This is a genomic window from Bradyrhizobium sp. AUGA SZCCT0158, from assembly GCF_018130065.1.
GTDB lineage: Bacteria > Pseudomonadota > Alphaproteobacteria > Rhizobiales > Xanthobacteraceae > Bradyrhizobium.
In genome coordinates this window covers 1-106,155 of sequence record NZ_JAFCME010000022.1, presented here as the reverse complement: position 1 = coordinate 106,155, position 106,155 = coordinate 1, and the positions used below count along the sequence as shown (strand labels likewise).

Below are 106,155 nucleotides of genomic sequence, written 5' to 3'. Positions count from 1 at the left end.
TGAGAGGGCGCAGGGAAGACCGGGTGCGCGCTGCACCCGCGGTCTCGTGTGCGAATAGTGCAAAGTAGGCTGCACACGAGCATACAGGGCAGCGGAGAACACCCGGCCTTCCCTGCGCAATGGCTTTACGGCTTATGCCGTGCTCTCCCCGGAGACGAGTTCTTGATTGACTCCGTCGCTGTCGTTTCCGCTCGCGCTTCTCCGACAGCTTGACGCCGGCAACGGGCGCCAGGACCACACGTTTTTGCCGTACGCTTGAGTCCACGCCATCGTCAGGCGTGAACCAGCGTCCACCGCATCCCGCCGCGCGTTCGTGACGTGCGCACGCCCCTCTTGCCGGGCGGGACGGCGAGAAACATGCACCTGAATCGACCTTCTTGAAAAGCGAAATATTTTTTGTTTCGGGGCTTGACATGATTTCCGTAAATCGGAAGTGATTTGCCCGTCGGGCCAGTTTGTCGCAGGCGGCAGCAATCCGCCCTGTCGTCATTCCGGGGCTCGCGCAGCGAGGGAATCCATTAAGCGACAGCGCATGCGGCCTGATGGATTCCGGGCTCGCGCTTCGCGCGCCCCCGGAATGACGAGTCGGCCCAGTTCAGGGGAACGACGACCCCAACCCTACCCCGCAACCTCATCTCTCCCGGACGGGCTGCCATCCCGGAATAGGAGTTGTGCAACGCAGCATTACCGGTAGAATCCCGGTCTGGGATGAGGTCGTAAGTGTCTGAAATCAATGCCAATGCCTGGGTTTCCTCAGGCCACCGCCCGATGGGCTTCCCCGAATTCGTCGTCATCATCGCCTCCATCATGGCGCTGAACCCGCTGGCGATGGACATGATGCTGCCGGCGCTGCCGAACATCCGCTCCGCATTCCACCTCGCCGACGCCAACCGTCCGCAGATGGTGCTGTCGATCTTCATCGTCGGGTTCGGCGTCGGCCAGTTCGTGATGGGACCGCTGTCCGATCGCTTCGGCCGCCGGCCGGTGCTGCTGGGCGGCATGACCGTCTATTTCATCGCCAGCCTGCTGGCGATCGCCGCCCCCTCGTTCGAGACCCTGCTGCTGGCGCGCGCGCTGCAAGGGCTCGGCACCTCCGCGACCCGCGTCATCGCCACCTCGATCGTGCGCGACTGCTATGCCGGCCGCCGCATGGCGAGCGTGATGTCGCTGGCGATGATGGTGTTCATCGCGGTGCCCGTGATCGCGCCGTCGTTCGGCCAGGCGGTGCTGCTGCTGACGCAATGGCGCGGCATCTTCATCGTGCTGATGGCCTATGGCGTGGTGACGCTGGTCTGGAGCGCCTGGCGCATGCCGGAGACGCTGCCGCCTCAGCTGCGCCGCTCGCTCGCCGTCCGCGAAATATTCGACGCCTTCCGCCAGACCGTCACCAACCGCCAGACGCTGGGTTACGCGCTCGTCTCCGGCGGCGTGCTCGGTTCGCTGTTCGCTTTCGTGTTCACCTCGCAGCAGGTGTTCACCGAGATCTACCAGCTCGGGCATTATTTCCCGATTGCCTTCGCAGGCATCGCGATCGGCACGGCGATCGCCGGCTTCGTCAACTCCCGCTTCGTCAACCGCCTCGGCATGCGCGTGATTTCACACGGCGCATTGCTCGGCTACGTCGCCATATCGGGTATCATGCTGGCGGCGGTGAAATGGCAGATGCTGCCCTTGCCGCTGTTCATGGTGCTGTCGGCGTCGATGATGTTCGCATTCGGGCTGATGATCGCCAACTTCACCGCGCTGGCGATGGAGCCCCAGGGCCACATCGCCGGTACCGCCTCGTCGCTGTACGGATCGATCACCACCCTGCTCGGCATCGGCATCGGCACCACGATCGGCCAGGATTATGACGGCACGCTGCTGCCGTTCGCGACCGGCTTCTTCCTGTGCACGCTGGCATCGCTCGGCGTCGTGCTGGTGGTGGAAAAGGGCCGGCTGTTCAGGCCGCATCAGGTGGCGGGGTATTAGGCGGCGTGGGTCCGTAGGGTGGGTGAGCCAACGGGTCGCTTATTGGCCGGAACCATCGTGACCCAGGCGGCTTGGTCTCCAGCAAGGGATAGCCAACACCGGTGTTCGACCAACCCGACCTCGATCCGGGGCTTTGGCAGATAGTCCCAGCGAAGGAACCGTATGGCCATCAAAAAACACGGCGTCATTATCGAAACGCCAACGGAAGCTCGCCAGGCCGAGCCTGGACCGTCGATACTGTTTTTGCTCATCATTAGCCTGGGTATTGCCGTTGTCACTCTGGCAATTGTCTATTTCGTGTTTTTCCGAACCTGACGCTTACGATTGCATCAGCATAATTCCGGAACGATACGGAGGAGCGGGCTTTACCCCCTCAGATCGAACTCAACCGATGAGATGGCCCAATGCAAACGCTACCCGTGGATCGCGCGCTGAGCATATACGGCGCCCTTGCGGACCGTTCCGAGACGAAGGGCGCCCGCGAGCGTCTTTCAAGGCATCTGATGAAATTATACCTTGACGGTGAAACGAACGAGCACCGCTTGACCGTGCATGGGCTGTCATACCTTCAACAGTTGGATCGTGAAAACGATTTCAGGAACTGAGGTTTTTCCGGTGTCATGCCTTTTGCGCCAGCCGCTGCTTTCGCAGTGAATTGCGCCGCATGATCTTTGCCTTCGCGGCGCGGACGGCATCGGCTCTGGTCGGTTTGGTTTTCGGCACTGATGCTCTCAAATGATCCGCTTCGTCCGAGCCGGGCATTGCAGGAAGCAACGGTGCCGGCCTCGTCGAACTGTGATCGACGGGCTGCATGTTCATTGGGCCGGCGCAGCGTGGTTTGCCTTTTTGCATGCAGGAATAACCCGTTGTAGCCGGATTAGTTCGATGTCGCGGACCGCACCGGCTGGCAACCTGCTCGCCAAAATCCTTTGACGAAGGCTGGTTCGCAGTTCGCAAAATGGTTCCGTGGTCTGCGGTGAATACACCGCCCTAACCGGTGCAACCTATGCGCCGGTCGCGCCTTGGTTCACGACTGGATATTCAGACCATTTTTTGTGCCGGCGGGCTTCTACTGCCGCACCGTCTCAGAAAGCTTCAATGAGTTTGATCACCCGAAAAGTCAGCACCGGACGCACGATGGACGAGTTGCTGGCTTTGCTGAGTGCCGTCGCCTGCTCGATCCTCGCCGCATTGTTCATTGCGGCGCTGTATTTCGGCCGAGAAATATTCGTACCCATCGCGCTCGCTATTCTTCTCAGCTTTGTGCTCGGACCGCCGGTCGGACTGCTGCAGCGCGCCCGCGTTCCCCGCAGCCTGGCGGTCGTGGGCATCGTCTTTCTGGCATTCTCGGTGATCTTCGGCCTTGGCACCCTGATCGCCAATCAATTGACCCAACTAGCCGGAGACTTGCCGGTTTATCAATCTACGATGCGTGAAAAGATCAAGTCGGTGCGCGGCGCCACGGCGAGCAGCGGCACCCTCGAACGTGCGGCGGATATGCTCCAGGAGTTGAGCCGGGAGCTCGACAGGCCCAAGGAGGACAAGTCGGCTCGGGGAGCAATCCCACGTCTCGGCGCGCCGAACGCTGCCGGAACGACCCTGCCTATTCCCGTTGAAGTGCGTCAGCCCGACCCGGGAGCTCTGGAGAATCTGCGAACCTTGATCGCACCATTGCTCAATCCGCTGGCGACCACCGGCATCATCATCATTTTCGTCATCTTCATCCTGATCCAGCGCGAGGATCTGCGAAACCGCCTGATTCGATTGGCGGGCTCGCATGATTTGCAACGCACGACAGCGGCGCTGGACGATGCGGCGAAGCGCCTTAGCCGGCTGTTTTTGGCTCAGTTGATGATCAACGCCACTTTCGGCGTGCTCATCGGGGCGGGACTATCGTTCATAGGTATTCCCAGCGCGATCCTCTGGGGCATTCTGGCGGCCGTGCTGCGGTTCGTCCCCTACATCGGCACAGCCATCTCCGCGGCTTTTCCGCTGGCGTTGGCGGCCGCCGTCGATCCCGGCTGGTCGATGCTGGCATGGACGATCGTGCTTTTTCTGGGCGTTGGACCGATCATCAGCCAGGTGGTGGAGCCTCTCGCCTACGGCCAGAGCACCGGCCTTTCTCCCGTCGCTATCGTCGCTTCAGCGACGTTCTGGACCGCATTGTGGGGACCCATCGGGCTCGTCCTTGCAACGCCTTTGACGGTTTGCCTCGTCGTCCTCGGACGTCATGTCGAGCGGCTTGAATTTCTCGACGTGATTTTTGGCGACCGGCCTGCATTGTCACCGCCGGAAATGTTCTACCAGCGAATGCTTGCCGGCGATCCGATCGAGGCGGCAGGAAAGGCCGAAGAATTCCTGAAGGAGAAATCGCTGTCTTCGTACTTCGACGAGGTCGCCCTACGAGGCCTGCAACTGGCGCAGGCAGATGCAAAGCGCGATGCCCTGGACCAGGCGCGCATGACCAAGATTCGCGACGCCGTTACCGAGTTTGCCAGTGACCTTTCCACCCAGGACGATTCGATCCCCGAGGGGACCTCGCCGACCATGGACGCCGAGGCGGCGGCCGCGGTCGAAACCGTCCCGGATGCAGCGATTTCCAGCAATTTGCCGGTCGTGCAAAAAGCCGATCTTCCGCTTCACTGGCAGGGAGAGGCGCCGGTGTTCTGCCTGGCCGGACGCACCCCGCTCGACGAAGCCGCAGCGGTGCTATTTGCACAGCTTTCCAACGCGCACGGCCTCGGCGCACGGGTCGAGCCTGCGGACGCGCTTTCATCAAGCAAGATCGTGCAGCTGGATTTCACCGGCGTCGCGATCGTCTGCCTGTCCTACCTCGACGCCGGCAGTCCCGCACACATGCGCTACTCGGTTCGGCGGCTGCGTCGCCAATTGCCAAAGGCCACGATCGTCATGCTCGGTTGCTGGGCCGAGAACCTCGACAAGGAAACGTTGGAAGAACTGCGGGAGGCGGCCAAAGCCGACATCGCCGCGGCGACCTTGCGCGAAGCGATGATGATGTGCCGGATGGCTGCCGGTGTGGAGGAAATCGATGAACCGCCGGGCCGTGCTACGCCAGCCCTCAAGATTGCGTAAGAAACCGCTGGATCAACCCCAGAACCTCATCCGGTCTGTCGTGCTGCAGCCAGTGGCCGGCGCCGGCGATCTTGGCGAGTTCGGCGTGCCTGAAATGCGACATCACGCCGGCCTTCTCGGGATCGGGCAGAAAGCTTTCGCTGGCCGCGACCAGCAGCGTCGGGCACGCGATGCGCGACCACAGCCCGATATTATCTTCGAGCGACAGCCGGTAGGGCGCACGCGCGCGCAAATAGGGATCGTATTTCCAGCTGAAGCTGCCGTCGTCGTTGCGCTTCATGCCGTGGGTGGCCAGATGCAGCGCCTGCTCGCGCGTCAGCCGCGGGTTGCGGCCGACGATCCGATCGGCGCCGTCGGCCACGGTCGGATAGCGGTGGATCTTTCGCTGCGCCAGCTTGTCGAGATCGCCGGCCCAATCCGTGATCCTGACGTCGGCAGGCTTTGGGCGCCGCGCCGGAAAATTGGTCACGCCGTCGAGCACGACCAGCTTTGACACGCGCTCCGGAAACGCGCCGGCATAGGTCAGGCTGACCATGCCGCCCATCGAATGGCCGACGATGGCGACTTTGCCAAAACCTTCCGCTTTCACCAGGCCAGTGAGATCGTAGACGTGGTCGGCAAGGCTGTAGCTGGAGCCGAACGCCCAGCCGGAATCGCCATGGCCGCGCAAATCGGGCGCCACGACGTGAAAATCCGCAGCCAGCGCCCGCGCCAGATAATCCCAGCTGCGGGAGTGATCGAGGCCACCATGCACCAGCAGCAATGGCGGCGCCGATGCGTTACCCCAATCCGTGAAATGAAGCTTGAGCCCCTGCGACTGAAAATAGCGCGACTGCGGCGCATCCGATGCAATGTCCATCGGAATTACTTAAAGGCTCGCGCAGCAGAGGTCCAGCGCCGCACCAATACGTGAGCCGCTTATTGCGGCATGGCCGACCGATGGAAATGCACGATCTGCCAATCGGCGCCGCGCTTTGCCACGACGAAAGTGACCCGTCCCGATGCGCTGATCGGGGTTCCGTCTTTGACACGAGTCGTCGTATCGAGACCGGTAACCAGCACCGCGTTGTCAGAGAGCACCATCGATTCATAGCTGTTGAGGGTGGCCCCTCTCGGCCGGTTGTTGAGAAGCGCGGCTTCAAAATAGGTTCTGATACCCTCGGGCTTGGTCACGACGGCCTTGCTTCCGGTCCCCATGAACAACGCGTCCGGCGCGTAGAGCTTTACGATTGCGTCAACGTCCGACGCCGTGAATGCCTTGGCCCATCTATCGATGATCTGAAGCGCATCTGTCTTTGCATCCGCAGTCGCCGTTGCAATCGAAGCCATCAAAATAAACCCACAAAGAAAGAGACGCATGGCACACCTCCCGATATCTCAGGCGATATACGCAGGTTACGACAACTCAGGGAAAATCATAGCCCCTTGATGGGTGGTGGCGGTGATCGCAATCGCGTGGGCCTCAATTCAATCGCAGCTCGGTGATATGCCGCGGATCCGGCTTCAGCTCGCCCCGTTCGACGCGCATGACGATGTCGGTCAGCGCGGCATTGGCGCGGCAAGCGATGCCGATCTTCTCGCCCTCATCAACCACAAATCCGTTGATGAATTCGATCTCGGTGCGCCGGCCCTTCTGCATGTCCTGGCCCATCGAGGGACGTTGCCCTGATGCCGTGCGCTTGCCGTCCGCGAAGCGCTGCTCGTCGCAGGCGCGCATCGCCGCCTCGTCGCCCTCGCCGGCCCGCGCGATGGTCTCCGGCGCCAGATGCAGGATCTCTTCGAGCTGATAGCCATGCGCCTGGCCGACGCGAATGGCCTCGCTGCCGAGCCGGGTGGAGAAGCGGCGGATCGGCTCGCTCTCCAGCATCTGGCCGCCGGTCATGCCGGTGCAGGCGGAGAGCCCGTTGCCCATGACGTTGGCGACCAGCTTGGACCAGCGCTCGCCCCACAGATTGCTGGTGACCTTGGCGCTGTCGGTGTAACCGACCAGGCGGCAGATTTCCTCCGCCCGTGGCGTGATGCGGCCGTGCACTTCGCCGGCGCGAAACACCGTATGTGCGGCCCCGTGCTTGCCGGCGCCGCGGTGAATGTGGCCGGGCTCCGGCAGATTGACCGTGATACTGCTGGCGATGCAGCCCAGCGTCTTGCCCCAGCCGACGATGCCGGCAATGGTTTCTTCATTCATGCAGTTCTGCAGCGACACCACATAGCCATCCGGCGCCAGATATTGCCGGATCAGCATGGTGGCCCAGGCGGTGTCGTAGGATTTCATGCAAACGAAGGCGATGTCGACCGGCGCCTCCTTCGCAAGCTGCTGCGCGTCCGTGACGTGCAGCGCGCGTACAGGAACCGAAAATTCCGGAACATCCATGGCGTGGGTGACGCGCAGGCCGTGTTTGCGCATATGCTCGACATGCTCGGGCCAGGGATCGATGAACGTCACGTCCTCGCCCGCCTGCACCATGTGTGCGCCTGCATAGCCGCCGACGGCGCCGGCTCCGACGATCGCTACCTTCTTGCCCATGCTCGCCCCTTGGTTTTCTCTTTGGCGTTTCTTGGTACATTTTCTTGGCACCGAGGCTAGCGCACTGGCCCGCCCCGCCACAATGGCTGAATGCGTGCGGCAGCTGATCATCGCCATGCGTCAGGTGCGTGAGTTTCATATATTCGCCAAAGCGGCCTATACTTGTCCTGACTGGCGCGGGATGCGGCAGCAGCATGCTTAAGGAGACTTTTGTGACGGGAACTGCGACGGCGCAGGCCTTTGAACCGCGCTACATCCGGCTCGACCCCAACGACAACGTTGCGATCGTGGTCAACGATCTCGGGCTGCCGGCGAAGAGCCGCTTTGCCTGCGGTCTCGAGCTGCGCACCTTCGTGCCGCAGGGCCACAAGGTGGCGCTGTCGGACATTCCCGAGGGCGAGCCGATCCGCCGCTACAACGAGGTGATCGGCACCGCGGCCCGGCCGATCCTGGCCGGCGAATGGGTCGACGAGGCGCGCATCGACATGCCGACGCCGCCGGAGCTCGACAAGCTCGAACTCGCGACCGCCGTCTCCGCCCCGCAGGCGCCGCTTGAAGGCTACACGTTCGAAGGGTTTCGCAATCCCGATGGTTCGGTTGGCACCAAGAACGTCCTGGCGATCTCGACCAGCGTGCAATGCGTCGCCGGCACGCTGCAATTTGCGATCAAGCGCATCAAGGCCGAACTGCTGCCGAAATATCCCAATGTCGATGACGTCGTCGGGCTGACGCATAATTACGGCTGCGGCGTCGCAATCAATGCGCCGCTGGCGATCGTGCCGATACGGACGCTGCAGAACCTCGCCTTGAACCCGAATTTCGGCGGCGAAGTCATGGTCGTCGGCCTCGGCTGTGAGAAGCTGGTGCCCGAGCGGCTGCTTCCGGAAGGGACAGACAGCAGCGTGGTGCGGATGCAGGACGAGGCGTTCGACGGGTTTGGCGCCATCGTCGACGCCGTCTTGGAAATGGCGGACGCGCGGCTTGCCGTGCTCAATGCGCGCCGCCGCGAAACCTGCCCCGCCTCCGACCTCGTGATCGGCCTGCAATGCGGCGGCTCCGATGCGTTTTCCGGCGTGACCGCCAATCCCGCACTCGGCTTCGCCGCCGATCTGCTGGTGCGCGCAGGCGCAGCCGTGATGTTTTCCGAAGTCACCGAAGTGCGCGACGCCATTCATCTGTTGACGCGGCGCGCCGCCAATGAGGATGTCGGCCGCGCGCTGATCCGTGAAATGGACTGGTATGACGGCTATCTCGCCAAGGGCGACGCCGACCGCAGCGCCAACACCACGCCCGGCAACAAGAAGGGCGGGCTCGCCAACATCGTGGAGAAGTCACTGGGCTCGATCGTCAAATCAGGCACCAGCCCGATCGTCGACGTGCTGTCGCCGGGCGAGCGGGTGCGCACAAAAGGCATGATCTTTGCGGCCACGCCCGCCAGCGACTTCATCTGCGGCACGCTGCAGCTTGCGTCGGGAATGACATTGCAGGTGTTCACCACCGGCCGCGGCACGCCCTATGGGCTCGCCGCTGCCCCCGTCATCAAGGTATCGACGCGCACCGAACTGGCGCGGCGCTGGAAGGACCTGATCGACTTCGACGCCGGCCGCATCGCCACCGGCGAGGCGACGATCGAGGAAACCGGCTGGGATCTGTTTCGCCTGATCCTCGATGTCGCGAGCGGCCGCACCAAAGTGTGGTCCGACCGCTGGGGCATTCACAACGATCTCACGCTGTTCACGCCGGGACCGGTGACGTGAAGAGCGTCCACTTCGTCGCAAGTTGCCATTAGGCCTGCGTTAACCATTGCGCCGGGAGCGATATGGGCCGTGCTTGCGCGCAAGCCATCGCGTCCGTTGCGCCCGGCGCTTCAAATCATGCGATTTATTTAAGCGAACATTACGGAATCTAGCATAGGCAAAGGGGCAGCAGCGCGCATTGGTTGGCGTCATTGAGGAGCCCTGTTTTGCAGCCCTTCCCAAAAATTACTGGCCGCCACTATTTTGCGATTTTCGTATTGGCATCGGTCACGCTGTCCTACCAGATCCTGATCACGCGGTTCTTCAGCGTGATGCTGTATTACCATTTCGCGTTTGCGGCGATTTCGCTGGCAATGCTCGGGCTGACCCGCGGCGCGATGGAGGTTTACAACAACCCCACCCGCTATGCGCCCGAACGCGTCGGACCGGAATTCGCGCGCCACGCCTCCTGGTTTGCCGTCACCGGCGTCGGCGCCATGATCTGCTTTTTGTGCGCACCGGTGCTGGTACCTGTTGAGTATCTGTGGCTGGCGCTGCTAACCACGACGATCGCCTTCGTGATCCCGCTCTCCGCAAGCGGCGTCTGCATCACGCTGCTGCTGACGCGCATGCCATATAGCGGCGGCTGGCTCTACGCGGCTGACCTCGCCGGTGCCGCCGTCGGCTGTCTCGGCATCATCTTCGTGCTGCTGGTGATCGATCCCGTCAGCGCCACGCTGGGCATCGGCGCGATGGCCGCAGGTGCCGGCTGGATGGTGGTGCGCGGCAGCGGCGATGCCCGCACGCTGCGTCTCAGCGGCGCCGTCGCGCTGTCGCTGGGAGCCGCCGCGATGGTGCATGCGGCGCTGGATGTTTCCGGCAAGAGCCATCTCGGCGTGTTCTGGGCCAAGGGCACGCAACAAACCGGAACGTTGTTCGAGCGCTGGAACACCTATTCACGCGTCCGCGTGACGGCGATGGGCGAATCCGTGCCGTTCGGCTGGGGCTTTTCGCGCGCGCCGACGACCAAGATCGATCAGAAATATCTCGACATCGACGCCGATGCCGCCACCGTCATCACCCGCTTCGACGGCGACCTTGGCAAGCTCGGCTATCTGAAGGACGACGTCATCAACGGCGCTTATCTTGTGCAGCCGACGGCCGATGTCGCGGTCGTCGGCGTCGGCGGCGGCCGCGACGTTCTTTCCGCGCTGCTGTTCGGAGCCAGGAAAATCAGCGGCATCGAGATCAATCCGGCGATCTTCGAGGTTCTCACCGACAAATTCGCGGATTTCTCCGGCCATCTCGACAAACAGCCCGGCGTATCCCTGATCAATGCCGAGGCCCGCAGCTACATCAACCATTCCTCCGACCGCTACGATCTGGTGCAGATCTCGCTGATCGACACCTGGGCGGCGACCGCCGCGGGCGGACTGACACTCACCGAGAACCGGCTCTATACCGTCGAAGCATGGGGCGATTTCTACCGCGCCCTGAAGCCGCGCGGCATGCTGTCGGTCTCGCGCTGGTACGATCCGGGCACCCACCGCGGCGAATTCTATCGCCTGGTGTCGATCGCGGCCGAAGCCCTGCAACGCAGCGGCGTGCCCGCCGCCGGACTGAAGGATCACCTGATCGCGCTCAACGTCGGCAACATCGTCAACGTAATTACACGGCCCGATGCCTTCACCTCGGCCGAATGGCAGGCCGCGCGCACGCGACTGGAGGCCCAGGGTTTCAGGATCCTGATGGGGCCGGATGTCGCCTTCGACGCCGTGACGACAAAACTGATTTCCGGAACCGCCGATGCCGCCTACTTCGCCTCGCTGCCGGAAAACGTCACGCCGTCCACCGACGACAATCCGTTCTTCTTCTACACCGCGCGCTTCGGCGATTTCGTCGCAGCCCCGATGTCGGCGCGCACCCACAACAACACCGCGATCACCATGACGCTGGCGCTGATCGCGGTGGCGCTGGTGGCCTGTCTGTTCTACGTCGTCGGGCCGTTCATTCGCCTCGCGCGCACGACGCCGCTGGCGACGCTGACGCCGTCGGTGACCTTTTTCTGCGGAATCGGCATCGGCTTCATGCTGATCGAAATCTCACAGATGCAGCGGCTAATGGTGTTTCTGGGCCATCCGGTCTATGGGCTCAGCGTCGTGCTGTTCACCATCCTGCTGTTCGGCGGACTAGGCAGCACCACGGTCGGCGCGCGTTCGCCCCGAACCCGCGAAGTCATCACCCGGCTGGTCGCACTGCTCGCGACGCTCGCGATTGCCGGACTGCTGACGCCCGCATTGACGACCTGGGCACGCTCGGAAACTACAAGCATGCGCATCGTGCTGTCGATACTGCTGCTGGCGCCGCCCGCGTTCTGCATGGGCATGATGTTCCCGCTGGGGCTGAGCATCTGGCGCCGCCAAAGCGAGCTGCATCCGTACTTCTGGAGCGCCAACGGCATCATGTCGATGCTGGCGTCGGTGCTGGGCATGGCGCTGTCGATCGAGTTCGGCATCGCCAACACCTACGCGCTCGGCGTCGGTCTCTATGTCGTCTGCGCGTTGATGATCGTTGTCGCCGGCCGCCAGATGAGCCGTATGGCGCTGTTTGCGGCAAGGCCGGCGATCAGCCCCGCGATGGTTGCGGACGCGCCGTCGATCCAGCCGAAGCAGGCCGAAACGCCGGCGGTGCCGGCGCGCACCAGCGAGGTCGCCGGCTGACGGCGATGCGGCGGACGGAGGCGTCCGCCGACCTACTTCGATTCCTGCATCGCCGCATCATAGGCACGGATCGTTGCCCTGGCGCGTTCGGCGACTTCGGCCGCGGTCATTCCCGGCTTGTAAAGGCTGGTGCCGAGACCGAAGGCATGAATGCCGGCCTTGGTGTATTCCGCAAAATTCTTGTCGGAGATTCCGCCCACGGCGGCGATCATCAGGCCTGCGGGAAGAACGGCGCGGATCGCTGTTATCCCCGAGGCCCCAAGGGTGCCGGCCGGAAAGAATTTCAGCGCAGAAGCCCCAGCCTTCGCCGCCAGCAGCGCCTCCGTCGCCGTAAACACACCGGGCATCGTGACCATGCCGCGGTCCCGGGCGCTGGCAATGACTTCCGGATCGACGTTCGGGGAAACCATCAGCCGCCCGCCGACGTCATGGAGCCGCTCGACATCCTCTGGCGTCAGCACGGTACCCGCACCGATCAGGATATCGGCAGTGGCTTTCTTCACGGCGAGCTCGATAGAGCGGAACGGATCCGGGGAGTTGAGCGGAATCTCGATCGCCGTCATGCCGTGTTCGATCAGCACGTCGACAATGCCCTCGGCCTCTTCGGGTTTCACGCCGCGCAGGATCGCGACCAGCGGACGCTTCATCGGCGGAAATGGAACAGGTGCCACGCGTTTGATCCTTCCTACAAGGTCCAGATGGACTTGGCAGCCAAGGCAAGACCGCGTCGGACCGCATCATCTGAATCGATGGATTGGACCGCAACGGAAAGGCTGTCAAACGCCAATCGATACAGCGCCTCAAGCCTGCCTGACGCAACCAGGGTGATGTCGCGCCTCGACCGATCGCCAACCATTCCCGCCGCCAGTTCGAGACCGATCAGGGTTCCCGATATCTTCTCGCGGGCCGAGGCAGGACTGCCGCCGAATAAAAGCTGACCCGAACGCACCTGGAACAGCAAATTGGCTGCGAACGCGGGCGTCTCAAAGGCAGCAATGACAGCCGACTTGAATGCCTGGCTATCCACCGCTTCGTCCGCGTTCGCCACGGCCAGCGACAGGATCGTCCCTTGCGATACGGCGCTGAAGAGTTCGCCGGTCATGAACGTGGTGAAGCGTTCGACGGTCCCACCACGGACGCTCGCCCATTTCGAATGGGTGCCGGGCATGCAGACCAGCGCTTCACCGGATGCGCCGAGAGCCCCGAGAAGTTGGGTTTCTTCGCCGCGCATCACGTCCGGCGCTTTGGGGTCGCGCTGCGCGATGCCTGGAAGGATGCGGATATCACGCGCCCCTCCGGGAGCCGGGACGGCACGCTGCAAGATGGATGTGAGGCTTGCCGGCGTGTCGATATATCCCGCTTCAACCCAGCCCTGCCGGGCACCCGCCATGCCGCAGATGATGACAGGCAGGTGATCGGCGGCGCCGACGGCATCGAGATGCGATTGCAACACGGCGGCAAAGCCGATCTTGGCGGCCGCCATCATGCCTTCATCGCTGCGTCGTTCCGACAGCACGTCGCCGGATTGATTCATCAGCCACAGCCGAAAGCTGCTGGTGCCCCAATCGACGGCGACATAGGCGGCCTGGCTCATTTCGAAATCCGTCTTGATGTTCGTGCGTTCTGAATGGCGCTCCACACCAGATACGGCGTCGCCGGCATGTCCAGTTCATTGATACCGAGCGGCGACAAGGCATCAAGCACGGCGTTCATGATGGTTTGCGGCGCGGCGATGCTGCCGGCCTGCCCGGTTCCCTTGACGCCCAGCGGATTCGATTTGGTCGGCGACGATTCATTCAGACCACCGGCAAAATTCGGCAGATCCTGCGCGCGCGGCAACGTGTAGTCCATGAAGGAGCCGCTGAGCAGCTGCCCCTCGGGGTCGAACACGATGTGCTCCAGCAGCGACTGTCCGATACCTTGCGCCACCCCGCCATGCACCTGGCTGAGAGCCACGCGGGGATTGATGAGGCGGCCGAAATCATCGACGATGGTGTAGCGATCGAGCCGCACGACGCCGGTGTCGGGATCGATCTCGACTTCCGCGACATGGCAACCGTTCGGAAAATTGTAGAGATCGGAACTGTTGGTCGCGCTTCCTTCGAGCCCCGGCGTCAATCCCTCCGGCAGATTGGCGGCATCCCGTGCGGCATCGGCTACCTTGCCGATCTCGATGGCGCGCTCGGTGGATTTCACGACAAAACGGCCATCGGCAAACACCACCTGGTCGGCGGGCGCCTGCAGCAGATGCGCTGAAATCAGCTTTCCCTTCTCGATCAGCTTTTCAATCGCCATCACCAAAGCGGTGCCGCCCATATGCATCGAACGCGCGCCGCCATGGCCGTTGCCGCCGGGCAGAAAATCCGTGTCGCCCTGCTGGAAGCGGAATGCATCGATCGGCAATCCGAGCAGGTCGGCCGCGACCTGCGGATAGGCCGTCTCATGCCCCTGCCCGTTGGACTGCGTTCCGACCGCCAGCGACACCATGCCGTCGGTCTCGAACGCGGCCCGCGCCATTTCCAACGGCACACCGCGGGAGGTTTCGAGGAAGCAGGCAATCCCGAGGCCGCGCAGCAGGCCGGCTTTGCCAGATTGTTTGCGGCGCTTGCGAAAACCGTCGCGATCGGCGAGCGCGATCGCGTCGTCCAGATTGGCCTTGAAGCGGCCGCCGTCGATCTTCATGCCCATCGCGGTGCGATGCGGAAACGTGCTGACGATGTTGCGGCGGCGCAACTTGACGGCATCGATACCGGTCTTGACCGATGCGAGATTCACCAGCCGCTCGATCAGATAATTGGCCTCGGGCTTGCCGGCGCCGCGATAGGCGTCGATCGGTGGCGTGTTGGTGAAGGCGCCGCGCACCTCGTAAAATACTGACGGGATGTCATAGACGCCGCCGATCGCGCTGCCGGCGGCATTGGTGGAGCTTATGGGACCGCTGGTCGACAGATACGCGCCCATATTGGCGACCGCTTTGACTTCGAGCGCGAGAAACCGGCCATCTTTGTCGAGCGCGAGCCGCGCGCGGGAAAAGAAATCGCGGCCATGCGCCGAGCTGACGAAATCTTCTGATCGTTCGCAGACCCAGCGCACCGGGCGACCGAGCTTCCTGGCCGCCCACAGCACCAGCGCATATTCGGGATAGACGTAGTTCTTCATCCCGAATCCGCCGCCGACGTCAGGGACCACCACGCGAAGCCGTTCGAGCGGAATCTTGAAGACGGCGCCGGCGAGCACCTTGCGGGTGTCGTGAGCGGCCTGGCCGGTCACCGACAGCAGAAACTGATCCGTCTTGCGATCATGGAAGCCGATCGCGGCGCGCGTCTCCAGGGGAGCTGCCACGACGCGGTTGTTGAAGAGGTCGCATTCGACGATATGCGTAGCCTCTGCCATCGCCGCGGCAACCGCCGCCGCATCGCCCTTCCGGAACAGGAAGGCGGAATTGCCCGGCGCCTCTTTCCATAACAGCGGGGCATCCGGTTTCAGCGCCGCGGTCGCCACGGTGACGCAAGGTTGCGACTCATAGGCGATGTCGACCACTTCGCCGCCCGCCACCGCCGCTTCCAGCGTCTCCGCCACAATGAGCACCACGGGATCGCCGACATGCCGCACGAAATCACGGGCCAGCGCGGGTCGCGGCGGCGCGATGATCGGCTCAGCCGCGTCGATCACCGTGACGCAGGGCAACTCGCCGATGCCATCGGCAGCGAGATCGGCTTCACAGAGGACTGCGACCACGCCGGGAAGCCCACGGGCAGCATCCAGGTTGATCTTGATGATGCGCGCGAAGGCGTGCGGCGAGCGGACCACATGGGCGTAAAGCACATCAGCCACATGATCATTGGCGACATAGCTGCCGCGCCCGGTGAGGAAGCGATGATCCTCTAGCCGGTTCAGGGACTTGCCTTGATAACGCTCGCGCAACCGCTCACCTCCTTGGCGTAGAACCAAGGGTTATATTGGGCCATTGCGGGGACCGCCACCCTTCTCGCCCTGTCGAATTTGCGTTGCGGACCTGTCGACCACTTCGCCCGCTCTAGCTAGCGGGCCGAACCCGATGACGTCTGCCGGGCCCAATTCCTGTTGGCCGAGAAGACACCGGTGCCAATCAGGATCCCGACGAGAACGAGTGCCATACCGGCGACCAATTCCACCGTCAGCGATTCGCCAAGCATCGCGATGCCCAGCGCCATCGCCGTGATTGGATTGAGCGTCAGGTACAAAACGGTTGTCGTCGGCGGCAGCCAGCGCAACGCCCACATGAAAAGGGAAAACTGCAGAACACCGGCGACTGTTCCAAGGAACGCCACCGCGAGCCATCCTCTTGCGCTGAGCGCCGGCAAAGCCGCACTGCCTTGCTGGAGACCGACAACCGGCAACAAGACAGCGACGGCGAATGCCATCGCCAATGCCGTCACGAAAATCGGCCCGTGGCGCATCAGGGTCGCGCGGCTGAAAACGGAGTAGACGGCGGCGCAGAGGACGCTCAGCAGCATCAGGGCGTCTCCGATCATGTAATCGGCATTTCCCCGTCCGAATGCAGCGGTGCCAAACGCCACCGCGATGCCGGAAAACGCCAGCACGACACCTGCCACCTTCGCGGTGGTCAGCTTCTCGCGGCCGAAGGCAGCTGCGACGATCAGGGTCTGGATCGGTATCGTCGCCAGACCAACCGCGCCACGCGCGGCCGGCACGTACTGGAGCGACGCATTGAAGGCCCAGGGAAAAAGCACGAAGAAGAGAATCCCGAACCCGGCGATCTTTGCACATTCGGATAGCGCAAGGCCGCCGCGCGGCCACATCGCCAGCAGAAACGGCGCAAAGCAGGCGATCGAGATCAGATAGCGGTAAAAAGCCAGCGAGATCGGGTCGATCTCTCCAATGACGGAGCGCGTGGCGACGACGGCAGCCCCTGCGATCAAGGCGGCTGCCGCCGCGGCGGCATGGGCAAGCACAATCCTGTTCACGACGTCGCCACCCCGATCAGCCGCCCGGCGCGGCCAGTCGCTTTAAAATCGAAAGTTACACTAGCCATGACACTTTAAAAATGCAAGTCGGTCTGCTAGATTATCGAGGGACACCGTTCCGGGCAGGTCCGGTACCGGAAACGCGGACACGTTCGCCATGGCAAAACATGACTTCCGATCGACATGCTCCATCGCGCGCGCGCTGGAAGTCGTGGGCGACAAGTGGACCCTGCTCATCGTTCGCGACCTGATGTGGCACGGCAAGCAGACCTTTCAGGCGCTGCAGGACAGCGCTGAACGCGTCCCCTCGAACATCCTGTCCGAACGTCTCAAGCGGCTTGCGGAATGGGGCCTGGTGAAACGCGACCCCTACCAGCAAAACCCGGTCCGATACGCCTATCAGCTGACCGACGAAGGAAAGCGCCTGGAGCCCGTCCTGCTGCAGATCATGAATTGGGGCCACGAGCACCTCGGCGGCGGGCGCTACGACCCCAAATCAGGCAAGAGCTTCAAAGCTCGAACTGGGTCTTAAACGCGCGGCAACGCCGCGCTCACCAACCGGAAGAGCTATCGTTCGCGAAAGGCGCGGGCGACCTGGTCGAACATCGGCTTGGTCAAGTAGGAGCCAACCGTCCGATCCGCTGTCTTGATGAACGCTTCGACCGGCATGCCGGGCACGAGCTTGACCTCGCCGAGGCGCGCGAGCTCTTCGGGCGCAATGGCAATGCGCGCGGTATAGTAGGTGACGCCGGTGCGCTGTTCCGTGGTCACGTCGGCCGATACCCGGCTGACGACCCCATTGATCTCCGGCGTCGTGCGCTGGCTGAAGGCGGAAAAACGCAGCGCGGCAGCCTGCCCGACCCGCACCTGATCGATGTCCTGCGGCGCCACCCTCGCCTCGACCGTCAAACGCTCGGAGTCCGGCACGATCAGCATCAATTGCTCGCCGGCACTGACGACGCCGCCGATCGTGTGGACGTTCATTTCGTGGACGGTGCCTGAAATCGGGGCCCGGATGTCGACCCGCCGCAACTGGTCTTCGGCCGCCACTTTCCGCTCGGCGTATTCACCCGCCTTGCCGTCGATCTCGCGCATTTCACGGCCGACTTCGCTGGCCAGTTCGCGGTCGATCTGGGTGATCTGAAGTTCGATCTCGGATACCTTGCCGCGTCCCTGCGCCGCCGCCGCGATCAGCTGCGCCCGTTCGCCGTCAAGCCGCGCCGCTTCGCGCTCGAGCGCCGTCAGGCGGTTGATCTGGATCAGATGCTTGCTCCAGAGTTGCCGCACCCCCTCCAGCTCACGGTTGACCAGATCCAGTTCCTGCGATTTGGCCGCCTGCTGGGCAGTGATGCCGACCGCTTCCTCGTTGAGCTGAGCGATCCGCTCGCGCAGCTGTCGCTTTTGACCAAGCCGCGTGGTGTTGCGCAGTTCGAACAGACGCTGCTCATCGGTCATCAGCTCGACAACGCTTTCCTCCTGCCGCCGGTCCTTGAACGCCGAGGGCCATGACACTTCCGCTGCGCCGTCGCGTTCGGCACGCAACCGCGCGCGGCGCGTCGTCATTTCATCCAGCGTCTTCGACACGATCTGCAGATTTGCCCGCGTCATGGTTTCGTCGAGCCGGACCAGGAGGTCGCCGGCCGTCACGGCTTTGCCATTGGTCACCGCAATTTGCCCAACGACGCCGCCGGTCGGATGCTGAACCTTCCGTGCGTTGGATTCGACCACGACACTTCCCGGCGCAATCAGGGCGCCCGAAATTTCGGTGGTTGCAGCCCATCCGCCGATGCCGCCGGTGACGAGCATGATGGCGGCCAGCCCGACCGCGATGTGTCCGCGAATGGACGAACGAGGGTCGATCAAATCAGCGTCAGACATCGCTCATCCCTGGACGGCTTGCACAACTTTGGGCGCGCTGACAGGCCCATCGCGCCGCAGCACCTTGGCCAGCACCTCGTCCTTGGGGCCGAAGGCTTGCTGTCGTCCGCCGCTCATCGCGAGCACGTGATCGACGCCCGACAGTGCGCTCGGCCGGTGCGCGACCACGATCACGATCGCGCCGCGGGCGCGGACACCCAGGATCGCCTGCGTCAATGCCTCGTCGCCTTCGGCGTCAAGATTGGAATTCGGCTCGTCCAGCACGACCAGGAACGGGTCGCCATAAAGAGCACGCGCCAGCGCGACGCGCTGTTGCTGGCCGGCCGACAGCGCGGAGCCCTGCTCGCCGATCTCGGTGTCGTAACCTTGCGGCAACGACAGCACGAGCTCGTTCACGCCAGCAGCTTTCGCCGCCGCGATGATCGCCTCCGACGAGGCGTCGGGATCGAACCGCGAAATGTTCTCGGCAACGGTCCCTTCGATCAATTCGACGTCCTGCGGCAGATAGCCGATGTGGCGCCCGAGTTCATCGGGCACCCATTGGTCCAGCGTCGCGCCGTCAAGCCGGACGGCGCCACGTGCGGGCGCCCACAGTCCAACCAGAACCCGGGCCAGTGACGATTTTCCCGACGCGCTGGGGCCGATCACGCCGAGCCCGTTACCGGCCTTCAGGGCGAACGTCACCTCGTGCACGACCGCACGCTGGACGTCCGGCGGCGCCGCGCTGATATTCTCGACGCTGAGACCGCGTTGCGGCTTCGGCAACGAGGTCGGCGTTCTCAGTTCCGGCAGCAACATGAGCAGCTTGTGCAGGCGCTGGCGCGCCTGTCTGGCGCCGACGAAACTGCGCCAGTGGGAAATCGCAAGATCGACCGGTGCGAGCGCCCGCGCCGACAAAATAGACGATGCAATAATGACACCCGCGGTGGCCTGCTGGTTGATCACCAGATACGCGCCGACGGCAAGCACGCCGGACTGCAGCATCATCCGGAATGCTCGCCCCATGGCGCCAAGGCCCGCGGCGAGATCACTCGAATCGACTTGGCCGGACAGGAATTTGCGGTTCAACGACTGCCAGCGGCGCGAAATCCATCCGGTCATGCCGAGCGCCGTCAGAGCCTCGGCGTTGCGACGGCTGGTCTCCGCCAGCCGCGCGCGTTGATTGCCGATGCGATTGGCGTCCAGCGCCGACTTCTTCGCAAGCAGTTCCGACAGCAGCGTCAGCGAAACCAGGACCAGCGCGCCCGCCAGCACCGTGACCCCAATCCAGAAATGGAAGGCAAAGCAGATTGCGAGATAGAGTGGAACCCAGGGCAGATCGAAGAAGGCCGTTGGCCCCGGGCCGGACAGATAGCCGCGGATGGTATCGAGGTCGCGCAGCGGCTGGATCGACTCGCCGCGCTTTGGCGCCTGGATCGGCAACCGCATCACCGTCGCATAGACCCGATCCGACATCTCCTGGTCGAGACGGAGGCCGATCCGAACCAGTAACCGGCCGCGCAGCGCGTCCATAAACCCCTGAAAGACGTACAGGATCAGCACCAGCGCCAGCAGGCCCAGCAGCGTCGGCACGCTCCGGCTGGGCAGCACCCGGTCGTAGACTTCCATCATGAAGAGGGAGCCTGTCAGCGCCAGAATGTTGAGGATGGCGCTGAATCCGGCGATGGCAAAAAACGCCGAGCGGCAATGCGCGAGCGCCTTATCCAACTCGCCGCGGGCGGCATCTGTGGGTTGTTGCCGGCTGGTGGTCAATGGTTGCGCTCACTCGTACAGCCTTTGCTCGTACAGTCTTGGCGGTAGCCGAGAATTGTTACAGTTATCTGACAAAACGAAATGGGGGCGCGTGCGCCCCCACTCGTATGACCAATTCGGCATGGACCGTCAGGCGAAGCGGAAGTCATCCACCGTAAGCGTCGCCTTGTTGACCCCGATCAGGGTGATGCTGGACCCGTCAGCGTACTCGATCTCGGTGCCGATCTGGCTGTTGGTGACCGCGCCCGACGCCATCAACGCGTTGAAGTCGGCGAATGCGCTGGCGTCCAGCTGGAGGACATCGTCCGAGCCGGCGCCCGACTTGAAGTCGAATGCCAGATCGCGTCCGCCGCCTTGCTGGAATATGAAGGTGTCGTTGCCCAGACCGCCGAACAGCTGGTCATTGCCCTGGCCGCCGGCCAGCGTGTCGTTGCCGTCCTCTCCGAACAGGATATCCCGGCCGGCCTCACCGCGCAGGGTGTCATTGCCAAGACCGCCGAACGCGAAGTCATCGCCGGTTCCGCCATTGACGATGTCGTCACCGCCCTGGCCGAAGGCAAAGTCAACCGAGCCACCCGCATTGATGAGATCGACACCATCCGTACCGAACAAGAGGTTGGTGCCGTTGGTGCCATTGATCACGTTGGCATCGGTATCTCCGTTGACCGTCAGCGTGAAGGTTCCGGTCGACACAGCGTGGGCACTGTCTTGCGCCGTATAGCTGATCGAGACGGTGGCGCTTTCGCCGGTGTTCAGGCTGTCGAACAGGTTGCCCGGATTGAACTGCAGCTGGCCGCCCGGATTGATCGAGAAAGCCGTCTGGGCGTTCGCGTTGCTCAGGTCGATGCCCGAGACGCCGGTCACCTCGAAGGCCGACAAGGTCGGGGATACGCCATCCTCGACGTCGGTGTCGTTGGCCGTCAGGTCGAAGGCCATCGACTGGTTTTCGCCTACGGTCGCGACGTCGTTCACCGTGACCGGCGCATCGTTCACCGCGGTAACGGAGAAGCCGACCTTGCCGGTATCCGACCCGCCGTTGCTGTCGCTGAGGGTGTACTCAAACGAGGCCGACCCGTTGAAGTTGGCCGTCGGCGTGAACCGGATGCCACCCGCTACGATCTCGGCCGTGCCGCCCACGACATTTGCGAGCGCGGTGATCGAGAGCGCGTCAAGGTCGGCATCGGTATCGTTGCCGAGAATGCTGGCGAACGGAATGACGAACGCCGCCGCATCTTCCGCCACCGTCGCTGCGGTGTCGTCAAGGGCCATCGGCCCGCGATTGACGATCGCACTGTTGATGCCGCTGCGATCGAACTCCTGGCCATCGGCGAAGGTCACCTTCTCGACGCCGCCGCTAACCCGCTGATCCTTCAACGTGATCACGCTGCCGTTGGACAGCTCGATCTGAGTGTCGTTGCCAAACCTGCGGAACGTAACATTCGCAGCGTTCTGATCAACGAGTGCCAGCGTATCGGTGTCGGCCGGTGTATTCGCCGCTTCGGTAATGATGTCAGAACCGTCGCCCAGCTTGTAGGCATAAGCGTCCGAACCCGCGCCGCCGTTGACATTGTCGTTGCCAGTGCCGCCGACCAGCTTGTCGCTGCCGTCATTGCCGCGAAGCCGATCGTCGCCGGCGCCGCCCAGCACGGTGTCATTACCTGCATCACCGAAGACGAAGTCGTTGCCCTCGCCGCCCTCGACACGGTCGTTGCCGTCGCCACCCTCGATGACGTCGTCACCGCCGCCGCCCAGCACGAGATCGTCCCCACCGAGGCTGCGAACGCGATCGTCGCCGTTCTTGGCAAAGATCGAGTCCTTTCCGGCGGTGCCGGAGAGATCATCCTCACCGTCGGTTCCCATGATCGGAAGGACGGTATCGTTGCCGCCGTTTGCAACCAGATTTTGGATGCGCTGATCCTGGGCCGGGGTCGTATCGGCCTGCGCGAACGGGGTTGTGGAGAAGTTTGCCGCGAAATATTCGGCCAACGCATCCTGCTCGAAGCCGTCGTCGGTGAATGTTGCAGCGCCCGTACGGGTAGCCACGTCGTCTGCCGGCAAATTATCCGGAGACAGATCGACGCGATTGGCAAAGGCCGAGTTGGCAGCGATGTACTCGGCGAACCGGAAGCCGTCAGGCCGGTTGAACCCGCCCGGGGCGTTGGGATTTGCCCCACCGATCAGGAAGCTCAGCGTCACCATACGGATCGCCGCCGGAGCATCAGCAACCACGTCCCCGTTCTCGACGACGACCGCGATGACGTGTTCGTTCTCGTCGACCAACGTGACCGAGCGGACCCGGTCACCCGCAGCGCGGGTCAGATCATAGCTGAACCGGAGACCGCCCACCTGGGCGAAGATGCCGCCCGGGTTGGAAACACCGTTTTCCAGCGCTTCGAGCAGTTGCTGTGGCGTCAGCGTGACAAGGCTGAGCGCGTTGTTGAAGCGCAGCGAATTCTCGATGTCGAGCTGGCTGACCTCTCCCGCTTCCTTGCCAACCTCGGGGTTTGCCGCAGGCGGAAGCTCGGCACCGTCGCCCTCGGAGCTGATCGAGCCGATGGAGTCGCGGATGCCACCGCCGTTCTTGATCGAAATCTGAACGGCGCTGTCGTATTCCGACTTGGCGTACCACAGGTTCGCGTCGGCGGAGAGGTTTCCGAGATTGGTTTCCTGCGAACGCACCTCACCACGCCGACCCTCAAGATAGACGTCGGTACGGCCGAAGGTGACAGCATCCTTCTGGGTGATAATGCCGTCGATTGCGGTGGTGAGATCGCGCACGGTATCGCCGCGTGAACCCTCGGCGAACGGATCGATGCCGGAGCCTTCGTAAACACGGGCCAAACCCGCATCGTCAGTGGCATAGGCGCCGTTCACGCCCGGATCGAGGCTGGCGGGAATGATGTCGCCGTTGGCATCGAACTCGAGCACCAGTCGGCCGACATATTTGTAGTTCCCGTCGGTGTTGACGAGAACCGTGTTCTTGCCGCCTGCGTTGGTGATGATCTGCGCGTACTCGCCTTCGCTGACGTCGCCCGGACGGAGAACATCGTTGCTGTCAGAGAGCAGCGTGTTCGAGCCGCCGCCGATCACGACGTCGACGCCGTGCAGGAAGCTGATGAGCTTCTGCTCGTTCTTCAGCTCCTGCAGCTGCGAAACGATGATGACCTTGTTCACACCCTGGGCGATGACGGCATCGATCGCCGGCTGAATGATCGCGGCAAGCGCGATGAAGTCGGCATCGGTTTCCAGCGTGCGCGGGCCGATGATCCGGACGCCGCCGGGGGTCGTGATGTCCTCGAACACCGGAGTAGTGACACCGACCACACCGATCTTCTCGCCGTTTTCCTCGAGAATGGTCGAGGGCGCGATGCGGCGGCCGCCGCTTGCACCGACACCGAACGTCGCTTCGGTCAGCGGCGTGGTCTGGGCATTGGGCGCCAGGTCCGGCTCGCCGGCGAAGTTCAGGTTGGCGGCGAGATAGGCAAACCGGGTTCCTTCGTAGCCGCCTAGCGGGCCGGCACCGTCGGGATCTGCAAGAGGACGGATGAGGTTCTGCACATCGCGCGGGCCCGGATCGAACTCGTGGTTGCCGATGACCGACGCCTCGATCCCGATCGTGTTCAGGATGCGGATATCGGCGCGGCCGATGCTCGGCTGGAAGAACGATGCAAGGCTCGGGTCGCTGGCCGCGTTGAAGAACGGGCTCGGAATGTAGTTGTCGCCCGACGCCAGGGTGATCGAGTTGGCAAACGTATCTTCGAGTCGGTCCACGATGGCTGCGAAGCGCGGTGCGTCGTCGATCGCCTTCAGGCCTGCCTCGAAATCCGACGCGTGCAGGATCTGAAGCTTGTAGGTCAGCGGCGCCGCGACGGTGAAGTCGAGGTCGTTCTGCGCGATGCCGCCGAACGCATTGCCGGCAACGTCGGTGATCACGCCCGAGGCCAGTGTGACGTCGTAGGCGGCTCCGGCGGCCAGATCGGCGGTCGGATTGATGGTGACAATGTTGCCGGAGATCGTGACCTGCGACGCATCGCCGATCGCGATGGTGCGGGTGTCTCCCGCGCCGTTGCTGATGACGATGTTTCCGGACCCTGCCGCGACGGCTTCGTCGAATGTCAGCACGATGTTGCTGCCGGCGGCGACCGCAGTCGCGTTGTCGGCAGGCGTGGCCGCGGTGAGGACCGGCCCCGTTGCGTCAAGCAATTGCGCCGCGGTAAGCGTGCGGTCCGTAAACTCGAACCGTTCGACGTTCGTGACGGTGTCAACGCCGTCGGCGGAGCCCGCGCGGGTATCGGTGATGACGAACGAGCCACCCTGCTGGGTGATCGTGTAGTTGCTGCGCGCGCCGGTGTAGACGGCGACGTCGCCGGCCGCACCGTTGGCGCCGCCATCGACGGCGTCATTGCCGCCACCAGCGGCAATGCGATCATCGCCGCCAAGGCCGTCGATCGTGTCGTTGCCGGCGAGGCTGCCGCGCACGCCAAACTTCGCCGTGTAGGCGGCCTGATCGAACACGTCGTTGCCGGCGGTGGCGATCGCAGCCGAACGGGACATCACCAGCGACGACACCGACGGATCGTGGTCTGAAAGCTGGTCGATGAACTCCGAATTCATGTGCACGATATCGAACTGGGCGCTGTCATACAGGTTGTTCGAAACCAGGATGTGATCCAGCGCCTGAGCATTGCCGTCGAAAATGTAGGAATAGCGCTCGTTTTCCGGGAGCTTGCTGATCAGCTCGGAGAGCACCGCGGTACCGGGCGCGAAGACGCTGGGGGTCCCGTCAGGGTTGGCGGTGGTGCGGGTGAGCGCGCCGGTGACGAGGTCGACGACCGGGAAGAACTGGAAGTCGTTCAGATCGCCCAGCACCACGATGCGGTCATCGGTCGCCGAGCCGTTGGCCAGCAGGCCATCAACAAACGCGTTGATCGTCTCCGCCTGTCCCTCGCGCTCGTTCGACGAACCGGTCTGCTGCGCGGACCCGTTGATCGGGTCGGCATAGAGCGGCAGATCCAGCAGCGTGGTGTAAAGCGGCGCCGAACCGCCCTTCGAGGAGAGATGGTTGTTGACGGTCCAGAACGTGCCGCCCTGCTCGTCGGTGTAACCTACCGGCGACCATTCCATCGGGAGCGATTTGCGCGTGGCGGTGAAGTCGGTATTGCCCTGCCCGATCTGGCCAGCGCTGGCAAAATGCTGCACCTTCACGCCGTCAGCGTCGCTGACGATGTCGGTCAGGCCGTTGCGGGCGCTCGGAGATACCGCCAACGGGTCGTAGAGATAGGCGACACGCTGATTGCCGCCTGGGATGCCGCCGATGTTGTCGATCGGTGCGGAGTCGATCGCCACATAGCGCGGTCCGCCGGCAGCAACGATGGCGTCGATCAGCTGCGACAGGGTTTCCGAAGCGCTCGTGGTGCTTGAGCTGGTGGCGCCGTCATTGTCCAGCACCTCCTGCAGTGCAATGATCTCGGGTGCCTTGAGGTTGTTGACGATAGCAGCCGCTAGACCGGCGAACTTGCTCGCCGGCGTCGGCACGCCATCCACCAGTTGACCAACCGGCGCCAGGTTCTCGACGTTGAAGGTGGCCACGCGAATCCGGTCGAGATTCTCGACGATCGTGGTGGTTTCCTTCTGCAGGTTCGCCGCGGTCACCGGGCCATAGGCCTCGGTCGTGTTCACCTCATACTGGCCGTTGGCGTAGTTGACGACGCCGGTCACATCACCCAGGCGGTCGCCGGTCTGAAGGTTGGTGGGCAGCGCCACGCCGGCTTCGTCGTCCAGCTGAATGCGCTCCGGATTGAAGTCGAACACCTTGTCGGCGGGCTGCGTCATTCCCGGCGTCGTGTCGCTGATGGTCAGGCCGCCGCGCGGATTGTTCGAGGGGTTGGCGCCGACGTTCGGGGTGACGAACTGTTCGTCAAAATTCGAGTGGAACGGCGTGGTGACGCGCACATCTTCCAGCGTGACGCGCATGCCTTCCAGGGATTCCCAGAAATCCGACCCTTGATTCACCGGGTCATAGGTGCCGCCCGGAGCTGATGTATCGACGTCATCGTCACCGAGCGACACCAAAGCCGGCTTGCGCTCGAGGCCGGTCGCGAGGTTGTCGACATCGCCGACGCGCACGGCGGTCGGCAGCGCATTGCCCGTCGACAAAATGCTGGTCGTGCCTGCTACCGGGTTGAGCTGCGTCGTCGACAGCTGGTTGGTGCTGGCGAACTCGCTGACGGTTGCGGTCAATTGCACTTCCGCACCCACGACGATCCCGGCCGGGATCGTGGCGCCGGCACCAGTCCCCAGGAACACAAAGACGCCGTCCGAAGTCCGGTAGTCGCCGTCGCCGACCGCGTCCTGAATGTAGTAGCCGACCGGGTTGTTGCTGCCATTCTCCGTGCCGGAGGCGTCAATCGCCGTGACGATGCCGCGCACCGTCACCTGCTGGCCGACGAATTCCGAGCGATGTCCGGCGCCCTGAACGTCGTAGATGTGCATGGCGTCGTCGTTCTGGATCGTGCCGGTGGCGACCGCCTGGGTGGCGCTCACGGCAGCGGTGACGCCGGGCTGCGTCGTCGACGCGCCGGTCACCGTCAACGTGAAAGTCTCGTTGGCTTCGAAGGCGGCATCGCCAGCGACGTCCACGGTCACCGTCACCGACGACTCGCCGGCCGGAATGGTGGCGTTGATGGTCTTCGGCAGCGCCGCAACACCGGAGAAGTCACCGGTGTTGGCCACGGCGGATCCGAGCTGCAGCGACACGTCGACCGCACCGATGGTGCCGTTGGTGCGCTCGATCACGAACGAATAGGCGGTTGTGCCGCTGTTGCCTTCTGCGTGCGAGACGCTGGTCGACGACGAGGCGACGCGGACCTCCTGGGTATAATCGTCCGGCAGCGCGGCATAGACCGTCAGGCCCGAGCCGGTATAGGCGCCCCCTGTCGAATTCCCCTCATTGGCGGTAAGCACGAGCGCCGTCCCGGTCGGCGAATCCGCGGCGCTGATGAACTTGGTCACTTCGGGCGCATTGCCTTCGCCCACGCCCGGCGGCTTGTACCCGACGAACGATGCGTTGGCGGGATCGGTGATGTCGTAGATCATCACACCGCCCGCGCGCTCGAGGCTGACGAACGCATATGTCCGTCCGTCGATGACGCCGATATCGACGCCCTCGGGCTCCGGCCCCTTGTTGTCGGACCGGGTGTCGAAGCCGCCGCCTTCGGCGGTGTCGATGTTGTGTCGCGTCGCCAGGTCCCGCGCGATGATCGCTTCGAATTCGCCGCCGGTGTCGCGCACCTTGGTGATGGTGCCGTCGGCATTCTGCTTGAAGATCGACAGGCTGCGGCCGCCATAGGCGTAGATCTGGTCGATGTCGCCGTCGCCATCGGTGTCGCCGAGATCTTTTCGGATTCGCAGGCGGCCGAGGTCGGCATTGGCCCTCATCGCGGCCTCATCGGGATAGGCCGTGTTGTCGAGATCGATGGTGAATACGCCGCCGCCCTGTTCCGCGAGCGTCGCCTCGTCGTCGAGCAGCACGCGGGCATCGCCTTCATTGGCAGTGACGAAGTAGGTGTCGTTGCCGACCTTGAAGGTGGCGATGGCATCCGGTTGCAGCAGGCTGATGACGTCGGCGTTGCGAAGATTGATGGCCTGGCCGTTCGATGGGCCGTCCCGGTCGCTGGCATCGAACTTGTTGCCGGCCAGGGTGTGGTCGACGCCGCCCAGCGGCAGGATCGCAAGCGGCTTGGTTGCCGCCGGATTGGTCAGATCGATCACGGCGACCGCGTTGACCTCCTGCAGCGTAACGTAAGCGCGGGTGCCGTCCGGCGACACCGAAATGTATTCCGGCTCGATGTCTGCCGATGCCGTCTGGCCGGTCAACAGCGCGACGCCGGCCTGCTTCAGCACGGTCTCGTAGCCGTCGAGCAGATCGAACCCAACCGTCGTGGCAACCGTGGCCGCTGCGGCGCCGCCGGACAGATCGAGAATCGAAACGCTGCCTTCGCGATTGATCAATTGCGTGCCGCCGCCGGGCAATGTGATCTCTCCGGGCTCGCCTTCATTGGCGACCAGCAGCTTCGAACCGTCGGCGGTGAACACCACCTGATCGGGACCCGCCCCGACTTCCACGGTGTTGACGAGCGTACCGTTGGCGTCGAACAACGCGACAAAACCGTTGGCGCCGGTCAGATCGCTGGCGTAGGCGACGGCAAGCACGCCATTCTTGATTGCGACCGAATTTGCCCCGTTGAAACCGTCGAGTGCGGTCAGGTCGATCGAGGACACGAGGTTCACGGCGCCGCTGGCGCTGATCGAAACGATATCGATGGTGTTGCCGATGGTGTTGAGCAAGTAGGCCCGGCCGGTCGACGGATCGAACGAAACCACTTCGGCGTTGGTGCCGGCGGCGGGCGCGTAATTGCCGAGGCGAACCAGCTGAACCGCATTGGTGGCGGTCGGCGTTACCGCGTCGCCCTGCAGCGACGGCGCCTGATCCAGGATCGTGATGCCCTCGATCACGTTTCCGGGACCGGCGGCATCGTCGTTTTCGATCGTTCCGGTCGCCGTCGTTTGCGCGCCGAGCGAGGTCGAAACGGTTGCGTCGCTGTTGACGACCGTCTGAAGTGCCAGGTTGAAGTTCTCAGTCGGCTCGAACGTCGTGTCGCCATTGACCTGGACGGTTACGACCGTCGAGTTCTGCCCGGCGGCAATGCTGCCGTTGAAGGCGAACGGCGGAGGCGTTGCGCCATTGAAATCGGCGGCATCAGCCGCCGCCGAAGTCAATTGACCGCTGAAGCTGACGTCACCAATGGTGCCGCCGGTGCGCTCCACCGTGAAGCTGAAGGCGGTCGTTCCGGCATTGCCTTCGACCTGCGAGACCGAAACAGAACCTGAGGCGAAGCCGACAATCTGCGGCGGTATGCCTGACTGGATGGTGAAGGTCACACCCGCGAGCGGAGACTGCGCATCGGTGAGGAACGGCGCATCGGGCGTGGTGCCGTCGCCATCCTGGTCGCCGCTACCGCTTTGCGCGACAAAATTGGTCGTCGTATTGAACGCGACAAGGGCGTCCGCGCGCGATGCGAACGAGCTGCCACCGAAAGCCGGGTTGTAGGCGGCGACATCGGCGCCGTCGGTCCGGGGCAGCACCAAAGCCGTGGAGCCCGCGACGAGCCCGGTGCCTGCGAGCAGGCCGCTGACATTGGCGTCGGTGAAGCCGCCATTGTTGTTGGTGACCGCAGCCAGGAAGGTGGTCGGGGCGGTGTCAGAGGTTCCGACGAAGGCGTAGATCGACTCTTCCGAGTTACCGAGCGCAAAACCTGCGCCAGTGACTGTACCGATATTGGCGGTGCGGCCGGCCACGGAGGTGTTGAGGAGTTCGACAATCGTGCCGGCAGCCAGATCGCCTCCGCCATTGGTCCAGGTCAGCCCGCCTTCGCCGGTGTTGAAAGCGCCACCAGATCCGATTTCCAGGCCGTTCCATTCCTTGTCGCTGAAGCGGACAACCGTTCCCGCAGCAATCGGGTCGATGACAATGAACGCTAATCCGTCAGTTCCGTCCGCGTTGAAACCGACGAAAGCGATCGAACCGGGACCAAGAGCCATCGATAATCTCCATGATAAAAAAAGGCAAAAGCAGGCCGCAGCGGCACGAGGGGCTCGCGCAGCGTTGAAGGTGGGGAATCGCGTGTTGTCGCGCGGGGCGCGTCAGCGGCCGGAATATAAACTGGCGTTAATTACAACGCGGTGACGGTTTATTAACCATTGTCCATCGTCCACCGGAAGCGCCCCGCGACGCGGCAGGCATCGTGTCGCGAGTTAACCGCTTGCAAAATCCCCGTTTTAGTTCTCAGGCGACACACCCCGTTGAGTCTGTGACGGCGCGTGCACTGCGTAGGCTTTGGGCGCGCGCTGGACGCGTGACGGTCACAGGTCCTTTTCAGCGAGTTTGCGAAACGCGTCGGGAACGGAAGAAGAGACACCCGGCGCCACCGATCCATATCCGATCGCATCCCATCCGAAGCGATCGCGGATTTTATCGACGGCATGGTCGGCCGCCGAACGCGCCATGCCTCTTTTGCTGCCGGGGCGGCGTGCTTCATCGCCAAGTCCGAGCGGGAGTTCGAGCTCCACATCCCGCTGCTCTCCAAGATGCGACACGGACATCGCCAGGAGCGAGATGGTTTTCTCGTGAGGATGATCGGCGAGGACAGCGCGCACCAGGTCCCCGGCGACCTCGGCCAGAATCAGGGTCGCGGAGACCGGTGCGTCGAGCGTGACCGAACGCGTGACTGACTTCAGATTGGCGAAGCGAACGCGGACCGTCACGGTTCGCCCGGGCCTCGACTTGGCGCGGAGCCGGCTGCCGATTCGGTCGGCGAGGTGAAGCAAGGTGGGTCGAACAACCCGCCCTTCGGCGGGTTTCCTGCCAAGCGCCGACTGCGCTCCTGCCGATCGAGCCCGGCGGTGAGTCTTGATTTCCCGTGGATCACGATTCCACGCCAGCGCCGAAAGTTTCGTCCCTGCCGCGGAACCAAGCACCCGCTTGAGCGAACCTCCCGGTGTCGCTGCCAGCTGCCCGATCGTGAGCACGCCGATTTCGGCCAGCCGTGTCCGCGTCGCCGGACCCACGCCCCACATCAACTCGACCGGCAGGTGGTGAAGGAATCCGAGTTCCGTGTCGGGATCGACAACGACAAGCCCGTCGGGTTTGGCCACTTGCGAAGCAATTTTCGCCAGATGCTTGGTGCGCGCGACACCGACCGAGATCGGAAGGCCAAGCTCCGCGCGCACGCGTTGGCGGATGGCCGTTGCAATCTCGGCAGGCGGACCAAACAGATGGGTGCAGCCCGCGACATCGGCAAAGGCCTCGTCAATGGAGATCCGTTCGACGAGCGGCGTGAAATCGCCAATCACCTTGATGGCGGCATCGCCCAGCCGTTGGTATTCCCCGAAATGTCCGCCGACAAAAATGAGCTGCGGACAGAGTTCGCACGCTTGCCGTCCCGGCATGCCGCCGCGGACCCCGAAGGCCTTGGCTTCGTAAGACGCGGCAAGCACAACCCCGCCACCGACGGCAATGGGTTTGCCGCGCAGCGAAGGATCAAGCAGCTGCTCTACCGAGGCATAGAACGCATCCAGGTCCGCATGGAGGATGGTGGCTGTCGTTGCCATCCGACCGTTTGCCCATGACGTTTCGACGATGTTCCCGATAAAAGAACATAATGAGAACATTGATGCCTTGTGTCAAGCGACTGGAGACGATCGCACGGACATGGATCGGCATTCAGCCGTGATACGCGAACAGCTCGATTGGGTCGTTGAAGCCGCGCACGGGATGTTCGCCGACGCGTTCGAGATCGAAATCGCTCTCGACGAAGTCTGCGAACGCGCGGGACAGCAGCACCGTTTTCCCCAATTGCTTGGTGAGGGCTTCGAGGCGCGAGGCCATATTGACCGCCGGACCGATAACCGTGAAGTCGAGCCGGCTGCGCGACCCGATATTGCCGTACATGACGTCGCCGACGTGAACGCCGATGCCGTAGTTCAGCGGCGCACGGCCGGTTTCGCTGTTCTTTTCGTTCAGCGCCGTCATGGCCTGACGCGCCTCAGTCACGGCATGCAGCAGATTTGCGCAGGCCGAAGGCTGGCTGAGCGGAAAAATGGCGAGCAGACCGTCGCCGATGAATTTCAGTATTTCGCCGCCATGCCGCGCGATCGGCTCCGACATCGCGTCGAAATAGCCGTTCAGGAGATCAATGACGTCATCGCGCGGCCAGTTGTCGGAGATCCGGGTGAAATCACGTAAGTCGCAGATCATGATGGCGGCGCGCACCGTGGTTCCGGTTCCGCGCCTGGTGGCGCCCGCCAGAATAAGTTCGCCAGCATGCGATCCGACATAGGTTTCCAGCAGCGTACGCGCCAGCCGGTTCTTGACCCGGATCTCACTGACCAGCGCCAGCACCGGCAGCAATCTCTGCAGGGCGGCGATATGCGCGGCGTCGAAACCGCCTGGCCGGTCGGTAGCAAAGGTCACGATGTGCCGCTTGCCGAGCGTATGGTACAGCGGCCACGCCACATAGTCGCTCAAGCCTTTCGCCCGCATCTCGTCATAGACGGCGTGCTTGCGGCCTAGCGCAGGATCGCGCTCGAGATTCTCGCGCACCTCGGTGACACCGTCATGGATTTCGTTGGCGGGACTGCCGATATATTCGGAACGCTCCTGGACATCGTAATCGACCCGCGCAATTTCGGCCTCGCTCATCCCGTCTTCCCACATGATCCGGGCGCCAAGCCATTGCGGATGGTGGATCAGGATATGAAGCGACGCCCGCTTGACGGGAATGTCCGCTTGCTGAAGCCGGATGCACATTTCGGCAAAAATATTGTCGATGAAGCGCTGATCGCGCGTGCCGTTGGTCAGCCAGTGCACGACGTCACCGCCGGATTGCGCTGTGACGGGATCGATATTCGACGGCGCGTCCATACTTACTCCTGAGCGGTAACGTGGATCGATGGTGCGGGATATGTGTTCCCGCTCGACAACGTCAATGGAGGCCGCCGCAATTTGCCTGCGCGATCGGGAACGCCGGTTTAATCACCCATACTTGGTCACACACGATCGCGGAGATCCGCGTCCGGCGCCAGATCGGCCGCCTGCCGCAGCGCCTCGATCAGGCTGCGCTCATCCGCGATACCCTTGCCCGCAATGTCGAAAGCCGTGCCGTGATCGACCGAGGTCCGGATCACGGGCAAGCCGACCGTGATGTTAACGCCCGCTTCCAGTCCAAGCACCTTGATGGGGCCGTGACCCTGATCGTGGTACATGGCAACAACCATGTCGTAGTCGCCGCGGCCGGCCAGGAAGAACAGCGTGTCCGCCGGCAGCGGGCCGCGCACATCCCAGCCACGGCGCTGGCAGGCATCAATCGCGGGCGCGATCTTCGCCGCTTCCTCGCCACGACCGAACAACCCGTTTTCGCCGGCATGCGGATTGATCGCACAAACACCAATTCTTGGATTAGCGATACCGGCGCGTACCAGTACGCCGTGTCCGCGCGAGATCACGCGTTCGACGAGGCCGGGCTCGATCTTCTCGATCGCATCGAGAAGACCGATATGCGTGGTGACGTGGATGACGCGCAGCTTCGATGACACCAGCATCATCGAGACTTCGGGCGTTCCGGTGAGATGCGCCAGCAATTCGGTGTGGCCCGGAAACTTGTGGCCGGCTGCGTGAAGAGCTTCTTTCGATAGCGGCGCGGTGCAGATCGCCTGCGCGTCGCCTGCCTGCACCACCTCGACGGCCTTTTCGATGCAGCGATAGGCGACCTCGCCTGCTGCTGCCGACACCTGGCCGAACGGCAAATCGTCCGGCACCAATTTCAGGTCCAGGCATTGCACGGCGCTTGCGGCAAAGTCCGCCTGCTTGGCATCGCCGAGTGCATCGACCGCAACCGACGCGCCGACAAGCCGGCCTGCCTTGCGCAGCCGGTTGGCGTCGCCGATCACGAGCGGATTGCAGATTGCCCGCGCCGCTTCTTGCGCCAACGCCTTCATAATCACTTCGGGGCCGATGCCGGCGGGATCGCCCATCGTGATCGCAATCGTCGGGCGGCTCATGCAAAACTTCCTCTGGTTCGAACGGCGTGAAGGCGCTCGTTGATGCGTACAAGACTATCCGCGTCGCCGAATGCGCCCGCCTTGGTGACGACAGGAACGGACAGCGAGCCCAGCGTGAGGCCGAGCGACACGCCGGGCTCAATCTCGTCGGCAAGACGGATAGCGTTGACACCAAGGCCCGACAAGAGCGCTGCCGCGGTTTCGCCGCCCGTTGCCGCAATCGCACCGATCACGGGCGCGGCGACTTGCAGCGCTGTCGCTAGATTGTGGGCCAGAAGCGGCCCTACCGACATGTTCGGAGCATCGTTCAGCGATATCTCGACGAGAGCATCGCCACCATTAGCGAGACGCGCCATCACGCCGGAAGCAAGTTCCGCGCGATCGACATCATTTCCAGCGAGGGCTTTCGGCTCGACCGGAAAATATGCGGCCGTTCCCGTCTCTCTCAAGCGGCGCGCCGCGATACGGGAGGCCCCGGCGAGCGAACCGACGACAGTGAGCGTTCCGAACTTGCCGGCGGGAATACGCAGCGCTTCGCTGTCGCCACGACCCTCCAGATTCGCCAGCGCATGCGCAAGACCTGCGCTGCCGATGAAGACGCTCGCAGGCGATGCATGCAGCCCCGCCTCCGCGATCAGAGCCAGATCGTTCTCGGTCTCGGCGTCACAGATGGCAACCACGGTGGCCGACCGATCCGCCATCGTTGCGAACCTGGCTCGCAGATCGCCCCCACGCACAGCGGCGAGCGTGACCTTCTCGCCGCAAGTTCCAGCGGTAGCGAGAACGTCGTCGAGATCGGCATTCGGATAGGTGTGATCGCGCCGCCATAGCTCGGTTTCTTCCAAGGCCGCGCCGTGAACGAGGACTCGGCCATCGACGGTGGTGCGGCCGGTCGCCGGAAAGGCTGGTGCCAGCACGGCAAATATCCGCTCGGCGCCTGACTTCAAATGGGCAAGCGTCGCGGCCAGTTCCGCCGCGGGCTGTCCCCGCAACGTTGAATCGATTTTCTTGAACAGCGCGCGTTCGGACATCGGCAAGCGTGCCAGCACGCCGAGATGGCGCGCCGCAGCGGCCTCGGACGAAAGACCGCGGCTTGCGACGTCATGAGCCCAAACAGCTGCCTGGCGATGCCACGGCTTTGTGGCGTCATCCCACGTCACGACAGCCTCACGCCCCATCCTGCCGAAGGCAATGGAGCAGTCGGCGGCTCCGGTCAGATCGTCTGCAAGGATCAGCCAGCGACGGGCCATCCTTGCGCGGTCGGTGATATGCTTCGTCACCCCCAGACCCTACCCTATTTGCCGTATGCTGCCGTGCGCAGGCTGGATCCTTTCATCAATCGTAAAAGGTAATTTAATACCGTAAGCTTGACCCACTATTGACTTCTGAGCCAATCAACTTTAGTAAGTGATTACTCACTTGATTAGTTTGGATGTGTCTTATGGCGTCAAAGTGGCCCTGTCTCCGGCGATGCGGCCGGATGCGTACAAGGGAATCCGGTCCAGGCGGGAGCCGCGGCGGTCCAGCAATCGCGGGCGCCTGACGGAGCGAATGGTCGCGGCATCCCGATGGCGCCGAATGGCGAAGCGACTCGCGATGCCCCGCGGGTTGCCCCTGAGCGCTCCCTTCCAATCCGGAAATGTCATGAACTGCATCGGTCTTCGGACATCCGTAGCCTTGGCCATGGTTTCAGCGCTCAGCCTTATCACCGCCGGATGTTCGTCGCTGCCGAGGACGCCGCACAGCGTTGCGGAGGCATCCTCCGCGCGCGTGCTCGATCTGACGGATCTGCGCCGCTACGCCGACGAGCCCGCCGCCACATTCCGGCAATATCCCGCACCAGCCGCGCTGCGCGGACCGCGCACCTATCTTGCGTTATCCGGTGGCGGGGCCGACGGCGCCTATGGCGCCGGTGTGCTGATCGGCTGGACCGACACCGGCAGGCGTCCCGCGTTCTCGATCGTGTCTGGTGTCAGCACCGGCGCGCTCATCGCCCCATTCGCGTTCCTCGGTCCCGGCTATGACGCGACCTTGCGTGAGCTCTACACCAGCGGCATCGCCGAGAGCCTTCTCGACGCACCGAACCCGTTCAATGCCATCTTCGGGGCGGGCCTGTTCGGCAACGCCCGGCTGCGCGAACTGGTGGCCAAATATATCGATGCCGATTTCGTCGCGGCGGTCGCAGCCGAACATGCCAAGGGCCGGCGGCTGCTCGTCGTCACGACGAATCTCGATTCGCAGCGCACCGCGATCTGGGACATGGGGCGCATCGCCTCGCTCCGCACGCCCGCGGCGCTGAACCTGTTCCGGGACGTCGTCGCCGCATCGGCCAGCCTGCCCGTGGTGTTTCCGCCGATGCTGGTAACCGCGGAAGCCAACGGCAAGCGTTTCGAGGAGATGCATGTCGACGGCGGCGTGACCGCGCCTGTCCTGACGCTGCCGGAGGCCTACCTGCTGCACGATGCCAAGCCGGGCAAGCTGGACAATCTGCAGCTCTACATCCTGATCAACAACAAGGTAGAGCGTGAATTCAAGCTGGTTCGCAATGCCACCGTCGAAATCGCCGCGCGGTCGTCATCGACGATGACGAAAATCCAGACCCGCTCGATTCTGTACAGCACCTATATCTTCGCCCGCCGCAACAAGTTCGGATTCAACCTGACTTACATCGAGGGCGATCAGCCGGCTTCGCCGACCTCCGGCTTCGACACCGCCTATATGCGCGCGCTGTTCCAGTACGGTTACGACAGGGCGCGCGGCAACCGTCTCTGGTCGGTCTCCCCGCCGCCCGACGAATTGGAACCTGCGCCGATGTCCGGCGTATCAATCAGTCGGCAACTCGCCAGCGGCAATTGATGTCAGCCCCGACTTTTACCCCCTGCACGTGCGAACAACGAAAGCAGCCGATGTCAAACAAGCAACGATTTGCGGTCATCCTTCTCTCCCTCCTCGCGCTTGTTCCGCCATATGCGATACCCCCGTTATCGGCCACGCAGGCCGCTCAGGAGGAAGGCGCGGAGGGCGAGCGCATTCACCAGGACGCGGTGAACCGCGAGCTCGAGGCATTCCGTGCGGCACAGCTATCGCTGCGCCAGGCGATGGGAATCGCTGAAAAGCGGCACGCCGGTTCGAGAACCGCGGATATCAGCTTCGATGGCGCCTCGGGCTCCCCGATTTATCGCGTCAAGACGGTCCAGGATAACCGCCTCTGGGAACATGCGATCGATGCAAAAACCGGGGACACGATCGGCGCGGAAACAGTGTCGCATTTGAAGGACCTCAATCCGGACGACCGGAACAACGTCATGGCATTGCGGACCGTCCGGCAAGAGCTGTCGGACGCCGTCATCATCGCGGAACAAGTAGCGTCGGGACGAGCCATTGGCGGAAGCCTGATGGACGACAACGGGAAACTCAATTTCGTCATCGTCGTGGTGAGCGGCGGCAGCGATCTGAAGCAGGTCGTTCTCGAACCTCCGCAAGCAAAAGGCCGGGGATCGAACGCCCGCCATGGATCGCGATGATTCAATCACACCACGGCGAACACCATTCGATCCCGTCGCTGCGTGAAGGTCGTGCAGAAAAAATCTGCTGACATCTTCGTTGCTTGCAGCCCCACCTCCAGGATCGAAAGACATGCCTGCACGCCTCACACATGAGCATCGCCATGCGCGAGTTCGCCCTGGCGGCCACCAGTCCTCAATGCAGCGATGACGATCCAGGCGTAAAAAGCCAGCATGACCGCCGATATGATCCAGCCGGAAACCGGACCCACGCCGGCATTCCTTACCCAATCGTGGAAGGTGAGAGCCGGCGGGACCTCGCCGCTGAAGGAGGGAAAGGTCACTTTGAGCGCCCATGCGCCCAGCAGGATCAGGAATATCCAGATGTAGTTGCGTCGCAACCTTCGCGACACGGCCTCTGCCATCGACATCACGAATGTCGGCGCCAGGAGATCGGCAGCCATGATGCGCTGCCAGTCCTCCTCCGCTTTCACGCCGGGATCAAACAGTTTGGCGTAGTAATTGCGCTCCAGCCGGCGCACGCGAGACCGATAGACGTCGAAGAAGCGATAGCGCCGCGACTCAATCATCAGCAGGAAGAATGCCAGCACCATCGCAAACATCAGCACGCTGTGGTGCGCATTCGACGTCGAAAGCGAGACCGAGAGCATCGCGGCGACCAGCGTAATGGCCCAATTGGTGGTCCGGTCGATACGATCTCGCCATCCGGCCATGCGGGCAATCTCGGCCCGATGGAAATGAGCGAATGCAGTTATGAACTCGCTGGGAGATGAAGGAAAATAGATGCGGCCGATTTCGCGTCTTTCCGGTTCCTGCATTTTCATCTCCCTGTTTCGAATTCATCACAGCGATCGGCCGGCAACAACGGCCCATCAGCGTGTCAGGCACCGATGCATCATCGATAAGCTCGCGATCGAGATCAGCCGCATCGTACGCTTCGCTTAAGGGACGTGCAGGCCAAAATCCCGGACTTCGGTTTCGAGCCGCTGGGTGACACGACCGAACCCTTCGCGGCGTTTGTGAAAGCCCAAGCGCAGCGCTGGGCAGCGGCCGTCAAGGAAGTAACACCGGGTGGGGGATTCGATGACGGCTTCGTCATTGACGATGACCGCATCTGGTGAAGAGGGCCGGTCTCGAGGACCGCATCAACGCAACGTTGATTCGCCATACGCTCGGAGAACGTCGCGCGGGTGTCCGGGCTCAATGGGCTCCTGACGACCTTCTCCTGCACCATCGGGCGGGTGATGAAGACCGTCTCGTGCGCCCCGAAAATGCTGCGTGCATTTTGCGTGCAAAACCGGGATTTTTGGTCAATAAGAACCCGCGAGAAGGTCGCGCAAGCCGTTGATTTAATGGTCGGAGTGGCAGGATTCGAACCTGCGACCCCTGCGTCCCGAACGCAGTGCTCTACCGGGCTGAGCCACACTCCGACTAAGAACGCGGCTTATAGCTGCCGGTTTCGGTCACCGCAAGGCACCGATTTGAGGAATTAATCCCTGTGAATACAAGCCTGAAAACGTCGGTTTTGCCCGCCAATGAGGCCGCGGTGGCCTCTGCCGCGCATTGTTTGCGTGAAGGCGGGCTGGTCGCCTTCCCGACCGAGACGGTTTATGGGCTGGGAGCGGATGCCACCAATGCGGCTGCAATCGCCCGGCTATACCAGGCCAAGGGCCGGCCGGCCTTCAATCCGCTGATCGCCCATGTCGGCGATCTCGCCGCGGCGCGCGAAATCGGCCGTTTTGACACGGCGGCCTTGCGGCTGGCCGGCGCGTTCTGGCCGGGGCCGCTGACGCTGGTCCTGCCGAAAACCGAACATTGCGCGGTCGCCGAGCTCGCCACCGCGGGGCTCGAGACCGTCGCGATTCGGATACCGGCGCACCCTGTGGCGCGCGACATCCTGCGCGTCTTCGGCCGTCCGGTGGTGGCGCCGTCGGCCAATCTGTCCGGGCACGTCTCGCCGACGACAGCCGCCCATGTGCACAGCGATCTGGAGGGGCGGATCGACCTGATCGTCGATGGCGGCGCGGTCGCGGTCGGCGTCGAATCGACCATTGTCGGGATTTTCGACGAACCATTGCTGCTGCGGCCGGGCGGCCTGCCGCGCGCCGACATCGAGCGCGTGCTGGGCCGCGCGCTCAAGCAACCGCCTGCGGACGCCGAGAGCGACAGGGCCCAGCCGCTGGCGCCGGGCATGCTGGCGTCCCATTATGCTCCGAGAACACGTGTGCGGCTCGGTGCAATTCAGATCGAGCCCGGCGAAGCGCTGCTGGCGTTCGGCAGCGATGCAGTTTCGGGAATTGACGCCGCCGCCGCGGTGATGAATCTGTCCCTGCGCGGCGACCTCAGCGAGGCCGCCGCCAATCTGTTCGGCTTTCTTCGCGCGCTCGACAGCAAGGCTGCGCAAACCATCGCCGTGATGCCCATTCCCAACGACGGACTGGGCGAAGCCATCAACGACCGGCTGCGCCGCGCCGCAGTCGGGCGGGAGTGAATCGGACGGGAGTGAAAGACCAGACCATGAATATCGTGCAGCCTGCCGCGCCACAGTTTCCGCCCGAACTGATCGCGAAATTCCGCGCGATCGTCGGCGACAAATATGCGGTGACGGATGCTGCCGATATCGCGCCCTATGTCACCGAAGAGCGCGATCTGTTTCACGGAAAATCTCCCTTGGTGTTGCGGCCGGGATCAACAGCGGAAGTCTCCGAAATCTGCAAGCTCGCCACCGCGCATAAAATCGCGCTGGTGCCGCAGGGCGGCAATACCGGGCTGGTCGGTGGCCAGACGCCGCATAATGGCGAAGTCGTCGTTTCGCTGCGGCGGCTCGATAAAATCCGCGAGGTCGATGCCGCCTCCAACACCATGACCTGCGAGGCCGGCGTGGTGCTGCAGATCGCGCAGCAGCGCGCCCGCGACGTCGACCGGCTGTTTCCGCTGTCGCTCGGCGCCGAAGGAAGCTGCACCATCGGCGGCAATCTCTCGACCAACGCGGGCGGCACGGCCGCGCTCGCCTACGGCGTGGCGCGCGAGATGGCGCTCGGCCTGGAAGTGGTATTGGCCGACGGGCGGATCCTGAACTCGCTGTCGAAGCTGAAAAAGGACAATACCGGCTACGATCTGCGCAATCTCTTCATCGGCGCGGAAGGCACGCTGGGTATCATCACGGCGGCGACGCTAAAGTTGTTTCCGAATCCGCGGGCGATCGAGACCGCCTATGTCGGCCTGCAATCGCCGGCGCAGGCGCTGAAGCTGCTGTCGATCTCGCAGAACGAGGCGGCCGGCAGCCTGACCAGCTTCGAATTGCTGGCCGACATCGCGGTGGATTTCAGCATCCGTCACGGCATCGACATCCGGGATCCCCTCGACAGCAAGCACCCCTGGTACGTGCTGATGGAATTGTCGTCCTCGCGCGACGATGCCCGCGACGCGCTGGAATCGATCCTGGCCAAGGGCATGGAAGAAGGCATCGTCGATGACGCCGTGATCGCGGCGAACCTCAGCCAGCGCTCCGCGTTCTGGAAGCTGCGCGACGAGATGTCGGCGGCGCAGAAGCCGGAAGGCGGCTCGATCAAGCACGACATCTCCGTCCCGGTCGCCGCCGTGCCCGATTTCATTGCCGAGGCCAACGCGGCGGTGGTGAAGTTGATCCCGGGCTCGCGGCCGGTGCCGTTCGGCCATCTCGGCGACGGCAACATCCATTACAATGTCAGCCAGCCGGTCGGCGGCAACACTGCGGACTTCCTGGCGCGCTGGCACGAGGTCAACGAGGTCGTGTTCGCGATCGTGCTGCGGATGGGCGGATCGATTTCCGCCGAGCACGGAATCGGCGTGCTCAAGCGCGACGAACTGCCTGACGTCAAAGACAAGGTCGCGATCGAACTGATGCGGAGCATCAAGGCGATGCTCGATCCACTCGGCATCATGAACCCCGGCAAGGTTCTGTGAACGCATCAGCGCCAAAGCCGCTTCCGCCACTCGCCATCGCGCCGATCGCGGACGCCGACATTCCCGCCGTCGTCGCGCTGTGGCAGGCGTGCGGACTGACGCGGCCGTGGAACGATCCGGCATCCGACATCGCGCTGGCGCGGCGCGGGCCGAATTCGACCGTGCTGATCGGCCGCGACGGCGGCGCCATTGTGGCGACCGCCATGGCCGGCCATGACGGCCATCGCGGCTGGGTCTATTATGTCGCGACCGATCCGGAACGCCGCGGCCGCGGCTATGGCCGCGTCATCATGAACGCGGCTGAAGATTGGCTGCGCGCGGCCGGCATGGCCAAGGTGCAATTGATGGTCCGGCGCGAAAACGCCCAGGCCGGCGAATTCTACCAGTCGATCGGTTATGCCGAGGCACAGACGATCGTTTTCGCCAAGTGGCTCGACGGCCGCGCGCCTACGCCTTGATCAAGGAATGCCATGACCATCTCCGACCGCATCCGCATCAAAGACGAGCGTGTCCTCTCCCATGCCCGGTACCTGTTGAAGAGCATCACGCTCGACTACCGCCGCGGCAACGGCGAATGGCAGACGCAAACCCGCGAAGTCTATGACCGCGGCAACGCCGCAGCCTTGCTGCCGTATAATGTTGTGTTGCGCACCGTGGTGCTGGTGCGGCAGTTCCGCTTACCGGCCTACGTCAACGGCCATGACGATCTCCTGATCGAAGCCGCCGCCGGCATGCTCGACGATGCATCTCCGGAGGAACGGATCCGCGCCGAGGCCGAAGAGGAAACCGGCTATCGCCTCCACGACGTCAAGAAGGTGTTCGAGGCCTTCATGAGCCCGGGCGCGGTGACCGAGAAACTGCACTTCTTTGTCGCCGAATATGAAGCCTCGATGCGGATCGGCAGCGGCGGCGGTCTCGCCGACGAGGGCGAGGACATCGAGGTGCTGGAATTGCCGATTGATCAGGCACTCGCGATGATCGCCGATGGCCGCATCGCGGATGCCAAGACGATCATGCTGTTGCAATATGCGGCACTGAATATTTTCAGGTGAGTTGTCGCTCCGGAGTAGCTGTCGTCCCGGCCTTGCGCCGGGACCCATACTCCGCGGCGTTCGTTACTTTAGAGGTCTCTGACACCTTTGCTCTTGCCGATAGAGCACGGCGTATGGGTCCCGGCTCAAGGCCGGGACGACGCGGAGTTAGAACAAAGTCCCCTGCCCTTCATCCTCCTCCGCCGCCACCGCCGCCTTGCGCACAGCCTTCGGCTTCGGCGCCTCCGCCGCACGCTCTTCTTCCGTGATCGGCAGCAGCAATTGTGCGTCGTCATTGGCGACGCGATTGACCCGCGTCGAAATCTCGTGCCAGGCGAATTCTCCTTCCGCGGGGCCGGTCAACAACGCCATGACGTCGTCGGCGTCGAAGGCCCGACCGTCGAGCCAGCGTTCGAATTCATCGGGCGCGATCGTCACGGGGACGCGGTGATGCAGCGCCGCCAGATCGCGGCTGGCCGGCGCGGTGACGATCGCAACGCTGTCGACCTCCTCGCCATTCGGCCCCATCCAGGTCTCGGCCAATGCGGCAAAGCCGACAGGCTTGCCATCGCGGCGGTGAATGAAGAACGGCCGTTTGCGGCCGCTCGAATCCTGCCATTCGTAATAGCCGTCGGCCGGGATCAGGCAGCGCCGCCGCTTGATGGCGTTCTTGAAGGCGGGCTTTTCCCGCACCGTCTCGGAGCGGGCGTTGATCAGCAGCGAGAACTTGCGTGGGTCCTTGACCCAGGCCGGCACCAGGCCCCAGCGCATCAGCCGGAAATGCCGGCCGCCATTCTCCAGCATCACCACCGGAATCGGCTGGGTCGGAGCAATATTGTACCGCGGCGGGAAATTGGGCTGCTCAACGTAGCCGAAAATCTGCCTAAGTGCCGCCGGCGGCGAGGTAATTACGAAACGTCCGCACATAATCTAACCCGAATGGGGGTACGTTTAATCCCTTTTAACCCCAGTTGTTAACACTGGAACAGATGAGCTTACCGGCCGCCACAGAAGCGCGACCCGATCGCCCGACACCGCCGCCACGCACGGGCCCCATCGATGAAGCCCGCGCCGCGCTTCTGCGCGCCGCCAACATCAATCCCCGCACCGGGCTGGCCACCGACTATCTGAATCATTTCAACGAAGCCATCATGCTGCTCGAGATGGTTCCGGACATGCCGGAATGCGCCGAGGATTTTCTGACCTGGAGTCCGCTGTCCTACGCCGAGCACTTCTGGGCTTCCAATTTCAAGGCCCGCGATCTCGCGATCGAGGCCTACGAATTGGCCGACCCCAAGATTCGCACCGAGTTCGACAAGGTCGCCAACACCATGACCTCGATCCTGACCGCGGTAGGCTCGGCGATGCGCGAAGCCCGCCAGGACAAGACCCGCGCCACGCTCGCCGAGCAGGCCACCGGCTGGGTCAAGCCGCTGGTGGCGCAGGCTGGCGGCATCATCAACGGCGCCACCGAGGCCGACGTCGAAACCATCATGTCGAACTAAGGCCTGGCCTGACGGCAGTGCATTAGACCTCCGCGCATCGATCGGGCATGATCCAGCCCGAAACCGTCCACCACTTTCCCGGATCAAGCCTTGGACTCCTCCCCGCCACCCATCCGCCCGCAACTCGCCGTCAGCGGCGCGATCTTTCGCGACGGCAAGGTTCTGCTGGTCCGGCGCTCGCGCTCGCCGGGCAAGGGCTTCTATTCGTTCCCCGGCGGCCGGGTCGAATTCGGCGAATCGCTGCATACGGCACTGCATCGCGAGGTCGACGAGGAAACGGGCTTGCGAATCGAGATTTTGGAGCTGGCCGGCTGGCGCGAAGTGCTGCCGGGAACCGGCGGCGGCGGGCATTATTTGATCATGTCATTCGCAGCGCGCTGGACCGCCCGGGAGCCGGTCCTGAACGACGAGCACGATGACTTTGGATGGTTCGACCCCGATGCGCTCGGCGATCTCAAGGTCACCGGCGGCCTCCTGGAGGTCATCGCAGCGGCACGGAAGCTCATTTAGGCCCGAATTGTCTCGGCTCCTTGTTTCGACGCGTTTTTTTTGACGCGAACCGGCACCCACTTCGCTCGAAAACGCTATGTTCCCCGCCTTGCCACCGGCGCATTGAGGGGGCATATCGGGCGGGTTCTGGACCCCCAAATGCGCAAGCACTTTTTCGCCGTCCTCATCCTCATCTCGGCCTGCCAGCTGGCGCCCGCGCGGGCCCAGGATGGCGCCGCGCCGTTCGACCGCGATTTGCAGCGGCTGGCCGAAATCCTCGGCACGCTGCACTATTTGCGTGGCATCTGCGGCAACAATGAAGGCGCGAAATGGCGCAACGAAATGCAGGCGCTGGTCGACGCCGAAACGCCTTCGGGCGAACGCCGCGCGCGCATGATCGCCGGCTTCAACCGCGGCTATAACGGCTTTCAGCAGACCTATCGTACCTGCACGCCCGCCGCCTCGATCGCGATCCGCCGCTACATCGAGGAAGGCTCGAAAATCTCGCGCGACCTGACTGCCCGCTATGCGAACTGACCTGCCCCTCGACGCAATCTATTTCGATCTCGACGGCACGCTGACCGATCCAAAACCCGGCATCACCCGTTCGATCCAGTATGCGCTGCAAAAGCTCGACCATCACAGCGTCCCGACCGAGGACGAACTGACCTGGTGCATCGGCCCGCCGCTGCGCGCCAGTTTTGTCAGACTGCTGGGCGCGGAAGATTCCGCCGACCGCGCCGTGTCGCTGTACCGCGAGCGGTTTTCCGACGTCGGGCTGTACGAGAACGGCGTGTATGACGGGATCAGCGAAGTGCTGACGAAGCTCCGCCAGTCCGGCCACCGGTTGTTTGTCGCCACCAGCAAGCCGCATGTGTTCGCGACGCGCATCGTCGAGCATTTCGGGCTGCGGCATCATTTCGAGCATGTGTTCGGCTCCGAGCTCGACGGCACCCGTGTCGACAAGTCCGATCTCCTGGAATACGCGCTGAAGACTGCTTCGGTCGATCCGGCCAAGACGCTGATGATCGGCGACCGCAGCCACGACATGATCGGCGCCAGGAACAACGGCATGCAGGCGATCGGCGTGCTCTATGGCTATGGCAGCAAGGACGAACTGATCGGGGCCGGCGCGCGGCATGTCTGCGCCACGCCGCAGGCCATACTCGACTGCATTTCCCGGGATTTTTCTGCGGAACCCGCGAGCCCGTCAAATGCCGGAAGCGGCGTTAACCTTTCTTAAAGATGTGGCCTAGCAGGCCCTGCGGCGCATGCTACAGCTTGGCGATCAGATGCGCTCCGCTGGGGAACGCGCGCAACGTCTGTCGAGTTTCATGAGCCATCCTGCGTCCTATTCGCTTCACCGCGATCCGCTGCCCGACCACGAACAGAAGCAGGCTGCGCTCAGCTACCTCCATGAGGCCTGGGCCGAGGCGCGCCACGATGGCGTCGACGGCGACTGCCTGGCGCAGGCCAGCCTGTTCACGGCGCTGGCCGAACTGGTCTCGACCTATGGCGAGGACGCGGTGGCGAAATTCGTCGAAGGGCTTCCCGCGCGCGTACGCAATGGCGAGTTTTCGTTGGCGCTGGCGCGGCAGTAAGCCATCACGCACTCCGCTGTCGTCGCCCGCGAAGGCGGGCGACCCAGTACGCCGCGGCCTCTCGGCTTTATCACAACCGTCTCTGGAATACTGGATCACCCGCCTGCGCGGGTGATGACACCTGTGATGGAGCCGCGTGTCCAGCCTGCGCTCAGAACACTACGCCGTCAACGTCTCCAGAAACCGCACCGGCTCGCCGGTCGATGGTGTCGTCAGTTCGCCCTGCCACATCACGCGCTTGCCGCGCACGAACGTACCCACCGGCCAGCCGGTGACGCGCATGCCGTCATAGGGCGTCCACCCCGCCTTCGAAGCCACCCATTTGTTAGTGATGGTCTCGGAGCGCTTGAGGTCGACGACGGTGAAGTCGGCATCATAGCCGGCGGCGATGCGGCCCTTGGTCGTGATGTTGTAGAGCCGCGCCGGACCGGCGCTGGACAGATCGACGAAGCGCGCCAGCGACAGCCGCCCGGCGTTGACGTGGTCGAGCATGACAGGCACCAGCGTCTGCACCCCCGTCATGCCCGAGGGCGAGGCCGGATAGGTTTTTGCCTTCTCCTCCAGCGTATGCGGCGCGTGGTCGGAGCCGAGCACGTCGATGATGCCCTGCTCGATGCCGTACCAGATGCGGTCGCGGTGATCGGCCGAGCGCACCGGCGGGTTCATCTGGGCGTGGGTGCCGAGCCGCTCGTAGCATTCGGGCGCCACCAATGTGAGATGGTGCGGCGTCGCCTCGCAGGACGCGACGTCCTTGTGGTCGCGCAGATAGTCGATCTCCTGCTTGGTCGAGATATGCAGCACGTGAATGCGCTTGCCGCTCTCGCGGGCAATATTCACCAGGCGCTGCGTCGCCATCAGCGCCGCGGTCTCGTCGCGCCACACCGGATGCGAACGCGGATCGCCTTCGATGCGCAGCGACTTGCGCTCGTTGAGGCGGTATTCGTCCTCGGCATGGAAGGCGGCGCGGCGCTTGATGACCGCAAAGATCCGCCGCAGGCTTTCGTCGTCCTCGACCAGCAGCGCGCCGGTCGACGAGCCGATGAACACCTTGACGCCGGCGCAGCCCGGCGCGCGTTCCAGTTCCGGCAGATCGGCGACATTGTCGCGGGTGCCGCCGATGAAAAACGCAAAGTCGCAATGCATGCGATGATGGGCGCGCTTGATCTTGTCGCTGAAGGTCGCCTCGGTGACGGTCAGGGGATCGGTGTTCGGCATTTCGAACACCGCGGTAACCCCGCCCATCACGGCGCTGCGCGATCCTGTTTCCAGATCTTCCTTCTGGGTCAGGCCCGGCTCGCGGAAATGCACCTGGGTGTCGATCACACCGGGCAGGATGTGCAGGCCCTTGCAGTCGATCGTCTCGGCGGCGGACGCCTGCCCGAGCCCGCCGATCGCGGCGATCCGGCCATTGGAAATGCCGATGTCGCGGATGGCCTCGCCGTCCTGATTGACCACGGTGCCGGATTTTAGAATGGTATCAAATCGCTGATTCATCGGTCCTCGACGCCCGTTTTAGGCTGCCTCTCGGGCTTGTTGACGGCACCTTAGCGCCTTAACTTCCCATGTGATATCCGCCACCTGTGTTTCCCCAGGAACTTGAACGAGTACTTGAACGAGAAGTTCGAGAAGAACCTCCAAAATAGGCCTTTTCAGCGCATGAAAGCAGCGTTTCTTACCGACCGGGGCGTAATCAAGGTCTCAGGCGAGGACGCCCGCAATTTCCTCAATGGCCTGGTCACGACCGACGTCACGCTGCTGCGGCCGGGCCTTGGCCGGTTCGGCGCGCTGCTGACGCCGCAGGGCAAGATCACCGCCGATTTCCTGATCACGGAGGCTCCCAGCGGCCATGGCGGCGGGTTCCTGATCGACGTGCCGCGCCCCTTGGCAAAAGGCCTCGCCGACAAGCTCGGCTTCTACAAGCTGCGTGCCAAGGTCGCGGTGGAAAACCTCTCCGACAGCCTCGGCGTGCTCGCTGTGTGGGACGGCGAGCCTGACATGAAGCCCGATCTTTCGTTTGCCGACCCGCGCAACGAAACGCTCGGCTGGCGCATCCTGGTTCCCGAAGAGCTCAAGCAGAAGGTCGCCGATTTGATCGGTGCAGAGCTTGTCGATGAAGCCGCCTATGAGGTCCGCCGCGTCGCCGCGGGCGTGCCGCGCGGCGGGCTCGATTTCATGTACAGCGACGCGTTTCCGCACGAAACCAACATGGACCGCCTGCACGGCATCGATTTCGAGAAGGGCTGTTACGTCGGGCAGGAAGTGGTGTCGCGGATGCAGCACCGCGGCACGGCGCGCACCCGCGCGGTTCGGATCACGCTGGAAGATTTCTCGCCCGAGGCCGGCATCCCCGTTGTCGCCGGCGACAAGCCGGTCGGCACCATGGGGTCGACCGCCGGCGGCCACGGCATCGCGCTGCTGCGGACCGACCGCGTCGCCGACGCGCTCGACGCCGGCCTAACGTTGTCGGCCGGCGGGCTCGCGATCCGCCTCACCGATCCGAACGACGTGCGCACGCCGCCGAAGCAGACCGTCGCATGAGAAAAATCCTATGAGCCGCTCCGCACGCCTGCACACCGACGGCAAGACCCGCTGCCCGTGGCCGGGCGAAGATCCGTTCTACATGGCCTATCACGACACCGAATGGGGCGTGCCTGAGTATGACGACCGCGCGCTGTATGAAAAGCTGATCCTCGACGGCTTTCAGGCCGGCCTTTCCTGGATCACGATCCTGCGCAAGCGCGAGAACTTTCGCAAAGCGTTCGACGATTTCCAGCCGGAGAAGATCGCGCGCTACAACGAGAAGAAAGTCCACACGCTGATGAACGATGCCGGCATCGTTCGCAACCGCGCCAAGATCGAAGGCGCCGTCAACAGCGCCAAGGGCTATCTGAAGATCATGGAAGAAGGCGCGGGCTTCTCGAAGTTTTTGTGGGACTTCGTCGACGGCAAGCCGAAGGTGAACCAGTTCAAGACCACCGCCAGCGTGCCGGCATCGACGCCGCTGTCGATCAAGATTTCCAAGGAGCTCGGCGCGCGCGGATTCAAGTTCGTCGGCCCGACCATCGTCTACGCCTTCATGCAGGCCACCGGCATGGTCAACGACCATCTGGTCACGTGCTTCTGCCACGAGACCTGCAGCGGCCAACATCGCAAGCCCCGCCTCAAGGTCAAATGACGTCAAGAAGAACATCCGGCAAATCGTCCGATGTCTCGACCCGGGCCTGGCAGCGCATGCTGTCGGGACGGCGGCTCGATCTGCTCGACCCCTCGCCGCTCGATATCGAGGTCGCCGATATCGCCCATGGCCTCGCGCGTGTCGCACGCTGGAACGGCCAGACCAGCGGCGCGCATATCTTTTCGGTGGCGCAGCACACGCTCCTGGTCGAGGCCGTATTGCGCCAGCAGATGCCGCGCGTCGATATCAAATTCCGGCTCGCCGCATTGCTGCACGACGCACCTGAATATGTCATCGGCGACATGATCTCGCCGTTCAAGGCCGTGATCGGCGGCGACTACAAGGTGGTGGAGAAGCGCCTGCTGGCGGCGATCCATATCCGCTTCGGCCTGCCGCCGGTACTGGCGGATGCCATCACCCAGGCGATCAAGGCCGCCGACCGCGGCGCGGCCTATCTCGAAGCCACCCATCTGGCAGGCTTTGCGGAGGCCGAAGCCAAGCGTCTGTTCGGCAAGGATCCCGGCCTGCCCGAACCAACTGTGCGCGAATATCTGACACCATGGACCGCAGCCAAGGCCGAGAAGCAGTTTCTGGCGCGGTTTGGCGCGGTGGCATCGTAGGCGTTGCGTTCCGAACTCCATCAACGCGTCGTCCCGGCCTTGAGCTCAGATGCGCAATTGCGCATCGGGGGACCCATACCGCGTGATCTCTCAATAGAAGCTCTGTAGCAAAGACCTTCCGCAAAACTTCTTGCTGTGATTATGGGTCCCGGCTCAAGGCCGGGACGACAGCGGTGCTGTTGCACCGTGGAGGCCCTCCCACGGCATAGTTCGCATCAAGCGGAACCGAGTATCGATAGCGCCGTTTCTTCCGTGGAGGATGGCTATGAGCGGTCTTACGAAAAAAGAACGACCCGACCGGTCCAAGATCAACATGCGCGATCCGCGTGAGGTCAAATACTGGGCCAAGGCGCTTCGCGTATCCGAAGAGGAGCTTCAGAAGGCGGTGGAGAAGGTCGGCAATTCCGCGGCCACGGTTCGAAAGGAGCTCGGGCTCATCGGCAGTTGGCACTAGCAGCCGATGGGCTCTCGAGCTGGTTCGCTCCGGTGAGGGAAGCGCTTTTTGTCCTGATGAAAAGCGCACTCGCCGGGAACGGGTTAGATGTCAGCGCGTACCGATGCGTTGGTGTCGCAGGCAGAAACCGGAAAAATGCCCACGTCCATCATTCTCCGTTGCGTCCGGTTGACACCCGGCAAGTGCCTTTCTCAACGCTGCTTGATCGATTTGGTTCTCCGGTAGAGCGATCGGTTGATGGGTGAGTGAAATTGCCTCTCCTTGCGCCTTGCCGCATCGCAGCGTTGCAGAACAAAGAGTTCAACGGGCAACTTCGGATGATCTCGCGGCTCTGAAGTCAAAACGCCCGGCGGAACCCGCTTTGACCGGTCCCCACCCGGGCCTATAATGGCGACTCCCCAGGGACGGTCCGCAATGGACACCTCCCCAAGAGGATCGCCATGCTTCACGTCTGCTCGCTCGCCGCCCTTCCCGAAACCGTCAAGGCCACCGGCGCCAGCCATATCCTCACCGTGATGGCCAATGTCGATCAGGTGCAGCGGCCGGCCTCGGTGCTCGAGGCCAACCATCTGCGCGTGTCGATGGACGACATCACCGAGGTGATGGACGGCTTTCTGGCGCCGTCGGACGCGCATATCGAGAAGGTCTTGAACTTCGTGCGCGGCTGGGACCGCAGCGCGCCGATGGTGGTGCACTGTTATGCCGGCATCAGCCGATCGACCGCCAGCGCCTTTGCCGCCGCCTGCATGCTCAATCCGCACCGCGACGAGATTTCGATCGCCCGGCAGATCCGCGCCGCCTCGCCGATCGCCCAGCCTAACCGGCTGATCGTCAGCCTCGCCGACAAGGCGCTGGGGCGCGACGGGCGGATGCTGCGGGCACTCGATGAGATGGGCCCGGGCAGCATGACCGTCGAGGGCCGCCCCTTCCGCGTGGATCTCGAATAATCTTCTTCGGATAACGTGCTAAAATGCCGCCACCTAGGGGGCGGTTTGAACTTTTTCCGGGCAAAACTGCACTCACAGCATTGCGACGGGCCGCATAGAGGCGGTTGACGTTTCTGCGTGCCCGCCTGGAGGCCTGATGCTCGACGAGTTTGTAATTCTTCCGTTCCTGTTCGCCATTGTCGCCGTTATCATTGCCGTCAAGGCGATGAACGAGATCGGGGAGTTGCGAAGGCGGCTGGACAGGATGGAAGCAGCCGCAGCGCTCGCCAGGTCCGTCCCGCCACCGCTTCCCCAGATGTTCGACCAAGGCACCACGCCCGCCTCTCCCGGCGTCGTGGCCGAACCGCCGCCGATCGCGCCCGAGGCTGAATGGACCCCTCCCGCCGCCGGACCGCAAACCGAAGCGCCGGCCGAAACGACAGCGGAAACGGCTGACGGCCCGCCCGCCGCGCCGCCGCCGCCCTTGCCGCAACCCGATCGCGGTTTCGAGGAAACGCTCGGCACCCGCTGGGTGGTGTGGATCGGCGGCCTGACGCTCGCGCTCGGCGGCTTCTTCATGGTGCGCTATTCGATCGAGGCCGGCCTGCTCGGCCCCGGAGTGCGTGTGCTGCTCGGCGGCCTGTTCGCGCTGGCGCTGCTCGCTGCCGGTGAATGGACCCGCCGCAAGGAAAGCATCTCCACGATCGAAGCGACGCCGATCGCCAACATCCCCGCGATCCTGACCGCCGCCGGCACGGCCGTGGCCTTTGCGACCGTCTACGCAGCCTATGCGCTGTACGGCTTCCTGGTGCCCGCCACCGCGTTCATCCTGCTTGGGCTGGTGGCGATGGGCACGCTGGCCGCGGCACTGCTGCACGGGCCGGCGCTGGCCGGGCTCGGCATCGCCGGAGCCTTCGTCACCCCGGTCCTGGTCTCCTCCGGCAAGCCGGACTTCTGGGCGCTCTATGTCTATCTCGCGATCGTCACCGCGGCCGCGTTCGGCCTGGCGCGGGTGCGGATGTGGCGCTGGCTCGCGGTCACCACCATCGTGTTCGCGGTGCTCTGGACGCTCCCCTGCCTGCAATGCGGACCGTCGATGGTCGCGCCGCATGTGTTCCATGTGATCGCCGGTTTCATCCTCGCCGCATTGCTTGTCGTGTGCGGCTTCATGTTCGGGCCTTCGGCGCAAGAAGGCGAGATCGAACCGATTTCGTCCGGCTCGCTCGCGGCTTATCTGTTCGGCGCGACCCTGATCGTGCTGAACAGTTCTCATGCCGACGCCGCGATGGTCGCGTTCGGCCTGCTGGTCGCCGGCAGCCTGTTTGTGGCCTGGCGCACCGAGGCCGCGGTCGGCGCGGTCGGCGCCGCCGCCGGTCTCGTCTTCATCGTGTTCGCCGAATGGGCGATCCGCGCCAACCCTGACATGCTGGTGCTGCCCGGCGGGCCGATCGCGGGCATCGGGCCGAGCGCCACGGATGGTTCTGTTTCGCTGCACCTGATCTCGGCTGCGATCTTCGCCGCCGGATTTGGTGTCGCGGGATTCCTGGCGCAGGGCCGCTCGGCCAGCGCCGTCATCCCTGTGGTCTGGTCGGCTACGGCCGTGTTCACGCCGCTCGCACTGCTGGTCGCGCTCTATGCCCGGATCGCGAATCTCGACCGCTCGATCCCTTTCGCGATCCTCGCGGTAATCCTTGCCGCCGCCTATGCTGCGGCGACCGAGATCCTGACCAAGCGCGAGGACCGTCCGGGCCTGCAGGCCTCGATCGCGCTGTTTGCCACCGGCGCGCTCGCAGCACTGGCGCTGGCGCTGACATTCGCGCTGGAAAAAGGCTGGCTCACGATCGCGCTGGCGCTGATGTCGGCAGGCACCGCCTGGATCTCGATGCAGCGCCCGATCCCGTTCCTGCGTTCGCTGGCCGCGATCCTCGCCGCCATCGTGGTGCTGCGGATCGGCTACGAACCGCGCATCGTCGGCCACGCCGTCGGCACCACGCCGATCTTCAACTGGCTGCTGTGGGGCTACGGCATTCCGGCGCTATCGTTCTGGGCCGGCAGCATCTTCCTGCGCCGCGGCGGCGACGATGCACCGCTGCGCATCGTGGAATCCGCCGCCATCCTGTTCACGGTGCTGCTGGCGTTCATGGAAATCCGCCATGCCGTCAATAATGGCGACGTCTATCGCCCGAGCGCGGGCCTCGCCGAAGTAGCGCTGCAGGTCTGTGTCGCGCTGGCGATGGCGATCGGGCTGGAGCGGCTGCGCCTCCGCACCGGAAGTGTCGTTCACAATGCCGGCGCAATCCTGCTCACCGCCTTTGCAGGCCTGGCTTCCGTGTTCGGGCTGCTGGTGCTGGAGAACCCGATGCTATGGTCGATGATCGATGTCGGCGGCGTCGTCATCAACCTGCTGCTGCTCGGCTATGCCCTGCCCGCGGTGCTGGCGCTGCTGTTGTCCTATGCGGTGGCGGGGCGGCGTCCGGTCGAATACGCCAACACGATCGCGGCAGGCGCGCTAATTCTGGCGCTGGCCTATGTGACGTTTGAAATCCGCAGGATCTATCACGGTCCGGTCATGGCCATCGGTCCGACCACTGGCGCCGAGCAATACACCTACTCGATCGCCTATCTGGCGTTCGGCGTCGTCATGCTCGGGGTTGGCATCCTCTTCAACTCGCAACGCGCGCGGCTGGCGTCAGCGGTCGTGATCGCGCTGACGATCCTGAAAGCGTTCCTGATCGACATGTCGACGCTGACCGGGGTCTACCGTGCGCTGTCCTTTATGTGCCTGGGCCTGGTGCTGGTGGCGATCGGCTGGCTGTATCAGCGGATCCTGTTCCGCAGGCGGGCGGCTACGGCGCCCGCGGTGCCGACAGGGAGTTGATCGGTCGGACCGCGCACCGAACGGAGGAACTTGCCGATCGAAAACTAGAGCTTTGGTTCTGATTGAATCAGAACCAAAGCTCTAGACTCTTGTTTTGACGCGTTTTCTATCGCAGATAAGTCTACGCAATCTGCGCAAACTGGATTGCTATGCGAACCGGTATCCACTTCGCTCGAAAGCGCTCCTAGGTGACGGATTCCGCCACGAGGCGGATCCTGAACACCGGCTTCTTGGATTCGTCCAGCATTTCCATCTGCCATTCGGCATTCTGTTTCATGCTGCGCGAAATGCTGCCGAGCAGGTTGCCGGACACCTTGGTCATCTCGGCCCAGGCCGCTTCGCGGCTTTCGAATTCGGAGCCCTGGTCGGATGCGCCAGCGTAGTGACCGTTGCTGATCCGGAAAAAATACAGCGGCATAGTTGATCTCACGTATGAGCCGCCCCCAGGCCGTCATTGGCCGTCACGGTGGGCTAGACTCGCTACCAAGACGTGAAAACGCCAGCCCGTATGACTACGGGCACACTTTCCCAACTTTGGGCTTCATTTCGCCTGATATCACTCGGTGGAACGGCGCAGCTCCGGCGCGCTTTCGGCCTTCGCCGGCTCGGCCTTCACCGGCTCAAGCTTCGCGGCCTCAACCGCCGGCGTTTCGACGCGAGCCGAGACCTCCGTGCGGGAGGCGTCGGCCGAGCGGGTCTGCGCCGGCGCATGCAGCGAACGCGGCCGCGCCACCGAGCGGGCCATCAGCATCTGCTGCGCGCCCTGGTGGCGGAAATCGCAATAGGCGAAGCCCATGCCCGACACCGATCCCCGGAAGGAGCGGTCATCGCGCTTGTCGAGATTGAAGCACGGCTCGAACGGAAGACCCTTGATGGAAGCGCAAACCGCCTGGCCGCGGATCTGCAGCGTGTTGCCGGGCAGACGCACATGGCGGGTCGGCCCCGCGCCGCTGAATTGAATGGATCCGGCCGCCCCGAGATCGTCGAGCACGCGGCCCGCGCCGCGGGTGCCGTCGAAACAGGTGAAGGCGAAAACCTTGCCGCTCACAAACTTACGGGCTTCATCGGCATTCATCATCCCGGCCAGCGCCGGCACCACCATCGACGTGGCCGTGACGGCCCCCAACACCAAACGCGCAAGCATGCAGCAACTCCACCCTACTGAGCGCGGGCACCCGCCTTGCTAGACATGACCTCCGCGGAAAACCGGTATCCCGTTTTCCGGATCATGCAGGCCTCTTTACCCGCTGCTTACCATACGAACCGTGGCAACATTGGAGCAGCATGGTTGGTAAAGTCTGAACGCCGTTAGAGAATTTTTACCACGATTCGACCGCGGACCTCGCCCGCGAGGATTTTGGCACCGGCGCCGATGACTTGGTCCAGGCCAATTTCATGAGTAATATCAGCTAGTTTGCCGTGATCCAAATCGCTGGCAAGGCGGCTCCAGGCAAGCTTGCGCTGCTCGATCGGGCACATCACCGAATCGATGCCGAGAAGGCACACTCCGCGCAAAATGAACGGCGCCACCGAAGAGGGCAGGTCCATGCCCGCCGCAAGGCCGCAGGCGGCGATAGCGCCGCCATATCTGGTCATCGAGAGCAGGTTGGCGAGCGTGGTCGACCCGACGCTGTCGATGCCGCCGGCCCAGCGCTCCTTGGCCAGCGGCTTTGCCGGGCCTGACAATTCGTTGCGGTCGATCACCTCGGCGGCGCCGAGACCTTTCAAATAATCGGTTTCCGACACCCGCCCGGTGGAAGCGATGACGTGATAGCCGAGTTTCGACAGCACAGCGGTCGCGACCGAACCGACCCCGCCCGCAGCTCCTGTCACGACGACGGGGCCGCTTTTGGGCGCCAGGCCGTGCTTCTCCAGCGCCAGCACCGACAGCATCGCCGTGTAGCCGGCGGTGCCGATCGCCATCGCGTCGCGGGTCGAGAGGTTGTCGGGCAGCCGCACCAGCCAGTCGCCCTTGACGCGGGCCTTCTCGGCGTAGCTGCCGAGATGGGTCTCGCCCATGCCCCAGCCGTTGCAGACCACCCTGTCGCCGGCCTTCCACTGCGGATGGGTGGATTGTTCGACGACGCCTGCGAAGTCGATGCCGGCGATCATCGGGAAGCGCCGCACCACCGGGGCCTTGCCTGTGAGAGCCAGGCCGTCCTTGTAGTTCAGAGTCGACCATTCGACGCGGACGGTGACGTCGCCTTCCATCAATTCGGCTTCGTCGAACTGCGTCAGCGCTGATGTGGTACCCTTTTCCGCCTTGTCGATCCTGATGGCCTTGAATGTTCCCACGGCAACTCTCCCGAACTTTGTATGTCCGGGGTTTTTACCGGATCAGGCGGGCTGCGCAACCGCCCGCGCGACCGGCTGTTCCACGATCGGCAAATTGATCAACGCCGACAGCACGCCGAAGAAGATCGAGAGCCACCAAAGCGGCGTATACGACCCGAACTGCTCGAACACGATGCCGCCAAGCCATACTCCAAGGAAACCGCCTACCTGGTGGCTGACGAAGGCAAAACCATACAGCGTCGCAAACCAGCGGGTGCCGAACATGATCGCCACCAGCGCCGAGGTCGGCGGTACCGTCGAGAGCCAGGTCAGACCGGTGGCAGCGCCGAACATGATCGCCGAAAAAGTGGTGATCGGGAATGAAATGAACGCCAGGATGGTCAGTGCCCGGGCAAAATAGAGCATCGAGAGGATGTAGCGCTTCGGATATTTGTTCTGCAGCCAGCCGACGCTGAGCGAGCCGATGATGTTGAACAGGCCGATGGCGGCGACCACCCAGCCGCCGGTCTGCGCCGAGACGCCGCGATCGGACAGATAAGCCGGCAGATGCACCGTGATGAAGGCGAGCTGGAAACCGCAGGTGAAGAAGCCGAGCACCAGCAATACGTAGGAGCGGTGGCCGAACGCTTCCGCCAGCGCGGTCTTGAACGATTGCTGGTCGGCGGCGGGAACGTTCGACGACGTTGCGGGCGGTGTCGCGATCGCCAGCGACAGCGGCACGATCAACAGCATCAGCAGGGCAAACACGGTCAGCGCCGGCTGCCAGCCGAAATTATCGATCAACGCAACGCCAAAGGGCGCGAACAGGAATTGCCCGAACGAACCGGCGGCCGTGCCGGCGCCGAGCGCCAGGCCACGCTTCTCCGGCGGTAGCAATTTGCTGAACGCCGACAGCACCAGGTTGAACGAACAGCCGGAGAGTCCAAAGCCGATCAGGACGCCGGCACCGAGATCGAGCGAGGCCGGCGTCGAAGCGTAGCGCATCAAAAGCAGTCCGCCGGCGTACAGCAGCGCGCCGATGACCATCACCCGCAGGATGCCGAAGCGGTCGGCGATCGCGCCAGCGATCGGCTGGCCCAATCCCCACAACAGGTTCTGCAGCGCCAGCGCGAGGCCGAACACGTCGCGGCCCCAGGTAAACTCCTTGCTCATGGGCTGGATGAAGAAACCAAGGCTCGATCGCGGCCCGAAACTGAGCAGCGCGATCGCGCATCCGCAGATGATGATCACCAATGGCGTCCGCCAGCTGGCTTTGGCCGGGCGAAGATTGTCTGCGGTGACAGCCATGCGTTTCCTCGATGCTTGGCGCCCGGGCCGGAGGGGACAGGCCGGGTGCGCCGGGAGGAGTTAATGCATTCGCATGGAAATCCCAAGAGCGGCGGATAAAATTTTTCCACTGCAGGGCAGCCCTGCAAAATCGTCGAGTGCAATTTGGGGGAGCAAGCTGGTGCACGGAGCCAACCGCGCAATAACTCGTCGTCCCGGCCTTGAGCCGGGACCCATAAACACAGGACATTGTGAGCTAAGGAAGTCGTCGACCACCGTCTCAATCAGCACGGCCGCAGCGTATGGGTCCCCCGATGCGCAATTGCGCATCTGAGGTCAAGCCCGGGACGACGGATGAGAGACCTACCTTCTGAAGCTCGCCTGCTCGGCCGAGCTCTTTGCGGCTTCGGCGAGCTTGGCGGAAATTTGCGCCGTCTCCGCCGCCGTGCCCCAGCTTGGCGCGTCGCTGCCGTCGCCCCAGTTGCGGGGCCGGTAGAAGGTGTGCACGCCGGTCTTGTACATCTTCTTCATCTCGCTGACCCAGGACGGACGCACCCAATAGGCATGGTAGTGCGTCGACTTGTCGACCTCGGGCAGCCAGAGCTGGCCGTCCAGCATCGCCTTTGCGATCCGTTGCGCGCGATCCCACATGTCGGGCTCTTTGACGACGTCCTTGTTGTTGTCGCAGGCGAAGGTGAACTGGCAGGCCAGATGGCGGTGCTTGTTCTGGTAGACCACGCCACACACCGTATCCGGATATTTGCCGGAGAAGGCGCGGTTCAACACCACTTGCGCCACCGCGATCTGGCCCCGCACCGCTTCGCCGCGGGCTTCGAAATAGACAACTTCGGTCAGACATTTTTCCGACTTGGCGCGCGACTTCTCGTCGAACAGGCCGAGCCGCTCAGCCGGGGTCTTGGCGCGCTGGTTGTCGGAATTGACCTCGCCCTTCGGCGCGACGCTGACGCCCATCTCGCCGGCCTTGACCGGGCCGTCGGCGTCGACCGGCAGCGAGGCCATGATCTTCATGTCGGAATCGGCCACCACCGCGCTCGGCAGCATGATGATGGGCTCCTCGCCCGGCCGCCAGCGCTCGATGGTTTCGGGCGCGCCGAGGGAAGAGCCAAAAAACAGGCTCGAGGTCTTGAAGGCGAAATTGTCGCGCGGCGGCGCGGGCGCGAGCGCCACTTCTGGTGCTGCCGAGACGTCCTTTGGCTTACCGAGCGGCTTGTCGTCGAGCGGCAAATCTTCGCGCGGCCTGACTTCGAGTGACATCGACACATCGAATTGCGGCAGCGGCGGCGCGCGCAGCGCGGCCTGCAATTCCGGATCGAGCGGCGCGGGCCCACCTGAAGGCGGCGCGGCCGCGGTCTTCTGGCCTTTGACGGAAGCGTTTGAAGACGAAGGATCTTCGATGGCCGGCGCGCTGCCGGCGGGGATTGAACCCTCCGCAGGCGCGGACGGCGCGATGACAAGGCGATCGCCCTTCATGGTGCGATCGACCTTGGGGAAATCGGCGGCAAGATAACGCGGCGGCGGGGCGATGATCGGGTTGCGCGTCACTGCGCCGGTGATGTCGATGCCCTGATTGTCGAGGTTGGCGAGCCGAAAGGTTGCGGTCTGCGGCGAAGAGGTTCCGATTGGACGGCCGAAGCTGAAGGTCGCGACATGGATATTGCCGGCGGTGGAGAACACCCGCTTCTGCCAGCGTTCGGCCACGCCCGGCTGCCGGGCCAGCAGTGACGCGATATCCTGATATCCGATCTCGGTCGGCATCAATGCGAAGATGCAAAGACCGAGACCGAAGGACGCAAACCGCGCGCCCTTCGGCTGGTTACGCAACACATTCATCGATACGCTCTACGCAACGCTTACAAAAAACGACCGAACTCAGTACATCCGTGCAATTCGATCTTTATTGTTGGTATCGAATTTAGGTTGCCGGGGAGTTAATCGGCGTGGCCTGCGTGCACCACGCAAGATTTCGCGCGCATTTGCTGTGGCGCTTGAGAAAGCTTGGTAAACGGGAGCGCGATGAAAGTGGTAAACATCCCGTCAACGAAGATGATGAAGAAACTGTTGCGGGTTCACCGTGTTGCTACGGGGCTGGTGATCGCAGCCTAAGCCCCGTCATTGCGAGCGAAGCGAAGCAATCCATCGCACGGCATAACGGATGGATGGATTGCTTCGTCGTTGCGCTCCTCGCAATGACGAAGGGCCCGCGCGCCCAAAACGTTCATGCCGGGACAAGCCCGGGCATGACGACGTCTCTGTTAATTCTCAGCGTTGAGTAAAAACTACGCCTGGCTGGCGACCGTCTTGCCGAGCGCCGCTTGCGCCGCGGCGAGCCGCGCGATCGGCACGCGATAGGGCGAGCACGAGACGTAGTCGAGGCCGATCTCGTGGCAGAACGCCACCGAGGCGGGATCGCCACCATGCTCGCCGCAAATCCCGACCTTGAGATCGGGCCGCGTCTTGCGGCCGCGCGCGACGCCGATCTTGACGAGTTCACCGACGCCATCGCGGTCGACCGAGATGAACGGATCGATCTCGAGGATGCCCTTCGCCACATAGGTGCCAAGGAAGCTCGCCGCGTCGTCGCGGCTGATGCCGTAGGTGGTCTGCGTCAAATCGTTGGTGCCGAAGGAGAAGAACTCGGCGGTCTGCGCCACGTCGCCGGCCATCAGGCACGCGCGCGGCAACTCGATCATGGTGCCGACCTGATAGACCAGTTTCTTGCCGGTCTCCTTCATCACCGACTGCGCGGTGGCGTCGATCCGCGCCTTGACCAGGTCGAACTCGGCCTTGGTCGCGATCAGCGGCACCATCACTTCGAGGCCGACGGCCTTGCTGGTGCGCTTCTCGGCCTCGACCGCGGCTTCGAAGATCGCGCGCGCCTGCATCTCGGCGATTTCAGGATAGGCGATCGCAAGACGGCAACCGCGGAAGCCCAGCATCGGGTTGAACTCGGCAAGATCCCTGGCACGGTCCGCGAGCTTGCGCGGATCGGTGTTCATCGCACGCGCGACTTCCTCGATCTCGGCCTGGGTGTGCGGCAGGAACTCGTGCAGCGGCGGATCGAGCAGACGGATCGTGACGGGAAGCCCCTTCATGATCTCGAACAGCTCGACGAAGTCCGCGCGCTGCATCGGCAGCAGCTTCGACAGCGCCGCGCGGCGTGACTGTTCGTCCTCGGAAAGGATCATCTCCCGCACGGTACGGATGCGGGTTTCCTCGAAGAACATGTGCTCGGTACGGCAAAGGCCGATGCCCTCGCCGCCGAACTTGATCGCGGTGCGCGCGTCTTCCGGCGTATCGGCGTTGACGCGAACGCCGAGCTTGCGAACGGCGTCGGCCCAGCCCATCAGCGTGCCGAATTCGCCCGACAGTTTCGGCTCGATCATCGGCATCCGTCCGGCCAGCACCTGGCCGACCGACCCGTCGATGGTGATGACGTCGCCGGTCTTGAAGGTGCGGGTGCCGATGCTCATGGTACCGCGGCCGTAATCGACGCGGATGGTGCCGCAGCCGGAGACGCAGGGCTTGCCCATGCCGCGCGCGACCACGGCGGCGTGCGAGGTCATGCCGCCACGGGTGGTGAGAATGCCCTCGGCGGCATGCATGCCGTGAATGTCCTCCGGGCTGGTCTCGACCCGCACCAGAATGACCTTGCGGCCATCGGCCTGCAGTTTCGCAGCTTCATCGGACGAGAACACGATTTCGCCGGAGGCGGCGCCCGGCGAAGCCGGCAGGCCGGTCGCGATGACGTCGCGCTTGGCGGCGGGATCGATGGTCGGATGCAGCAACTGGTCGAGCGAGGCGGGATCGATCCGCATCACCGCGTCCTTTTTCGAGATCAGTCCTTCATTGGCAAGCTCGACCGCAATCCGCAGCGCCGCCTTGGCAGTGCGCTTGCCGCCGCGGGTCTGCAGCATCCACAATTTGCCCTGCTCGACCGTGAACTCCATGTCCTGCATGTCGCGGTAGTGCTTTTCCAGCAGCGTGTAGATCCGCGTCAGTTCCTTGAACGCGTCGGGCATCGCGGTTTCCATCGACGCCTTGTCGGAGCCGGATTCCTGGCGCGCAAATTCGGTGATGTCCTGCGGCGTGCGGATACCCGCCACCACGTCTTCGCCCTGCGCGTTGATCAGGAATTCGCCGTACAGCTTGCTCTCGCCGGTCGAGGGATTGCGCGTGAACGCGACGCCGGTCGCCGAGGTCTCGCCCATATTGCCGAACACCATGGCCTGAATGTTGACAGCGGTGCCCCAGGATTCCGGGATGTCGTGCAGGCGGCGGTAGGTCACCGCGCGCGCGTTCATCCAGGACGAGAACACCGCACCGATCGCGCCCCACAATTGCGCGTGCGGATCCTGCGGGAAGTCCGCGCCGGTCTCGCGCGCCACCGCATCCTTGTAACGGCCGACCAGCTCTACCCAGTCGTCGCCGGTCAGATCGGTGTCGAGCGTGTAGCCCTGGCCGTCCTTGAAGGTGTCGAGGATGTCCTCGAAATGATGATGCTCGAAGCCGAGCACGACATCCGAATACATCGTGATGAAACGCCGATAGCTGTCATAGGCAAAGCGGCGGTCGCCGGACAATTCGGCGAGCGCTTCGACGGTCTCATCGTTGAGGCCGAGATTGAGCACGGTATCCATCATGCCCGGCATCGACGCGCGGCCGCCGGAGCGCACGGACACCAACAGCGGATTTTTGGGATCGCCGAACGACTTGCCGGCGAGCTTGCCGACATGCTCCAGCGCCTTCTCGACCTGAGTCTTCAGCGCAGCCGGATAGGATTTGTCGTGGGCGTAAAAATAAGTGCAGACCGAAGTTGGAATCGTGAAGCCTGGAGGCACCGGCAGGCCGAGATTGGCCATTTCGGCGAGATTGGCGCCCTTGCCGCCGAGCAGATCGCGCAAGCCGGCTTTGCCCTCGGCCTTGCCGTCGCCAAACGTGTAGACCCACTTGCCGGATTTTACCGCTTCGACGGCCGGCTTGCTCACCTTCTTCGCCGTCTTGCTGGCAGGCTTGTTCGGAGCCTTCGCAACTACTTTGGCAGCTGCCTTGGCAACTGGCTTCGTAACCGCCTTGGGTGCCGGCTTCGCAACTGCCTTCGGTGCCGGAGCCTTCGTTAGCGTCTTGCGCGCCGAGGCCGCCGGCGCGGCTTTGCCCGGCGCCGATGACTTTGATTTCGCTACGATTTTCACAAGGTTTTTCTTGGACTTCGCAACCGCTTTGGCCATGGCAGATGACAATCCGAAAAGAGAGGAGAAGATGCGCGCCTTACACCACTTTGAGGGGTTCCGCGCAAGCCGCGAAACCCCGCTTGCCTGACTAGAAGCGCAGCATCTTGAACACGCCGAGCCCGGCCAGACCGACGATGATCAGGTAAATCGCGACGATGAAATTCAGGAACCGCGGCATGATCAGGATCAGGATTCCCGCAATCAGGGCGACGATCGGGGAAATATGCGCGGCGGTGATGGTCATTTGAAATTTCTCCGGATGATGAGGGGAAGCTCGAATCGAGGGCGGCAACTTAACCGCTGGCGCGGTTCCGGAATAGGAGACGCCTGTCGCGTCAATGGGTTCCGGCGTTCGCAAAAATTGCCCGAAATTGCCGCGTTTGAGGCAGTCGTTTTTCCGGAACTATGCCGCGCGGGATGAATTGGCCCCGGATTGTACGCTGGCTAGCCGGCGTTCTTCTGCACGAGGGAGTACACTATGCAGAATAGACTACTTGCCATCGCAGCTATCGCCGGCGTGATGGCTGCACCGATCGCAGCACAGGCGCAGAGCGGCACCGTGGGTGTCGGTGGCGGCGGCACCGTGGTGATCGGCGAACATGAGGGCATCTCCGTCAACCAACGCCCGGCGTTCCGGGAATATGTCGTGCGTGAGCGCGTGCCGACTTTCACCATTCCGGATCGCGTGACCGTGGGCGGTGTGCTGCCGGAAGCCGGCATCACCTATTACGACGTGCCGCAGACCTATGCGGCAACGCCCTATCGCTACACCGTGGTGAACGGCCAGACGGTCCTGGTCGAGCCGCGTTCGCGTCGCGTCGTTCAGGTGGTCGACTAATCCCACTAGCCTGAACGACAGTCCGGGCGCCGCGCAAGCGGATGTGCGCGAGATACGACCGGACAAGAAAGCCCCGCCCGGTTTCCCCCCTGGGCGGGGCTTTTCTTTGTTTGTTTTCGTCATTCCGGGATGCGCCTCTTGGCGCAGGCCCGGAATCCATTCATCGACGTAACCTGCCGGTTAATGGATTCCGGGCTCGCGCTGCGCGCCCCGAAATGACGATTTGCCTATTCCCTGATCTCCAGGCCCGGCTTCTTGGCGACGAGACGGTGAATCTTCTTGCCCGAGGAGGCGCTGACGACCTCCTCGTCGAGCAACAGCGCCGCCGACTTCAATTCCGCCAGCACCAGCGCCGCATCGAACGCCGCGTAGAGACGCCCCTGGGAATCGCGCAGGTCGGAATTGTCGGTGATCCGCCAGCTCAAATAAAGAATGCCGCTGGGCTTGACCGCATTGAGCAGCCGGCGAACGGCGACCGCTATCTGCGCGCGATCGAGATGCATGATCACAGTCTCGCACAGCACGTTGTCGTAAGTGCCGATGCCCTTCAGGTCGGGCAGTTCGGCATGTGCGAACTTCAAACCGGGATAACGCTGCCGCGCCTCCGCCAGCAGGCCCTCCGAGGCGTCGAAACCGGTGGCGGAAAAGCCGTTGGCGTTGAGCCAGGCCACCTCGCGGCCGCAGCCGCAGCCGATATCGGCTGAATTGCCGCCGCGCACGAAGAAGCGCTCGACGATTTCGTGCAGGTCAACGGGCGCCGGCTGGTCGTGCCAGTCCCTGGCGAACGCCGCCGCATCCGAATCGTAAGCGGCCAGCGTCTTCTGATCCACGTGTCAGCCCTCGATCTTCGAAAAGTCCGCCACCGCGCGCGTCGCCGCGCGGATTTCGTTCAAGAGCTTCAGTCTGTTCTCACGCACTTTTGGTTCATCGTCGTTGACCTTGACCTTGTCAAAGAACGCATCGACCGCCGGCCGCAGCTTCGCCATCGCGCTCATCGCGGCGGCAAAGTCTTCCTTGGCCACCGCAGCGCCGGCCTCGCTCTTCACCTGATCGATCGCCTTCGCCAGCGCTTTTTCTTCGTCGAGCTTATAGAGCGAGACGTCTGGCGCGCCGTCGAAGCTGCGCTTGTCCTTTTTCTCTTCGATCGAGAGGATGTTGCTGGCGCGTTTTGTGCCCGCGAGCAGGTTCTTGCCGTCATCGGTATCGAGGAATTTTCCGAGCGCCTCGACGCGGCGGACGACCATAAGAAGATCATCCTGGCCGCCGAGCGAGAACACCGCGTCGACGAGATCGTGACGTGCGCCCTGATCGCGGAGCTGGACCTTTAGGCGATCTGCGAAGAAGGAGAGGAGATCGTTTGCGAGCTTGTCTATCGCTAGCTTCGCAAACGGCTCGCGATACAGTTGTTCTAAGGCATTTCTAACAGCTGATATCTTGCCCGCGGGCGGCACATCTTCGAATATAAACGGACCACGGACTGCCTCAAGCCGTCCCAGCCGCCGCTTGAATTCTTCGAATGCTTGAGCTCTTTCGGCGTATTTGTCTTCATCCTCTTCAGCTCCTAAGTCAGGATTGCCGATTTGATGCATCCCAATTTTTTCGCTGTTTCTGTCGATGAATCCATCGCTATTCAGGAAAAGTAGATACTGATACTCATTCCATTCAGACTGACCATCGTGGGATTGGGGATCCCAAGTTGCCGCTAGCTGCAAATAGCCGTGGTCTGGCCGGAAGCAAAAGTAGAGTGCGAGCGTCAGAGCCTTGTGGAACAATTCGTTTAGAGACGCACGAGTTTCATTGGAAAGCACTAACCTAATCACACCCAACGCCGCACGCCTCAGCGCATACGGGTCCTTGCTTCCGGTCGGCTTCTCGTCTATCGCCCAGAAGCCAACCAGCGTATCGATCTTGTCGGCCAGCGCCACCGCAACGCTCACCCGATCGGTCGGCACGCGATCCGCAGGCCCCTGCGGCTTGTAATGCTCTTCGCTCGCCGCGGCGACGGAGGCATCCTCGCCCTGCGCAATTGCGTAGTACTTCCCCATCAAGCCCTGCAGCTCCGGGAACTCGCCGACCACTTCTGTCAGCAAATCCGCCTTCGCCAAATGAGCAGCGCGTTTTGCCTTTTCGACATCGGCGCCGACCAGCGGCGCAATCTCCGCGGCCAGACGCTCGATGCGCTTGATGCGCGCTCCCTGCGTGCCGAGCTTCTCGTGGAACACGATGTTCTCGAATTTCGGCAGGCGCTCTTCGAGCTTCGTCTTCAGGTCGGTCTCATAGAAAAACTTCGCATCGCTCAGCCGCGCGCGGATCACGCGCTCGTTTCCGGCGATGATGGCCTTGCCGCCGTCCGTCGCTTCGATGTTGGCGGTGAGAATGAATTTGTTGGTCAGCTTTCCGGTTTTGTCAGGATTCTTATCAGAATCCTTGGGATCGCTGACGACAAAGCATTTCTGGTTGTTGCGGATGGTGGCGCGGATCACCTCGCCGGGGATCGACAAAAATTCCTGGTCGAACGATCCCATCAGCACGACAGGCCATTCGACGAGGCCTGACACCTCGTCGAGCAGCACCTGGTCCTCCACCAGCTCAAAGCCTTGCGCGAACGCCAACTGCTTGGCATCGGCCAGAATGATGTCTTTGCGCGCCTGCGGGTCGAGCACGACCTTGGCGGCCTTCAGCTTGGCCTCGTAATCCTCGAAGCGGCGCACGGAGATCGCCGATGGCGCCAGGAAGCGGTGACCAAAAGTGGTCTGGCCGGCCTCGATGCCGTCGATCGAGAATTTCACCACCTCGGGTTCTTCGGTCTCAGGGCCGAAGGTCGCGATGATCGAGTGCAGCGGCCGCACCCAGGTCAGCGCGCCTGATTTGGCCGAGCGCTCGCCCCAGCGCATCGATTTCGGCCACGGGAAGGTGCGCACGATGACAGGTAGAATTTCCGCAATCACGTCGATCGCGGCGCGGCCGGGCTTTTCGAGCAGCGCGATATAAAAGTCGCCCTTCGGGTCGCGCTGGATCTTGGCCTCGTCGAGCGAAGTGAGGCCGGTCGCTTTCAGAAAACCCTGCACGGCCGCATCGGGCGCGCCGATTTTCGGACCCTTGCGTTCGGTCTTGAGGTCGGGCTGCCGCGCCGGAATCCCGTGCACCGTCAGCGCCAGCCGCCGCGGAGTCACGAAGGCCTTTGCGCCCTCGTAGACCAGCCCCTCGGCAACCAGCTTGTCGGTAACCATGCGGCGCAGATCGTCGGCCGCCTTCGCCTGCATGCGCGCGGGGATTTCTTCCGAAAACAGTTCGAGCAAAAGATCAGGCATCAGGACGCCCTGCCCGCTTCGGTGTGGACCCAGGCGTCGCCGCAGGCTTTTGCGAGGTCGCGCACGCGCCCGATGTAGCTTTGCCGTTCGGTCACCGAGATCACGCCGCGGGCATCGAGCAGGTTGAAGACATGGCTCGCCTTGATGCACTGGTCATAGGCCGGCAGCGCCATCAGGTGTTCTTTCTGGTTGCTGCCGGATTTCCAGCCGGCCGCGAGATACTTCTTGCAGGCTTCTTCGGCCATCACGAACTGCTTGAACAGCATTTCGGAATCGGAGTGCTCGAAATTGTGCAGGGAATATTCCTGCTCGGCCTGCAGGAACACGTCGCCATAGGTCACCTTGTCGGCGCCCTCGCGGCCGTTGAAGTTGAGATCCATGACGTGGTCGACGCCCTGTAGGTAGCAGGCGAGCCGCTCCATGCCGTAGGTGAGCTCACCGGCGACAGGCGCGCATTCGACGCCCGCGACCTGCTGGAAGTAAGTGAACTGTGACACTTCCATGCCGTCGCACCAGCACTCCCAGCCGAGACCCCAGGCACCGAGCGTCGGGCTTTCCCAGTCGTCCTCGACAAAGCGGATGTCGTGCAGGCTGGAATCGAGGCCGATCGCGGCGAGCGACTTCAGGTACAATTCCTGAAGGTTCGGCGGCGATGGCTTCATGATCACCTGATACTGGTAATAGTGCTGCATCCGGTTCGGGTTTTTGCCGTAGCGGCCATCCTTGGGCCGACGCGAGGGCTGCACATAGGCGGCCCGCCACGGCTTTGGCCCGAGCGCACGCAAGGTCGTCGCGGGATGAAAGGTGCCCGCGCCCATTTCCATGTCGTAGGGCTGCAGGATCACGCAGCCCTGTTCGGCCCAGAACCGCTGCAGAGCGAGAATGAAGCCCTGGAACGAACGTTCCGGGCGCATGTGGGCAGGCAATTCGTCCATCGGCAGAATCGGTCTCGCGAGGGGGTTTTGGGCGCGCGGGACCGTATCGGCGGGGAAGCGGGGAATCAAGGCGATGTGCTGTTTCCGTCATGCCCGGCCTTGTGCCGGGCATCCACGTCTAAAAGCACTATGGAGAGAAGAAAGACGTGGATGGCCGGGACAAGCCCGGCCATGACGCATTTTCAAGCTACCCCGGCCGATAGGCCCCGGTGACGGGATCCCGCCGCAGGGTCGGAATTTCGCTGGTTTGCGCAGACTCCGAGACGCGGGCCAGCCTCGCTTCTTCCAGCTCCCGGTTGATCCGGACGGCAGTCTTGTAAGCCCAGCGGACCACGGCGAGCCCACCCAGGGCCCCTGCGAATGCGATCAACGGTGGCATCGGTCGATCCTTGTCGTTCACGTCGGTCACGCCCCCAATGGCTGCATTCTCGCGCAAGCCGGGCTGCGCCGCAATTCCCGCCTTTAGGACTAAATGGCGCGCCTCTCCCGGGTTCTAAAACCCGAATTTGGCCCAAATTGCCCTGGTTTCGAGCGCGGAAATCAGTTCATCCGGCAGGCTCCCGATGCCGTCGAGGGCGCCCATGGAGCCCGCCCCCGGCGACCGCCGCCCGAGCAGGCCGGACAGCATTCCGCTGGCGGGCGCGACCACGGGGGTCAGCACCTTGTCGCCGTAGCGGGTCCGCAGCGTCGAACGCAGATCGCCGACCGCATCCGCAAGACCCAGCGACACCGAGGTTTCACCCGCCCAATATTCGCCGGTGAACAGCGTGTCGTCCGCGCCCTTGAGGCGGCTGCCGCGGCTCTGTTTGACCAACGCAATGAAGATGGCGTGGATCTCGCGCTGGAGCGCCTTGATGCGCGCCACGTCATCGGGGTTTTCGGGGAGGAACGGATCGAGCGTCGCCTTGTGGACGCCCGCCGTATAGAGCCGTCGCTCGACGCCGATTTTCTTGATCAGCTCCTGGAAGCCGAACGTGCCGCCGACCACGCCGATCGAACCGAGGATCGAGGACGGATCGCAGAAAATCTCGTCGCCGGCACAGGCGATCATGTAGCCGCCGGATGCGGCGACGTCCTCGACGAACACCAGCACCGGCAAATTCTTTTCGGCGGCGAGTTGCCTGATCCGCAAATAAATCTGGCGCGATTGCACCGGCGAGCCGCCGGGTGAATTGATCACGAGCGCAACCGCCTTGGCATTCTTGGTACCGAAAGCGCGCTCCAGCGTCTTGGCGACACCGGCCAGCGACATGCCCGGCCGCAGCGGAGTCACCGCGCCGATCACGCCGGACAACCGCACCACCGGCACCACCGCGACCCCGCGGCGGAATTTGGCCGGGACCAATCCCTTCAGCCGCTCGATAAGGCCCGGCAATCCCACGCGATCACTTATTTGTTCACTCATGCGGATACCTCGAATTAACCATTTTTTATCACGCCACTGTCATTGGAAGGGCTGGAACGAATTAGGGCTGGAAGGCCTTTTGCAACGTGGCCGGTACGGCTGCAATGGCGCAGCGGAGAGTGACATGAAAATCTACCTGCTGATATTGTTGATCGGCACCATCCTGACCGCGGTTCACTTCACCAACACTCCGAAACGGCAGTCGGAAACCCTTCCGCAATAGGCTTTTCCGCTTCGCCTCGCGTTCGGGACATCAGTTCTCGGCCACCTCTAGGGGGTGGCCAGCGGCAATATCCCCCTCCCCGCTAAAATCTCCTGCACCTCTTTATTGGGCACCCCTCGCTCATCATTGAGCATCAGTCCGGCATGAATTCGAGTCGGCGCGCGACCGCCCTTGATGGCGCGAACCAGGATTCGATTCGCAGGCGCCTTCACATCGCCGTGAATGGGCAAAATTTCCAGACTGCCAAAACCGTGATCGAGCGCCGCCAGCACCTCGGCAATCCCGTCGGCGCGCCAGATCAGCGTCAGCATGCCCCTGGATTTGAGGATGCGGCGGGCTGCATGAATCCAGTTTGAAAGCGTGGTGGATGTCGCGACATGCGCGATCCCGCGCGCGCGGTCCGGCGAGACCCGATGCCGCACGGAATCGTTGAACGGCGGATTCATCAACACGACATCGACGCTATCAGGATGCAAATTGACCGCGGCGTAGGCGTCGGCGGCCGCTTCGACGTCGAGCACGATGACCTCGGCGGCAAGCGCGTTCGCCTCGGCATTGGCGCGCGCCAGGCTTGCGAGACCGGCATCGATCTCGACCAGCGCGAGATCGATTTGCCCGACGCGCCTGGCCACCGCCAGCCCTGCCGCACCAACACCGGCGCCAAGATCGGCCACACGATTGCCTGAACGTGCCGCCGTCGCCGCAGCCAACAGCATGGCATCGTGCCCGGCGCGGTGCCCCGATCTCAGTTGCCGCAAGCGCAAGGCGCCGCCGAGAAACGCGTCCTCGGTGACATCCAGATTATTGTTTTGACGCGTTTTCTTCACGCGAACCGGTTCCCACTTCGCTCGAAAACGCTATGCCTTACTCATCCGCCCGCAATTCGTGGGCAAGCCCGGCATCGGTCAGAAGCTGGCGCGCCTCGCGGTTGTCGTCCTCATGGACCAGGATGCGACGTGGCAGCACGCCGAGCGATCCCTCGATGATGCTCATGTTCTGGTCCAGCACCAGATGATGGATATTGGCGCCGTCGAGCAGCGCGCCGACCGCGGAAACCAGCACAATATCGTTGGTCCGAACCAATTCCCGCAATTTGCGCCCTCCTTAGGCTGGCCCGGTCCGAGCCCGGCCGGTACCTGTCAACCACTACGTGCCCTTGCCGCTTCAGCCTGCACTTTCTATTGTAGATAAGGATAGTGCGAATTGGCCAGATTTGGAGACCCGCGTGGCGGTTATTGTACCCTTCGAAAGCCCAAACGCTTCGATCGATGAGCTGGTCGGGCTTGTCGCCGCCGACATGGAGCGGGTCAACGCCACGATCCTGTCGCGGACCGGTTCCGAAGTGACCATGATTCCCGAGGTCGCCAACCACCTGATCTCCTCCGGGGGAAAACGGCTGCGCCCGATGCTGACGCTGGCGATGGCCGGCCTCACCGGCTATTCCGGCGACGGCCATATCAAGCTCGCCGCCTCGGTCGAGTTCATGCACACCGCAACCCTGCTCCATGACGACGTGGTCGACGAGAGCGAATTACGGCGCGGCAAATTGTCCGCGCGGATGCTGTGGGGCAATGAGGCGAGCGTGCTGGTCGGCGACTTCCTGCTCGGCCAGGCCTTCCGCATGATGGTCGAGGTCGGCTCGTTGCGGGCGCTCGACATCCTGTCTTCGGCGGCCGCCACCATCGCCGAGGGCGAGGTGATGCAGCTCGCCGCAGCAAAGAACACCGCGACCACCGAGGACGAATATCTCGCTGTGATCCGCGGCAAGACCGCGGAATTGTTCGCAGCCGCCTGCGAGGTCGGCCCCGTGATCGCCAACCGGCCGAAGGCCGAGCAGACCGCGTGCCGCTCGGTCGGCATGAATCTCGGCATCGCGTTCCAGCTGGTGGACGACGTGCTGGACTACGGCGGCAAATCGGCAAAACTCGGCAAGAACGTCGGCGACGATTTCCGCGAGGGCAAGATCACGCTGCCGGTGGTGCTGGCGTTCCGCCGCGGCAGCGCCTCTGAGCGCGCGTTCTGGGTCAAGGCGCTGGAGCGCGGCGAGATCGGTAGCAACGATCTCGATCACGCCATCGGGTTGATGACCAAGCATCGCGCGCTGGAGGATACGATCAGCCGCGCCCATCATTACGGCGCGATGGCCGTCGATGCGTTGGCGCTGTTTCCGGCTTCCCCGATGAAAACCGCGCTCGAGCAGGTGGTGGCGTTCTGCCTGGCCAGGTCGCACTAAATGAACGGCACGAATTTTTCGCTCTTCCTGGTCGCCGCGCTGATCATCGCCTTCGTGCCTGGTCCCGGGATCTTCTACGTCGCCGCGAGGACGCTGTCGGGCGGCCGCAAGACAGGTATTGCCTCGACATTCGGGACCGCGCTTGGCGGGCTCGTGCATGTGATCGCAGGCGCGCTGGGGGTGTCCGCGATCATCCTGGCCAGCGCCGAACTTTTCACGGTGCTCAAACTTGCCGGCGCGCTCTATCTGGTCTGGCTTGGCGTCCGGACGTTTCGCGAGGGCCGACAGGCGATGGTGGAGGCGATCAGCCCGGCCGGCGCGCGGCAGGCGTTTCGCGAGGGCGTGCTGGTCGAAGCGCTTAACCCGAAGACCGCGGCGTTCTTTCTGGCGTTCATTCCGCAATTCATCGATCCCGCCGGCAGTCATCCCGCACTGCAGTTCATCGCGCTCGGCCTGATCTCGGTGTTACTGAACACGCTCGCCGATGTCGTCGTGGTGATGATGGCCACGACCGCGCGCGCGGGCCTGGTGCGGCGGCCATTTCTCGTTCAACGCCTGCGGCAGGGTTCGGGGCTGTTCATTGCCGGGCTTGGCGTGTCGCTGGCGCTGGTGCGGCGGCCGGCGAATTAGAATCGTAGGGTGGGTAGAGCGCAGCGAAACCCACCGACTTGGTCGGTTGCCATTGATGGGTTTCGCTGCGCTCTACCCATCCTACAAGAACCTTAGCTCAACGTTCCCGCATGCACCCACCAGCCGGGGTGCTCGCGCCGGATTTTTTCAGCGGCGCGGCCGGCGTCGGCGGTGTTTTCATAGATCGCAAAACAGGTCGCGCCCGAGCCCGACATCCGCGCCAGCCAGGCGCCGTTGGTGGCGTTGAGCGCGGCGATCACTTCACCGATGACCGGCTGAATGCGCATCGCCGGGGCTTCCAGATCGTTGCTACTTGCCGCCAGGACTTCGACCCAGTCTTCGACCGAAGCTCCGGCTTCCGGCCAGTCGATGCCCCGGAAAACGTCGGTGACGCCGACCAGCAATTCGCCGCTACGCAGGCCGAGTGCCTTGAATACGTCCTTGGTCGGAACGGGAACGCAGGGGTTGATCATCACGCACGGCATGATCGGCAGGCTGAGCGGCGTCAGGGTATCGCCGACCCCGGTCATGTCGCAGGCGCGCGACGCCAGGCAGACCGGCACGTCGGCGCCGGTCGCAAGCGCTACCTCGCGCAGCCGCTCGTCATCGAGCGACAGCCCGTTCAATTTTGCCAGCAGCCGAAGGGCGGCCGCCGCATCCGCCGAACCACCGCCGATGCCCGCCGCGACCGGCAACACCTTGTCGAGCGTGAAACTGCCGGACTTCAGGCCCGGCACCCGCTCTGCCAGCAGGCGCGTCGCCTTCAGCACCAGATTGTCCGACGTCTCGCCGCAGGCCTGCGCCAGCGGTCCGGACATTTGCAATGTCAGATCGGAACCCGGCGTCAGCGTCAGCCGATCGGCGCAGTCGGCAAACGCCACCACGCTTTCCAGGTCATGAAAACCGTCGGTGCGGCGGCCAACCACCCTCAAGGTCAGGTTGACCTTGGCACGCCCCTCATCAATCAACGCCGGCATAGCCGAACAAGCCCCCCAAGCCTTCGATCTAGCCGCCCTCTAACCACCCCTGCCGTCTTCTTTTTTCTTGTCGGCCGAAGCTGCAGACGACGTGTCCTCGGGCAGACCGTTGGCGATCTTGGCCTCGATCTTCGGCAGTTCTTCCGCCTCGGGCTTCAGGTCGCGGGCGTGGGCCCACTGGAACTTGGCTTCCAGCGTGCGGCCGACGCGCCAATAGGCGTCACCGAGGTGGTCGTTGATGGTCGGATCCTCGGGCTTCAGATCGATCGCGCGCTCGAGGTTCTTCACCGCGTCCTCGTAATTGCCGATGCGGTAGAACGCCCAGCCCAGCGAGTCCACGATATAGCCGTCGTCGGGACGCTGATCGACGGCGCGCCTGATCATCTTCATGCCTTCGTCGAGATTGATGCCCTGATCGATCCAGGAATAGCCGAGGTAGTTCAGCACATGCGGCTGTTCGGGCTGCAACTCGAGCGCCTTGCGCATGTCGGCCTCGGCTTTGCTCCACTGCTTGGAGCGCTCCTGGCAAATGCCGCGATAGTAATAGGTGACCCAGGTGTTCTTGTCGGTCACGCCGGGCATCACGTCAATCGCCCGGGAATAGGTCGTCGCGCAATCGGCGAACTTCTTGCGGCCGCGCTCGATATTGCCGAGCGCCATGATTGCTTCGATGTCCTTTGGATCTTCGGCGGTGACGTCCTTGAGGATCTTGATCGCCTGCTCGCTGCGATCGGCGGCGTCGAGATTGGTGGCGAGCTGAATCTGCGCGTTGCGCTTCAGCGGCGAACTCGCCGGCATGCGCTCATAGACCTTGATCGCCATCGGCGGCTTCTTCACCGACTCATAGAGATCGGCCAGCGAGAGCAGCGCCAGCGGATGGTTGGGCTGCAGATATAGCGAGAGCTGCAGATAGACCAGCGCCAGATCCTCGCCGCCGCGGCGGGTCAGCGTGGCTCCGATGCCGTACAGCGCCTCGGCCGCACCTGCCTGCGCCGATTCGATCAGCGGCGGCATCTTCTTGCCGGCTCGCGTCTCGCGCAGCGCCTCCTGTACCAGGGGATGCCGTGGCAGCTTTTTGTCGAACGCCTCGTAGATGCCGATTGCCGCGGCCGAGTCCTTGTTGCGCGACAGCCAGCGCCCATAGGCGTCGGACACGCGCAGCATGGAATCGTCGAGCTTGTAGGCGCGCTCGAAGCGGGCGCCGGCGTCCTTTTCCTTGTTGGCGAGTTCCAGGATCATGCCGGTGTGCAGATCCTTGAAGATCGGATACCACTCCGGCCCCGTCAGCTTGTCGATATTGGCGACCGCCGCCTTGGAATCACCCGCGCCGAAGCTGGCCCAGCCCGACAACAGCGTCGCGACCAGATCGGTGATCGGTCCGCGGATCGACTGATTGATGTTGATCTGTGCGGTCGCGTATTTCTTCTGCTTCAGGTCGCGGACGCCGACGACCAGCCGGGCCACGCGATTGGATTTGTCCTGCGTCAGAATGCGGTCGGCGAGCTTGACGGCCTCGTCAATGTCGCCATCCGCGAGCGAGGAGATGAAGGCGCGGTCGAGCAGTTCGTTGTTCTTGGGATCGGTACGCAGCGCCGAACGGTAGAACGCCGCGGCCGAGCTGGCGTCGCGTTCGACGCTGGCATGACGCGCGGCCAGATAGCTGCCGGACGTGGTCAGCGATTTCAGATCGCTCTTGCTCGGAAACTGCGCCGAATTGTCGCCGGTATGCTCGGGCGTCTGCGCCAGCAGCGAGCCGGGCGCGGCAAGCGCGGCGACGGTGACAGCGGCGATGGTCCAGCGATTGAAACGAGTGGAAAGCATCACGGTTCGCCTAGCTCCAGGATTTATGGCGGAATCTTTTCGATCGCTCTCGAATGCGGACATACGCGGCGCATCAAGGCCCAGCAACAATGCCGCTTTTGGCGTTCAACCGCAAGGATACGAGGTGGCGAATCGATCGGCAGCAGGGTCCCCAAGATCTCCCCGTCCGCCGTCGTTCCACCCCTTTTGGCCAGTAGCCCCGGAAGACGCTTGTACTGTGGCGGTATCGTGGCCGGCGCCGGGGTTACCCGGACACCTGCGCGCCCTCCGCCAATAACTCACGTAATCGTGGTCACATCGCCTGGTAATTGGGCCCGCCGCCGCCTTCCGGCGGAACCCAGGTGATATTGCCGTTCGGGTCTTTGACGTCGCAGGTTTTGCAGTGGACGCAGTTCTGAGCGTTGATCTGGAAGCGCGGACCGGAGGCCTCCTCGACCCATTCGTAGACGCCGGCCGGGCAATAGCGGTTGGATGGCCCGGCAAACACGTCGTGTTCGGAGGTCTTCTGCAGGTTCATGTCGGCGACCTTGAGGTGGACCGGCTGGTCCTCCTCATGGTTGGTATTGGACAGGAATACTGACGACAGCTTGTCGAAGGTCAGCTTGCCGTCCGGCTTCACCGGCGCGATCGGCGTGTGCGCCTTGGCTGGATCCAGCGTCTTGCGGTCCGGTTTGGCGTGCGACAGGGTTCCGAACAGCGAGAAGCCGAACAGCGTGTTGGTCCACATATCGAGGCCGCCGAGCGGTACGCCGATCAGGGTGCCGAACTTCGACCACAGCGGTTTGACGTTGCGGATCGGGTAGAGGTCCTTGCCGACCTGCGAACCGCGCCACGCATTCTCGTATTCAGCCAATTCATCATTGGCGCGGCCGGCGGCGAGCGCGGCCACGAGGTGTTCGGCGGCGAGCATGCCGCTGCCCATCGCGTTGTGCACACCCTTGATGCGCGGCACGTTGACAAAGCCCGCCGCGCAACCGATCAGCGCGCCGCCCGGAAAGCTCAGCCGCGGCACCGACTGGTAGCCGCCCTCGGTGATCGCGCGCGCACCATAGGCCAGCCGCTTGCCGCCTTCGAACACGGTGCGGATCGAAGGATGGGTCTTGAAACGCTGGAACTCGTCGAACGGTGACAGATAGGGGTCGTCGTAATTGAGATGCACGACGAATCCGACCGCGACCTTGTTGTCGTCGTAGTGATAGAGGAACGACCCGCCGCCGGTCGAATTGTTGAGCGGCCAGCCGAACGAATGCTGGATCAGGCCCTTCTGATGCTTGGCCGGATCGATCTCCCAGACTTCCTTCAGCCCGATGCCGAATTTCGGCGGCTCGCTGCTCGCGTCGAGCGAGAACTTCGCGATCAATTGCTTGGAGAGGCTGCCGCGCGCGCCCTCGGCAAACAGCGTGTATTTGCCGAGCAGTTCCATGCCGCGGGTGAACGAATCCTTGTGGCTGCCGTCCCTGGCGATACCCATGTCGCCGGTCGCAATGCCCCGCACCGCGCCTTGTTCGTCGTAGAGCACTTCAGCTGCCGCAAAGCCCGGATAGATCTCGACGCCGAGCGCTTCGGCTTTCGGCGCCAGCCAGCGGCAAACATCGCCGAGCGAGCCGATATAGCAATGATGGTTGTTCATCAGCGGCGGCATCGCGAAACCTGGCAGCCGGATCGCGCTTCCGCCCGTCATCCAGTAGAAGCGGTCGTCCTTGACCTGCGTCTTCAGCGGGCAATCGGCGTCCTCGCGCCAGTCCGGAATTAGTTTGTCGAGCGAGACCGGATCGATCACGGCACCCGACAGAATATGTGCACCGACTTCGGAGCCCTTCTCCACCACGACGATATTGAGATCGGCATTGAGTTGCTTGAGACGGATCGCAGCCGCCAGGCCGGACGGCCCGGCGCCGACGATCACGACGTCAAATTCCATGGACTCACGCGGCGGAAGTTCTTCGGTGCTCATGTTCTGGTCTCAGCCCAATTGAGAACGGCTCTAAGGTTCGTTTGTTTCCGATTTTTGCGCCGAGAACAACCATCGAAATGAAATCTCAGGCATTTCGCTGCCACCGAATACATCCTAGATTGGAACGATGTCCATCGCGCCCGAACCCTCCCCTACCGTTCAGCAATTGCTGGCCTTTTATCTGGAGGCCGGGGTCGATTGCGCGTTGGCCGATGAGCCGATCGACCGGCTTGCCGAGCCCGACAGCGCTACCATCGCCGCGCCACGCGAAGCCGCGCCACAAAGACTGGTGCGGGAAATGCCCGCGGCGGCGCCGGCAGTTTCGCGCAGCGAAATAGCGCCGGCGCCGGAAGCCGCCATCGCCTCGGCGCGGGAAATGGCCCGAACCGCGCCGTCATTGGAGGCGCTGCGCGCGCTGCTGGAGAATTTCGACGGCTGCGCGCTCAAGCACACCGCAACACGGCTGGTGTTCTGCGACGGCAATCCGCAGGCGCGAATCATGTTCGTCGGCGAAGCCCCCGGACGCGACGAGGACATCGAGGGGCTGCCGTTCGTCGGCCGTTCCGGCAAATTGCTCGACCGCATGATCGCGGCGATCGGGCTCGACCGCAGCAAAGCTTATATCGCCAACGTGATCCCATGGCGGCCGCCCGGCAACCGCACGCCGACGCCGCAGGAAACGCAAATCTGCCTGCCGTTCATTCAGCGGCAGATCGAGCTGGTCAATCCGGACGTGCTGGTGACGCTCGGCAACCCCTCGACGCAGACGTTGCTGTCGACCCGCGAGGGCATCATGAAGACCCGCGGCAAATGGTTCGATTACGACACCGGCACCCGCTCCATCCGCGCCATCGCGACGTTCCACCCGGCCTATCTGCTGCGCTCGCCATCGTACAAGCGGATGTCGTGGCAGGATCTGCGCGCGATCGCGAAGGAATTGGAGAAGGCGTCGCCGTGATGAAGGGCGTCAAAGTGACAGTACTGGTGATTGGATCGATGGCCGCGCTGTTGACAGTCGCGGCTGTCACCTATTGGCTGGTCATCTTTCCTAGCCTGATATCGCTCCTGAGTTTTGTCACGCTTGTTCCGGTATTCCTGATCCTCGGGCTTGGCCTTTTCAGAATCGCCAGAGCCTGAATCAATCTCAATCGTAGGGAGCCGCCCTAGCTCACACCACGCTTGTTGCTACGGCGCTTTCGGCCGCACGATGGCCCAGCCGACGCGCAGCAGCGGCTGTCTGCCATTCACCATCCATTCGAACGCGCGCGGCACTTCCGGCACGAGGCCGGGAAAGCGCAACGCGATCTCGGGAGGCGGCGCGCCTGACGTGTCCGAGGCTCGCCAGACCACGACGCCGCCGGTTTCATTGAACTTTTGGAGCGAAAGCCACGGCGTGCGTTCCGGCGTGGCGTCGAGCAACAGATGCGGCCGGCCTTTATCCATCGCAATGAAGCTCGCGAGCTGCGGATCGCCGGCCACCGCGCGCAGCCGCTGGTTGGTGCGCCGCTCAAAACTGTCACCGAAGAAATGCGCGATCGTCCGCGCCGGCAGCGAGGTCGGTACTTCGGCGCCGCTGGTCCAGGGCAGGAACAGCGTGGCCGCGATGGCTACGAAAGCCGGCGCTGCGACCGCCGCGGCCCAGACCGTGCGGAGCAGCCGCTGGCGCCGCAGATACACCAGATCGCCGGTCGCGACGATCACGGCCAGCCCCGACATCAACAGGGCAACGCCGGCGCCGCCGGTGACGCGCTCGAGGTTGAACACGCCGGCAATCAGGCTGCCAAACAGCGCCGGGGCGATCGCGAACGTGTAGACGAATTGGCGCGCCAGCGGATCGATCTGCCGCCGATAGATGATCGGCGCTTCCTCGGCCTTGCGGACAAACACACCGGAGTTAAGGATCACCAGCATCACGATGCCGGCCGTCGCCAGCAACAGGCCGCCGAGCAGCCCGCCCCAGTGCATCGCCCGGCCCGAGAGATCATCGATGGCAGGCAAGGGCGGCATCGCCAGCACGTCGGCGCGAACGACCCAGATCAGATAGGGCAGCACCAGTACGACGATCACGAGCAGCGCATACAGCGGATCGAGCGACATCAAGGTGCGCCGCCCGCGCGCGGTGGCGACGGCAAATCCTGCGATCAGCAGCAACAGCCCGAGCGCGGCCGACGTCGTCAGGAGCAGCAGGCCTGCCTCGATCGACCAGGCGAACCAGGCGCTGCGCCGGTTCTGGCCGATCAGTCGCCACGAATGCAGCAACAGCAGCGCCCACAGCGGCCGCGCCAGCACCAGCGGGCCGAATTCGACGCCGGGCGAGCTGAAGGCCACCACCGTCATGCTCAGGAGCACCGCGAGCACCGCCTGCTGACCGCCGACAATGGCGCGCGCGAGCTGATAGAAGCCCCAGAAGGTGACGACCGCGCAGATCTGCGCCAGCAGATAGACCCCGAACACATGATTGCCGGCCGCGCGGAAGGCGATGTCGGCAAGCCAGAACGCCAGCGGCGGACCGAACCAGGTCCCGACCTGATATTCCCTGCCGAACGCCAGAACGGTGGCGATATCGCCGGGTGGGCTGCGATAGAGCAGCATCGGCAGGATCAGCCACATTGCCGCCTGCAGCAGCACCACGAGCCAGACCACCAGCCGCGGCCGGGCGCGGATCAGTTCGACAACCAGGGAGGTGAAACGCATGAAACGTCCGAAATGCCCCAGCCGATCCCATGGGTCCGGCCTATTCGAGACCATTTGATAGAGCGCGCCAGCCGCCGAGGCAACTAGCGCGTTTTCAAGCGAGGTGGATACCGGCGCGCGTCAGGAAACGCGTCAATGCAAGGTGCGTTAGAGAACCGCCGAGACATCCGCATCGATTTGCGTTTCGACCGTGAACAGATCGGGCTCGACGCTGCCGGGCTGATGTTTTGCGCGCGCGGCGATGACGGGCGCGAAGAAGCGGCGGTGGTGGACGCTGGGACCTAACCGGTCGAGCGCTTCGCGATGTTCCGGCACGGCGTAGCCCTTGTGGGTCTCGAAGCCGTAGCCCGGGCAATCCAGCGCCAGCGCGCACATCAGGCGGTCGCGCGTCACCTTGGCGATGATCGAAGCGGCCGCGATCGACATCACGATGCCATCGCCGCCGATCACGGCGTCGCAGTCGCATGGCGCCTCGATCCGGTCGCGGCCATCGACGAACACATATTTGGGGATTTCCGGTAAGCCCCGCACGGCGCGGGTCAGCGCCCACAGCGAGGCGCGCAGGATATTGTCGCGGTCTATACGCGCCGGCGAGGCAAAGGCGACCGCAAACGACGAGGTCGCGCAAATCTCTTCGAACAGTTCCTCACGGCGCTCCGCAGTCAGCCGCTTCGAATCGTCGATGCCTTTGGGAATTCGTTTGGGATCGAGAATCACGGCAGCGGCCACCACCGGGCCTGCCAGCGGACCACGCCCGGCCTCGTCGCAACCGGCGATCGGCCAGACGCCGCGCTTGATCAGCGCGCGCTCGCGGCGAAAGCTCGGCGGCGCCACCGCGATCACGCCGTTCGGCAGTTTTGCCTGTTTGGCGACCGATTTGTTCGCTGGTTTCTTGGACGACTTATCCCGAATCATGCCGGGATGGTGGGCAAGCACGCGCCAGCGCGCAACCTGGAACTAACCCCAATTCCCGCTATTCAGTCACGACAGGCTTCCCCTAATCCGCCAAATGCACCCGCCGGTCTTCGCCGACCTCGATGCCGGGGGCGACCACGACTTCCCAGGGATGATTGTCGGGGTCGGCGAAATATCCGGAGTAGCCGCCGTACGCCGTCTCATGCGCCGCCTTCAGCAGCGAGGCGCCCTTGGCGGTGGCAAACTCCAGCACGGTATCGACTTCCTCGCGTGAGGCGCAATTCCAAGCCAGCGTCACCCCGCGGAAGGTGCTGGGCCGCGGATGGTCCGGCAGCGTCGCGTCCTGTGCCAGTTGATCCCACGGAAACAGCGCGATCACCGGGCCGCCGGTGTCGAAGAAGGCAACCGCCTCGCCGGTCGAGCGAACTCTTCGCGCAAAACCCAGCGCTTCATAAAAGGCGATGCTGGCGCGCATGTTGGTTACGCCGAGCGTGATGACGGTCAGTCGTGGGATTGGTGGATTCTTTTTCATGCAGTTCTCCTTTCGTCATAGCGAGGAGCGCAAGCGACGAAGCAATCCATTCTTCTTTGTCCGGACATGGATTGCTTCGCTTCACTCGCAATGACGAACACTCAGAACAAACTCAACTGCTGCCCGCTCCGCTTCGGCTTAACGAAATGATCGGTGGTCAGTTTCAGGCGCCGCTTGTTCAGTCCAAGTTTCTCGCAGGCGATTTCGAAGCGGCGTCCGATCATCCAGGCCATCGGCCCGGTTCCCTTCATCCGGGTTCCCCATTGCGAGTCGTAGTCGCGGCCGCCGCGCATGTCGCGGATCAGCGTGAAGACGTGGCGATATCGGTCGGGATAATTCGCCATCAGCCATTCGCGGAACAGATCGCGCACTTCCAGCGGCAGCCGCAGCAGTACATAACTCGCCTCTTTCGCGCCGGCATGGGCGGCGGCATCGAGGATGCGCTCGATCTCGGAATCGTTCAGCGCGGGGATCACAGGCGCGACCATCACGGTTGCCGGAATGCCGGCTTCCGCCAGTTGCTTTATCGCCTCCAGCCGCTTCGGCGGTGTCGAGGCGCGCGGCTCCATGGTGCGCGCGAGTTTCGGGTCGAGCGTCGTCACTGACAGTGCGACCTTGACCAGGTTGCGTTTTGCCATCCGCTGGAGGATGTCGATGTCGCGCGTTACCAGCGCCGATTTGGTGACGATGCCGACCGGATGGCCGGCACGCTCCAGCACTTCGAGAATGCCGCGCATGATCTTGTATTTGCGCTCGATCGGTTGATAGGGATCCGTATTGGTGCCGATCGCGATCATCCGCGGTTCGTAGCCCGCCGCCGCCAGTTCCTTTTCCAGCAACTCCGGCGCATCGGGTTTGGCAAGCAGCTGGGTTTCAAAATCAAGCCCGGGTGACAGCCCGAGATAGGCGTGGGTCGGCCGCGCGAAGCAGTAGACGCAGCCATGCTCGCAGCCGCGATAGGGGTTGATCGAACGGTCGAAGCCGATATCGGGCGAGTCGTTGCGGGTGATGACCTTGCGCGAGGTGTCGAGCCCGACCGTGGTCTTGAACGGCGGCAGGTCTTCGAGGCTCTGCCAGCCGTCATCGAAGGCGACACGCGCCTCGGCCTCGAAGCGGCCGCTGTCGTTGGACTGGGCGCCGCGGCCGCGCCGCCGCTCGCGTTCGATCGCGACATCAAGCTCAGGAAAAGGAGTAGCACCCGCCGGTTCGGAGGGCGCCGTGACCGGCGGGTGCTTGAGGGCATGAGAGGATGCTCGGCTCATGCTTGGAACGTAACACGTCTTTAGAACAAAGCAAGAACATCGATTGACAAATCCACACGAGAGCTGCCTCAAAAATCCGCACGGCAAAGGCTGTTTTGAATGTGACAAGGTGATAACAAACGGCGTTTTTCACCGTTTGAGCCCAACGAAGCCCTCATTATGTTGAGCGTGATCATCCGTACTGAAGGCGTCGAACAGCCGGCGGTCGCCACCCTGGCGGCGCTGGTGCCGGGCGCCGCTGCCGGCTTGATCCGCGAAGTGGTGCTGGTCGACCGTTCCGCAAGCAGCGTGATCGAGCGGGTGGCCGACGTCGCCGGCTGCCGCTTCATGGCCTTCGAGGGGACCCGCGCTGCGGCGCTTGCCGCCGGTGCCCGCCAGGCGCGCTCACCCTGGCTGATGTTCCTGCATGCCGGCGCCGTGCTCGACTCGGGCTGGATCGACGAGACCGCGCAATTCATCCAGAGCGTATCGAGCAGCGGCCGGCCTCGCGCCGGAATCTTCCGCTATGCCCGCTCGCCTTACGCCGATGCCGGCTTCCGCGATGGCCTCAAATTCATCGCCCGCATGGTTACGGGGCCCTCGGCGGAACAGGGCCTGCTCATCGCGCACGACCATTACGACCGGCTCGGCGGCTACCGGCCAGATGTCCGCCGTTCCGAAGCCCGGCTGCTGCGCCAGCTCGGCCGGCGCTCCCGCACCATGCTGCGCAGCCGGATCATGGTGGTCGCCTAGGCGCCTCTCCCAAGGTCAGACACAAAATCGCGAAAGCAACCCCATGCAAAGCAAACGGGGTCCGGTTCGCATCAGAATATACTTGCTATAGTCAAATAATTATATGACAATGGCAACTATTGAGGTGCGCCATGTCCGAGAATAATTCCGATGAAGCAGTCGCGGCGGTCCGCGCCTTCAACCGCTTCTACACCCGCAAGCTCGGCGTGCTCGACCAGCAACTGATGAAGAGCCCGTTCTCGCTCAGCGAGGCGCGGGTGCTGTACGAACTTGCCTATCGCGAAGACCTTTCGGCCAAGCAGATCGGCGCCGAACTCGGGCTCGACGCCGGCTATCTCAGCCGGATCGTGCAGAACTTCGACGAGAATGGCTTGATCACCCGCAAGCCGCTGCCGGCGGACCGGCGGCAATTCCAGGTCGCCCTTACGGCCAAGGGACGCCAGACCTTCGCCAAACTCGAGCGCAGCATGCAGGACGACATCGGTGCGATGCTGGCCGCGCTGCCGCGCGGCGGCAGCCAAAAGCTCGTCGGCGCGATGGCCGAGATCGAGCGGCTGCTCGGCGTATCAGGCGCGGCGGCGCCGCCAGCGATCCTGCGCACTCACCGCCCCGGCGACATGGGCTGGGTGGTGCAGAGCCACGGCGCGTTCTACGCCAGCGAATATGGCTTTGACTCCTCGTTCGAAGCGCTGGTGGCGGAGATCGCGGCGAAATTCCTGACCTCGTTCGACGCCTCGCGCGAGCGTTGCTGGATTGCCGAGCTGGATGGCGTCCAGGTCGGCTCGGTGTTTGTGGTCAAGCACAGCGACGACGTTGCCAAGCTGCGCCTGCTGCTGGTCGATCCCGCCGGACGCGGCCAGCGATTGGGCCAGCGGCTGGTCGCCGAATGCGTCGCCTTCGCGCGGGCGACCGGCTATCGCAGGATGACATTGTGGACCCAGAGCATCCTGGTCGCCGCGCGCAAGATCTATCAGGACGCCGGCTTTAAGCTGGTCGCGACCGAGCCGCATCGAAGTTTTGGCCAGAGCCTGGTTGGCGAGACCTGGGAACGCGAGCTGTGAAGCCGGGGCGCCGCGACACGCCGCGGCGCGTCACGTCGGACCTGCTCGCTTTTTATAAGGGAAGGGCGCACGAGCTACGTGCGGAAGCTTACCGTGACATGTGGCGTGGAGTTTGGCGTCTTTTGATCAAGATGACGCGGCCGCGCTGACGGCCACCAGCCCCGGACTCGTAGGATGGGTTGAGCTCTTCACGAAACCCATCAATCACGCAAAGAAAAGATGATGGGTTTCGCGAAGAGCTCAACCCATCCTACGCGAAACCCATCCTACGGATACGGCTAAACCGACGCGCCCTTGGCTTTCGGGCGGCGCAGATGTTCGTCGAGCCGCGGCATGATCTCGACGAAATTGCACGGGCGGGTGCGGTAATCGAGCTGGGCGGCGAGGATGCCGTCCCAGCCGTCACGGCAGGCGCCGGGCGAGCCCGGCAGGCAGAAGATGAAGGTCGCGCCGGCAACCCCGGCGGTGGCGCGGCTCTGCACCGTCGAGGCGCCGATCTTGGCGTAGCTCAGCATGTGGAACGCGGTGGAGAAACCGTCCATCCGCTTTTCGAACAGCGGCTCGACCGCCTCCGGCGTGACGTCGCGGCCGGTGAAGCCGGTGCCGCCTGTCGTGATGATGGCATCGACACCGGGATCGGCGATCCATCGGCGGATGATGACGCGGATCGCATCGACGTCGTCGACGATGATTTCGCGCGCCGCGAGGTGATGGCCGGCGGCGACCAGCCGCTCCGCCAGCGTCGCACCGGACTTGTCATCGGCAAGCGCGCGCGTGTCCGAGATCGTCAGCACGGCGATATTGAGCGGTACGAATTGCTTGGTTTCGTCGATGGAGGACATTTGAACTACCCTTTGCCTCTCACTCCGACGTCATCCTGAGGTGCGCGCTCTTGCGCGCCTCGAAGGATGGCTACGAGCGCTTTATCCTTCGAGGCTCGCCGAAGAGGCGAGCACCTCCCGAGCGAACGCAGGTGCGTTCCTCCGGGGATGACGCGTTCTACAGCATAACTCGCGCTACAACGCCTCCGCGGCAAACGTATTGCAGGACTGCACAGTGCCCTGCTTGTAGCCGGTCATGAACCATTGCTTGCGCTGGGCGGCGGAGCCGTGGGTGAATGAATCAGGCACCACCCTGCCCGTCGCCTTGCGCTGCAGCGTGTCATCGCCGATCGCGGTGGCCGTGGTCAGCGCGGCTTCGATGTCGCCGGGTTCGACGAAGCCCGGACGTTTCTTTTCCTCGCGGTTGACCCAGACGCCGGACAGGCAATCCGCCTGCAGCTCGACCTTGACCTGGAGCGCGTTGGCTTCCGCCTTGCTGCCGGCCTGCTCCTGCATCCGCTGCACGCGCGGCAGGATGCCGAGCAGGTTCTGGATGTGATGGCCGGCCTCATGCGCGATGATATAGGCGGTGGTGAATTTGCAGGAGCTGCCCGAACAGCCGCGAAACTTCGTCTCGACGTCGCGGAAGAATTGGGTGTCGAGGAAAATCTGCCTGTCAGGCGGGCAGTAGAACGGCCCCATCGCCGACTGCGCCATGCCGCAGCGTCCGCCATTGGTGGCGTTGCGGAACAGCACGATGCGCGGTCCCTTGTAGGTTTGCCCGCTGGCCTGGAAGATCTCGTTCCAGCGATCGTCGATCTCGCCGAGCACGCCGGCGATCATGCTGCCCATCTCGTCCTTGGGGGCGCCTGTGGTGGCCGGGCCCGACCGGCGGTCGGTCTGGTAGGTCGGCGCCTGCTGGCTGCCGCCGGTGAGAATTTCCGCGCCGCCGATCAGGATGCGCGGGTCGATACCGAAGGCATAGCCGACCAGGCCGAGCACGATAATGGTGCCGATGCCGAGCCCGCCACCGCCGCCCATCGGAATGCCGAAGCCGCCGCCACCACCACCGCCACCGCTGTCGTCGCGACGGTCGTCGATAGAGTCGCTGCGGCGGAAGTCATCGTAACGCATGGCGCAAATTCCTCATCCCGGCGGATTGCCCTTGGATACCCAACGCGGCACAGACGTAAAATTTCCATTCCATTAATCAATAACCCGCCCGGCAATTATTGCCTAGCGCCGTTTCCATTCCGATTGAATCGGAACGGGGCGCCAGATTCTTGATTTGACGCGTTTTCCTGACGCGAACCGGCATCCATCCCGCATCAAGTGCGGGACAGGCCTCGCTGCAAATCGCTTTGGTGCGCTTAAACGCTAATCAGCCCCGGCAAATCTGTCCGAGCAGCAATACTGATTAAGTCGATTTTTACTTTGCCCGGTCAATGTAACGCCAGTCGGTTGTTTAGTCCCGCGTCGCCGACAGCGTCGCCTGAGTCAGAGTAATTGAGTCATGGTAGTGTCGCGTCGCGGGGCGTCTGCAAGGGCGCCCCGCACTAAATTCGAGTTCGAAGAGAGTGTTCGTATCGTCGTAGGCGATTGCGTCGCCGAGATGTCGAAGCTTCCGGCAGGCTCCGTCGATCTGGTGTTCGCAGATCCGCCGTACAATCTGCAGCTCAAGGGCGATCTCAAGCGTCCCGACGAATCGCATGTCGATGCCGTCAACAACGACTGGGACAAGTTTTCATCCTTTGCCGCCTATGACGATTTCACCCGCGCCTGGCTGCTCGCCTGCCGCCGCGTCATGAAGCCGTCGGCGACGCTGTGGGTGATCGGCTCCTACCACAACATTTTCCGCGTCGGCTCGATCATGCAGGACCTCGGCTTCTGGGTCCTCAATGATATTGTGTGGCGCAAGACCAATCCGATGCCGAATTTCCGCGGCCGCCGCTTCACCAATGCGCACGAGACCATGATCTGGGCGGCGCGCGACGAAAAAGCCAAGGGCTACACCTTCAACTATGAAGCGCTGAAAGCCGCCAACGAGGACGTGCAGGCGCGTTCCGACTGGCTGATCCCGCTCTGCACCGGCGACGAGCGCCTCAAGGGCGACGACGGCAAGAAAGTGCACCCGACCCAGAAGCCCGAGGGCCTTTTGGCGCGCGTGCTGCTGTCGTCGTCAAAGCCCGGCGATCTCGTGATCGATCCCTTCAACGGCACCGGCACGACAGGCGCCGTGGCAAAACGCCTCGGCCGCCGCTACATCGGCTTCGAGCGCGACAAGACCTATGCGACCGCGGCCGAAGCCCGCATCGCGGCCATCGAACCGCTGCCCGAGGCGACACTGGCGCCCTTCATGACGGCCCGCGACGCGCCCCGCGTGGCGTTCTCCGAACTGATCGAGCGCGGCATGATCTCGCCCGGCACCAAACTGGTCGATTCCAAGAAGCGCCACGGCGCTTTGGTCCGCGCCGACGGCGCCATCATGCTCGGCGACAAGGTCGGCTCGATCCACCGCATCGGCGCGGTGGCCCAGGGCTCCGGCGCCTGCAACGGCTGGACCTTCTGGCATGTCGAGACCAAGAAGGGCTTGCGGCTGATCGACGAGCTGCGCGCCGAGATCCGCTCCGGAATGGCGGTAGGCTAGAAGCCTCCGCTTCGCGGTTTATTCACCCTGACAACCAACATCGTCGTGGCGCCGCATCCGGCCCCGGGCAAACCTTCAATGGCGTTTGCTAGAGTGCCCCGCCATGTACTTTTCCGTCGAAATGATCCTGTTCGTCCTGGCGCGCTTGCTGCTGCTCTGCGTGTTGAGCCTGCTGGCCGTCATTTTCGGTTGGCGGAAACTCGCGCGTGGAGACCGCAACGGTTGGGTATTGCTGGCAGCGAGCCTGCTGATGCTCGGCTATTACGGCGCCCAATGGGTTCAAAGCCTGCTCACGCCAGCCAATCGGATTGCCGAGGTCGCGGCGTGGCCACGCGTGAAGGTGGCGGAGGCGGATCGCCCGCGGGTGCTGATCGTGCGCGGCTACGGCGATACACTGCCACCATTCGTCTATTTCCTCGCCGAGACCGGTCTGTTTGACGTCTACGCCGTCAACGGTCTGGACTTCCAGCCCAAGAAAATCTGGCGGATGGACGTTGGGCTGCGCGACAATTGCGCGAAAGACCGTAGCGAGCGCGACGAGATGATCGTGCTGACGGGATGGGGGAGCTGCGCGACCGCGACTCCCGCCGAAAGCGCCCCCAGGGACGGCCTGATCCTCTATACGATGAGCACGCTTGCTCCGCATTCATGGGCGACGACGCGGAAGGATTACAACAACCAGGCGGTCTGGACGTACGAGCTTGCACTGCGCGCGGGCGACGTCGAACAACTGGTCGCCTACGACGAGTACGTCGCCTTTCCGGAAATGCGCTTCAACTGGTTCGCCGGCCCCTATCTGGTTCCGGAGGGACCCCCGCGCCGTACCGCAGCGGTCGACTCGGATATTGCCGCACCGGAGCCGGGCGCCTTCGTGCTTTCCGCGCTCGGAATCGACGAGCGCACCGTCGCGCCGCCATCAGCCCTGAGCATCGAGGGACAACGCGCGCTGACGGAGAATCTCAGTCTCAGCAATCAACCCGACGACACGCAACGCGCCCTCGACCTGATCGCAGCGGCGCCGCGCGATCCGGCGTTTCGCAATGCCATGAGGCGCCTCGCCTCCAATCCGGCGACGTCGACGAACATGCTGGTCAGGCACGGGCCTCGCTGGTGCAAAAAGGTCAATCGCTTGCTGCGATACCGTGACGCGCTGATGGAAGGCTGCGCCAACAGCGCGATTCCGGCGGACACGTGCGGCCAGCTCGGTTACGCAACGCAATGGCTCCGCTTCTGTGCGGATCATGCAGAACCGGTCTGGCGCAGCGAGGACAAGCCGGCGCGGCGGGTGTTCATTGCCGACGTCGGGGGCGGGCAGAACACCAAAGTGTTGCTGACGCGACCGGCGCGGGCGACCGAAATCCGGGTGCCGGCGGATCGCGGCGCACTCGACATCGTGCTGCGCAATCGGGACCCGCGTGTATTCGTATTCACCGGGGCGGCCGTATGCATCGAGCGGTTGACCGTGCTGGAAAACGGTCAGACCGGGGTCGCCGGCGTCGATCCCGGCCGTGTCCGCTTCGCGGCACCAACCGGGACCGGAAGCTGGATCAATCCGAAGGCGCCCTACTCCGGCGACTTTGTCAGCCTTCTCGGCTTCAAACCGGACGACATCATCAACGGTCACGAGGGCGACATCGACCTGGCCGATGCGCTGGCGAAGAGCGGACCGGCGATTCCATGCACGGGGGCTTCCGACGCCGGGCTCAAAAGCGGCGGCACATTGCGGCTGGACACCGGCGCCATCCTGACGGCGCCGCCGCTGCTGCCATTCGTCCGCAAAGAGGCAAGCCGCGCCCTGACTGTGCCGGCCGACCCGCCGCGCGTTTACCTTTCGTGAATCTCTCCCGACATGCAGATTGTCGCAGTCTGCGAGATGGCAGCCCTGTGATTTTCGCAGTCTGCCGCCCCCTGTTTTGCCGTGATTCGTAGCTATATTCATTGCTTGCTTAACCCATACAGGCCGTTATTTGCGGCCGCAGCGAGCCGTCCGATGCGCTCACAATCCGATTCCTTACTGGTGTTGCCCCTCCTGCCGATCTTCCTGATCGGCGTACCCCCAATCCTGCTGTTCACCTTGCTGGGCTTTGCCGGCTTCGTCATCCTCGGCGTGCTCCTGATCTGCGTCGGCCTGACCGAGCGGCTGGAAGCGAACAGCGATTTCAACCAGCAGATCATCGTCCACGGCTATGCGCGCCGGTCGGAGCGGATGATTCAGGCGTCGAACTTGCACTCGGCCATTCGCTTCGCCACCATCATCGACCTGGCGGGCGCGGGATTGATCATCGTCGGGCTGGTTGGCTTTTTCTACCTCGGCTGATCGGCTTCTATCTGAGCTGAGCGGCGCGGTGGGCATCTTTGCCGCGCCGCGCCCTGCCTCACGGACTCGTCGGTTGCGCTCCTTCCAAAAATTTGAGCATGGACATGCCGCGCTGCGGTAGGGTCACCCGCGCCCGGCTCGCAACGCTGGCAGGCAAGAAGCAAAGGGAGTTTTCCAAAAATGCTCAAATTCTATTTCAACGGCTCGCCCAACCCGACCAAGATCGCGCTCTTCCTCGAGGAAGCCGGCATCGCCTTTGAACCTGTCGCGGTCGACACCCGCGCCGGCGACCAGTTCAAGCCGGAATACCTTGCCATCAATCCGAACGCCAAGGTGCCGGCGATCGACGACGACGGCGTCAAGGTGTTCGACTCCAACGCCATCCTGCTCTATCTCGCGGAAAAGACCGGCAAGTTTCTGCCTGCGAATACGGCGTCGAGCCGCGCCGAATTGCTGTCCTGGCTGATGTTCATCGCCACCGGCGTCGGCCCGTACAGCGGCCAGGCCGTCCACTTCAAGCACTTCTCGCCGGAGAAGATCGATTACGCCCATAACCGTTACCAGTTCGAGGCGCAGCGGCATTTCGCCATTCTCGACGAGCATCTGGCCAAGCGCCGCTATATGGTCGGCGACACCTACACCATCGTCGACATGGGCCTGTGGGGCTGGGCCCGCATGATCCCGTTGATCCTGGGCGAGGACGGCTTTTCGAAGTACCCCAACGTCAAGCGGCTGGTCGACGAAATCTCGGCGCGCCCCGCGGCGGCCAAGGCGATCGCGCTGAAGGACAAGTTCAAGTTCAAGGCGGAAATGGACGACGAGGCCCGCCGCAACATGTTCAAGCACCTCGCGGTGCGGGCGGCCTGATCAGGCCTGCAGCGTAGGGTGGGCAAAGGCGCTCTTGCGCCGTGCCCACCATCTTTTTCAAACGCTAGCGATGAAGTGGTGGGCACGCTTCGCTTTGCCCACCCTACGGACTGATCAACCAGTACAGCAAAACGGCGTCCTTCGCGGGCGCCGTTTTCGTTTCACGCTTTAGTCGATCGCCGCCACCACCTCGATTTCGATCAACCAGCCCGGCCGCGCCAGACGGCTGACGACCACGAGCGTGCTTGCCGGCGGCTTTTCCTTGTTCAGGTAGCGGTCGCGTATCGCTCGCATTTTCGGCAAATCGTCCTGGCTGACCTCGGCAACCAGATAGGTGTTGAGCTTGACGATGTCGGCCATGGTGGCGCCGGCCGCGTCCAGCGCGAGCTTGAGGTTCTTGAACACCTGCTCGACCTGCGCCTCGAAATTGCCTTCGCCGACCATCTTGCCGGATGCGTCGGCCGAAACCTGACCCGCCACATAGACCAGCGTGCCCTTGTTGACCTTGGCGACGTGCGAATAGCCGGTCGGCGGCGGCAGCGTCGCCGGACTGAAGATTTCCTTGCTCATATCGATCTCCCTTTATTATTTCCGCCAGAACGGCTTGCCGACTTCGCAGCCCAGCTCGGGCCGGCACAGTCCGATATCCTCTAGTTCGCGCGCGCTCATGACAGAGAGTTGACGCCGGGAACGGCGGCGCTCCCGCCAGACCCGGACGAGAGCGATGATAGCCGCGATGACCGCGCGCGTCGAACCCAGGCGTGTTCGCACCTGCTGGCGTCGATGATGCCGGTCGCCGGCGCAAACGCTGCTCAACGCGTCAACCCGCAAGCTTGCGCTCCTGCGGGAACGGCCCGAGCACGCGCTCGCACAAGGCCGAGTCGTTGTACTCACGGATTTCGCGAATCTTGCCGTTCTCGATCCGGTAGATCAGGCAATAATGGTTGTCGTAGCGCTCGCCGGCGTGGGTCACCATGTCGCCCCGCGCTTCCACCGCGACCCATTCATCGTCGGCGATGATCCGGAACGGAACGGTGCGGCGATGCTTCAACAGGGAAGAGACATAGCCGTGCAGGTCACGGAGCACGGATTCCTTGCCGTGAAAGGTCTGCGACCACGAGTACTGACCCGTGACAGTCATGGTGACGTCAGCGGCCAGGGCATCGGTGAACGAAGTCCGATCGCCGGCGGCAACGCCGGCAAAGATCGTCTCCATCAGTTTCTTGTTGGCTGCGGCGCTCATGGGGGCTTTCTCCTGTGATCTGATGATTCAGATCATCGCTCGCCCTAGCGCATTCTTCCAATCGATAGGAGATATGATATATATTCACCCAATGAATTTGAAATCGCTTGACCTCAATCTGCTGGTCGCGCTCGACGCGCTGCTGCTTGAAGGCAATGTCAGCCGGGCCGCGATGCGGATCGGGCTGTCGCAGCCGGCCACCAGCCACGCGCTGCAGCGGCTGCGCGACCTGATCGGCGATCCTCTGCTGGTGCGCAACGGCGCCCGCATGGAGCTGACGCCGCGCGCGCTGGCGTTGCGCGGCCCGCTGGCGCAGGCGCTCGACCAGGTGCGCTCCCTGTTCATATCAGACGATTTCGACGCCGCGCGCAGCGAACGGCATTTTCGGCTGATGATGCCGGATCTCGCGGTCGAACTCCTGATGCCGCCCCTGATGGAGAAGATCACCAAACTGGCGCCGAACGCCCGGATCGACGTTGTGCCGTGGCGGGGGCCTGCGATCTTCACCGCCGAATTCGCCCGCACGCTCGATCTCGTGATCTCAATCGGCGACGCCTTTCGCGGCTTTCACCGCCAGCGCCTTTACACCGACAGTGATGCGCTGGCGGTGCGCCGCGGCCATCCCGCCGCCGCCAAACTGAAAAAGCGCGACGGATTTCTCGACGCGCGGCATGTCGCCGTCGTGATTCGCGGCCAGAGCGAGGATCTGATTGATATGTGGCTGCGGCCCAAAGGCATCGAACGCAAGATCGCGCTGGTCGTGCCCGGCTATATCGAGGCGCTGCACGTCACCGCGCGCACGGATCTGGTCGCCTTCGTGCCGCGCCGCCTGATCGGCGCATTATCGAAGCAATTGTCGCTCGCGACCATCACCCCGCCGTTCGATCCCGGGATCGACGAGCAGTTCATGTTCTACCCGACCCGCGCCCAGATGGATCCCGGCTCGATCTGGCTGCGCAACACCATGCTCGGCATCGGCCGCGAGATGGAGCGGGAGAAGAAGAAGGTCGCGTAGCAACCCTTAAACCCTCATGGTGAGGAGCACGTCTTCGCGCGTCTCGAACCATGAGGCCACAGACGGGCCTGCATCCTTCGAGACGCGGCCAAGAGGTCGCTCCTCCAGCGATGAGCTTACGCTCACGCGGGGATGAGGTTTGACAGATGCTCACACCTTCTCTTCCGCCAGCGCCTTCTGTACGGCGGGCCGGTCCTTCATGCGCTTGAAATGGTCGGCGACCTTCGGCAGTGTCGCGATGTCGACGCCGTCGCCTTCCAGCCATCCCGTCAGCGTGAACAGATAGGGGTCGCAGATCGTGTAGTTCTCGCCCATCATCCATGGGCCCTTGAGCATCTTCTGCTCGAGCAGCGCAAAGACCGCGCCCATGCTTTTCGGAAGCGTCTTCTTCATGTCGGCAAAAGAGGATTCTTCCGTGGCCCAACGGTAGCCGCGGCCCTTATGGGAATGCGCCACGTGTACCGTCGAAGACAAATAGCTGTTGATGGCCTGCACCTGCGCGAACGCAAAGGGATCATCGAGCGGCGCCAACTTCGCCTTTGGAAAACTCTGCGCGATGTAGGCCAGCATCGCCACGTTCTCGGTCAGGACGCCGCGATCGGTGACCAGCGCCGGCACGCGGCCTTTCGGATTGATCGCCAAATATTCCGGACTTTGCTGCTGGTTGGTCTTGAAGTCGATCCGCTCGGCGGTGTAGTCGGCGCCGGCTTCCGCCAGCGCGATGTGGGTGGCGAGCGCGCAGGTGCCGGGGGCAAAATAGAGCTTGAGCATGTTGATCCTCACGGGTGATGCCTCAGGTTAGCGGCGCATTGCTGCGCCGTCTATCCCAGGCGAACCCTGAGTGGGACTCACGCCGCGCGGGGCTGCAGCTTTCCCTCGATATAGACGCTGACGATGGTGTCGTCGGCGGGATAAAACTCGGGCGCCACCGCCTGGATCTGGGCCTGGATGCATTTCCACGCGCCGTTCTCGAACAGGTAGGTGTCGGTGTACATGGTCATCCCGGTCACTTCGTTGCCGTCGCGGCGACGGGTGGCCTTGTTGGTGGAGCGCACCAGCGCGACATCGCCGATGACGGTGATGAGTTCGTCGCGGACGTCCCAGTACGGGATCAGTTTCGGATCGAAGGCGGTCGCCCAGTATTTCAGATAGGTCGCGCGATCCCAGCGCTGTCCGGTCGGCCAGATGCTGATGAAGGCGGGGTGCAGGATGGCGTCGTGCGAGGCGACATCGTTGGTGATGTAATTATGGATGAAGCGGGCGTTCAACGCGCGCAATTCGTCCATCGTCTCGGCGGATTGATCCTTACGTGTAGCGAGTTGCATCGTCATCTCCTCTGGTTTTGTCAGAGCGCCATCGTGCGCGCCATCTCTGCGGTGGCGTCATCAGCCGGAAAAAAGCATTCGATCTTGATCTGTTGCAGCGCCGCGTCCGTCGGCATCGCGAGCATCGTAAAGGTGGAAAAGAACGCGAGCCGGAAATCATCTTTGGCGAGTTGCATGATCATCACGGGCGAACTGGCGTGCGAATGGCGCGGAAGGCGCCATTCGGCCGGCAGCCCGGGATAGGCCATGATCTCGTCGAACAGCCGGGCGGCGGCGCGGCTGCCCTGCGCGACGTCGCGGTGCAGGATCTGGATCATCTGGCCGGCGAACTCCTCCCAGTTCACGATGAACTGCCGCAGGCCTTTTGGATGGAAAACGACGTGCATGGCGTTGTCGGCAACGCCGGCTTCCATCTGGTACGAATCGCGAAACGGCTTGAGTAGGCGCGCGGACCCCTGGTTGCGCATCCGAACGTCCCAATGCCCGTCGACCACGATCCCCGGATACGGCTCCTGCTGCCGCAGCATGAAATCGAGCGCCTGTTGCACCGGCTGCAGATTTTCAGCCGCCAGCCCCTTGTCGCCATAGGGCGGCACGAAGCCCGCCGCGACATGCAGAGCATTGCGCTCCTCGAGCGGCAGATCGAGCGCGCTGCCGAGCAGTTGCACCATCTCGCGGCTCGGCTGCGACCGGCCGGTTTCCAGAAAGCACAGATGCCGCGCCGACACGTTGGCATCGCTTGCCAGCTCGATCTGGGTGAGACGGCGCACGCTGCGCCAGTGCTTCAGCAGGCTGCTGAAATGCCCGGCCGTGGTATCCTGCAAACCCAGTACTGGTGTGCCCATGTGCCGCAATCTAGACCATCAGATCAGAACGGCAATTACCTCGGATGTAAGTGACAAGCCGACAACCCCTTGCGAGAGTTGGGCATGGATTTGATCGTGCGGAGAGCATCATGGACGGCAACGCGATCAAGGAAGTCGTGACGCAGTACATGGCGGCATGGAACGAGCCGGAGGCTGCCGCACGGCAGGCGCTGCTTGAGCAATGCTGGAGCGACGGCGGCGTCTATCTCGATCCCAGGATCTCGCTGACGGGGCGGGACGAACTCGCCCGCCACATCGCCGCGATGCAGGCGTCGCGGCCGGGCGCGCGGCTGGAGTTCATGAGCGGCATCGATGTGCACCACAACGTGTTCCGCGTCCTCTGGCGCCTGGTGCGCGCGGACGGCAGCTGCGGCGACATCTCGATCGATTTTGGCGAGGTCGGCCCCGATGGCCGACTGGTCAAGAACATCGGCTTTTTCGGCGCGCCGCCCCCGCTGCCGTAAGATCTCGGGGGAATATCTGCCGGCTTTTCGCAGTTGCCCCCTGCCGCCCCTCATGTCATGACGCCCTCGATCTAACAGGGGCGTAGACATGACCGTACTCATCGCCGGCGGCGGCATTGGTGGGCTGACGCTGGCGCTCAGCCTGCACCAGATCGGCGTTCCCGCACGCGTCTTTGAAAGCGTGCCCGAGCTGCGGCCGCTCGGCGTCGGTATCAACGTGCTGCCGCATGCGGTGCGCGAGCTGATGGAGCTTGGCCTGCACGACCGGCTCGACGCGGCCGCCGTCCGCACCAAGGAACTGGCGTATTTTTCCAAGCACGGCAAACCGATCTGGAGCGAGCCACGCGGCGTGGAAGCCGGTTACAAATGGCCGCAATTCTCGATCCACCGCGGCACGCTGCAGCAGATCCTGCTCGATGCGGCAACCGAACGGCTCGGAAAAGAGAACATTCTCACCAGCCATCATCTCACCGGCTGGACAGAAAGCGCCGATGGCGTCCGCGCCGAGTTCATCGACAAGGCGACCGGAAAAGCTGCCGGCCACCAGGACGGCGTGTTGCTGATCGCCGCCGACGGCATTCACTCGGCGATCCGCGAAAAGTTTTATCCGCAGGAAGGCCCGCCGATCTGGAACGGCCGCATCCTGTGGCGCGGCATCACCACGTCGGACGCCTTCCTGTCCGGCCGCACCATGATCATGGCCGGTCATGAAATCCTGAAATTCGTCTGCTATCCGATTTCGAAGGCGCCCGACGCGTCAGGCAAATCTAGCATCAACTGGGTGGCCGAGCGGCACATGCCGCCGACCTATCAGTGGCGCCGCGAGGACTATAACCGGACCGCAAACCTCGACGAATTCCTGCCCTGGTTCAAGGACTGGAAGTTCGACTGGCTCGACGTGCCCGGCCTGATCCGCGATTGCCCGCATGCGTACGAATATCCGCTGGTCGACCGCGATCCGATCCCGCAATGGACCTTCGGCCGCGTCACCCTGATGGGCGACGCCGCGCATCCGATGTACCCGATCGGCTCCAACGGCGCCTCGCAGGCGATTTTGGATGCCCGCGTCATCACCCGCGAAATCCTGGCGCACGGCCCGACCAACGCCGCGCTCGCAGCCTATGAGGCCGAGCGCCGGCCCGCGACCACTGACCTTGTGATGCTGAACCGGCGCAACGGGCCGGAACAGGTGATGCAGATGGTCGAGGAACGCGCCCCCGACGGCTATGAGGTCGTCACCGACGTGCTGTCGCTGCAAGAGCTGCAAGACATCGCCGCCAACTACAAGCGCGTCGCCGGTTTCCAGGTCGAAGGCCTCAACGCCAAGCCGCCGATCGTGCAGCTGGGGCGCTAACGACCTGATAGTTTCGCCGTCTCGACCAGCCGCGCGCTGGTGGTGGCCGTTGCCAAGACGGTGCCGTCTTCGGACATCAGCCTGCCCTCGACGAACGCGATGGTCTTGCCAAGCTGCGTCACGGTCGCTTCACCAACAATCTTGCCCGGCTTGGCCGGGGTTAGAAAATTCACGGTCATGGTGATGGTTGCGGTGTAAAGTTTTCCGTCGGTCATCGCGAACACCGCCGGCCCCATGGTGTCGTCAAGCATCGCCGAGAGAATGCCGCCCTGCACGAAGCCGGCCGGGTTGCAGAAATCCTTGCGGCCGTCGAAGCCGATCCGGACCCAGCCTTTCTCGGGGCGTGCATCGAGCAGGTGCCAGCCGAGCAACTTTGAGGATGGCGGGGGCGTGAGATGGTCGAGCGCGGTTGCGATCATGGGAACCTCCTGATCGCCGCGTTGTAGCGGAGGCCTGCTGACAGCATGGTGTCAGCAGCCATAGCGTTTTCGAGCGAAGTGGGTACCCGGTTCGCGTGAAGGAAACGCGTCAAATAAAGATAACACCTTGCCTTAGAGATCCAGCCCGTGCGCGATCGCCTTGCGCATCACATTGGGCAACGCTTCGCCGGCGAGCGTCGCGATCGGCACCCAGCGCATGCCCTCGGGCGCACGCGTCCGTGCGGCCACCTTCGCCGTGTAGATCACGAGCTCCAGCGGAAAATGCGTGAAGACGTGCGTCACCACGCCCGCCTTGCGATGCCATTTGGCGATGCCCTTGAGCGCGGGCGCCTGCGCCAGGGCCGCCTTGTCGTCCTGGCCGGCGAGCCAGTCCGAGCCCGGCACTTCGGTCATGCCGCCGAGCAGGCCCTTTTCCGCGCGCGTGCGGACCAGCAGTTCATCGCTGCGCGTGACGACGAAGGCCGCGCCCCGGCGCAGCGTGCCGGATTTCTTCGGCGCCTTGCGTGGAAAGGTTTCCTGGTCGCCGCGCGTGAGTGCGAGGCAATCATCATTCAGCGGACACAGCACGCAAGTCGGCTTCTTCGCTGTGCAGATCGAGGAGCCGAGGTCCATCAGAGCCTGCGCGCTGTCCCCGGCGCGAGATGGACCCAGCAACGTTGCCGCGAGCTGCCGGATCAACGGTTTGGCCTGCGGCAGCGGTTCCTCGACCGCAAACAGCCGCGACACCACGCGCTCGATATTGCCGTCGACCGGCATGGTTCTGATGTCGAACGCAATCGCCGAGATCGCCGCCGCCGTGTACGGCCCGATCCCCGGCAGTGCGCGCAGGCCCTCCTCGGTATCCGGAAACACCCCGCCATGATCGCGCAGCACCGCGACCGCGCAGGCGTGCAGATTGCGCGCCCGTGAATAGTAGCCGAGCCCGGCCCACATCCGCAGCACGTCGTCGAGCGAGGCTTGGCCAAGCGCCGTCACATCGGGCCAGCGCGTCACGAACTTCAGGAAATACGGCCCGACCGTTTTGACGCCGGTCTGCTGCAGCATGATCTCGGAGAGCCAGACCCGGTAGGGATCCGCGCGCTCCCCCGCCAGCGGCCGCCACGGCAGCACGCGGCGATGGCGGTCGTACCAATCAAGCAGCAGCGCGGGGCAGCCCGGAGTTGCCTTGGGCGCATCGCGTGGTTTGATCTTGGCTGCTGCAATTGAATTCATGCGAACACTCTAATGGCTGGACACCAATCTCTCCACGTCATGCCCGCGCTTGTCGCGGGCATCCACGTCTTTCTTCTTGATGGTCCAAGACCTTCTTGATGGTCCAAGACGTGGATGGCCGGGCATAGGCGAGCGGAAGCGACGCCGTCCTTCAGACGGCTATACCCGGCCATGACGGTGTAGCGGTTCCTGCCGAGAGCCGCGCCGTGCTAAAAGCCCCCATGGCAAAGCGCAATCCGCACCCCGGCGAAATTTTACTCGAAGAGTTCCTCAAGCCGATGGGTTTGAGCCAGAACGGCTTGGCGCGCGCCGTCCACGTCGCCCCTCGCCGCATCAACGAGATCGTGTTGGGCAAGCGCGACATCACCGCTGACACCGATCTCAGGCTCGCGCGCTATTTTGGCCTATCGGAAGGATTCTTTCTCGGGCTGCAGATGGACTACGACCTGATGCACCGGCGGCGGGAGATCGACCGTGACCTCAAGGCGATCCGCCCGCGCGCGGCATGATACCGACTGCCACCGCCCGCTAGTGGTGCTATAAGCCCCCATGGCAAAACCCGGCCCGATCTCCGCAAAACCGCTTTCCGTCCTGCTCGGCGATGTGTTTTCCGACGCCTATGCCAAGCAGGGGTTCGCCGCGCGCGAACTGGTGACGCGCTGGGCCGAGATCGCAGGCCGCGAGATCGCGGCCCATTCCGAGCCCCTGAAGATGCAATGGCCGCGGCCGGTCGAGGGCCAGCCGCAGGAACCGGCCACCCTGGTGCTGCGGGTCGAGGGCCCGATGGCGCTGGAAATCCAGCATTCCTCGGATGTCATCCTGGAACGGGTCAACCGCTTCTTCGGCTGGAGCGCGGTCGGACGGCTGGCGCTGCGACAGGCGCCGCTGTCGCGCCGGGACCGGCCAAAACCGTCCCGCGCGCCGGACCCGAAGGCGGTCGCCGAGATCGCCAAAACCCTTTCCTCGGTGGAGGACGACGAATTGCGCGACGCGCTGGCGCGGCTCGGTGCCTCGATCAAGCGAAATTGAGCCTGCCGCGCGCCCGCCCCGCGGCAACCTGCCATTGCCACAATTATCGTTTCAAGCTACGCGAAGGCACGTTTTTCCTACTTCTTCGGGCGTGAACGCGCCAATCGGGAGCTGACCTTGATCATCACGCGCCGCGCCTTCACCGCCGCCCTTTCGCTGACCGGGCTTGCCGCCCTCGCCGGCTTCTCGCCGCTGCGGCTGATCAATGACGCGCTGGCACAGGGTGCTGCCGACGTCGCCAAGCCGCAGTCGCTGCCGGACATGGCGCTCGGCCCGGCGAATGCCTCGGTCACCATTACCGAATACGCCTCGATGAGCTGCTCGCATTGCGCAGCGTTCACCGAAAACGTCTTCCCCAAGATCAAGTCGGAATTCATCGACAGCGGCAAGATCCGTTTCGTGTTCCGCGAATTCCCGCTCGACATCAAGGCCGCCGCCGGATCGATGCTGGCGCGCTGCATCGCCAAGGACGACGCGCCGAAATATTTCGCGGTCGTCGACCTGCTGTTCAAGCAGCAGAACGACTGGGTGTTGAAGAACACCACCGAGACGCTGATCCGGATCGGCAGGCAGGCCGGCCTCACGCAAGCGGCGGTGGAAGACTGCCTCAAGGACCAGAAGCTGCTCGACAAGATCGCCGCCGACCAGAAATACGCCGCCGAAGTGCTGAAGGTGCAGTCGACACCGACCTTCTTCATCAATGGCGAGATGATCAAGGGCGAGCAGAGCTTCGAAGAGTTCAGCAAGCGCATCAACGCGATGCTGAAGAGCTGACCGGCGCGCAGAGCGCGCCAGGAACATCAAATCCCTGTTGAAAACCTGATTCGTCCACCGGATTCGTACGGGCCCGTAAGCCCTGCAAAAACCTCGACAAAAGGCTTGGGAAAAGCCCTCCGTCCCGTTGCCCTTCGGCCCCGGCCTCGCCATTGTCGCAGGCCATAAGAGCCGCAACGCGCGACTCGTCCACACACCGACATTGCCTTCTATGGTATTGTCACGGCAGGGAGATTCGCGCCCGGCCAACAGAGAATCGTGTTCATGAAACTCACGCGCCTCCGTCTTCATGGTTTCAAGTCGTTCGTTGAACCCACCGACTTCATGATCGAGCCGGGTCTCACCGGTGTGGTCGGGCCGAACGGCTGCGGCAAATCCAATCTGGTCGAGGCACTGCGCTGGGCGATGGGCGAGACCTCGCACAAATCGCTGCGCGCCGCCGATATGGATGCGGTGATCTTCGCCGGTTCCGGCAACCGTCCGGCGCGCAACCACGCCGAAGTGGTGATGACGATCGACAATGCCGATCGTTCGGCGCCGGCGGCAATGAACGACCGCGAGATTCTGGAAATTTCCCGACGCATCGAACGCGAAGCGGGCTCGGTCTATCGCATCAACGGCCGCGACGTCCGCGCCCGCGACGTGCAGATCCTGTTTGCGGATGCCGCCACCGGCGCGCGTTCGCCGGCGCTGGTCCACCAGGGCAAGATCGGCGAAATCATCCAGGCCAAGCCCGAACAGCGCCGCCGCGTGCTGGAAGATGCCGCCGGCGTCGCCGGGCTGCACGCCCGCCGCCATGAAGCCGAATTGCGGCTGCGAGCCGCCGAGACCAACCTCACCCGCGTCGAGGACGTGATCGGCCAGCTCTCCGGCCAGGTCGACGGCTTGAAGAAGCAGGCGCGGCAGGCGATCCGGTTCCGCGAAGTCGCCGCCAAGGTGCGCAAGGCCGAGGCCACGCTGTTCCATCTGCGCTGGCTCGAAGCCAATACCGACGTGGCGGAAGCGGCCCGTACCCATGACCTCAACGTGCGCGAGATGGCTGAACGGACCCGTGAACAGGCCGAAGCGGCCCGTATCCAGGCGATCCGCGCCTCCGAACTGCCGGCGCTGCGCGACGGCGAAGCCCGCGCCGCGGCCGGACTGCAACGCCTCACCAATGCGCGCGAGCTGCTCGACCGCGAGGAAGAGCGCGCGAAAGAGCGTGTCGCCGAACTCGACCGGCGCCTGACCCAGTTCACCGCCGACATCGCGCGCGAACAGCAGCAGACCTCGGACGCCGAAGTCGCATTGCAGCGGCTCGACACCGAAGATTCCGAAATCAAGGAAGAGATCAAGTCGCGCGTCGAGAAGCGCAGCGGCGTCGATGAACGCGTCTCCGAAGCGGAAGCGACGCTCGCCGCCGCCGAGCGCATGTTCTCGGAACTGACGACGGTGCTGGCCGATCTCACCGCCAAGCGCAACCAGCTCGAGGCTGGCGTGCGCACCCATCGCGACCGCCTCGCCCGGCTCGACCAGGAAATCGCCAACGTCCAGAGCGAGGAGCAAAAGCTCGCGCAGGAAACCGGCAATCTCGGCGACCTCGACGCGCTTGCCGGCGCGATGGAGACCGCGCAGGAAACGCTGGCCGCTTCCGAAGCCGCGGCGCAGGCCAACGAGGCCGGCCATGTCGCGGCGCGCGCACGGCTGGAAGCGTCCCGTTCGCCGCTGGCGGAAGCCGACAAGCGCGTGCAACGGCTGGAGACCGAAGCGCGCACGATCTCGAAGCTGGTCAATGGCGAGACCAAGAATTTGTGGCCGCCGATCATCGATGGCGTCACCGTCACCAAGGGCTACGAGAAGGCGATCGGCGCCGTGCTCGGCGACGACCTCGATGCGCCGATCGATCCCTCCGCGCCGATGCGCTGGACCAATGCGGGCGCAACCTTCGACGATCCGGCGTTGCCCGCGGGCGTCGAAGCGCTTGCCGCCCATGTCGAAGCCCCGACCGAACTGGCGCGGCGTCTGGCGCAGATCGGCGTCGTTGCCAAGGAGCGTGGCGCGGAACTGGTGTCTCAACTCAAGACCGGCCAGCGGCTGGTGTCGCTGGAAGGCGACGTCTGGCGCTGGGACGGCTTTGTTGCCGCCGCCCACGCCCCGACCGGCGCCGCACGGCGTCTCGCCGAACGCGCCCGCCTGGTCGATATCGAGAACGAACTGGAGCAGGCCCGCGCAGATGCTGCCGCCAAGCGGCAGGCGCTGGAAGACGCCGAGAGCGAATTGAAGGCGGCATCGGGCGCCGAGTCTGCCGCCCGTGACGCCTGGCGTGCCGCGCAGCGCGAGGCCGATGCCGCGCGCGAATGCCATGCCGCAACCGAGCGCGAAATCAACCGCCACGCCGCACGCAAAGCGACGCTGACGGAAGCCCATACTCGCCTCGCCGCCGACCGCGCCGAGGCTGACGCCGCGCACGAGAACGCCAATGCGGCGCTGGCCGAGCTGCCGCCGAGCCTCGAGACCGAAACCAGGCTCTCCACGGTTCGCACCGACATCGAGGGCCATCGCCGCTTCGCAGCCCAAGTGCGTGCCGAAGCGCAGGCGCTGGCGCGCGAGGCTGAACTGGCCGACCGCCGTGTGCAGGCGATCCTCGCCGAGCGCACCGAATGGCAGAACCGCAAGCAAAGCGCGGCCTCGCAAGTCTCGACCATCGAAGCCCGCGTCACCGAAGTGACCGCAGAGCGTGCCGAGCTCGAAGACGCTCCGGCGCTGTTCGCCCAGAAGCGCCGCGCGCTGATCAGCGAGATCGAGTCCGCCGAAAGCGCGCGCCGCGTCGCCGCGGATGCGCTGGCCGCCGCCGAGAGCGTGATGGCGGAGACCGACCGCGAGGCAAAGGCTTCGCTGGAAGCGCTCTCCAGCGCCCGCGAGGCGTGCGCCCGCGCCGAGGAACGCATGGACGGCACCAGGCGCCGTCTCTCCGACATCGAGCGCGAAATCCACGACATGCTCGAAGTCGAGCCGCACGCCGTGGCTGGTCTCGCCGAGATCGAGCCGGGCGCGGAATTGCCGCCGCTCGCCGAGATCGAGGAAAACCTCGAAAAGCTGCGCCGCGACCGCGAGCGGCTCGGCGCGGTCAATCTGCGCGCCGAGGAAGAACTGCGTGAAGTCGAGACCCAGCACACGGCATTGACCACCGAACGCGACGACCTGGTGGAAGCCATCAAGCGGCTGCGCCAGGGCATCCAGAGCCTCAACAAGGAGGCGCGCGAGCGGCTGCTGACCTCGTTCGAAACCGTCAACGAGCACTTCAAGCGGCTGTTCACCGAATTGTTCGGTGGCGGTGAAGCCGCCTTGCACCTGATCGAGAGCGAAGATCCGCTGGAAGCCGGCCTCGAAATCATCGCCAAGCCGCCCGGCAAGAAGCCGCAGACGCTCTCACTGCTGTCGGGCGGCGAGCAGGCGCTGACCGCGCTGGCTCTCATCTTCGCGGTGTTCCTCACCAACCCGTCGCCGATCTGCGTGCTGGACGAAGTCGACGCGCCGCTCGACGACCACAACGTCGAGCGGTTCTGCAACCTCTTGCATGAAATGACGTCCTCGACCGAAACCCGCTTCATCATCATCACGCATAATCCGATCACGATGGCGCGGATGAACCGGCTGTTCGGCGTCACCATGGCCGAACGCGGCGTCTCGCAACTGGTCTCGGTCGGCCTCGACGACGCGGTGAAGATCCTCGACCAGCACGTGGCGTGACCTCTTGCTTCCCTCTCCCCTTGTGGGAGAGGGTGGCTTCGCGAAGCGAAGACGGGTGAGGGGTTCTCTCCTCACGGCAAAATGTTCAGATGAGGATAGAGACCCCTCATCCGGCGCTTCGCGCCACCTTCTCCCACAAGGGGAGAAGGGGAAGAGCACACGATGACCTCACCCGACCTCCCCGCCGAACTGAAAGCCGCGCTTGACGCCAAGCTGCGCGGTTTTTCGCGCAATGACGCGGCCGAGCGCTCGGCGTTGATCTCGAAAAACTACCGCGACGGCGGCGGCTCCGGCACGATCCGGTCGGAGACCGATGCACTGGCCTATGCGCTGGCGCGGATGCCGGCGACCTATGCCGCGGTGACCGCCAGCCTGAATGCGCTCGGTGAAATCCGACCCGATTTTGCGCCCAAAACCCTGCTCGACATCGGTGCCGGACCGGGCACGGCGAGCTGGGCCGCGGCGGAAGCATTTGCCTCGCTGCGCGGCTTCACCCTGCTCGACGCCAACGACGCGTTGCGCAAGCTGGCGCTCGATCTGGTCAGCGAGAGTTTTCGCCTGCGCAAACTCCATTACGAGCGGGGCGAAGCCCGCAACGCCCTGATCAAGGCTGATGCCGCCGACCTCGTCGTCGCCAGCTACGTGATCGGCGAACTCAGTGCCGCCGAACAGAGCACGCTGGCCGTGCTGATGTGGGAAAAGACCCGCGACACGCTGCTGGTGGTCGAGCCCGGCACACCGGCCGGCTATGCGCGGATCATCGCGCTGCGCGAGCGCCTGATAGCGGCCGGCGCGCATGTCGCGGCGCCCTGCCCGCACGACGGGACGTGTCCGCTTGCCGCGCCAGACTGGTGCCATTTCACCCAACGCCTGCAGCGCTCGCGCGCGCACAAGCAGGTCAAGGGCGCCGAGTTGCCGTTCGAGGACGAACGGTTCGCTTATGTGGCGCTGACGCGCGCGCCGTTAGCGGCGCGCCCGGCCCGGGTGTTGTCGCAGCCGGCCATCTCCAAGGTCGAAGTCACGGCCAAGCTTTGCACCCCGGCCGGTCTGGTCCTCAGCCGGACACCCCGGCGCGCCAAGGCGGATTACGCCGTTGCCCGTCGCTGGCGCTGGGGCGATGCGGTGGCGGAGCAAACGGGTCGTCCCGGCGAAGGCCGGGAGCCCCGGCGCTAATCGTTAAGCGTTGGTCAGAGTGCTCCAACGAAAGGCCGCAGCGTATGGGTCCCGGCCTTCGCCCTAGGGCATGCACACATGTCTGAGGCTCCATCCTGCGGCGGCGGCGTGGAAGTATTCGAGGCCGTGCTTCATGGTGA

At 63.6% G+C, this 106,155-nt stretch carries 92 protein-coding genes and 1 tRNA gene; 44 read left to right on the top strand and 49 right to left on the bottom strand.

Annotated elements, in window-relative coordinates:
• Positions 1-720: 720 nt before the first annotated feature.
• From JQ574_RS26875 to JQ574_RS26865, 3 genes are all read left to right on the top strand, one after another.
• On the top strand, positions 721-1,971 hold the full coding sequence (locus JQ574_RS26875) for a multidrug effflux MFS transporter (RefSeq protein ID WP_312014696.1): 1,251 nt from the start codon (positions 721-723) through the stop codon (positions 1,969-1,971).
• A gap of 162 nt (positions 1,972-2,133) precedes the next feature.
• Positions 2,134-2,286 (top strand): hypothetical protein, encoded by a 153-nt coding sequence (locus JQ574_RS26870; RefSeq protein ID WP_212210899.1) that lies wholly within the window; start codon positions 2,134-2,136, stop codon positions 2,284-2,286.
• Positions 2,287-3,069: 783 nt separating this feature from the next.
• On the top strand, positions 3,070-5,064 hold the full coding sequence (locus JQ574_RS26865) for an AI-2E family transporter (protein ID WP_212384080.1): 1,995 nt from the start codon (positions 3,070-3,072) through the stop codon (positions 5,062-5,064).
• On the opposite strand, the gene JQ574_RS26860 is transcribed toward JQ574_RS26865, so the two are convergent.
• The 3 genes from JQ574_RS26860 to JQ574_RS26850 form a co-directional block, all read right to left on the bottom strand.
• The gene (locus JQ574_RS26860; RefSeq protein WP_212210903.1) at positions 5,051-5,923 is read right to left on the bottom strand and encodes an alpha/beta fold hydrolase; all 873 of its coding nucleotides are present in this window, start codon (positions 5,921-5,923) and stop codon (positions 5,051-5,053) included. The two genes, JQ574_RS26865 and JQ574_RS26860, sit on opposite strands and share 14 nt — an antisense overlap.
• A 59-nt stretch (positions 5,924-5,982) precedes the next feature.
• Complete coding sequence (locus JQ574_RS26855) at positions 5,983-6,423, bottom strand: SgcJ/EcaC family oxidoreductase (RefSeq protein ID WP_212210904.1); 441 nt, start codon at positions 6,421-6,423, stop codon at positions 5,983-5,985.
• Between the two features lie 103 nt (positions 6,424-6,526).
• A complete protein-coding gene (locus JQ574_RS26850) occupies positions 6,527-7,588 on the bottom strand; it encodes a ketopantoate reductase family protein (protein ID WP_212210905.1) in 1,062 nt (353 codons plus the stop codon).
• Between the two features lie 194 nt (positions 7,589-7,782).
• On the opposite strand from JQ574_RS26850, the gene garD reads away from it, so the two are divergent.
• Both garD and JQ574_RS26840 read left to right on the top strand, forming a co-directional pair.
• Positions 7,783-9,345, top strand: coding sequence for a galactarate dehydratase (garD, locus tag JQ574_RS26845; RefSeq protein WP_212210906.1), 1,563 nt, complete (start codon positions 7,783-7,785; stop codon positions 9,343-9,345).
• A gap of 257 nt (positions 9,346-9,602) precedes the next feature.
• Complete coding sequence (locus JQ574_RS26840; RefSeq protein WP_249119610.1) at positions 9,603-12,044, top strand: hypothetical protein; 2,442 nt, start codon at positions 9,603-9,605, stop codon at positions 12,042-12,044.
• A 32-nt stretch (positions 12,045-12,076) separates the two neighbouring features.
• On the opposite strand, the gene JQ574_RS26835 is transcribed toward JQ574_RS26840, so the two are convergent.
• The 4 genes from JQ574_RS26835 to JQ574_RS35750 all read right to left on the bottom strand — a co-directional run bounded on the left by JQ574_RS26835 (position 12,077) and on the right by JQ574_RS35750 (position 17,011).
• A complete protein-coding gene (locus JQ574_RS26835; protein ID WP_249119618.1) occupies positions 12,077-12,691 on the bottom strand; it encodes a 2-dehydro-3-deoxy-6-phosphogalactonate aldolase in 615 nt (204 codons plus the stop codon).
• Positions 12,692-12,729: 38 nt separating this feature from the next.
• Positions 12,730-13,638, bottom strand: coding sequence for a 2-dehydro-3-deoxygalactonokinase (locus JQ574_RS26830; RefSeq protein WP_212210908.1), 909 nt, complete (start codon positions 13,636-13,638; stop codon positions 12,730-12,732).
• Complete coding sequence (locus tag JQ574_RS26825) at positions 13,635-15,968, bottom strand: xanthine dehydrogenase family protein molybdopterin-binding subunit (RefSeq protein ID WP_212210909.1); 2,334 nt, start codon at positions 15,966-15,968, stop codon at positions 13,635-13,637. The genes JQ574_RS26830 and JQ574_RS26825 overlap by 4 nt, the downstream gene beginning before the upstream one ends.
• Before the next feature lie 116 nt (positions 15,969-16,084).
• Positions 16,085-17,011 carry a DMT family transporter gene (locus JQ574_RS35750; RefSeq protein WP_212384079.1) on the bottom strand — a complete coding sequence of 309 codons (927 nt, stop codon included), beginning with the start codon at positions 17,009-17,011 and terminating at the stop codon, positions 16,085-16,087.
• 157 nt (positions 17,012-17,168) lie between these two features.
• Here JQ574_RS35750 and JQ574_RS26815 point away from each other — a divergent pair, with 157 nt between their 5' ends.
• Positions 17,169-17,543: a helix-turn-helix domain-containing protein gene (locus tag JQ574_RS26815; RefSeq protein ID WP_212210912.1), complete on the top strand. Its 375-nt coding sequence runs from the start codon at positions 17,169-17,171 to the stop codon at positions 17,541-17,543.
• Between the two features lie 35 nt (positions 17,544-17,578).
• Here JQ574_RS26815 and JQ574_RS26810 read toward each other — a convergent pair whose 3' ends face one another.
• The 7 genes from JQ574_RS26810 to JQ574_RS26780 form a co-directional block, all read right to left on the bottom strand.
• Complete coding sequence (locus tag JQ574_RS26810; protein ID WP_212210914.1) at positions 17,579-18,889, bottom strand: HlyD family type I secretion periplasmic adaptor subunit; 1,311 nt, start codon at positions 18,887-18,889, stop codon at positions 17,579-17,581.
• A 3-nt stretch (positions 18,890-18,892) separates the two neighbouring features.
• Positions 18,893-20,641 carry a type I secretion system permease/ATPase gene (locus JQ574_RS26805; protein ID WP_212210916.1) on the bottom strand — a complete coding sequence of 583 codons (1,749 nt, stop codon included), beginning with the start codon at positions 20,639-20,641 and terminating at the stop codon, positions 18,893-18,895.
• 129 nt (positions 20,642-20,770) lie between these two features.
• Positions 20,771-30,241, bottom strand: coding sequence for a choice-of-anchor I family protein (locus tag JQ574_RS26800; protein WP_212210918.1), 9,471 nt, complete (start codon positions 30,239-30,241; stop codon positions 20,771-20,773).
• A gap of 321 nt (positions 30,242-30,562) precedes the next feature.
• Positions 30,563-31,810, bottom strand: a complete 1,248-nt coding sequence (dinB, locus tag JQ574_RS26795) for a DNA polymerase IV (RefSeq protein ID WP_212210927.1) — start codon at positions 31,808-31,810, stop codon at positions 30,563-30,565.
• 112 nt (positions 31,811-31,922) lie between these two features.
• Positions 31,923-33,122 carry an adenylate/guanylate cyclase domain-containing protein gene (locus JQ574_RS26790; protein WP_212210929.1) on the bottom strand — a complete coding sequence of 400 codons (1,200 nt, stop codon included), beginning with the start codon at positions 33,120-33,122 and terminating at the stop codon, positions 31,923-31,925.
• A gap of 125 nt (positions 33,123-33,247) precedes the next feature.
• A complete protein-coding gene (pdxA, locus tag JQ574_RS26785) occupies positions 33,248-34,258 on the bottom strand; it encodes a 4-hydroxythreonine-4-phosphate dehydrogenase PdxA (protein ID WP_212210931.1) in 1,011 nt (336 codons plus the stop codon).
• Positions 34,255-35,538 carry a four-carbon acid sugar kinase family protein gene (locus JQ574_RS26780; protein WP_312014694.1) on the bottom strand — a complete coding sequence of 428 codons (1,284 nt, stop codon included), beginning with the start codon at positions 35,536-35,538 and terminating at the stop codon, positions 34,255-34,257. The genes pdxA and JQ574_RS26780 overlap by 4 nt, the downstream gene beginning before the upstream one ends.
• A gap of 403 nt (positions 35,539-35,941) precedes the next feature.
• Here JQ574_RS26780 and JQ574_RS26775 point away from each other — a divergent pair, with 403 nt between their 5' ends.
• Positions 35,942-37,114 carry a patatin-like phospholipase family protein gene (locus JQ574_RS26775; RefSeq protein ID WP_249119616.1) on the top strand — a complete coding sequence of 391 codons (1,173 nt, stop codon included), beginning with the start codon at positions 35,942-35,944 and terminating at the stop codon, positions 37,112-37,114.
• Positions 37,114-37,782 carry a PepSY domain-containing protein gene (locus tag JQ574_RS26770; RefSeq protein WP_249119609.1) on the top strand — a complete coding sequence of 223 codons (669 nt, stop codon included), beginning with the start codon at positions 37,114-37,116 and terminating at the stop codon, positions 37,780-37,782. Before JQ574_RS26775 ends, JQ574_RS26770 begins: the two co-directional genes overlap by 1 nt.
• A gap of 125 nt (positions 37,783-37,907) precedes the next feature.
• Here the strand turns inward: JQ574_RS26770 and JQ574_RS26765 are convergent, their stop codons facing one another.
• The gene (locus tag JQ574_RS26765) at positions 37,908-38,600 is read right to left on the bottom strand and encodes a DUF2270 domain-containing protein (RefSeq protein WP_212210935.1); all 693 of its coding nucleotides are present in this window, start codon (positions 38,598-38,600) and stop codon (positions 37,908-37,910) included.
• A gap of 132 nt (positions 38,601-38,732) precedes the next feature.
• Here JQ574_RS26765 and JQ574_RS26760 point away from each other — a divergent pair, with 132 nt between their 5' ends.
• Entirely contained in the window at positions 38,733-38,903 is a 171-nt protein-coding gene (locus tag JQ574_RS26760) for a hypothetical protein (protein WP_212210938.1), read from the top strand.
• A 232-nt stretch (positions 38,904-39,135) separates the two neighbouring features.
• Here the strand turns inward: JQ574_RS26760 and JQ574_RS26755 are convergent.
• Positions 39,136-39,212 (bottom strand) — tRNA-Pro (locus JQ574_RS26755).
• 68 nt (positions 39,213-39,280) lie between these two features.
• Between JQ574_RS26755 and JQ574_RS26750 the strand changes: the two genes are divergently transcribed.
• The 4 genes from JQ574_RS26750 to JQ574_RS26735 are packed head-to-tail and all read left to right on the top strand — an operon-like array spanning position 39,281 to position 42,779.
• Positions 39,281-40,273 (top strand): L-threonylcarbamoyladenylate synthase, encoded by a 993-nt coding sequence (locus JQ574_RS26750; RefSeq protein WP_212210940.1) that lies wholly within the window; start codon positions 39,281-39,283, stop codon positions 40,271-40,273.
• A 26-nt stretch (positions 40,274-40,299) separates the two neighbouring features.
• Positions 40,300-41,727 (top strand): FAD-binding oxidoreductase, encoded by a 1,428-nt coding sequence (locus JQ574_RS26745; RefSeq protein WP_212211059.1) that lies wholly within the window; start codon positions 40,300-40,302, stop codon positions 41,725-41,727.
• Positions 41,724-42,185 carry a GNAT family acetyltransferase gene (locus tag JQ574_RS26740; RefSeq protein WP_212210942.1) on the top strand — a complete coding sequence of 154 codons (462 nt, stop codon included), beginning with the start codon at positions 41,724-41,726 and terminating at the stop codon, positions 42,183-42,185. Before JQ574_RS26745 ends, JQ574_RS26740 begins: the two co-directional genes overlap by 4 nt.
• Before the next feature lie 12 nt (positions 42,186-42,197).
• Positions 42,198-42,779 carry an NUDIX domain-containing protein gene (locus tag JQ574_RS26735; protein ID WP_212210944.1) on the top strand — a complete coding sequence of 194 codons (582 nt, stop codon included), beginning with the start codon at positions 42,198-42,200 and terminating at the stop codon, positions 42,777-42,779.
• Between the two features lie 147 nt (positions 42,780-42,926).
• On the opposite strand, the gene JQ574_RS26730 is transcribed toward JQ574_RS26735, so the two are convergent.
• On the bottom strand, positions 42,927-43,685 hold the full coding sequence (locus JQ574_RS26730) for an SOS response-associated peptidase (protein ID WP_212210946.1): 759 nt from the start codon (positions 43,683-43,685) through the stop codon (positions 42,927-42,929).
• 62 nt (positions 43,686-43,747) lie between these two features.
• Between JQ574_RS26730 and JQ574_RS26725 the strand changes: the two genes are divergently transcribed.
• From JQ574_RS26725 to JQ574_RS26705, 5 genes are all read left to right on the top strand, one after another.
• Positions 43,748-44,263: a hypothetical protein gene (locus JQ574_RS26725; protein ID WP_249119608.1), complete on the top strand. Its 516-nt coding sequence runs from the start codon at positions 43,748-43,750 to the stop codon at positions 44,261-44,263.
• 90 nt (positions 44,264-44,353) lie between these two features.
• The gene (locus JQ574_RS26720; RefSeq protein WP_212210948.1) at positions 44,354-44,773 is read left to right on the top strand and encodes an NUDIX hydrolase; all 420 of its coding nucleotides are present in this window, start codon (positions 44,354-44,356) and stop codon (positions 44,771-44,773) included.
• 138 nt (positions 44,774-44,911) lie between these two features.
• Positions 44,912-45,289, top strand: a complete 378-nt coding sequence (locus JQ574_RS26715; RefSeq protein ID WP_212210950.1) for a TIGR02301 family protein — start codon at positions 44,912-44,914, stop codon at positions 45,287-45,289.
• Positions 45,279-45,995 (top strand): HAD family hydrolase, encoded by a 717-nt coding sequence (locus tag JQ574_RS26710; protein WP_212210952.1) that lies wholly within the window; start codon positions 45,279-45,281, stop codon positions 45,993-45,995. Before JQ574_RS26715 ends, JQ574_RS26710 begins: the two co-directional genes overlap by 11 nt.
• A gap of 91 nt (positions 45,996-46,086) precedes the next feature.
• Positions 46,087-46,353, top strand: coding sequence for a hypothetical protein (locus JQ574_RS26705; RefSeq protein WP_212211061.1), 267 nt, complete (start codon positions 46,087-46,089; stop codon positions 46,351-46,353).
• 159 nt (positions 46,354-46,512) lie between these two features.
• Here the strand turns inward: JQ574_RS26705 and JQ574_RS26700 are convergent, their stop codons facing one another.
• A complete protein-coding gene (locus JQ574_RS26700) occupies positions 46,513-47,847 on the bottom strand; it encodes a dihydroorotase (protein ID WP_212210954.1) in 1,335 nt (444 codons plus the stop codon).
• A 162-nt stretch (positions 47,848-48,009) separates the two neighbouring features.
• Between JQ574_RS26700 and JQ574_RS26695 the strand changes: the two genes are divergently transcribed.
• The 6 genes from JQ574_RS26695 to JQ574_RS26670 all read left to right on the top strand — a co-directional run bounded on the left by JQ574_RS26695 (position 48,010) and on the right by JQ574_RS26670 (position 54,406).
• The gene (locus JQ574_RS26695; protein ID WP_212210956.1) at positions 48,010-48,891 is read left to right on the top strand and encodes a folate-binding protein YgfZ; all 882 of its coding nucleotides are present in this window, start codon (positions 48,010-48,012) and stop codon (positions 48,889-48,891) included.
• Positions 48,892-48,901: 10 nt separating this feature from the next.
• Positions 48,902-49,528, top strand: coding sequence for a DNA-3-methyladenine glycosylase I (locus JQ574_RS26690; RefSeq protein ID WP_212210958.1), 627 nt, complete (start codon positions 48,902-48,904; stop codon positions 49,526-49,528).
• Positions 49,525-50,148 carry an HD family hydrolase gene (locus JQ574_RS26685; protein WP_212210960.1) on the top strand — a complete coding sequence of 208 codons (624 nt, stop codon included), beginning with the start codon at positions 49,525-49,527 and terminating at the stop codon, positions 50,146-50,148. The genes JQ574_RS26690 and JQ574_RS26685 overlap by 4 nt, the downstream gene beginning before the upstream one ends.
• 265 nt (positions 50,149-50,413) lie before the next feature.
• Positions 50,414-50,602 (top strand): DUF3606 domain-containing protein, encoded by a 189-nt coding sequence (locus JQ574_RS26680; RefSeq protein WP_212035417.1) that lies wholly within the window; start codon positions 50,414-50,416, stop codon positions 50,600-50,602.
• A gap of 440 nt (positions 50,603-51,042) precedes the next feature.
• Positions 51,043-51,549 carry a tyrosine phosphatase family protein gene (locus tag JQ574_RS26675; protein WP_212210962.1) on the top strand — a complete coding sequence of 169 codons (507 nt, stop codon included), beginning with the start codon at positions 51,043-51,045 and terminating at the stop codon, positions 51,547-51,549.
• Positions 51,550-51,685: 136 nt separating this feature from the next.
• Entirely contained in the window at positions 51,686-54,406 is a 2,721-nt protein-coding gene (locus JQ574_RS26670) for a DUF2339 domain-containing protein (RefSeq protein WP_212210964.1), read from the top strand.
• A gap of 184 nt (positions 54,407-54,590) precedes the next feature.
• Here the strand turns inward: JQ574_RS26670 and JQ574_RS26665 are convergent, their stop codons facing one another.
• The 6 genes from JQ574_RS26665 to ppdK form a co-directional block, all read right to left on the bottom strand.
• Positions 54,591-54,824, bottom strand: a complete 234-nt coding sequence (locus JQ574_RS26665) for a DUF6894 family protein (protein WP_212210966.1) — start codon at positions 54,822-54,824, stop codon at positions 54,591-54,593.
• Between the two features lie 138 nt (positions 54,825-54,962).
• A complete protein-coding gene (locus tag JQ574_RS26660) occupies positions 54,963-55,550 on the bottom strand; it encodes a hypothetical protein (RefSeq protein ID WP_212210968.1) in 588 nt (195 codons plus the stop codon).
• A 164-nt stretch (positions 55,551-55,714) separates the two neighbouring features.
• A complete protein-coding gene (locus JQ574_RS26655; protein WP_212210969.1) occupies positions 55,715-56,701 on the bottom strand; it encodes an MDR family oxidoreductase in 987 nt (328 codons plus the stop codon).
• A gap of 42 nt (positions 56,702-56,743) precedes the next feature.
• Positions 56,744-57,988: an MFS transporter gene (locus tag JQ574_RS26650; RefSeq protein WP_212210970.1), complete on the bottom strand. Its 1,245-nt coding sequence runs from the start codon at positions 57,986-57,988 to the stop codon at positions 56,744-56,746.
• A 342-nt stretch (positions 57,989-58,330) separates the two neighbouring features.
• Complete coding sequence (locus JQ574_RS26645; RefSeq protein WP_212210971.1) at positions 58,331-59,818, bottom strand: cell wall hydrolase; 1,488 nt, start codon at positions 59,816-59,818, stop codon at positions 58,331-58,333.
• Positions 59,819-60,264: 446 nt separating this feature from the next.
• The gene (ppdK, locus tag JQ574_RS26640; RefSeq protein WP_312014693.1) at positions 60,265-62,973 is read right to left on the bottom strand and encodes a pyruvate, phosphate dikinase; all 2,709 of its coding nucleotides are present in this window, start codon (positions 62,971-62,973) and stop codon (positions 60,265-60,267) included.
• Between ppdK and JQ574_RS35745 the strand changes: the two genes are divergently transcribed.
• Entirely contained in the window at positions 62,966-63,304 is a 339-nt protein-coding gene (locus JQ574_RS35745) for a hypothetical protein (protein ID WP_312014692.1), read from the top strand. The two genes, ppdK and JQ574_RS35745, sit on opposite strands and share 8 nt — an antisense overlap.
• On the opposite strand, the gene JQ574_RS26635 is transcribed toward JQ574_RS35745, so the two are convergent.
• The gene (locus JQ574_RS26635) at positions 63,305-63,460 is read right to left on the bottom strand and encodes a DUF3096 domain-containing protein (protein WP_212210978.1); all 156 of its coding nucleotides are present in this window, start codon (positions 63,458-63,460) and stop codon (positions 63,305-63,307) included.
• A gap of 234 nt (positions 63,461-63,694) precedes the next feature.
• Here JQ574_RS26635 and JQ574_RS26630 point away from each other — a divergent pair, with 234 nt between their 5' ends.
• Positions 63,695-64,054 (top strand): DUF1236 domain-containing protein, encoded by a 360-nt coding sequence (locus JQ574_RS26630; RefSeq protein WP_212210979.1) that lies wholly within the window; start codon positions 63,695-63,697, stop codon positions 64,052-64,054.
• A 227-nt stretch (positions 64,055-64,281) separates the two neighbouring features.
• Here JQ574_RS26630 and JQ574_RS26625 read toward each other — a convergent pair whose 3' ends face one another.
• From JQ574_RS26625 to JQ574_RS26595, 7 genes are all read right to left on the bottom strand, one after another.
• Entirely contained in the window at positions 64,282-64,884 is a 603-nt protein-coding gene (locus JQ574_RS26625) for a bifunctional 2-polyprenyl-6-hydroxyphenol methylase/3-demethylubiquinol 3-O-methyltransferase UbiG (RefSeq protein ID WP_212210981.1), read from the bottom strand.
• Between the two features lie 3 nt (positions 64,885-64,887).
• Complete coding sequence (gene glyS, locus JQ574_RS26620; protein ID WP_212210982.1) at positions 64,888-67,365, bottom strand: glycine--tRNA ligase subunit beta; 2,478 nt, start codon at positions 67,363-67,365, stop codon at positions 64,888-64,890.
• The gene (locus JQ574_RS26615) at positions 67,365-68,300 is read right to left on the bottom strand and encodes a glycine--tRNA ligase subunit alpha (RefSeq protein WP_192735210.1); all 936 of its coding nucleotides are present in this window, start codon (positions 68,298-68,300) and stop codon (positions 67,365-67,367) included. Before JQ574_RS26615 ends, glyS begins: the two co-directional genes overlap by 1 nt.
• Before the next feature lie 187 nt (positions 68,301-68,487).
• Positions 68,488-68,679: a hypothetical protein gene (locus JQ574_RS26610; protein ID WP_192735211.1), complete on the bottom strand. Its 192-nt coding sequence runs from the start codon at positions 68,677-68,679 to the stop codon at positions 68,488-68,490.
• 114 nt (positions 68,680-68,793) lie between these two features.
• Entirely contained in the window at positions 68,794-69,705 is a 912-nt protein-coding gene (locus JQ574_RS26605; RefSeq protein ID WP_212210984.1) for a S49 family peptidase, read from the bottom strand.
• A 270-nt stretch (positions 69,706-69,975) separates the two neighbouring features.
• A complete protein-coding gene (locus tag JQ574_RS26600) occupies positions 69,976-70,755 on the bottom strand; it encodes a methyltransferase (RefSeq protein WP_312014691.1) in 780 nt (259 codons plus the stop codon).
• A 37-nt stretch (positions 70,756-70,792) separates the two neighbouring features.
• The gene (locus JQ574_RS26595; RefSeq protein ID WP_044540085.1) at positions 70,793-71,020 is read right to left on the bottom strand and encodes a DUF2007 domain-containing protein; all 228 of its coding nucleotides are present in this window, start codon (positions 71,018-71,020) and stop codon (positions 70,793-70,795) included.
• 133 nt (positions 71,021-71,153) lie between these two features.
• On the opposite strand from JQ574_RS26595, the gene JQ574_RS26590 reads away from it, so the two are divergent.
• On the top strand, positions 71,154-72,161 hold the full coding sequence (locus JQ574_RS26590) for a polyprenyl synthetase family protein (protein WP_212210986.1): 1,008 nt from the start codon (positions 71,154-71,156) through the stop codon (positions 72,159-72,161).
• The gene (locus tag JQ574_RS26585) at positions 72,162-72,791 is read left to right on the top strand and encodes a LysE family translocator (RefSeq protein WP_212210987.1); all 630 of its coding nucleotides are present in this window, start codon (positions 72,162-72,164) and stop codon (positions 72,789-72,791) included.
• Positions 72,792-72,883: 92 nt separating this feature from the next.
• On the opposite strand, the gene JQ574_RS26580 is transcribed toward JQ574_RS26585, so the two are convergent.
• From JQ574_RS26580 to JQ574_RS26570, 3 genes are all read right to left on the bottom strand, one after another.
• Positions 72,884-73,768 carry a 4-(cytidine 5'-diphospho)-2-C-methyl-D-erythritol kinase gene (locus JQ574_RS26580; RefSeq protein WP_212210989.1) on the bottom strand — a complete coding sequence of 295 codons (885 nt, stop codon included), beginning with the start codon at positions 73,766-73,768 and terminating at the stop codon, positions 72,884-72,886.
• 39 nt (positions 73,769-73,807) lie between these two features.
• Positions 73,808-75,589 (bottom strand): tetratricopeptide repeat protein, encoded by a 1,782-nt coding sequence (locus JQ574_RS26575; RefSeq protein WP_212210995.1) that lies wholly within the window; start codon positions 75,587-75,589, stop codon positions 73,808-73,810.
• Positions 75,590-75,881: 292 nt separating this feature from the next.
• Positions 75,882-77,543 (bottom strand): electron transfer flavoprotein-ubiquinone oxidoreductase, encoded by a 1,662-nt coding sequence (locus JQ574_RS26570; RefSeq protein ID WP_212211001.1) that lies wholly within the window; start codon positions 77,541-77,543, stop codon positions 75,882-75,884.
• Between the two features lie 133 nt (positions 77,544-77,676).
• On the opposite strand from JQ574_RS26570, the gene JQ574_RS26565 reads away from it, so the two are divergent.
• Complete coding sequence (locus JQ574_RS26565) at positions 77,677-78,501, top strand: uracil-DNA glycosylase family protein (RefSeq protein WP_212211065.1); 825 nt, start codon at positions 77,677-77,679, stop codon at positions 78,499-78,501.
• Complete coding sequence (locus JQ574_RS26560) at positions 78,501-78,680, top strand: hypothetical protein (RefSeq protein ID WP_212211003.1); 180 nt, start codon at positions 78,501-78,503, stop codon at positions 78,678-78,680. The genes JQ574_RS26565 and JQ574_RS26560 overlap by 1 nt, the downstream gene beginning before the upstream one ends.
• A 48-nt stretch (positions 78,681-78,728) precedes the next feature.
• Here JQ574_RS26560 and JQ574_RS26555 read toward each other — a convergent pair whose 3' ends face one another.
• The 4 genes from JQ574_RS26555 to JQ574_RS26540 all read right to left on the bottom strand — a co-directional run bounded on the left by JQ574_RS26555 (position 78,729) and on the right by JQ574_RS26540 (position 82,946).
• Complete coding sequence (locus JQ574_RS26555; RefSeq protein WP_212384078.1) at positions 78,729-80,237, bottom strand: glycosyltransferase family 39 protein; 1,509 nt, start codon at positions 80,235-80,237, stop codon at positions 78,729-78,731.
• Positions 80,238-80,384: 147 nt separating this feature from the next.
• Positions 80,385-81,152, bottom strand: a complete 768-nt coding sequence (locus tag JQ574_RS26550) for a ribonuclease HII (protein WP_212384077.1) — start codon at positions 81,150-81,152, stop codon at positions 80,385-80,387.
• Between the two features lie 82 nt (positions 81,153-81,234).
• Complete coding sequence (locus tag JQ574_RS26545; RefSeq protein WP_212384076.1) at positions 81,235-81,684, bottom strand: VOC family protein; 450 nt, start codon at positions 81,682-81,684, stop codon at positions 81,235-81,237.
• Positions 81,685-81,785: 101 nt separating this feature from the next.
• Positions 81,786-82,946 carry a PA0069 family radical SAM protein gene (locus tag JQ574_RS26540; protein ID WP_212211006.1) on the bottom strand — a complete coding sequence of 387 codons (1,161 nt, stop codon included), beginning with the start codon at positions 82,944-82,946 and terminating at the stop codon, positions 81,786-81,788.
• Between the two features lie 159 nt (positions 82,947-83,105).
• On the opposite strand from JQ574_RS26540, the gene JQ574_RS26535 reads away from it, so the two are divergent.
• Both JQ574_RS26535 and JQ574_RS26530 read left to right on the top strand, forming a co-directional pair.
• Positions 83,106-83,678, top strand: coding sequence for a glycosyl transferase (locus JQ574_RS26535; RefSeq protein ID WP_212211007.1), 573 nt, complete (start codon positions 83,106-83,108; stop codon positions 83,676-83,678).
• Positions 83,679-83,809: 131 nt separating this feature from the next.
• Positions 83,810-84,739, top strand: a complete 930-nt coding sequence (locus JQ574_RS26530) for a helix-turn-helix domain-containing GNAT family N-acetyltransferase (RefSeq protein ID WP_212211008.1) — start codon at positions 83,810-83,812, stop codon at positions 84,737-84,739.
• Between the two features lie 278 nt (positions 84,740-85,017).
• Here the strand turns inward: JQ574_RS26530 and moaB are convergent, their stop codons facing one another.
• Positions 85,018-85,581 (bottom strand): molybdenum cofactor biosynthesis protein B, encoded by a 564-nt coding sequence (gene moaB / locus JQ574_RS26525; protein ID WP_212035440.1) that lies wholly within the window; start codon positions 85,579-85,581, stop codon positions 85,018-85,020.
• A gap of 174 nt (positions 85,582-85,755) precedes the next feature.
• Complete coding sequence (locus JQ574_RS26520; RefSeq protein ID WP_212211009.1) at positions 85,756-86,694, bottom strand: neutral zinc metallopeptidase; 939 nt, start codon at positions 86,692-86,694, stop codon at positions 85,756-85,758.
• A 379-nt stretch (positions 86,695-87,073) separates the two neighbouring features.
• On the opposite strand from JQ574_RS26520, the gene JQ574_RS26515 reads away from it, so the two are divergent.
• The 4 genes from JQ574_RS26515 (at position 87,074) to JQ574_RS26500 (ending at position 91,391) form a co-directional block, all read left to right on the top strand.
• Positions 87,074-88,207, top strand: coding sequence for a site-specific DNA-methyltransferase (locus JQ574_RS26515; protein ID WP_212211011.1), 1,134 nt, complete (start codon positions 87,074-87,076; stop codon positions 88,205-88,207).
• A 103-nt stretch (positions 88,208-88,310) separates the two neighbouring features.
• Complete coding sequence (locus tag JQ574_RS26510; protein ID WP_212384075.1) at positions 88,311-90,044, top strand: hypothetical protein; 1,734 nt, start codon at positions 88,311-88,313, stop codon at positions 90,042-90,044.
• 153 nt (positions 90,045-90,197) lie between these two features.
• On the top strand, positions 90,198-90,524 hold the full coding sequence (locus JQ574_RS26505) for a hypothetical protein (protein ID WP_212035443.1): 327 nt from the start codon (positions 90,198-90,200) through the stop codon (positions 90,522-90,524).
• Positions 90,525-90,704: 180 nt separating this feature from the next.
• Entirely contained in the window at positions 90,705-91,391 is a 687-nt protein-coding gene (locus tag JQ574_RS26500; protein WP_212211014.1) for a glutathione S-transferase family protein, read from the top strand.
• A 168-nt stretch (positions 91,392-91,559) separates the two neighbouring features.
• On the opposite strand, the gene JQ574_RS26495 is transcribed toward JQ574_RS26500, so the two are convergent.
• From JQ574_RS26495 to JQ574_RS26485, 3 genes are read right to left on the bottom strand one after another with little or no spacing between them, the layout of a single operon-like run.
• A complete protein-coding gene (locus JQ574_RS26495; RefSeq protein WP_212211016.1) occupies positions 91,560-91,961 on the bottom strand; it encodes a RidA family protein in 402 nt (133 codons plus the stop codon).
• Positions 91,962-91,976: 15 nt separating this feature from the next.
• Positions 91,977-92,162, bottom strand: a complete 186-nt coding sequence (locus tag JQ574_RS26490; protein WP_312014698.1) for a DUF1127 domain-containing protein — start codon at positions 92,160-92,162, stop codon at positions 91,977-91,979.
• Between the two features lie 49 nt (positions 92,163-92,211).
• Entirely contained in the window at positions 92,212-92,634 is a 423-nt protein-coding gene (locus JQ574_RS26485) for a nuclear transport factor 2 family protein (protein WP_212211023.1), read from the bottom strand.
• 91 nt (positions 92,635-92,725) lie between these two features.
• Between JQ574_RS26485 and JQ574_RS26480 the strand changes: the two genes are divergently transcribed.
• Entirely contained in the window at positions 92,726-93,649 is a 924-nt protein-coding gene (locus tag JQ574_RS26480; RefSeq protein WP_212211025.1) for a LysR family transcriptional regulator, read from the top strand.
• Between the two features lie 150 nt (positions 93,650-93,799).
• Here the strand turns inward: JQ574_RS26480 and JQ574_RS26475 are convergent, their stop codons facing one another.
• The 3 genes from JQ574_RS26475 to JQ574_RS26465 form a co-directional block, all read right to left on the bottom strand.
• Positions 93,800-94,420 (bottom strand): glutathione S-transferase family protein, encoded by a 621-nt coding sequence (locus tag JQ574_RS26475; protein WP_212211032.1) that lies wholly within the window; start codon positions 94,418-94,420, stop codon positions 93,800-93,802.
• 77 nt (positions 94,421-94,497) lie between these two features.
• Positions 94,498-94,974 (bottom strand): nuclear transport factor 2 family protein, encoded by a 477-nt coding sequence (locus JQ574_RS26470; RefSeq protein WP_212211034.1) that lies wholly within the window; start codon positions 94,972-94,974, stop codon positions 94,498-94,500.
• A 20-nt stretch (positions 94,975-94,994) separates the two neighbouring features.
• Positions 94,995-95,819: a helix-turn-helix domain-containing protein gene (locus JQ574_RS26465; protein ID WP_212211036.1), complete on the bottom strand. Its 825-nt coding sequence runs from the start codon at positions 95,817-95,819 to the stop codon at positions 94,995-94,997.
• A 110-nt stretch (positions 95,820-95,929) separates the two neighbouring features.
• Between JQ574_RS26465 and JQ574_RS26460 the strand changes: the two genes are divergently transcribed.
• Both JQ574_RS26460 and JQ574_RS26455 read left to right on the top strand, forming a co-directional pair.
• Entirely contained in the window at positions 95,930-96,304 is a 375-nt protein-coding gene (locus JQ574_RS26460) for a nuclear transport factor 2 family protein (protein WP_212211038.1), read from the top strand.
• Positions 96,305-96,392: 88 nt separating this feature from the next.
• Positions 96,393-97,658, top strand: a complete 1,266-nt coding sequence (locus tag JQ574_RS26455) for a flavin-dependent oxidoreductase (RefSeq protein WP_212211040.1) — start codon at positions 96,393-96,395, stop codon at positions 97,656-97,658.
• Here JQ574_RS26455 and JQ574_RS26450 read toward each other — a convergent pair.
• Positions 97,655-98,077 (bottom strand): PaaI family thioesterase, encoded by a 423-nt coding sequence (locus JQ574_RS26450; protein WP_212211042.1) that lies wholly within the window; start codon positions 98,075-98,077, stop codon positions 97,655-97,657. The genes JQ574_RS26455 and JQ574_RS26450 overlap by 4 nt on opposite strands.
• A gap of 132 nt (positions 98,078-98,209) precedes the next feature.
• Positions 98,210-99,310 carry an A/G-specific adenine glycosylase gene (mutY, locus tag JQ574_RS26445; protein WP_212211044.1) on the bottom strand — a complete coding sequence of 367 codons (1,101 nt, stop codon included), beginning with the start codon at positions 99,308-99,310 and terminating at the stop codon, positions 98,210-98,212.
• 221 nt (positions 99,311-99,531) lie between these two features.
• On the opposite strand from mutY, the gene JQ574_RS26440 reads away from it, so the two are divergent.
• The 5 genes from JQ574_RS26440 (at position 99,532) to JQ574_RS26420 (ending at position 106,015) form a co-directional block, all read left to right on the top strand.
• Positions 99,532-99,819, top strand: coding sequence for a HigA family addiction module antitoxin (locus JQ574_RS26440; RefSeq protein ID WP_212211069.1), 288 nt, complete (start codon positions 99,532-99,534; stop codon positions 99,817-99,819).
• A gap of 40 nt (positions 99,820-99,859) precedes the next feature.
• Entirely contained in the window at positions 99,860-100,339 is a 480-nt protein-coding gene (locus JQ574_RS26435; protein ID WP_192738571.1) for a DUF721 domain-containing protein, read from the top strand.
• Positions 100,340-100,456: 117 nt separating this feature from the next.
• Complete coding sequence (locus tag JQ574_RS26430; RefSeq protein WP_212211046.1) at positions 100,457-101,113, top strand: DsbA family protein; 657 nt, start codon at positions 100,457-100,459, stop codon at positions 101,111-101,113.
• Positions 101,114-101,377: 264 nt separating this feature from the next.
• The gene (gene smc, locus JQ574_RS26425; RefSeq protein WP_212211049.1) at positions 101,378-104,842 is read left to right on the top strand and encodes a chromosome segregation protein SMC; all 3,465 of its coding nucleotides are present in this window, start codon (positions 101,378-101,380) and stop codon (positions 104,840-104,842) included.
• Between the two features lie 162 nt (positions 104,843-105,004).
• A complete protein-coding gene (locus tag JQ574_RS26420; RefSeq protein ID WP_212211051.1) occupies positions 105,005-106,015 on the top strand; it encodes a small ribosomal subunit Rsm22 family protein in 1,011 nt (336 codons plus the stop codon).
• Positions 106,016-106,155: the final 140 nt, after the last annotated feature.

Bases quoted from the DNA above. Each gene is read 5' to 3' on its own strand.
- JQ574_RS26810 (WP_212210914.1), bottom strand. From the start codon at position 18,889: ATGTCTGACGCTGATTTGATCGACCCTCGTTCGTCCATTCGCGGACAC.
- JQ574_RS26665 (WP_212210966.1), bottom strand. From the start codon at position 54,824: ATGCCGCTGTATTTTTTCCGGATCAGCAACGGTCACTACGCTGGCGCA.
- JQ574_RS26560 (WP_212211003.1), top strand. From the start codon at position 78,501: ATGAAGGGCGTCAAAGTGACAGTACTGGTGATTGGATCGATGGCCGCG.
- JQ574_RS26510 (WP_212384075.1), top strand. From the start codon at position 88,311: ATGTACTTTTCCGTCGAAATGATCCTGTTCGTCCTGGCGCGCTTGCTG.
- JQ574_RS26500 (WP_212211014.1), top strand. From the start codon at position 90,705: ATGCTCAAATTCTATTTCAACGGCTCGCCCAACCCGACCAAGATCGCG.
- JQ574_RS26435 (WP_192738571.1), top strand. From the start codon at position 99,860: ATGGCAAAACCCGGCCCGATCTCCGCAAAACCGCTTTCCGTCCTGCTC.
- JQ574_RS26680 (WP_212035417.1), top strand. From the start codon at position 50,414: ATGAGCGGTCTTACGAAAAAAGAACGACCCGACCGGTCCAAGATCAAC.
- JQ574_RS26850 (WP_212210905.1), bottom strand. From the start codon at position 7,588: ATGGGCAAGAAGGTAGCGATCGTCGGAGCCGGCGCCGTCGGCGGCTAT.
- JQ574_RS26580 (WP_212210989.1), bottom strand. From the start codon at position 73,768: ATGCCGGCGTTGATTGATGAGGGGCGTGCCAAGGTCAACCTGACCTTG.
- JQ574_RS26685 (WP_212210960.1), top strand. From the start codon at position 49,525: ATGACGTCAAGAAGAACATCCGGCAAATCGTCCGATGTCTCGACCCGG.
- JQ574_RS26465 (WP_212211036.1), bottom strand. From the start codon at position 95,819: ATGGGCACACCAGTACTGGGTTTGCAGGATACCACGGCCGGGCATTTC.
- JQ574_RS26730 (WP_212210946.1), bottom strand. From the start codon at position 43,685: ATGTGCGGACGTTTCGTAATTACCTCGCCGCCGGCGGCACTTAGGCAG.
- JQ574_RS26650 (WP_212210970.1), bottom strand. From the start codon at position 57,988: ATGGCTGTCACCGCAGACAATCTTCGCCCGGCCAAAGCCAGCTGGCGG.
- JQ574_RS26615 (WP_192735210.1), bottom strand. From the start codon at position 68,300: ATGGACGAATTGCCTGCCCACATGCGCCCGGAACGTTCGTTCCAGGGC.
- smc (WP_212211049.1), top strand. From the start codon at position 101,378: ATGAAACTCACGCGCCTCCGTCTTCATGGTTTCAAGTCGTTCGTTGAA.
- JQ574_RS26455 (WP_212211040.1), top strand. From the start codon at position 96,393: ATGACCGTACTCATCGCCGGCGGCGGCATTGGTGGGCTGACGCTGGCG.
- JQ574_RS26635 (WP_212210978.1), bottom strand. From the start codon at position 63,460: ATGACCATCACCGCCGCGCATATTTCCCCGATCGTCGCCCTGATTGCG.
- JQ574_RS26605 (WP_212210984.1), bottom strand. From the start codon at position 69,705: ATGAGTGAACAAATAAGTGATCGCGTGGGATTGCCGGGCCTTATCGAG.
- JQ574_RS26535 (WP_212211007.1), top strand. From the start codon at position 83,106: ATGTTGAGCGTGATCATCCGTACTGAAGGCGTCGAACAGCCGGCGGTC.
- JQ574_RS26865 (WP_212384080.1), top strand. From the start codon at position 3,070: ATGAGTTTGATCACCCGAAAAGTCAGCACCGGACGCACGATGGACGAG.
- JQ574_RS26645 (WP_212210971.1), bottom strand. From the start codon at position 59,818: ATGAATGTGTTGCGTAACCAGCCGAAGGGCGCGCGGTTTGCGTCCTTC.
- JQ574_RS26570 (WP_212211001.1), bottom strand. From the start codon at position 77,543: ATGAGCACCGAAGAACTTCCGCCGCGTGAGTCCATGGAATTTGACGTC.
- JQ574_RS26545 (WP_212384076.1), bottom strand. From the start codon at position 81,684: ATGAAAAAGAATCCACCAATCCCACGACTGACCGTCATCACGCTCGGC.
- JQ574_RS26765 (WP_212210935.1), bottom strand. From the start codon at position 38,600: ATGCAGGAACCGGAAAGACGCGAAATCGGCCGCATCTATTTTCCTTCA.
- JQ574_RS26540 (WP_212211006.1), bottom strand. From the start codon at position 82,946: ATGAGCCGAGCATCCTCTCATGCCCTCAAGCACCCGCCGGTCACGGCG.
- JQ574_RS26710 (WP_212210952.1), top strand. From the start codon at position 45,279: ATGCGAACTGACCTGCCCCTCGACGCAATCTATTTCGATCTCGACGGC.
- JQ574_RS26675 (WP_212210962.1), top strand. From the start codon at position 51,043: ATGCTTCACGTCTGCTCGCTCGCCGCCCTTCCCGAAACCGTCAAGGCC.
- JQ574_RS26860 (WP_212210903.1), bottom strand. From the start codon at position 5,923: ATGGACATTGCATCGGATGCGCCGCAGTCGCGCTATTTTCAGTCGCAG.
- garD (WP_212210906.1), top strand. From the start codon at position 7,783: ATGCTTAAGGAGACTTTTGTGACGGGAACTGCGACGGCGCAGGCCTTT.
- JQ574_RS26440 (WP_212211069.1), top strand. From the start codon at position 99,532: ATGGCAAAGCGCAATCCGCACCCCGGCGAAATTTTACTCGAAGAGTTC.
- dinB (WP_212210927.1), bottom strand. From the start codon at position 31,810: ATGGCAACGACAGCCACCATCCTCCATGCGGACCTGGATGCGTTCTAT.
- JQ574_RS26470 (WP_212211034.1), bottom strand. From the start codon at position 94,974: ATGCAACTCGCTACACGTAAGGATCAATCCGCCGAGACGATGGACGAA.
- JQ574_RS26480 (WP_212211025.1), top strand. From the start codon at position 92,726: ATGAATTTGAAATCGCTTGACCTCAATCTGCTGGTCGCGCTCGACGCG.
- JQ574_RS26790 (WP_212210929.1), bottom strand. From the start codon at position 33,122: ATGGACGCGCCGTCGAATATCGATCCCGTCACAGCGCAATCCGGCGGT.
- JQ574_RS26705 (WP_212211061.1), top strand. From the start codon at position 46,087: ATGAGCCATCCTGCGTCCTATTCGCTTCACCGCGATCCGCTGCCCGAC.
- JQ574_RS26815 (WP_212210912.1), top strand. From the start codon at position 17,169: ATGGCAAAACATGACTTCCGATCGACATGCTCCATCGCGCGCGCGCTG.
- JQ574_RS26505 (WP_212035443.1), top strand. From the start codon at position 90,198: ATGCGCTCACAATCCGATTCCTTACTGGTGTTGCCCCTCCTGCCGATC.
- glyS (WP_212210982.1), bottom strand. From the start codon at position 67,365: ATGCCTGATCTTTTGCTCGAACTGTTTTCGGAAGAAATCCCCGCGCGC.
- pdxA (WP_212210931.1), bottom strand. From the start codon at position 34,258: ATGAGCCGCCCGACGATTGCGATCACGATGGGCGATCCCGCCGGCATC.
- JQ574_RS26420 (WP_212211051.1), top strand. From the start codon at position 105,005: ATGACCTCACCCGACCTCCCCGCCGAACTGAAAGCCGCGCTTGACGCC.
- JQ574_RS26855 (WP_212210904.1), bottom strand. From the start codon at position 6,423: ATGCGTCTCTTTCTTTGTGGGTTTATTTTGATGGCTTCGATTGCAACG.
- JQ574_RS26550 (WP_212384077.1), bottom strand. From the start codon at position 81,152: ATGATTCGGGATAAGTCGTCCAAGAAACCAGCGAACAAATCGGTCGCC.
- JQ574_RS26555 (WP_212384078.1), bottom strand. From the start codon at position 80,237: ATGCGTTTCACCTCCCTGGTTGTCGAACTGATCCGCGCCCGGCCGCGG.
- JQ574_RS26460 (WP_212211038.1), top strand. From the start codon at position 95,930: ATGGACGGCAACGCGATCAAGGAAGTCGTGACGCAGTACATGGCGGCA.
- JQ574_RS26515 (WP_212211011.1), top strand. From the start codon at position 87,074: ATGGTAGTGTCGCGTCGCGGGGCGTCTGCAAGGGCGCCCCGCACTAAA.
- JQ574_RS26495 (WP_212211016.1), bottom strand. From the start codon at position 91,961: ATGAGCAAGGAAATCTTCAGTCCGGCGACGCTGCCGCCGCCGACCGGC.
- JQ574_RS26690 (WP_212210958.1), top strand. From the start codon at position 48,902: ATGAGCCGCTCCGCACGCCTGCACACCGACGGCAAGACCCGCTGCCCG.
- JQ574_RS26775 (WP_249119616.1), top strand. From the start codon at position 35,942: ATGGTTTCAGCGCTCAGCCTTATCACCGCCGGATGTTCGTCGCTGCCG.
- JQ574_RS26835 (WP_249119618.1), bottom strand. From the start codon at position 12,691: ATGAAGCGTCCGCTGGTCGCGATCCTGCGCGGCGTGAAACCCGAAGAG.
- JQ574_RS26700 (WP_212210954.1), bottom strand. From the start codon at position 47,847: ATGAATCAGCGATTTGATACCATTCTAAAATCCGGCACCGTGGTCAAT.
- JQ574_RS26575 (WP_212210995.1), bottom strand. From the start codon at position 75,589: ATGCTTTCCACTCGTTTCAATCGCTGGACCATCGCCGCTGTCACCGTC.
- JQ574_RS26660 (WP_212210968.1), bottom strand. From the start codon at position 55,550: ATGCTTGCGCGTTTGGTGTTGGGGGCCGTCACGGCCACGTCGATGGTG.
- JQ574_RS26670 (WP_212210964.1), top strand. From the start codon at position 51,686: ATGCTCGACGAGTTTGTAATTCTTCCGTTCCTGTTCGCCATTGTCGCC.
- JQ574_RS26770 (WP_249119609.1), top strand. From the start codon at position 37,114: ATGTCAGCCCCGACTTTTACCCCCTGCACGTGCGAACAACGAAAGCAG.
- JQ574_RS26585 (WP_212210987.1), top strand. From the start codon at position 72,162: ATGAACGGCACGAATTTTTCGCTCTTCCTGGTCGCCGCGCTGATCATC.
- moaB (WP_212035440.1), bottom strand. From the start codon at position 85,581: ATGTCCTCCATCGACGAAACCAAGCAATTCGTACCGCTCAATATCGCC.
- JQ574_RS26800 (WP_212210918.1), bottom strand. From the start codon at position 30,241: ATGGCTCTTGGTCCCGGTTCGATCGCTTTCGTCGGTTTCAACGCGGAC.
- JQ574_RS26695 (WP_212210956.1), top strand. From the start codon at position 48,010: ATGAAAGCAGCGTTTCTTACCGACCGGGGCGTAATCAAGGTCTCAGGC.
- JQ574_RS26725 (WP_249119608.1), top strand. From the start codon at position 43,748: ATGAGCTTACCGGCCGCCACAGAAGCGCGACCCGATCGCCCGACACCG.
- JQ574_RS26610 (WP_192735211.1), bottom strand. From the start codon at position 68,679: ATGCCACCGTTGATCGCATTCGCAGGGGCCCTGGGTGGGCTCGCCGTG.
- JQ574_RS26485 (WP_212211023.1), bottom strand. From the start codon at position 92,634: ATGAGCGCCGCAGCCAACAAGAAACTGATGGAGACGATCTTTGCCGGC.
- JQ574_RS26475 (WP_212211032.1), bottom strand. From the start codon at position 94,420: ATGCTCAAGCTCTATTTTGCCCCCGGCACCTGCGCGCTCGCCACCCAC.
- JQ574_RS26830 (WP_212210908.1), bottom strand. From the start codon at position 13,638: ATGAGCCAGGCCGCCTATGTCGCCGTCGATTGGGGCACCAGCAGCTTT.
- JQ574_RS26450 (WP_212211042.1), bottom strand. From the start codon at position 98,077: ATGATCGCAACCGCGCTCGACCATCTCACGCCCCCGCCATCCTCAAAG.
- JQ574_RS26520 (WP_212211009.1), bottom strand. From the start codon at position 86,694: ATGCGTTACGATGACTTCCGCCGCAGCGACTCTATCGACGACCGTCGC.
- JQ574_RS26715 (WP_212210950.1), top strand. From the start codon at position 44,912: ATGCGCAAGCACTTTTTCGCCGTCCTCATCCTCATCTCGGCCTGCCAG.
- mutY (WP_212211044.1), bottom strand. From the start codon at position 99,310: ATGAATTCAATTGCAGCAGCCAAGATCAAACCACGCGATGCGCCCAAG.
- JQ574_RS26745 (WP_212211059.1), top strand. From the start codon at position 40,300: ATGAATATCGTGCAGCCTGCCGCGCCACAGTTTCCGCCCGAACTGATC.
- JQ574_RS26530 (WP_212211008.1), top strand. From the start codon at position 83,810: ATGTCCGAGAATAATTCCGATGAAGCAGTCGCGGCGGTCCGCGCCTTC.
- JQ574_RS26630 (WP_212210979.1), top strand. From the start codon at position 63,695: ATGCAGAATAGACTACTTGCCATCGCAGCTATCGCCGGCGTGATGGCT.
- JQ574_RS26735 (WP_212210944.1), top strand. From the start codon at position 42,198: ATGACCATCTCCGACCGCATCCGCATCAAAGACGAGCGTGTCCTCTCC.
- JQ574_RS26870 (WP_212210899.1), top strand. From the start codon at position 2,134: ATGGCCATCAAAAAACACGGCGTCATTATCGAAACGCCAACGGAAGCT.